This window comes from Methylophaga thalassica (assembly GCF_030159795.1).
GTDB classification, from domain to species: Bacteria; Pseudomonadota; Gammaproteobacteria; order Nitrosococcales; family Methylophagaceae; genus Methylophaga; species Methylophaga thalassica.
Genome location: NZ_BSND01000005.1, coordinates 576,716 through 692,058, shown reverse-complemented (window position 1 = coordinate 692,058; position 115,343 = coordinate 576,716). Strand labels below are relative to the sequence as shown.

General features: G+C 43.5%; 106 protein-coding genes, 1 tRNA gene and 2 riboswitches (2 of these 109 running past the window's edge). Of the genes, 46 read left to right on the top strand and 61 right to left on the bottom strand.

The window, feature by feature from the left end:
• The 4 genes in view from QQL60_RS10470 to yihA are tightly spaced (at most 20 nt apart) and all read right to left on the bottom strand, a layout consistent with a single transcriptional unit that may run on beyond the window.
• Positions 1-2,409: the 5' portion of a glycogen/starch/alpha-glucan phosphorylase gene (locus QQL60_RS10470; RefSeq protein ID WP_007146958.1), read on the bottom strand. 93 nt of this gene lie to the left of the window's left edge; the window shows 2,409 of its 2,502 coding nt (coding positions 1-2,409); its start codon is at positions 2,407-2,409; the stop codon falls past the left edge of the window.
• Positions 2,410-2,429: 20 nt separating this feature from the next.
• Positions 2,430-2,981, bottom strand: a complete 552-nt coding sequence (locus tag QQL60_RS10465; RefSeq protein ID WP_273178668.1) for a c-type cytochrome — start codon at positions 2,979-2,981, stop codon at positions 2,430-2,432.
• Positions 2,947-4,203: a sulfite dehydrogenase gene (gene soxC, locus QQL60_RS10460; protein ID WP_273178669.1), complete on the bottom strand. Its 1,257-nt coding sequence runs from the start codon at positions 4,201-4,203 to the stop codon at positions 2,947-2,949. Before soxC ends, QQL60_RS10465 begins: the two co-directional genes overlap by 35 nt.
• 12 nt (positions 4,204-4,215) lie before the next feature.
• Positions 4,216-4,842, bottom strand: a complete 627-nt coding sequence (yihA, locus tag QQL60_RS10455; protein ID WP_040576641.1) for a ribosome biogenesis GTP-binding protein YihA/YsxC — start codon at positions 4,840-4,842, stop codon at positions 4,216-4,218.
• Between the two features lie 91 nt (positions 4,843-4,933).
• On the opposite strand from yihA, the gene QQL60_RS10450 reads away from it, so the two are divergent.
• The 4 genes from QQL60_RS10450 to QQL60_RS10435 all read left to right on the top strand — a co-directional run bounded on the left by QQL60_RS10450 (position 4,934) and on the right by QQL60_RS10435 (position 9,502).
• A complete protein-coding gene (locus tag QQL60_RS10450) occupies positions 4,934-5,542 on the top strand; it encodes a c-type cytochrome (RefSeq protein WP_007146953.1) in 609 nt (202 codons plus the stop codon).
• Between the two features lie 90 nt (positions 5,543-5,632).
• Complete coding sequence (locus QQL60_RS10445) at positions 5,633-7,636, top strand: cytochrome c biogenesis protein ResB (protein WP_284723266.1); 2,004 nt, start codon at positions 5,633-5,635, stop codon at positions 7,634-7,636.
• 42 nt (positions 7,637-7,678) lie between these two features.
• A complete protein-coding gene (gene ccsB, locus QQL60_RS10440) occupies positions 7,679-8,836 on the top strand; it encodes a c-type cytochrome biogenesis protein CcsB (protein ID WP_284723265.1) in 1,158 nt (385 codons plus the stop codon).
• Between the two features lie 30 nt (positions 8,837-8,866).
• Complete coding sequence (locus QQL60_RS10435; protein ID WP_007146950.1) at positions 8,867-9,502, top strand: thiol:disulfide interchange protein DsbA/DsbL; 636 nt, start codon at positions 8,867-8,869, stop codon at positions 9,500-9,502.
• Between the two features lie 30 nt (positions 9,503-9,532).
• Here QQL60_RS10435 and mltF read toward each other — a convergent pair whose 3' ends face one another.
• A complete protein-coding gene (gene mltF, locus QQL60_RS10430; protein WP_273178676.1) occupies positions 9,533-10,933 on the bottom strand; it encodes a membrane-bound lytic murein transglycosylase MltF in 1,401 nt (466 codons plus the stop codon).
• A 157-nt stretch (positions 10,934-11,090) separates the two neighbouring features.
• Here mltF and trhP point away from each other — a divergent pair, with 157 nt between their 5' ends.
• Positions 11,091-12,437: a prephenate-dependent tRNA uridine(34) hydroxylase TrhP gene (gene trhP / locus QQL60_RS10425; protein ID WP_273178678.1), complete on the top strand. Its 1,347-nt coding sequence runs from the start codon at positions 11,091-11,093 to the stop codon at positions 12,435-12,437.
• On the opposite strand, the gene tadA is transcribed toward trhP, so the two are convergent.
• Positions 12,434-12,886 (bottom strand): tRNA adenosine(34) deaminase TadA, encoded by a 453-nt coding sequence (gene tadA / locus QQL60_RS10420; protein ID WP_040576640.1) that lies wholly within the window; start codon positions 12,884-12,886, stop codon positions 12,434-12,436. The two genes, trhP and tadA, sit on opposite strands and share 4 nt — an antisense overlap.
• Complete coding sequence (waaA, locus tag QQL60_RS10415) at positions 12,879-14,147, bottom strand: lipid IV(A) 3-deoxy-D-manno-octulosonic acid transferase (RefSeq protein ID WP_284723264.1); 1,269 nt, start codon at positions 14,145-14,147, stop codon at positions 12,879-12,881. The genes tadA and waaA overlap by 8 nt, the downstream gene beginning before the upstream one ends.
• A 76-nt stretch (positions 14,148-14,223) precedes the next feature.
• Between waaA and lpxL the strand changes: the two genes are divergently transcribed.
• Positions 14,224-15,141 (top strand): LpxL/LpxP family Kdo(2)-lipid IV(A) lauroyl/palmitoleoyl acyltransferase, encoded by a 918-nt coding sequence (gene lpxL, locus QQL60_RS10410; RefSeq protein WP_273178683.1) that lies wholly within the window; start codon positions 14,224-14,226, stop codon positions 15,139-15,141.
• Here the strand turns inward: lpxL and QQL60_RS10405 are convergent, their stop codons facing one another.
• The 4 genes from QQL60_RS10405 to QQL60_RS10390 form a co-directional block, all read right to left on the bottom strand.
• On the bottom strand, positions 15,142-15,624 hold the full coding sequence (locus QQL60_RS10405; RefSeq protein WP_273178685.1) for an acyloxyacyl hydrolase: 483 nt from the start codon (positions 15,622-15,624) through the stop codon (positions 15,142-15,144).
• A gap of 131 nt (positions 15,625-15,755) precedes the next feature.
• Positions 15,756-16,145 carry a 30S ribosomal protein S9 gene (gene rpsI, locus QQL60_RS10400; RefSeq protein ID WP_007146943.1) on the bottom strand — a complete coding sequence of 130 codons (390 nt, stop codon included), beginning with the start codon at positions 16,143-16,145 and terminating at the stop codon, positions 15,756-15,758.
• A gap of 12 nt (positions 16,146-16,157) precedes the next feature.
• Entirely contained in the window at positions 16,158-16,586 is a 429-nt protein-coding gene (gene rplM, locus QQL60_RS10395; RefSeq protein ID WP_007146942.1) for a 50S ribosomal protein L13, read from the bottom strand.
• Between the two features lie 85 nt (positions 16,587-16,671).
• The gene (locus QQL60_RS10390; protein WP_007146941.1) at positions 16,672-17,469 is read right to left on the bottom strand and encodes an undecaprenyl-diphosphate phosphatase; all 798 of its coding nucleotides are present in this window, start codon (positions 17,467-17,469) and stop codon (positions 16,672-16,674) included.
• 132 nt (positions 17,470-17,601) lie between these two features.
• On the opposite strand from QQL60_RS10390, the gene QQL60_RS10385 reads away from it, so the two are divergent.
• On the top strand, positions 17,602-21,459 hold the full coding sequence (locus QQL60_RS10385) for a DUF3683 domain-containing protein (RefSeq protein WP_284723263.1): 3,858 nt from the start codon (positions 17,602-17,604) through the stop codon (positions 21,457-21,459).
• 72 nt (positions 21,460-21,531) lie between these two features.
• On the opposite strand, the gene QQL60_RS10380 is transcribed toward QQL60_RS10385, so the two are convergent.
• The 4 genes from QQL60_RS10380 to efpL are packed head-to-tail and all read right to left on the bottom strand — an operon-like array spanning position 21,532 to position 23,510.
• Positions 21,532-21,876, bottom strand: a complete 345-nt coding sequence (locus QQL60_RS10380) for a HopJ type III effector protein (RefSeq protein ID WP_284723262.1) — start codon at positions 21,874-21,876, stop codon at positions 21,532-21,534.
• A 10-nt stretch (positions 21,877-21,886) separates the two neighbouring features.
• Positions 21,887-22,555: a nitroreductase gene (locus tag QQL60_RS10375; protein ID WP_284723261.1), complete on the bottom strand. Its 669-nt coding sequence runs from the start codon at positions 22,553-22,555 to the stop codon at positions 21,887-21,889.
• A gap of 4 nt (positions 22,556-22,559) precedes the next feature.
• Positions 22,560-22,934, bottom strand: a complete 375-nt coding sequence (locus QQL60_RS10370) for a YbaN family protein (RefSeq protein ID WP_284723260.1) — start codon at positions 22,932-22,934, stop codon at positions 22,560-22,562.
• 9 nt (positions 22,935-22,943) lie between these two features.
• Complete coding sequence (efpL, locus tag QQL60_RS10365; RefSeq protein WP_007146936.1) at positions 22,944-23,510, bottom strand: elongation factor P-like protein EfpL; 567 nt, start codon at positions 23,508-23,510, stop codon at positions 22,944-22,946.
• A 157-nt stretch (positions 23,511-23,667) separates the two neighbouring features.
• Here efpL and ylqF point away from each other — a divergent pair, with 157 nt between their 5' ends.
• The 10 genes from ylqF to gnd all read left to right on the top strand — a co-directional run bounded on the left by ylqF (position 23,668) and on the right by gnd (position 31,074).
• A complete protein-coding gene (gene ylqF / locus QQL60_RS10360; RefSeq protein WP_284723259.1) occupies positions 23,668-24,585 on the top strand; it encodes a ribosome biogenesis GTPase YlqF in 918 nt (305 codons plus the stop codon).
• A gap of 51 nt (positions 24,586-24,636) precedes the next feature.
• Positions 24,637-25,158 (top strand): Slp family lipoprotein, encoded by a 522-nt coding sequence (locus QQL60_RS10355; RefSeq protein WP_284723258.1) that lies wholly within the window; start codon positions 24,637-24,639, stop codon positions 25,156-25,158.
• A 100-nt stretch (positions 25,159-25,258) separates the two neighbouring features.
• Complete coding sequence (locus QQL60_RS10350) at positions 25,259-25,447, top strand: hypothetical protein (RefSeq protein ID WP_007146933.1); 189 nt, start codon at positions 25,259-25,261, stop codon at positions 25,445-25,447.
• Complete coding sequence (locus QQL60_RS10345) at positions 25,444-25,698, top strand: hypothetical protein (protein WP_007146932.1); 255 nt, start codon at positions 25,444-25,446, stop codon at positions 25,696-25,698. The genes QQL60_RS10350 and QQL60_RS10345 overlap by 4 nt, the downstream gene beginning before the upstream one ends.
• Before the next feature lie 21 nt (positions 25,699-25,719).
• Positions 25,720-25,935 (top strand): hypothetical protein, encoded by a 216-nt coding sequence (locus tag QQL60_RS10340; protein ID WP_007146931.1) that lies wholly within the window; start codon positions 25,720-25,722, stop codon positions 25,933-25,935.
• Positions 25,936-26,059: 124 nt separating this feature from the next.
• Positions 26,060-27,322 (top strand): porin, encoded by a 1,263-nt coding sequence (locus QQL60_RS10335; protein WP_284723257.1) that lies wholly within the window; start codon positions 26,060-26,062, stop codon positions 27,320-27,322.
• Positions 27,323-27,356: 34 nt separating this feature from the next.
• A complete protein-coding gene (locus QQL60_RS10330) occupies positions 27,357-27,887 on the top strand; it encodes an FMN-binding protein (RefSeq protein WP_284723256.1) in 531 nt (176 codons plus the stop codon).
• 3 nt (positions 27,888-27,890) lie between these two features.
• Positions 27,891-28,610 (top strand): PepSY-associated TM helix domain-containing protein, encoded by a 720-nt coding sequence (locus tag QQL60_RS10325; RefSeq protein ID WP_284723255.1) that lies wholly within the window; start codon positions 27,891-27,893, stop codon positions 28,608-28,610.
• Between the two features lie 41 nt (positions 28,611-28,651).
• Positions 28,652-29,611 (top strand): nucleotidyltransferase domain-containing protein, encoded by a 960-nt coding sequence (locus tag QQL60_RS10320; RefSeq protein ID WP_284723254.1) that lies wholly within the window; start codon positions 28,652-28,654, stop codon positions 29,609-29,611.
• A complete protein-coding gene (gene gnd / locus QQL60_RS10315; RefSeq protein ID WP_273178705.1) occupies positions 29,608-31,074 on the top strand; it encodes a decarboxylating NADP(+)-dependent phosphogluconate dehydrogenase in 1,467 nt (488 codons plus the stop codon). Before QQL60_RS10320 ends, gnd begins: the two co-directional genes overlap by 4 nt.
• A 43-nt stretch (positions 31,075-31,117) precedes the next feature.
• On the opposite strand, the gene QQL60_RS10310 is transcribed toward gnd, so the two are convergent.
• From QQL60_RS10310 to guaB, 10 genes are all read right to left on the bottom strand, one after another.
• Entirely contained in the window at positions 31,118-31,996 is an 879-nt protein-coding gene (locus tag QQL60_RS10310; RefSeq protein ID WP_284723253.1) for an SdiA-regulated domain-containing protein, read from the bottom strand.
• 170 nt (positions 31,997-32,166) lie between these two features.
• The gene (locus QQL60_RS10305; RefSeq protein WP_273178708.1) at positions 32,167-32,562 is read right to left on the bottom strand and encodes a phosphate-starvation-inducible protein PsiE; all 396 of its coding nucleotides are present in this window, start codon (positions 32,560-32,562) and stop codon (positions 32,167-32,169) included.
• Positions 32,563-32,819: 257 nt separating this feature from the next.
• On the bottom strand, positions 32,820-33,044 hold the full coding sequence (locus QQL60_RS10300; RefSeq protein WP_007146923.1) for a hypothetical protein: 225 nt from the start codon (positions 33,042-33,044) through the stop codon (positions 32,820-32,822).
• Positions 33,045-33,056: 12 nt separating this feature from the next.
• Entirely contained in the window at positions 33,057-33,206 is a 150-nt protein-coding gene (locus tag QQL60_RS10295; RefSeq protein WP_284723252.1) for a hypothetical protein, read from the bottom strand.
• A gap of 349 nt (positions 33,207-33,555) precedes the next feature.
• Positions 33,556-33,864: a DUF3144 domain-containing protein gene (locus QQL60_RS10290; protein ID WP_284723251.1), complete on the bottom strand. Its 309-nt coding sequence runs from the start codon at positions 33,862-33,864 to the stop codon at positions 33,556-33,558.
• A gap of 121 nt (positions 33,865-33,985) precedes the next feature.
• Positions 33,986-35,302: an MFS transporter gene (locus tag QQL60_RS10285; RefSeq protein ID WP_284723250.1), complete on the bottom strand. Its 1,317-nt coding sequence runs from the start codon at positions 35,300-35,302 to the stop codon at positions 33,986-33,988.
• A gap of 33 nt (positions 35,303-35,335) precedes the next feature.
• Positions 35,336-35,767 carry a DUF6524 family protein gene (locus QQL60_RS10280; RefSeq protein WP_007146919.1) on the bottom strand — a complete coding sequence of 144 codons (432 nt, stop codon included), beginning with the start codon at positions 35,765-35,767 and terminating at the stop codon, positions 35,336-35,338.
• Positions 35,768-35,874: 107 nt separating this feature from the next.
• On the bottom strand, positions 35,875-36,150 hold the full coding sequence (yccX, locus tag QQL60_RS10275) for an acylphosphatase (protein WP_284723249.1): 276 nt from the start codon (positions 36,148-36,150) through the stop codon (positions 35,875-35,877).
• Positions 36,141-37,718, bottom strand: a complete 1,578-nt coding sequence (guaA, locus tag QQL60_RS10270; protein ID WP_284723248.1) for a glutamine-hydrolyzing GMP synthase — start codon at positions 37,716-37,718, stop codon at positions 36,141-36,143. Before guaA ends, yccX begins: the two co-directional genes overlap by 10 nt.
• Before the next feature lie 60 nt (positions 37,719-37,778).
• Positions 37,779-39,242 carry an IMP dehydrogenase gene (gene guaB / locus QQL60_RS10265; protein ID WP_284452175.1) on the bottom strand — a complete coding sequence of 488 codons (1,464 nt, stop codon included), beginning with the start codon at positions 39,240-39,242 and terminating at the stop codon, positions 37,779-37,781.
• A 63-nt stretch (positions 39,243-39,305) separates the two neighbouring features.
• On the opposite strand from guaB, the gene xseA reads away from it, so the two are divergent.
• A complete protein-coding gene (xseA, locus tag QQL60_RS10260; protein ID WP_284723247.1) occupies positions 39,306-40,814 on the top strand; it encodes an exodeoxyribonuclease VII large subunit in 1,509 nt (502 codons plus the stop codon).
• A complete protein-coding gene (locus tag QQL60_RS10255; RefSeq protein WP_284723246.1) occupies positions 40,804-41,640 on the top strand; it encodes a peptidoglycan DD-metalloendopeptidase family protein in 837 nt (278 codons plus the stop codon). The genes xseA and QQL60_RS10255 overlap by 11 nt, the downstream gene beginning before the upstream one ends.
• A 1-nt stretch (position 41,641) precedes the next feature.
• Here the strand turns inward: QQL60_RS10255 and QQL60_RS10250 are convergent, their stop codons facing one another.
• The 10 genes from QQL60_RS10250 to QQL60_RS10205 all read right to left on the bottom strand — a co-directional run bounded on the left by QQL60_RS10250 (position 41,642) and on the right by QQL60_RS10205 (position 51,827).
• Positions 41,642-44,332 (bottom strand): ABC transporter substrate-binding protein, encoded by a 2,691-nt coding sequence (locus tag QQL60_RS10250; protein ID WP_284723245.1) that lies wholly within the window; start codon positions 44,330-44,332, stop codon positions 41,642-41,644.
• Positions 44,333-44,395: 63 nt separating this feature from the next.
• Positions 44,396-45,121: an LPS export ABC transporter ATP-binding protein gene (gene lptB / locus QQL60_RS10245; RefSeq protein ID WP_007146912.1), complete on the bottom strand. Its 726-nt coding sequence runs from the start codon at positions 45,119-45,121 to the stop codon at positions 44,396-44,398.
• On the bottom strand, positions 45,121-45,987 hold the full coding sequence (lptA, locus tag QQL60_RS10240; protein ID WP_284723244.1) for a lipopolysaccharide transport periplasmic protein LptA: 867 nt from the start codon (positions 45,985-45,987) through the stop codon (positions 45,121-45,123). The genes lptB and lptA overlap by 1 nt, the downstream gene beginning before the upstream one ends.
• Positions 45,971-46,543, bottom strand: coding sequence for an LPS export ABC transporter periplasmic protein LptC (lptC, locus tag QQL60_RS10235; RefSeq protein WP_284723243.1), 573 nt, complete (start codon positions 46,541-46,543; stop codon positions 45,971-45,973). The genes lptA and lptC overlap by 17 nt, the downstream gene beginning before the upstream one ends.
• A complete protein-coding gene (gene kdsC / locus QQL60_RS10230) occupies positions 46,527-47,048 on the bottom strand; it encodes a 3-deoxy-manno-octulosonate-8-phosphatase KdsC (RefSeq protein ID WP_273178729.1) in 522 nt (173 codons plus the stop codon). The genes lptC and kdsC overlap by 17 nt, the downstream gene beginning before the upstream one ends.
• 9 nt (positions 47,049-47,057) lie before the next feature.
• Complete coding sequence (locus QQL60_RS10225) at positions 47,058-48,032, bottom strand: KpsF/GutQ family sugar-phosphate isomerase (RefSeq protein ID WP_007146908.1); 975 nt, start codon at positions 48,030-48,032, stop codon at positions 47,058-47,060.
• 2 nt (positions 48,033-48,034) lie between these two features.
• Entirely contained in the window at positions 48,035-49,021 is a 987-nt protein-coding gene (locus tag QQL60_RS10220) for a calcium/sodium antiporter (protein WP_007146907.1), read from the bottom strand.
• Positions 49,022-49,118: 97 nt separating this feature from the next.
• Entirely contained in the window at positions 49,119-49,844 is a 726-nt protein-coding gene (locus QQL60_RS10215; protein WP_007146906.1) for an MlaA family lipoprotein, read from the bottom strand.
• Positions 49,845-49,980: 136 nt separating this feature from the next.
• Positions 49,981-51,033 carry a glycosyltransferase family 4 protein gene (locus tag QQL60_RS10210; protein WP_007146905.1) on the bottom strand — a complete coding sequence of 351 codons (1,053 nt, stop codon included), beginning with the start codon at positions 51,031-51,033 and terminating at the stop codon, positions 49,981-49,983.
• On the bottom strand, positions 51,033-51,827 hold the full coding sequence (locus QQL60_RS10205; RefSeq protein WP_007146904.1) for a UDP-2,3-diacylglucosamine diphosphatase: 795 nt from the start codon (positions 51,825-51,827) through the stop codon (positions 51,033-51,035). The genes QQL60_RS10210 and QQL60_RS10205 overlap by 1 nt, the downstream gene beginning before the upstream one ends.
• A 142-nt stretch (positions 51,828-51,969) precedes the next feature.
• Between QQL60_RS10205 and prlC the strand changes: the two genes are divergently transcribed.
• Complete coding sequence (gene prlC / locus QQL60_RS10200; RefSeq protein ID WP_284723242.1) at positions 51,970-54,009, top strand: oligopeptidase A; 2,040 nt, start codon at positions 51,970-51,972, stop codon at positions 54,007-54,009.
• A 49-nt stretch (positions 54,010-54,058) separates the two neighbouring features.
• Here prlC and QQL60_RS10195 read toward each other — a convergent pair whose 3' ends face one another.
• The 4 genes from QQL60_RS10195 to QQL60_RS10180 form a co-directional block, all read right to left on the bottom strand.
• A complete protein-coding gene (locus QQL60_RS10195) occupies positions 54,059-54,475 on the bottom strand; it encodes a hypothetical protein (RefSeq protein ID WP_007146902.1) in 417 nt (138 codons plus the stop codon).
• A 220-nt stretch (positions 54,476-54,695) separates the two neighbouring features.
• The gene (locus QQL60_RS10190; protein WP_284723241.1) at positions 54,696-55,133 is read right to left on the bottom strand and encodes a helix-turn-helix domain-containing protein; all 438 of its coding nucleotides are present in this window, start codon (positions 55,131-55,133) and stop codon (positions 54,696-54,698) included.
• Between the two features lie 174 nt (positions 55,134-55,307).
• Positions 55,308-55,574, bottom strand: coding sequence for a DksA/TraR family C4-type zinc finger protein (locus tag QQL60_RS10185; RefSeq protein ID WP_007146900.1), 267 nt, complete (start codon positions 55,572-55,574; stop codon positions 55,308-55,310).
• 73 nt (positions 55,575-55,647) lie between these two features.
• Positions 55,648-56,811: a sterol desaturase family protein gene (locus QQL60_RS10180; RefSeq protein WP_284723240.1), complete on the bottom strand. Its 1,164-nt coding sequence runs from the start codon at positions 56,809-56,811 to the stop codon at positions 55,648-55,650.
• Positions 56,812-57,025: 214 nt separating this feature from the next.
• On the opposite strand from QQL60_RS10180, the gene ubiD reads away from it, so the two are divergent.
• A complete protein-coding gene (gene ubiD / locus QQL60_RS10175; RefSeq protein WP_284723239.1) occupies positions 57,026-58,498 on the top strand; it encodes a 4-hydroxy-3-polyprenylbenzoate decarboxylase in 1,473 nt (490 codons plus the stop codon).
• Positions 58,499-58,500: 2 nt separating this feature from the next.
• Here the strand turns inward: ubiD and QQL60_RS10170 are convergent, their stop codons facing one another.
• Genes QQL60_RS10170 through moaD form a run of 3 tightly spaced genes read right to left on the bottom strand, consistent with a single transcriptional unit; the run spans position 58,501 to position 59,581 of the window.
• Complete coding sequence (locus QQL60_RS10170; protein WP_273178740.1) at positions 58,501-58,896, bottom strand: MAPEG family protein; 396 nt, start codon at positions 58,894-58,896, stop codon at positions 58,501-58,503.
• A gap of 18 nt (positions 58,897-58,914) precedes the next feature.
• Positions 58,915-59,352 carry a molybdenum cofactor biosynthesis protein MoaE gene (locus QQL60_RS10165; protein WP_284723238.1) on the bottom strand — a complete coding sequence of 146 codons (438 nt, stop codon included), beginning with the start codon at positions 59,350-59,352 and terminating at the stop codon, positions 58,915-58,917.
• Position 59,353: 1 nt separating this feature from the next.
• Positions 59,354-59,581 (bottom strand): molybdopterin converting factor subunit 1, encoded by a 228-nt coding sequence (gene moaD, locus QQL60_RS10160; protein WP_007146894.1) that lies wholly within the window; start codon positions 59,579-59,581, stop codon positions 59,354-59,356.
• A 47-nt stretch (positions 59,582-59,628) separates the two neighbouring features.
• On the opposite strand from moaD, the gene moaC reads away from it, so the two are divergent.
• Positions 59,629-60,105, top strand: a complete 477-nt coding sequence (gene moaC / locus QQL60_RS10155) for a cyclic pyranopterin monophosphate synthase MoaC (protein ID WP_007146893.1) — start codon at positions 59,629-59,631, stop codon at positions 60,103-60,105.
• Here moaC and QQL60_RS10150 read toward each other — a convergent pair.
• Positions 60,102-61,172, bottom strand: a complete 1,071-nt coding sequence (locus tag QQL60_RS10150; protein ID WP_007146892.1) for a substrate-binding domain-containing protein — start codon at positions 61,170-61,172, stop codon at positions 60,102-60,104. The genes moaC and QQL60_RS10150 overlap by 4 nt on opposite strands.
• 120 nt (positions 61,173-61,292) lie before the next feature.
• On the opposite strand from QQL60_RS10150, the gene QQL60_RS10145 reads away from it, so the two are divergent.
• Complete coding sequence (locus QQL60_RS10145; protein WP_284723237.1) at positions 61,293-61,544, top strand: hypothetical protein; 252 nt, start codon at positions 61,293-61,295, stop codon at positions 61,542-61,544.
• Between the two features lie 3 nt (positions 61,545-61,547).
• Positions 61,548-62,633, top strand: a complete 1,086-nt coding sequence (locus QQL60_RS10140; RefSeq protein ID WP_284723330.1) for an OprO/OprP family phosphate-selective porin — start codon at positions 61,548-61,550, stop codon at positions 62,631-62,633.
• 51 nt (positions 62,634-62,684) lie between these two features.
• Here the strand turns inward: QQL60_RS10140 and QQL60_RS10135 are convergent, their stop codons facing one another.
• The gene (locus QQL60_RS10135; protein WP_007146890.1) at positions 62,685-63,092 is read right to left on the bottom strand and encodes a c-type cytochrome; all 408 of its coding nucleotides are present in this window, start codon (positions 63,090-63,092) and stop codon (positions 62,685-62,687) included.
• A gap of 133 nt (positions 63,093-63,225) precedes the next feature.
• A complete protein-coding gene (locus QQL60_RS10130) occupies positions 63,226-64,281 on the bottom strand; it encodes a DUF2333 family protein (RefSeq protein ID WP_007146889.1) in 1,056 nt (351 codons plus the stop codon).
• A gap of 168 nt (positions 64,282-64,449) precedes the next feature.
• On the opposite strand from QQL60_RS10130, the gene QQL60_RS10125 reads away from it, so the two are divergent.
• From QQL60_RS10125 to QQL60_RS10110, 4 genes are read left to right on the top strand one after another with little or no spacing between them, the layout of a single operon-like run.
• Positions 64,450-65,397, top strand: a complete 948-nt coding sequence (locus QQL60_RS10125; protein ID WP_007146888.1) for an ABC transporter ATP-binding protein — start codon at positions 64,450-64,452, stop codon at positions 65,395-65,397.
• Positions 65,397-66,137 (top strand): ABC transporter permease subunit, encoded by a 741-nt coding sequence (locus tag QQL60_RS10120; protein WP_007146887.1) that lies wholly within the window; start codon positions 65,397-65,399, stop codon positions 66,135-66,137. The genes QQL60_RS10125 and QQL60_RS10120 overlap by 1 nt, the downstream gene beginning before the upstream one ends.
• A 15-nt stretch (positions 66,138-66,152) precedes the next feature.
• Positions 66,153-68,066: a Gldg family protein gene (locus QQL60_RS10115; RefSeq protein ID WP_007146886.1), complete on the top strand. Its 1,914-nt coding sequence runs from the start codon at positions 66,153-66,155 to the stop codon at positions 68,064-68,066.
• Positions 68,067-68,104: 38 nt separating this feature from the next.
• The gene (locus QQL60_RS10110; RefSeq protein ID WP_273178755.1) at positions 68,105-69,238 is read left to right on the top strand and encodes a DUF4340 domain-containing protein; all 1,134 of its coding nucleotides are present in this window, start codon (positions 68,105-68,107) and stop codon (positions 69,236-69,238) included.
• Positions 69,239-69,269: 31 nt separating this feature from the next.
• Here the strand turns inward: QQL60_RS10110 and QQL60_RS10105 are convergent, their stop codons facing one another.
• Positions 69,270-70,190, bottom strand: a complete 921-nt coding sequence (locus QQL60_RS10105; protein ID WP_007146884.1) for a chemotaxis protein CheV — start codon at positions 70,188-70,190, stop codon at positions 69,270-69,272.
• Positions 70,191-70,324: 134 nt separating this feature from the next.
• On the opposite strand from QQL60_RS10105, the gene flgA reads away from it, so the two are divergent.
• The 3 genes from flgA to QQL60_RS10090 all read left to right on the top strand — a co-directional run bounded on the left by flgA (position 70,325) and on the right by QQL60_RS10090 (position 71,893).
• Positions 70,325-71,023 (top strand): flagellar basal body P-ring formation chaperone FlgA, encoded by a 699-nt coding sequence (gene flgA, locus QQL60_RS10100; protein WP_284723236.1) that lies wholly within the window; start codon positions 70,325-70,327, stop codon positions 71,021-71,023.
• A gap of 65 nt (positions 71,024-71,088) precedes the next feature.
• Positions 71,089-71,391 (top strand): flagellar biosynthesis anti-sigma factor FlgM, encoded by a 303-nt coding sequence (gene flgM, locus QQL60_RS10095; protein ID WP_007146882.1) that lies wholly within the window; start codon positions 71,089-71,091, stop codon positions 71,389-71,391.
• A gap of 13 nt (positions 71,392-71,404) precedes the next feature.
• The gene (locus QQL60_RS10090) at positions 71,405-71,893 is read left to right on the top strand and encodes a flagella synthesis protein FlgN (RefSeq protein WP_007146881.1); all 489 of its coding nucleotides are present in this window, start codon (positions 71,405-71,407) and stop codon (positions 71,891-71,893) included.
• On the opposite strand, the gene hemH is transcribed toward QQL60_RS10090, so the two are convergent.
• A complete protein-coding gene (gene hemH, locus QQL60_RS10085) occupies positions 71,890-72,900 on the bottom strand; it encodes a ferrochelatase (RefSeq protein ID WP_284723235.1) in 1,011 nt (336 codons plus the stop codon). The genes QQL60_RS10090 and hemH overlap by 4 nt on opposite strands.
• Before the next feature lie 9 nt (positions 72,901-72,909).
• Positions 72,910-73,809 (bottom strand): TIGR01777 family oxidoreductase, encoded by a 900-nt coding sequence (locus QQL60_RS10080; RefSeq protein ID WP_284723234.1) that lies wholly within the window; start codon positions 73,807-73,809, stop codon positions 72,910-72,912.
• 93 nt (positions 73,810-73,902) lie between these two features.
• Between QQL60_RS10080 and QQL60_RS10075 the strand changes: the two genes are divergently transcribed.
• The 3 genes from QQL60_RS10075 (at position 73,903) to QQL60_RS10065 (ending at position 78,519) form a co-directional block, all read left to right on the top strand.
• On the top strand, positions 73,903-74,847 hold the full coding sequence (locus QQL60_RS10075) for a DUF523 and DUF1722 domain-containing protein (protein ID WP_284723233.1): 945 nt from the start codon (positions 73,903-73,905) through the stop codon (positions 74,845-74,847).
• Positions 74,848-75,519: 672 nt separating this feature from the next.
• On the top strand, positions 75,520-77,406 hold the full coding sequence (locus tag QQL60_RS10070; RefSeq protein ID WP_284723232.1) for an EAL domain-containing protein: 1,887 nt from the start codon (positions 75,520-75,522) through the stop codon (positions 77,404-77,406).
• A 222-nt stretch (positions 77,407-77,628) separates the two neighbouring features.
• On the top strand, positions 77,629-78,519 hold the full coding sequence (locus QQL60_RS10065; protein ID WP_007146876.1) for a crotonase/enoyl-CoA hydratase family protein: 891 nt from the start codon (positions 77,629-77,631) through the stop codon (positions 78,517-78,519).
• Here QQL60_RS10065 and QQL60_RS10060 read toward each other — a convergent pair.
• The 3 genes from QQL60_RS10060 to alkB all read right to left on the bottom strand — a co-directional run bounded on the left by QQL60_RS10060 (position 78,509) and on the right by alkB (position 83,001).
• On the bottom strand, positions 78,509-81,091 hold the full coding sequence (locus QQL60_RS10060) for an ATP-binding protein (RefSeq protein WP_284723231.1): 2,583 nt from the start codon (positions 81,089-81,091) through the stop codon (positions 78,509-78,511). The genes QQL60_RS10065 and QQL60_RS10060 overlap by 11 nt on opposite strands.
• Positions 81,075-82,208, bottom strand: a complete 1,134-nt coding sequence (locus QQL60_RS10055) for an HD domain-containing phosphohydrolase (protein WP_007146874.1) — start codon at positions 82,206-82,208, stop codon at positions 81,075-81,077. The genes QQL60_RS10060 and QQL60_RS10055 overlap by 17 nt, the downstream gene beginning before the upstream one ends.
• A gap of 169 nt (positions 82,209-82,377) precedes the next feature.
• The gene (gene alkB / locus QQL60_RS10050) at positions 82,378-83,001 is read right to left on the bottom strand and encodes a DNA oxidative demethylase AlkB (RefSeq protein WP_284723329.1); all 624 of its coding nucleotides are present in this window, start codon (positions 82,999-83,001) and stop codon (positions 82,378-82,380) included.
• A gap of 343 nt (positions 83,002-83,344) precedes the next feature.
• Between alkB and QQL60_RS10045 the strand changes: the two genes are divergently transcribed.
• Positions 83,345-83,899, top strand: a complete 555-nt coding sequence (locus QQL60_RS10045; RefSeq protein WP_007146872.1) for a TMEM165/GDT1 family protein — start codon at positions 83,345-83,347, stop codon at positions 83,897-83,899.
• A 76-nt stretch (positions 83,900-83,975) separates the two neighbouring features.
• On the opposite strand, the gene QQL60_RS10040 is transcribed toward QQL60_RS10045, so the two are convergent.
• Positions 83,976-85,292 carry a methyl-accepting chemotaxis protein gene (locus tag QQL60_RS10040; RefSeq protein ID WP_284723230.1) on the bottom strand — a complete coding sequence of 439 codons (1,317 nt, stop codon included), beginning with the start codon at positions 85,290-85,292 and terminating at the stop codon, positions 83,976-83,978.
• 419 nt (positions 85,293-85,711) lie between these two features.
• Positions 85,712-85,796: riboswitch (cyclic di-GMP riboswitch) on the top strand.
• 17 nt (positions 85,797-85,813) lie between these two features.
• On the opposite strand from QQL60_RS10040, the gene QQL60_RS10035 reads away from it, so the two are divergent.
• Positions 85,814-86,494 (top strand): hypothetical protein, encoded by a 681-nt coding sequence (locus tag QQL60_RS10035; RefSeq protein WP_284723229.1) that lies wholly within the window; start codon positions 85,814-85,816, stop codon positions 86,492-86,494.
• Positions 86,495-86,847: 353 nt separating this feature from the next.
• A riboswitch (cyclic di-GMP riboswitch) is annotated at positions 86,848-86,930 on the top strand.
• Between the two features lie 14 nt (positions 86,931-86,944).
• Positions 86,945-87,457 carry a hypothetical protein gene (locus QQL60_RS10030; RefSeq protein WP_284723228.1) on the top strand — a complete coding sequence of 171 codons (513 nt, stop codon included), beginning with the start codon at positions 86,945-86,947 and terminating at the stop codon, positions 87,455-87,457.
• Positions 87,458-87,770: 313 nt separating this feature from the next.
• On the opposite strand, the gene QQL60_RS10025 is transcribed toward QQL60_RS10030, so the two are convergent.
• The 3 genes from QQL60_RS10025 to QQL60_RS10015 are packed head-to-tail and all read right to left on the bottom strand — an operon-like array spanning position 87,771 to position 94,213.
• Complete coding sequence (locus QQL60_RS10025; protein WP_284723227.1) at positions 87,771-90,851, bottom strand: type I restriction endonuclease subunit R; 3,081 nt, start codon at positions 90,849-90,851, stop codon at positions 87,771-87,773.
• Between the two features lie 27 nt (positions 90,852-90,878).
• On the bottom strand, positions 90,879-92,255 hold the full coding sequence (locus tag QQL60_RS10020; protein ID WP_284723226.1) for a restriction endonuclease subunit S: 1,377 nt from the start codon (positions 92,253-92,255) through the stop codon (positions 90,879-90,881).
• A complete protein-coding gene (locus tag QQL60_RS10015) occupies positions 92,252-94,213 on the bottom strand; it encodes a type I restriction-modification system subunit M (RefSeq protein WP_284723225.1) in 1,962 nt (653 codons plus the stop codon). Before QQL60_RS10015 ends, QQL60_RS10020 begins: the two co-directional genes overlap by 4 nt.
• Before the next feature lie 697 nt (positions 94,214-94,910).
• Here QQL60_RS10015 and QQL60_RS10010 point away from each other — a divergent pair.
• Positions 94,911-96,218, top strand: coding sequence for a hypothetical protein (locus QQL60_RS10010; RefSeq protein ID WP_284723224.1), 1,308 nt, complete (start codon positions 94,911-94,913; stop codon positions 96,216-96,218).
• Positions 96,219-96,509: 291 nt separating this feature from the next.
• On the opposite strand, the gene QQL60_RS10005 is transcribed toward QQL60_RS10010, so the two are convergent.
• Positions 96,510-97,736 carry a site-specific integrase gene (locus QQL60_RS10005; protein WP_284723223.1) on the bottom strand — a complete coding sequence of 409 codons (1,227 nt, stop codon included), beginning with the start codon at positions 97,734-97,736 and terminating at the stop codon, positions 96,510-96,512.
• 177 nt (positions 97,737-97,913) lie between these two features.
• On the opposite strand from QQL60_RS10005, the gene QQL60_RS10000 reads away from it, so the two are divergent.
• Positions 97,914-98,882 carry a calcium/sodium antiporter gene (locus tag QQL60_RS10000; protein ID WP_284723222.1) on the top strand — a complete coding sequence of 323 codons (969 nt, stop codon included), beginning with the start codon at positions 97,914-97,916 and terminating at the stop codon, positions 98,880-98,882.
• Positions 98,883-98,984: 102 nt separating this feature from the next.
• Here the strand turns inward: QQL60_RS10000 and QQL60_RS09995 are convergent, their stop codons facing one another.
• The 5 genes from QQL60_RS09995 to QQL60_RS09975 are packed head-to-tail and all read right to left on the bottom strand — an operon-like array spanning position 98,985 to position 105,328.
• A complete protein-coding gene (locus tag QQL60_RS09995) occupies positions 98,985-99,329 on the bottom strand; it encodes a DUF3147 family protein (RefSeq protein ID WP_284723221.1) in 345 nt (114 codons plus the stop codon).
• A 10-nt stretch (positions 99,330-99,339) separates the two neighbouring features.
• Positions 99,340-102,474, bottom strand: a complete 3,135-nt coding sequence (locus tag QQL60_RS09990; RefSeq protein WP_284723220.1) for an efflux RND transporter permease subunit — start codon at positions 102,472-102,474, stop codon at positions 99,340-99,342.
• 9 nt (positions 102,475-102,483) lie between these two features.
• Positions 102,484-103,710 carry an efflux RND transporter periplasmic adaptor subunit gene (locus tag QQL60_RS09985; RefSeq protein WP_284723219.1) on the bottom strand — a complete coding sequence of 409 codons (1,227 nt, stop codon included), beginning with the start codon at positions 103,708-103,710 and terminating at the stop codon, positions 102,484-102,486.
• Positions 103,711-103,720: 10 nt separating this feature from the next.
• Positions 103,721-104,974: a TolC family protein gene (locus tag QQL60_RS09980; RefSeq protein WP_284723218.1), complete on the bottom strand. Its 1,254-nt coding sequence runs from the start codon at positions 104,972-104,974 to the stop codon at positions 103,721-103,723.
• A gap of 60 nt (positions 104,975-105,034) precedes the next feature.
• The gene (locus QQL60_RS09975; RefSeq protein WP_284723217.1) at positions 105,035-105,328 is read right to left on the bottom strand and encodes a hypothetical protein; all 294 of its coding nucleotides are present in this window, start codon (positions 105,326-105,328) and stop codon (positions 105,035-105,037) included.
• 404 nt (positions 105,329-105,732) lie between these two features.
• Here QQL60_RS09975 and QQL60_RS09970 point away from each other — a divergent pair.
• From QQL60_RS09970 to QQL60_RS09940, 7 genes are all read left to right on the top strand, one after another.
• Positions 105,733-105,809: transfer RNA gene (locus tag QQL60_RS09970), tRNA-Arg, on the top strand.
• A 128-nt stretch (positions 105,810-105,937) separates the two neighbouring features.
• Positions 105,938-106,918 (top strand): site-specific integrase, encoded by a 981-nt coding sequence (locus QQL60_RS09965; protein ID WP_284723216.1) that lies wholly within the window; start codon positions 105,938-105,940, stop codon positions 106,916-106,918.
• A 205-nt stretch (positions 106,919-107,123) separates the two neighbouring features.
• On the top strand, positions 107,124-109,967 hold the full coding sequence (locus tag QQL60_RS09960) for an SNF2-related protein (RefSeq protein ID WP_284723215.1): 2,844 nt from the start codon (positions 107,124-107,126) through the stop codon (positions 109,965-109,967).
• A 74-nt stretch (positions 109,968-110,041) separates the two neighbouring features.
• The gene (locus tag QQL60_RS09955) at positions 110,042-110,380 is read left to right on the top strand and encodes a helix-turn-helix transcriptional regulator (RefSeq protein ID WP_284723214.1); all 339 of its coding nucleotides are present in this window, start codon (positions 110,042-110,044) and stop codon (positions 110,378-110,380) included.
• Positions 110,380-111,642, top strand: a complete 1,263-nt coding sequence (locus QQL60_RS09950; protein WP_284723213.1) for a type II toxin-antitoxin system HipA family toxin — start codon at positions 110,380-110,382, stop codon at positions 111,640-111,642. Before QQL60_RS09955 ends, QQL60_RS09950 begins: the two co-directional genes overlap by 1 nt.
• Positions 111,643-111,662: 20 nt before the next feature.
• A complete protein-coding gene (locus QQL60_RS09945) occupies positions 111,663-114,959 on the top strand; it encodes a DNA methyltransferase (protein WP_284723212.1) in 3,297 nt (1,098 codons plus the stop codon).
• On the top strand, positions 114,959-115,343 hold the 5' portion of the coding sequence (locus tag QQL60_RS09940; protein ID WP_284723211.1) for a DEAD/DEAH box helicase family protein. It continues 2,939 nt past the right edge of the window; the window shows 385 of its 3,324 coding nt (coding positions 1-385); the start codon lies at positions 114,959-114,961; its stop codon lies off the right edge, out of view. Before QQL60_RS09945 ends, QQL60_RS09940 begins: the two co-directional genes overlap by 1 nt.

Genomic DNA, 115,343 nt, shown 5'->3' with positions numbered 1-115,343 from the left:
GTTCATAATACTCATTGCTATCCAGCGTTCTTTGTCTTGATAGACTTCCGCTGCACGTTGCTGGGCTTCCACATAGCTATGGAAGTCTGCAACCGTCATCCATGGGTCATTGGGGCTGGTGAAAGCAGCAATAATGTCATCAAAAGCACCTTCTTCACATTGGTTGAAGTGGCCTGATTCTAACAAGTTGACGACGCGTTTCAGATCGGCATCATTATCAATAATAAACCGTGGATTGTAGGTGGGCTTGAGCTCAGTGACTTCGTCTTCAGTCAGACCGAACAGAAAGAAGTTTTCAGCGCCGGCTTCATCACGGATTTCAATATTGGCTCCATCCAGTGTTCCAATAGTCATCGCGCCGTTCATCATAAATTTCATATTGCCCGTACCAGAGGCTTCTTTACCGGCGGTAGAGATCTGTTCTGATAAATCAGCTGCTGGGCAAATCACTTCCATGGCTGAAACTTGATAGTTTGGCAAAAAGACGACTTTTAACAGATCGCCCACATCCGGATCATTATTCACTGTGCTGGCAACATTATTAATCAGTTTGATGATGCGTTTTGCCATGACATAACCTGGTGCAGCTTTGCCACCAAACAGTACGCAGCGCGGCGTCATATTTTTGGTATCGCCACGTTTGATACGGTCATAAAGGTGAATAACATGCAGAATATTAAGTAGCTGACGTTTGTATTCATGAATGCGTTTTACCTGAATATCAAACATAGCTTCAGGATTGAACTCAACGCCACAGCTATCTTTCACTAATTTTGCCAAACGTTGTTTATTGGCAAGTTTAGCGGCATGCCATTTCTTTTGGAAAGCCTTGTCATGGGCATAGGCTTCCAGTTTTTTCAGCTCAGTCAGTTGGGTAATCCAGTTATCACCAATGGTGTCTGTGATGAGTTCACTTAAGTCTGGATTACACCAGGCGAGCCAGCGGCGTTGTGTCACACCATTGGTTTTGTTGTTGAATTTATGTGGCCAGAGTTCGTAAAAGTCGTGGAATAAGCCTTTTTTCAGTAACTCTGAGTGTAAGGCCGCGACACCATTGATGGAGAAGCTACCGACGATGGCCAGATGAGCCATACGAACTTGTTTTTCACCGCCTTCTTCAATAATAGACATGCGTGCAAGGCGCGCTTTGTCTCCAGGCCAACGAGTGGCGACTTCACGAAGAAAGCGTGCATTAATTTCATAAATAATTTCCAGAATGCGTGGTAACAGACGACCAAACATATTCACCGGCCAGCGCTCTAATGCTTCTGGTAACAGGGTATGGTTAGTGTAGGCCATGGTGCTGGAAGTAATTTCCCATGCTTTTTCCCAGCCTAATCCATGTTCATCCATTAATAGACGCATCAGTTCGGCAACAGCCACAGTCGGGTGGGTGTCATTTAATTGGAAACAATTTTTCTCAGCAAAATTATCGAAGGATTCACCATGTGTCGTGACCCAGTAATCGAGGATGTCCTGCAGACTGGCCGAGGCTAAGAAGTACTGTTGGCGCAGACGAAGTTCTTTACCATTCTCACTGGCATCATTGGGGTAGAGCACCATGCTGATATTTTCAGCTTCATTTTTGGCAGCAACCGCTTCGGTATAAGAGCCTGAGTTGAAGTCTTCCAGGTTAAACTCATCGGTGGCACCCGCTTTCCATAAACGCAGCACGTTAACTGTGCCATTTTGATAACCGGGAATGGGCAGATCAAAAGGGATAGCCAGTACATCATTTGTGTTGACCCAGTGGACTTTCATATCACCACTGTCGGTTGGGTGATATTCGGTGTGACCGCCAAATTTAACCCGTTGGGTAAATTCCGGACGTTCCAGTTCCCATGGATTACCATCCTGTAACCAGTGATCAGGTTTTTCCACCTGAAAACCGTTTTCGATACGTTGCTGGAACATGCCATATTCATAACGCAGCCCATAGCCTGTAACGGGGAGTTGTAAGGTGGCACAACTATCTATAAAACACGCCGCTAATCGCCCGAGACCGCCATTACCGAGCCCGGCGTCGTGTTCCATTTCGATTAAATCTTCAAAGTTTAAATGGAGTTCATTGAGTGCTTTGGTCGTTTCTTTTTCTAAACCGAGGTTTAGAACCGCATTGCCCATGGCTCTACCCATAAGAAATTCCATTGACAGATAATAAGCATGTTTACACTGCTTTTCTGCATAGGTGTGCTTAGTATGCTTCATGCGGTTGAACAGCCGGTCTCTTAATGTCAGTGCCAGTGATGAGTAGAGGTAATGACCTGAAGCACAACCTTTATCCTGAGCTAAGTGTGTACCGTAATAACGTTTGAAATCTTTGATAAGAGCATCGCTATTCATCCCTAGCTTTTCGGTATTGAATAATTCTGGGGCGGGGTTAGCAGTACATGCGTAACGTGGGCTCATAGACAGATCCTTAAATTATTTCAGCGTTTGTTTGGATAGACGGGAGAAAACCCATCCCGATTAGGCATCTTTACCTGAGGTAGTGTGACTTCATTGAGTTCCACATCGTTCTTGAGTATATCATCCTGATTTAAAATATAAGCGCAAAGTGCGTAGATTTCATTACTTGTTAGAGAAAAAGGGGCTGATGGTGGCATCGCACGACGAATATAGTCGTAAAGTGTTGTTGCATAAGGCCAATAACTGTTTACCGTTTTCTCTGGATACTCCTCGGTTAATGAACCGACATCTCCGACCAGAGGCATTGCGCTGGCGCCTATAGCACCAAACCCATGACAGCTTGCACAGTGTTGTTTAAACAGTTGCTCCCCTTGCTGTGCATTACCATGCCCTGCGGGTAAGTTTTTTCCATCCGGTGTAATAGTGAGGTTCCATGCTGATTGCTGCGATGCTTGTTCAGCATTTTTGCCCAAAGGCTGAAAGAGTGGCTCGGCGACAAGTGTCGCAGGAAATAGTAAAACAAAGATGAGATATCTATTAAAGATAGATATGACTAATCTGACCGTCTTCATTAACTTCCCAACTGACAATAGCGTTGTAGTGGAAAAAACTGTTGTCTCCACGTTCGGTGATAAGCGCTTCACGAGTCGGTTGCTGATAACCTGTTTCATCCGTTGCCCTGCTTTGTAATACGGCGTATTGACCTTGCCACTGCCATGGCAGACTAAAGCGGGTGAAGGCTTTATCCAGAATTGGGGCCTGGAGCTCAGCTTCCACCCAGGTTTTACCACCATCAGCTGAGACATCGACTTTGCTGATTTTGCCATTACCCGACCAGGCAAGCCCAGTAACTTGGTAAATACCTGGATTATCCGGCAGTGTCATACCAACTGAAGGGCTGGTAATAAGAGACTTGGCTTGCATGGGAAAACTGAATTGCCTAGCTTTACCGCTAGGTAATAAGTCAGTGTACTGAGCCGTTTCATCACGGGTCATCGCAGGCTCTTCAACTAATGTTAATTGCCTTAGCCATTTCACATTGACGATGCCTTCCCAACCAGGCAGCAACAACCGGACAGGATAACCATTTTCCGGTCGCAGGCGTTCGCCATTCTGATACAGCGCCAATATTGCATCGTTCATTAGTTTTTCAATAGGAACGCTGACATTGAGTGCGGCACCATCGGCGGCTTCTGCTATCGCCCATTTCGCTTTCGGCTGGACACCACATTCATTTAATAAAAGTCTGAGTGGCACACCGGTCCATTCAGCATTAGAAACAAGTCCGTGCACATAACCTGCAGCAGATTGGATGGGAGAACTACGCCAGCCAGCATTACTATTACCGCCACATTCTATAAAGCAGATTTTTGTGGTTTGTGGATAACGTTTTAAGGCATCAATCGAAAAGGTTAAAGGGGTATCGACTAAACCGTCTATCATGATTTCATGTGTCGATGGATTGATATCAGGCACACCATTATGATGACGTTCATAATGCAGGCCGTTAGGAGTAATGGTGCCTTGTAACTCTTCTAAAGGTGTCCAGGAGACACCGTTGCCAGGCACATTGGGGTTGGCCGATATCCAGCGAATGATATCTTTTTCGTAAATAGAAGGCTGCCCATAATTACTAAAGTTAGCGCCTGGTTTTAGCATCGACTCAGGCAGTATCTGCTGGAGTTCAGTTAATGATGACTGCGCTTTAACGGGTAAACTAAAGCCAAGAAAAACACTACTTAAAGCCGTGCCTTGAAGAAACTGACGTCGGCTTTTAAGTCGTTGTTTGCTCATGGCTAATAAGATCTAGTCAACAGTAGGGGGGATCGCATCATCAGTGACTTCAAACCAGTCATCTAGCTTTTGAATAGCTTCCTCTTTACCAGATTTGTTGAGCGAGGAAAAAAGCTGCACAGAAGCTTTTAATGACAGTTTTTGCAATTCATTTCTTACAGATAATAAGCTTTGTTTACCGGCACCTTTTTTGAGTTTGTCAGACTTAGTCAGCAGTATATGAACCGGTAAATCCGCCTGATTAGCCCAGGTGAGCATTTGTATATCAAATGGCTTCAATGGATGACGAATATCCATCATTAGCATCATTCCCCGCAAACACTGACGTGTTTCTAGATATTGAGCCAAAGTATGCTGCCATTTTAACTTCATTTTTTCAGGGACTTTGGCATAGCCATAGCCGGGAAGATCGACTAAAGCTCGCTGATCATCAAAGCTGAAGAAGTTGATCATTTGTGTGCGACCTGGCGTTTTACTTGTCCTTGCTAGCGCGCTGATGCCTGTTATGCAATTGATTGCACTGGATTTTCCGGCATTTGACCTGCCAGCAAACGCAACCTCATACCCACTATCTTCCGGTAGCTGGGACAGCTCGGTGGCACTGCCGTTATAATAAGCTTTTCTATATAGTTGTGACATGGAACCATTTTGGGTGAAAAATTATCCTAATAAGAGTAGCATACCCAAAGTTCTCGATGATGATTTAGCTTAGTTTTCAGGTAATAAAATAATGAAAAAATTATTGAAGATGGTCATGCTTGGCGTGGCAGTTACGATGAGTGCTCAGGCAATGGCGGCTGGTGATATTAACGCTGGTAAGCAAAAAGCGGCTGTTTGTGCGGCTTGCCATGGTACAGATGGAAATAGTTTGTCAGATGCCTTTCCTAAATTAGCCGGACAAAATGCCGGATACCTCGAAAAACAATTAGCTAATTTTAAAAGCGGTGAGCGTCAAAACGCATTGATGGCACCGATGGTGGCGAATTTATCAGAGCAAGATATGGCCGATTTAGCGGCCTATTTTGCCAGTAAAAAAATGGCGCCTGGTGCCGTTTCTGAAGATTTAGTCGAAGCTGGTGAAAAAATCTTCCGTGCGGGTAATAAAGAAACTGGCGTTCCTGCGTGTATGGCATGTCATGGTCCAAATGGTAATGGTGTGCCAGCAGCAAAGTGGCCTAAATTATCATCACAATACAGCACCTATGTGGAAGCTCAACTTCATGCTTTTGCTAAAGGGGAAAGAGCCAATGACCCTAACGGCATGATGCGTGATGTGGCTAGCAAAATGAGTGAAGCTGAAATTAAAGCGGTTTCTGCTTATGTCTTTGGTTTGAAATAATCGTCACATTTTCTCTGCATAGCTAAGTCTGTTAGCTATGCAGAGAATATTAAAAAATCGAGTAACGGAACTCGTTTCAAGGCTCACCCCATGTCACAAAATCAGGATTCATCAGTTTCTCATCGCAGTTTCGCTTGGCGGGTTTTCCACTTTTTAGGTACGATGGAATTAGCGATCACTTTATTGATCACCCTAGCTATCGCCTCTGTAATCGGCACCGTTCTTCAGCAAAACCAACCCTATCCTGATTATCTTATAAAGTTTGGCCCGTATTGGTTTGACGTTTTTGAAAAGCTGGGCTTATATGATGTTTACAGTGCGATTTGGTTTTTAGCCATATTAGCTTTACTGGTGATCTCGACATCCGTATGTGTGTTTCGTCACGCGCCTTCAATGTTCAAGGATATGTTCAATCTGAGAACCAATGTGCAACTGAAATCGTTACGGTCAATGCATCATCGTAGCGAATGGGAAGTGCCTCAGCTTCAAGCACAAACGGTAGAATCTCTTCAATCTACACTCTCATCCAATGGTTACAGAACTCGAATAACGGATAAGAATGGCAGTATTTTAGTCTCTGCAATGCGCGGTGGCATGAATCGTCTTGGATACATACTGACGCATGTGGCGATTATTGTTATCTGTGTAGGCGGTCTGTTTGATAGCAACTTACCATTAAAACTTGCCGAATGGCAGGGGCGCATTCATGTTGAAACGCGTAATTTACCCTTGCCACAAATTCCAAAAGAAAGCCGTCTTCCTGTCGGTCCACAAGCCTTTAGAGGCAGTGTCAGTATTCCGGAAGGCAGAGCAGCGAGTGTCGCTTATCTGGCCATGCGTGATGGGTATTTAGTGCAAAACTTACCTTTCACCATCGAAGTAAAAGAGTTTCGTATAGAACATTATCCAACCGGGCAGCCGAAGTCGTTCGAATCTGATTTGGTCATTCATGATCCCGATTTGAAAAAGCCACTTGAGGCGACGATTGCGGTCAACCACCCACTTATCTATAAAGGTTATGCCATCTACCAGGCCAGCTTCGGTGATGGTGGCTCTGAGCTGACATTAAAAGCATGGCCTTTGTTTTCAGAAAAAGGTGAGCCCGTCAGCTTGCAGACAAAAGTCTTTGATACTCAGCAAATGTTGTGGGGTGATAAAGAAATGCAGCTTGAAATCACCGACTTTAGACCCTTCAATATCAATCCGGATCCTACCGAAGATAATCCGCAGAATGTACGCAATTTTGGTCCAAGCGTCGGATTCAAGCTTCGAGCCCCTACCGGTGAAGCATTGGAATATCAGAATTATATGAATCCGGTAGAACGTGATGGCAGATATTTTTATTTAAGTGGTGTGCGTAGCTCACCAGCAGAGGAGTTTGCTTATCTATATATACCTGCTGATGATAATGACGGTCTGGAAGGCTTCTATCATTTCCTGAAACGATTACATGATGAAACCGTGGTTAAGCAAGCTGCTGAAGAAATGAAACAAGCTACGCTTGCCAGCCTAAAAACGACGGATGATGACGTATTAGCACAAAGTTTACAAAAAACATTGGAAACCTTGGTTGAGATGTTTAACCGCGGTGGTTTTGGTGAAGTGAGTGACTTTATCGAAAAAACCTTACCAGAATCCGAGCGTGATGCCTTAGCTCCAGCTTATTTAGCGATGTTAAGAGAAATGTTGGGCCGTATTTACTTTTCAGGCTTGGATTTGCAACAAAATGAGACAGTTAATCAGTCTCAGATTTTGTTTCTACAGGATGCGATTGACGCGATAGGCAGTTTACCGCGCTACGGTTCTCCTGTGTTTTTGCAATTAACCGATTACCATCAAATTCAGTCAACAGGCTTACAAATAGCGCATGCGCCAGGAAAAAGTATTGTCTATTTAGGCTGTGCATTCCTCATCGCGGGTGTGTTTTTATTATTTTATTTACCACAGCGACGTTTCTGGGCTTGGGTTACTGAAAAAGAGGGTAAATCACAAATTTATCTGGCGGGGATGACGAATAGAAACCCTCGCGAATTTGATAGTTATTTTGAGGATATCAAAGCAAAACTTCAGTCAGAGTCGCGGAACTCTGACTAAGCATGATGTTCTTAGTTTCTGCTATGGGATGAGGCACAATATATGACAGCACACCTCTCAACAATGAACTCGACGCAACAGACACCATGGGCAGCCTGGTTCTGGCGTGTGTTAATGGTATTAGTTAGTGTCGGTTTAATAGGTACTTATTACGAGATTCTCGATTATTATGAAATTACCATCATTGCTCTGACAGCAATCGGGATGGGTTTTCTTGGACAATATTGGCCGGGGTTTCGTTGGCACAGCCTGGTTGTTGCAGCGCTTAGCTTGATAGCTGTTTCATTGTATGGCCAAAACCTGCAAGCGGGAGAATCTAACTTCTGGCTCAATTATATACTTGCCAGTCAGTCTGCCTTTATGTGGATGAGTGCTTTATTTGTGATGGCGACGGTGACGTATTTCGCTGGCAATATTTTTCGTTCCGGTTTTACAGAAAAAGTCGGTACTGGCTTAACCTGGGCAGCGGTTACGATGGGTATGATCGGACTTATGGTGCGTTGGCGTGAGTCATATCTGCATGGTGCGGATATTGGCCATATCCCTGTCAGTAATCTGTATGAAGTCTTTATTCTTTTTTCGGTAGTGACTGCTTTGTTATATCTGTTTTATGAACGTCGTTATCAAACCCGTAGTTTGGGTGGCTTCGTTTTATTGGTGATTAGCGCCGCGGTTATTTTCCAACTCTGGTATAGCTTTGAACGAAATGCTCATGAGATTCAGCCGCTTGTGCCAGCACTACAAAGCTACTGGATGAAAATTCATGTGCCTGCCAATTTTATTGGCTACGGTGCTTTTTCCATGGCAGCGATGATAGGTGTGGCCTATTTGCTGGTGGTATGGAGACAGCAGGTTAATCCTGACAGCCGCTGGGTTAAGGCGATGCCTGAATTAGGTCTGATGGATGACTTAATGTACAAGACTATTGCTTTGGGTTTTGCTTTCTTCACTCTAGCAACTATTTTAGGTGCCTTATGGGCGGCAGAAGCCTGGGGTGGTTATTGGTCATGGGATCCCAAAGAAACCTGGGCATTAATTGTCTGGCTGAACTACGCTGCTTGGCTTCATATGCGTTTAACGAAAGGTTGGAACGGGAAACCTATGGCATGGTGGGCAATCGTTGGGTTATTCGTGACCTTATTTGCCTTTCTTGGTGTCAATATGTTCTTAAGTGGCCTTCATTCGTATGGCACATTGTAATAATTAATTGAAAATAAAGGATACTCAACGATGATGAAATTAATGAAAACCCTTGCGACAGGACTATTTTTAGGCCTGGTTTCAACGGCAGCTTCTGCTGTGCCGATGAATTTCGTTGAAGGCACCCATTATTTTCCGACTACTGAGAAACTAGCGACACCAGACGATAATAAAATTGAAGTCGTTGAAATGTTTTCTTACACGTGCCCACACTGCTTTAAATTAGAGCCTGAAGTGGATGCCTGGAAAAAAACATTGCCAGAAAATGTACACTTTGTGAAAGTGCCTGCGATTTTCCGTGATAGCTGGTTAGAGTTGGCAAAAGTGTATTATGCCGCTGAAGCTATGGGTAATCTTGATAAAATTCATTCAAAATTATTCAATGCGATTCACGTTGAAAAACGCCGTTTAACGTCTGAAGATCAACTGCTTGATTTTGTTGCTGAGCAAGGTATTGACCGTGAAGAGTTCAAGAAAACAATGAATTCTTTCAGTGTGAAAGCAAAAGTCAAAAAAGCGCTTGTCATGAGCCAAACGTCAGGTATCACAGGCGTACCATCTTTTATTGTTAATGGTGCTTATCGTACGGATGCCAGTACAGCGGGCGGGGTACCTGAGTTATTTAACGTTGTGAATTTCCTGATAGAAAAATCATCTGAGAAGTAATAGAAAAAAGCCCGGTTCACCGGGCTTTTTTTATAAGGCTGCAGGTAATTTTTCGTCTACATCAGGTATAGATGGTGCTGCAGGCGTGGTCATATCTTCATGATGTAAGATGATATTTAAATAACGACGTGTATTTTGTACATATCTCACCGGCTCACTGCCGCGAGCATAACCATGTTTGGTTTTTGAGTACCATTTTTTCTTTGATAGTAATGGCAGGCTTTCTCTGACATCTGACCATGAGTCCGGATTTTTACCAATGCTTTGGGTGATCACTCTGGCATCTTCAAGATGGCCAAGACCTGTATTGTAGGCAGCTAAAGCAAACCAGGTACGGTCAGGATCTTTTATACGTTCGGGCAGGCGACTATATAACGATGCTAAGTAAGCTGCACCAGCGAAGATACTTTGTTCTGGATCTTCTCGATCGGTCACGCCGAGCTGTTTTGCTGTAGATCGCGTTAGCATCATCAAACCTTTTACGCCGGTGCTTGAAACTGCCTCTGGATTCCAATGCGATTCCTGATAAGCCATGGCCGCCAGAAGATGCCAGTCAAAACCATATTCATCTGCTGCCGCTTTGAATAAGTCTTTGTATTGTGGCAAATGCGTTTGAATACGACGATGAATGGCACGCGTATCGACATAATCAAAGCGACGAATATGGCCATAGTATTTTTCTATCAACTTATCCAGTTCACCAGAGGCTTCAATATCATGGAAAAAATCCACTACCTCAAGATAAAGTGATTCATCATCTGTGGGTGCCATAGCCCAAGCTAATGGCTGAGGGTCAGAAATATCAAAAGCGACACGCAGTTCGGGGAAGAGTGACTGATTTGCTGACATTTCATTCGAGTCAACGATGGTGTAATCAATCAGTTCTAATTGCACCAGTTCGAGTAAGCCTCGACTGTCCAATTCTTTATTCTCGCGCCAGGAGAGTTCTGGTATTTCTTGTTGTAATGCCTGTAATTGTTCTACATGACTACTATCGGCTACGACTTCCAGAGTGCCGTTGACGATATCAGTAATATCTTTCGGCCTGATATTGCCATGTTTATAGACGAGCTGCTGTGTGACTTCATGATAAACAGGGCCAAAGCGTAATAATTCTTTACGCTGTTCGGTAACGGTTAAACCGGCGGCAGCAATGTCTGCGCGGCCTTCTTCAATCATATGCAGCATGGTGCCGAGATTTTCAGGCACAATGACTTTGAGTTTGACACCCAGGCGATCAGCAAAGCGTTCAGCAAGCTCATATTCAAAGCCCGCCAGAGCATCATTGCCCTTAACGTAATAGCTGGTAAGGCTGTATCGGCTTAGCACGCGCAACTCGCCTCGCTCTTTTATTTGATCGAGTTGGGGTGGAGCTTCTCCACATGCCGTTAACATGGCCATAGCAAGTAGAGAAATGATCAATCGTCTCAATGAGCTTCCTCAATGTTTTACCAGGCAAAGATTATTACTTTATATTGAGTTGAATGCATCCGTTATCGATCTGTATTTGTGATGAGACTACTGTTTTTATTGGATTTTTATAGATTTAGATTATAATTATCCACTTTTTTTCTATGGGAAATCATCGATGAATGCGCCAGAATTATTATTACCCGCGGGCAGTTTGCAGCATATGCGCTATGCCTATGCTTATGGTGCCGATGCGGTTTATGCTGGCCAGCCGCGCTATAGTTTGCGGGTGCGTAATAATGATTTCCATAAACTGCCTGTTTTGCAACAAGGTATTGAAGAAGCCCATGCTTTGGGTAAGCAGTTCTTTGTGGCAAGTAATCTGATGCCACACAATGCAAAAATTAAAACTTATATGGCGGATATGGAACCGGTGATTGAAATGCAGCCAGATGCATTGATTATGGCCGATCCTGGTTTAATCATGATGGTACGTGAACGCTGGCCAGAAATGCCGGTTCATTTATCTGTACAAGCCAATACCGTTAACTATCAGGCAGTGAAATTCTGGCAATCTATGGGGTTATCCAGAGTGATCCTTTCACGCGAATTATCGTTGGATGAGATTGAAGAAATACGCCAGCTTTGTCCTGATATGGAGCTGGAGGTCTTTGTTCATGGTGCCTTATGTATTGCTTATTCAGGACGTTGTTTATTATCTGGTTATTTTAACCATCGAGATCCTAATCAAGGCACATGTACCAATGCCTGCCGTTGGGACTATAAAACGCATGCCAGTGATAATAATGATGATTCGCCACAGAAAATTGAGTTTAACGCCTTTGATGCGATGAATCAGCACAGTTTTTCTGATTGTGGCGGGCAAGAGAGACACCCTCTGGCAGATGAAGTGTATTTGATAGAAGAAACAAATCGGCCTGGCGAGTTGATGCCGATTTTTGAAGATGAACACGGCACCTACATCATGAATTCAAAAGATCTCCGGGCAATTCAGCATATCGAGAGATTAGTGAATATTGGTGTTGATTCACTGAAGATAGAAGGTCGTACCAAGTCCGTCTATTATGTTGCCCGCACCGCTCAGATATATCGCCAGGCGATTGATGATGCACTGGCTGGCCGTCGATTTAACCCTGAGCTCATCGGTCAACTGGATAATCTTTCAAACCGCGGCTATACCGATGGCTTTTATCAGCGACATCCGACTCAAGAACAGCAAAATTATTTACATGGTTATTCCAGTAATGAGCGTCAACAATATGTTGGTGAAGTTTTGGCGTATGATGCTGACAAGCAGTGTCTTGAGATTGATGTAAAAAACCGGTTTTCTGTCGGTGATAAATTAGAGCTGGTTATGCCTGAAGGAAACAAAACGCTGATACTCGATAAGTTATTAGATAAAGAACGTCATGATATTGAACTGGCGCCTGGTAGTGGTCACAAAGTCTATATTCCTTATCAGGGGGATATCCCTGAGAAAGCATTACTTGCTCGATATCTTTAACGTCTTGCTCTGAAAAAGTTTTTGATGAGCTGGCTACTTTCTTCTTTTAAAACATTTGCTGTGCATTCGACCCGGTGATTGAGATTAGGTAAGGCAAAAGCATCTATGCAGCTACCGGCAGCGCCTGTTTTAGGTTCTGCTGTTGCGTAGATACAGCGAGCGATACGGGCATGAACAAGTGCGCCAGCACACATCATGCAAGGTTCAAGGGTGATGTAAATTTCAGAGCCTGGCAAACGGTAATTTTGCATCGTCTGGCAGGCCTGTCTCAAGGCAACAATTTCAGCATGTGCCGTGGCATCCTGGCTAGCAATGGGTTGATTCCACCCCTGGCCAATGATTTGGTCATCGAGGACAATAATCGCACCGACAGGGACTTCACCTTGAGCTTCGGCATTACGGGCAAGCGCTAATGCTTTCTGCATCCAATAATGGTCTTTTTCAGACATGAATATTGTATTTAATTAAGTTGAGTAAACGTTGGCTGCCGCCCTGACTTTGCTTGATTAACTGTTGTCCGGCTTCACCCATAGCGGTGCGTTTTGGAGGGTTTTTTAATAATTCGATCACCGTTGTAGCCAGCATTTCTGCATTACCTACCTGGATAGCTGCCTGAGCAGTAATAAACTGCTGTGTAATTTCAGCAAAATTAAAGACATGAGGTCCCACGATCACCGGACGAGATAATGCGGCTGGTTCAAGGATATTATGTCCACCCGTTGGAACCAGACTGCCTCCAACAAATGCGATATCAGAGCAGGCATAAAATATAGGGAGTTCACCCATACTATCAATGACAAGGATCTGAATATCACTCCGACAGAGACCATTTTCGCTGCGACGAAGAATTTTGAAGCCAGCACGTTGGCAGAGAGCGGCTACTTTATCAAAACGCTCTGGATGTCGAGGAACAATAATTAACAGTAAATCTGGCACCTGAGCACGGATTTGGCGTGAGGCATTAAGAATAATTTCATCTTCACCTTCATGTGTACTGGCGGCAATAAAAACTGAGCGGTTCCCCCACATTGATCGAATGGCTTCAGCTTGCTCGACAATAGTAGGAGATAAATTGACTTCAAATTTGAGATTACCGACAGCATGCACTTTATCTCTATCGGCGCCAAGCTCTATAAAACGCTCACGATCTTGTTGAGCTTGGGCAGCTATCACGGTAAAGCTTTGTAGAATTTCTCGTGTTAGAGAAGGGATGCGCTGATAACCTTTTAATGAACGCTCAGACATCCTTGCATTGGCCAACACCAACGGAATATTTTGCTTACGGCAATGATGAATAAGATTGGGCCATAACTCAGTTTCCATAATGACACCAAATACAGGCTGGATAGCCTGTATAAATCGACGCATAATGACCGGCAAGTCATAGGGTAGATAACAGTGAATAACGTTATCTGCATATAATGCTTTTACCCGAGTGCTACCTGTCGGTGTCATTGTTGTAATGAGGATCTGATGCTCAGGGTATGTAGATTGGATTGCTGCAACCAAAGGCCGACAGGCCTCAACTTCCCCCATGGAAACGGCATGTACCCAGATAACTGACTTACTTTTATTGACGCTCGGCAGGGTGATTGCAAACCGCTCATCCCAACGTTTGAAGTAAGCACTGGCTTTTGTGCCTCGCCACAACAGACGCAGTAGGATAAAAGGTACAGCTAAAGTAAAAACGATATTATAAAAAACTCTCAAATCAGACTCATAAAGCAGCGAAAAGTAAGCAGGAATGATAGCATAGGCGCTACTTTGTGAAAGCAACAGAACCTGAATGAACATTTTCCAGAAACAATTTCTACATCCCCGCTTTTGGTTAAGTTGGCTGGGGCTGTTACTTATGCGTTTGTCAGTGTATTTGCCAGCCAAATTACAATATCGTATTGGTATGCTGCTCGGTCAGTTGATGCAACCCTTTATGCGTTCAAGAGCAAAAGTGGTGCGACGAAATCTGGAGTTATGTTTTCCAGAGATGAGCGATGCTGAACGAGAATATCTCGTCAAGAAAATCCTTAAAAATACAGGCATGATGATGATCGAAACCGCGATAAGCTGGTGGGCATCTGATAGGCAACTTCGCCGACGTGTCACTTATGAAGGGCTAGAGCATTTAGAAGCGGCTAAAGCAAAGGGAAAGGGAGTTATTTTGCTAACAGGGCATTTCACCAGTATGGAGATTGGTGGTCGCTTAATTATGTTACAAACCCCGGCTTATGTGATGTTCAGACATCTTAAGAACCCCTTATTTAATGCCGTTATGATGCGTTCACGAATTTACCATAGCGAAGGTATTGTAATGCGGGATGATGTCAGAGCCATGTTGCGCGCATTACGTAAGAATAAAGTTGTCTGGTATGCGCCTGATCAAGACTTTGGCCCAAGAAATAGTATCTTTGCCAAATTTTTTGGTGTGACTGCGGCCACCATTCCTGCAACGGCCAGAATGGTAAAAATGACAGGGGCAGAAGTGGTGCCATTTGTGCCTAAACGTAATTCAGATGGTAGTTACCATATTCAAATTTTCCCTGCATGGGAGGCATATCCATCTGGCGATGATATCGTCGATGCTCAACGTATAAATGACTGGATTGAGTCTCAAATTCGACAGATGCCCGAACAATATTTCTGGTTACATCGTCGCTTTAAAACTCAACCCGACGGAAAAGGGCGTTTATATAAGAAAGTCAGATAATTAAAAGCTATAGCTTAAAATTAATGATTCTGCACCAGGATTATTCTCACCGATATTAGCGTTGGATAGATGATATAAACCTAAGCCAAGTCGACTTTTATCACTAAACTGATAGGCAAGTTCGGCACCTGTTCTGAACTCAATATCGTAACCTAAATCAACCCCTCCACCTTGTTCATAAGCCGCAATAGCGAAGTTGGGTGTCAGTATCCAGTTGTTGTTGAGATAAATGTCATATCTCACACCAGCATAGCCCCAATAACCACCATCAGAAGTCAACGTTGCTCCAAGGGTAGGAATCAAATTAAAAGCCGACGCTTGTGGGGAAAATCGATATTCAACACCTATCTCAGCAGCAGTATTATCATCGAAAACCTCAAAGGCACCCACAGACAAAGCCATTTGTGATTCTTGTTCTGCGAAAGCCATAGAAGGGAGAAGGAGGGTGAGTGCAATTGAGGCGTTACGAAGATGTTTATTCATCGTTGGGTTCCATGCCAGAATTTAATAAAAAGGCTTTATAACATGCCTATTATTTGTGAGGCAAGAATCCCAGCCATAAAAAAAGGCCACCCAAGGGTAGCCTTTTTTCGATCTGCAAAAGCAGCCAACAATTAACGTTTTGAGAATTGAGGACGTTTACGTGCTTTATGAAGACCAATTTTCTTACGTTCAACGGCACGAGCATCACGAGTGATAAAGCCTGCTTTACGCAATTCAGCTTTTAATTCGTTGTCGTATTCGACTAGTGCGCGGCTGATACCGTGACGAATTGCACCGGCTTGACCATTATTACCACCACCACGAACGGTGATTTTCAGGTCAAATTTTTCAAGCATGTCAACTAACTCTAAAGGCTGACGAACAACCATGCGAGAAGTTTCACGACCGAAATAATCTTCCAGTGTGCGAGTGTTAATTGAAATGTTGCCGCTGCCTGGTTTCAGGAATACACGAGCTGTTGAGCTTTTGCGGCGACCTGTAGCGTAGTATGAATCTGCCATGACAATATCCGATTAGATTTCCAGCACTTTAGGCTGTTGAGCTGTATGAGGGTGTTCTGCGCCAGCGTAAACTTTCAGTTTGCCGAACATCGCGCGACCCAGCGGGTTTTTAGGAAGCATACCTTTGACAGCCGTCTGGATAACACGCTCAGGTGCTTTGTCGAGTTGTTTTTCCAGCGAGATAGACTTGATACCACCGATATGACCTGTGTGGTGATAATAAATTTTATCTTTCATTTTGTTACCAGTTACACGCAGTTTTTCAGCGTTGATAACAACAATGTAATCGCCAGTGTCGACATGTGGTGTGTAGATAGCTTTATGCTTTCCACGTAAACGACGTGCGATTTCAGTAGCCATACGGCCTAATGTTTTGCCGTCAGCATCAATAACGAACCAGTCACGACGAACTTCTGCTGGTTTTGCACTTATGGTTTTCATCCGCGAGTTGCTCCTGATAATTACGCAGGCGGGCTAAATAAAGAGGGAGAATATTACGCACTAAGGAAAAAGCTGTCAACCTTATTTAAGTAAACAACCAAAACAATAATACGCCAAGCACCAGACGATATAGTACGAATGGCCACATCCCAATACGATCAAGCATTTTTAGAAATAAGAAAATGCATAAATAGGCGCTAACGGCAGAAAATAATGCGCCAGCACATAAAGCAAACCAGTCTATCACAAGTTGTGATTCGATAAGCTCAATAATTTTTAAACCACCCGCGAGAACAATGACCGGAATTGATAACAGAAAAGAAAAACGAGCTGCAGCCTCTCGTGTTAGACCCAACATCAAACCTGCAGTAATTGTTATGCCTGAACGTGATGTACCTGGAATCAGCGCAATCGCCTGAGCAATGCCAATAAAAAGTACATCAAACCAATTTAGTCGATTTTCATTACGAATGCGTTTACCTTGCCAATCTGCCCAGCCCAATAACAGGCCAAAAACGATAGTGGTTGTCGCAATGACAAGTGGACTGCGGAAACTTGTTTCTACCAGGTCCCCTAAAAATAAACCTGCTAAACCGACAGGAATAGTGCCAAACAGCACTGCCCAAGCTAATTTACTGTCACCGATAGTCTGCTTTTGCGCAACTGACTTAAACCAGTCCACTATCAAGGCCCGAATTGTCCGACGGAAATAGATAATAACGGCAGTTAATGTTCCGACGTGAACGGCAACGTCAAAGGCCAATCCTTGATCCTGCCAGTCAGCAATAATAGGTAATAAAATAAGGTGAGCCGAGCTGGAAATAGGTAAAAATTCAGTCAGGCCTTGTAATAAGGCTAAGGCGATAATATGTAACAAATCCATGGCAAAAACAGTCGTCCAGAAGCTTATTTAATAAAAGGCTTAATTTATGTGGGTCATATTATAGTCGCGCCCGTGTTAAAATTGCCGCTCTTAAACATCACTCTTACTTTAGAAAGAGGCTTATCTGTCAACATGTCTAACCGAATTCGCGAGATTCCGTACAACTATACCTCATTTTCTGATCGTGAAATCGTCATTCGTTTCCTAGGGGAACCAATGTGGGAGGTTTTGCAGCAACTCCGTGAGCAACGCAAAACTGGCCGCTCAGCAAAAATGCTGTTTGAAGTTCTAGGAGATATGTGGGTTATCCAACGTAACCCATTTATTCAGGACGATTTAGTCGAAAACCAAAAGCGTTGGGGCTCGCTTCGTCATGCTTTGCATCATCGACTGGATCAAATTCGTATCCGCGCGGAAGAGAATAATAATGACCTTGCTCTGCAATTGGAGAAAAGTGCGCGTCAAGCAGTAGAGCGGTTTGAACGTAATTTATTGAGCACCGCGGAACGTAGAAAGATGGTGATGCGTCGTTTATCCAAAACGACAAAAAAACACAATATCCAGTTTGATGGTCTGGCCCGTGTCTCACATGTAACTGATGCCACTGACTGGCGTGTTGAATACCCACTAGCGGTTGTGACGCCAGACTCTGAAGAAGAAATGGCAAAAATTATTGCTGCCTGTATCGACTTGGGATTAACAGTTATTCCTCGTGGTGGTGGTACTGGTTATACCGGTGGCGCTATTCCGCTCACGGCTGAAAGTGTGGTGGTTAACACTGAAAAACTGGAAGGCCTGGGGGAAGTTATTTATCGCCATATTCCTGGTCGTGATGAAAAAGTGCCTACCGTTCGAGCTGAGGCCGGCGTTGTTACACGCCGTGTTTCTGACTTAGCTGATCGTAATGGTTTAGTGTTTGCTGTGGATCCAACCTCACAAGATGCATCCACCATCGGTGGTAATGTGGCGATGAATGCCGGTGGTAAAAAAGCCGTGATGTGGGGTACGGCACTAGATAATCTGCTGTCATGGAGAATGGTGACGCCGGATGCCACCTGGATGGAAGTGGAACGGTTAAACCATAACCTGAGCAAAATTCATGATATTGAGTATGCCGAGTTTAAAATAACGCGCTTTGAAGCTGATGGTAAAACCGTTATTGGTGAGCCAGAAGTCATGAGAATACCTGCCAAAGAACTACGTAAGATTGGCTTAGGGAAAGACGTGACAAACAAATTCCTCGGTGGTTTGCCGGGCATACAAAAAGAAGGCTGTGATGGTTTGATCACGTCTTCTGTTTTTGTTCTGCATCGTATGCCTGACTATATCCGTACGGTCTGTCTTGAGTTTTTCGGTAATGACTTAAGTAAAGCCGTACCGGCTATCGTAGAGACCAAAGATTACCTGGACAATAACAAAAACGTGTTACTGGCCGGGATGGAACATCTTGATGAGCGCTATGTAAAAGCAGTTGACTACTCAACCAAAGCGCCGCGTTCAGTGGCGCCGAAGATGGTCTTGCTTATTGATGTGGTAGGGGATGATGAGGATGCGGTAGCAGAAGCCTGCTCTGAAGTGGTTCGTCTTGCCAATGCGCGTGATGGTGAAGGCTTTGTGGCTGTCAGCCCTGAAGCGCGCAAACGTTTCTGGGCCGATCGTTCTCGGACAGCGGCGATTGCCAGACATACCAATGCGTTTAAGATTAATGAAGACGTCGTTATTCCTCTGGATCGTTTATCTGAATATAACGATGGTATTGAACGTATTAACATTGTTCAGTCCACACGCAATAAGCTAAAAACAGCGAAAGCAGTGAAAACCTATTTGAGTTCTAATCCAAAAGAACTGAAAGAGTGTGGCAATAAAGATTTGAGTGATAGTGTTGAAAACGATGCCATCGTCAATTCTAAAAACGAAGCCGCATGCCGTCATGTCGATGTGGTCATGGCACGCTGGCAGAAAATTTTAGACAGCCTGGACAAACCTGCTAAAGATTTAGCCGACCTGCTGTCTGATACTGCTACAGCCAATATCCTCGACGGTGATACGTTATTTAATGTACTACAGCGTCGTGACTTACGTATTTCGTATCGTGAAGAAATGGAAAAACCCTTAAAAGAGTTATTCCAAGGGCAAGCGCTGAGTGTTTTACGTAATAAGCTGGACAGTATTCATAAAGAAAACCGTTCAGGTCGTTTGTTTGTCGCCACCCACATGCATGCCGGTGATGGTAATGTTCACACGAACATTCCAGTCAATTCTAATGACTACGAAATGATGCATGATGCTGAAGGCATTGTCGATGAAGTGATGGCATTAGCTGGGCGCCTGGGTGGTGTTATTTCCGGTGAACATGGTATTGGTCTGACCAAGATGCAATATCTGGACAAAGCTACCATTGATGCCTTTGCCGGGTACAAACAGAAAGTGGATCCCAATGGTCATTTCAATGCCGGTAAGTTATTAGCCGGTTCTGGTCTGGACAATGCTTATACACCGTCATTACGCCTGTTAGAGCAGGAAGCGTTGATTCTTGAACAAAGTGATCTGGGTGACATCAACAATGACATCAAAGACTGTCTGAGATGTGGTAAGTGTAAGCCTGAGTGTACAACTCATGTGCCTCGTGCCAACTTACTATACTCACCACGGAATAAAATTCTTGGTACAGGCTTGATTATTGAAGCTTTCTTGTACGAAGAACAAACGCGCCGTGGCATTTCAGTTCGTCACTTTGAAGAGATGAATGATGTGGCGGATCACTGCACGGTATGTCACCGCTGTCTGAATCCTTGCCCGGTCAATATCGACTTTGGTGATGTCAGTATCAAACTACGTGAAGTGCTGAAGAAACAAGGCAAGCGTCGTCCAAATATTGGCACCTGGACATCGATGGCCTACCTGAATGCGACCGATCCTCTGACAGTGAAAATTATGCGTAAAACCATGATTGAGTGGGGGTATCAGGCTCAGAAAATGGCGCATGGTGTTGCTAAAACACTAGGCTTATTAGGCAGTAAGAAAAAACGTCCCCTGCCTACGACCGGTAAAACGCCGATTCGTGAGCAAGTCGTTCATTTCATGAAAAAGCCAATGCCAACAGGTTTGCCGACGCAAACTACACGTGCCATGTTGGGTGTTGAAGATGAGAAAATGATTCCGATTCTACGTGATCCGAAAAAGGTCAATGATGAATCAGATGCCGTTTTCTACTTCCCGGGTTGTGGTTCTGAGCGTTTGTTCAGCCAGGTAGGTTTGGCGACCTTAGCCATGTTGTATGAAGTGGGCACTGAAACTGTGCTGCCCCCTGGCTATCTGTGTTGTGGTTACCCACAAGCATCAACAGGGGATAAGGAAAAAGCCACATCGATTTCGACATCTAATCAGGTGTTATTCCATCGCTTAGCGAATACGCTGAATTACATGGATATCAAAACCGTCATTGTCTCATGCGGTACCTGTATGGATCAGTTGCTGAAGTATCAGTTTGAGGCGATCTTCCCTGGCTGCCGCCTGTTGGATATTCATGAGTATCTGATGGAAAAAGGTGTCAAGCTGGAAGGCGTGGAAGGGGTTCAGTATATGTATCATGACCCATGTCACACACCTATGAAAACGTATCAGCCGACCTCTGTGGCCAGTACTTTAATGGGACAGGAAGTAGCATTAAATGATCGTTGCTGTGGTGAAGCCGGTTCGTTCGCTGTGGCGCGTCCAGATATTGCGACGCAGGTGCGTTTTCGTAAGGAAGAGGAAATTACTAAGGGGATTCAGGAACTGACCGGGCAGGATAAGGCGAAAAATGGCAATGTGAAAATGTTGACGTCATGCCCAGCCTGTCAACAAGGCCTGAGCCGCTACAGTGAAGATACGGGTATTGATACCGACTATATTGTGGTTGAAATTGCCAAACACCTGAAAGGGGATAACTGGCATAAAGACTTCATCGATAGTGTTAAGCAAGGTGGTATTGAACGCGTATTACTCTAAGTTAATCGCAGAAAATACTGTAAAAAAAGGGAGCATCTGCTCCCTTTTTTATTTGATATATGAATCAACAGACTAGCGTGCTGTTAGTGGTCCACCCTCAAATTGCACGCCATCCCAACCGGTTTTCATAAAGTGGCGAATATTTTGGTGATCGTCCCCGTGTGGATTGGCTAACACATCATCCCGATAATACTGACCAAAGCAGGCTAGGGTTTCGTCAACACTAAGTGCATGTATTTTGCCAAAGCCAAGAATTTTGCATGAGCCATTATTTTGGCCGGCTTCATTGGTGGTACCACCGTTTTTAAATGCGGTAGGAGTAAATACATAATTAGCTTCAATGACTGACATAGTGTCATCAAACTGTATGTTTTCAGGGTGTGTTTTTAATTGCGTTAAAAAATCCTGCAATTCCATTTTATCTCCATTATTCATCATAAAATTGAGTGAAATTTTCTACTGTCTCACGTTCAGTTCTAAACTGATTCACCTGAGCTTCAGTGTCTTCATAACCCAGCGCCATGCCCGAAAGAATGATGGCATCCTTTGGTAAAGATAAGTGTTCTTTCACAACATTGGGATATTGCGCTAATGCTGCCTGAGGGCAGGTTGCCAAGCCACAATCGACCGCAGCCAGCATCACTGATTGCATGAACATACCCATGTCCATATATGAACCGGTTTGCATGATGCCATCCATCCAGAAAAACAGCATCACCGGCGCATCAAAGGAACGGTAATTGGCTGCCCATTGCGCGCGTTGCCCTGCTTTATCGTCACGGGCAATGTTTAGCGTTTGATAAAGCTTTAAACCACAAGCTTTGCGTCTGTCATTATAGGGAGAAGGCATTGGGTTGGGGTAGTACTGATAGGCTGGGGCGGTTGTTTCACCTTGTTCAAATGCAGAAACCATCGCATCAGCCAGACGCTGTTTTGCTTTTCCTCTGACGACAGCCACTTTCCAAGGCTGTGTATTTGAGCCGGAAGGACTGTGTCTAGCAGCCTCCAGAAGAGTCATTAGATCTTGCTGACTCACTTCTTTATCTAAAAAATGACGCACAGAATGGCGTTTTTGCATGGCTTCAATCGTATTCATCTGCTTAGTCTGATTCCTTTACACGAGACAAACAGGCTAACAGAATGAGTCCAATAGTAAATAACATGACTTGTAACCAAAGTCGGCCCCAAACGGCAGCAATTGAAATAGCAAATGACATAATGATGATTAAATAGGCTTTCTTTTTAATATCCCGGCGCATGCTATGTGTTTGCTGCCATTGCCTTAGTGGTGGTCCGAACCATTTGTGATTGAGCAACATTTGATGAAACCGGGGAGAGCTTTCGGCAAAACTCGCCAAGGCTAATATCAGAAAAATCGTTGTTGGCATCAACGGCAGGATGACACCAATGATGCCCAAGGCGACAAACATCCAGCCTAAGCAAATTAAAACAAGATGTTTGATACGTGTCTTCATACGATCGTTTTAGGCTCTCGACATAAATTTACCTGTGTCGGTGTTGACCCTAATGACTTCTCCATTTTCGATATATTCTGGGACTTGTACTTCTAAGCCCGTCGATAAGGTTGCTGGTTTTGTGCGAGCCGCTGCCGTAGCGCCTTTTATCCCCGGCGATGTATCGACAATAGTCAAAGAAACCGCGGCTGGCAACTCTATAGCCACAAGTTGTTGTTGTAATAAAACAGCGACGATATTATCCAGACCATCATGGATATAGCCCAGCGCGTCTTCAATATCAGCAGCATTGATAGCGTATTGCTCAAAGGTTTCATTGTTCATAAAGATGTAGCTGTCGCCATCCTGATAGGAAAATTGGACTAACTGGCGTTCACAGTCGACCTCTTTAAGAAAGTCTTCGCCTTTGAAGGATTCATCACGTTTTTGTTTCGTTTTAAGATGGTTAAAACGAACTTTATATAGTGTCGATGCGCCACGCGAAGATGGGTTACGAATATCAATATCTTTAACGACATAGGGCTCATCATGTACTTCTACTACCATTCCACGTTTAAGATCACTTGCCTTGGGCATACTCTTGTTCCGATTCTCATAGAAAGTTCCGCATTATACGTTACCGAGACCTTAGCGGAACCAATTGCCATCTAGCAATGAGTAAAGCTGATCGGTGTTAATACGGCTTTGCGTTAGAATGTTATCCAATATCTATCGTAGTGAAAAAGGAACGTTAATGGCAATTCAGTGGTATCCCGGCCATATGCATAAAGCCAGCAAAGAAATGAGAGAGATCTTGCCGCAGGTGGATCTGATTATTGAAGTGCTGGATGCCCGAATTCCCTTCAGCAGCCAGAATCCTATGCTGGCAGAGATTCGCAAAGACAAACCTTGTATCAAGTTGCTGAATAAATATGATCTGGCTGATGTAACAATCACAGAGCGTTGGCAGCAGTATTTTGAGCAGGAAAATCATACGAAAACGCTGACTATGGTGGCTCAGCAACAGGAAGGTATCGCTGATTTACTGACACTGTGTAGAAAAATGGTACCTGCCAAAGCAGAAGCGGGAAGACCGATTAACACGATGATTATGGGCATTCCGAATGTTGGAAAGTCCACATTGATTAACAGTCTTGCCGGTCGCCAAATAGCCAAAACAGGTAATGAACCGGCAATTACCAAAATGCAACAACGCATCAGACTAGAACAAGGTGTTGTCTTGCATGATACCCCTGGCGTGTTATGGCCAAATCTTGAAAACCCTCATGGTGGTTATCGTCTAGCCGTGACTGGCGCAATCAAAGAAACAGCAATTGATAATGATGATATTGCCTTATATGCCATCGAGTATTTGATGCAGGCCTATCCGGAACAGTTAAAACAACGCTTCGGTCTGGATACTTTAACTGAATATCCGCTGGAGAATATGGAAGCTATTGGAATCAAACGGGGCTGTCTGAGGTCTGGTGGTAAGGTAGATTTGGATCGTACTGCTAAGATCATTCTGACTGAGATCAGAGCAGGCATGCTGGGAAGGATCACCTGGGAGACACCTCAAATGATAGAAGCAGAATGGCAACAGGTTTTGATTGTCCGAGAAGAAAAAGCAGCAAAAAAGGCTGAGCGAAAAAAGAATAGAAAAAACAAATAACGACTTATATAAACTCATTAACTACTAAGGTATATGACAGGAGGTTTGCCAATGATTCGTTTCAGCATACTCATATTAGCTTTGGCTGTGCTAACAGCATGCAGTTATATGTCTCCCAAAATCCAACCGCCTGCGGAGGGGGACTTGTCACTTAAGCAGGTAGCAGACAATATTAATTTATATCATGGTAAAACAGTTCGATGGGGCGGTAAAATTATTGCTGTTGAAAATAGCGAGCAGCAATCAGAAATTTTGGTCGTTCAGTTCCCGCTCAACCGAGTTGGCCGACCAGACGAAAGTAGTGACAGTGAAGGTCGTTTTTTTATTCGTAGTGCTAACTTTCTCGATCCTGAAGTTTATAAAACAGATAGTTTTATTACAGTGCTAGGGCAGGTTGTCGATCAGAAAAATATCACTGTAGATCAAAAGCAGCTTACCTTACCGGTTATTCAGCAGAGCAAAGAACAGCGTTGGCCGGCAAATAATCCTGTTTCAGGTCTGCCATACAACCCTAAACATGACTGGCCCTTTGTAGGCTACGGTTACTACGGTACAGGGTCTTATTCTCCTTAAAGACTTTTACCGAAACTTTACATTCTTTAAATAAGAATGATTTGCATTTAGATTTAAATGAATTTATACTCATCTCCACATTGTCAGGACGAGGTGAGTTATGAAAACAGCACAATTTAATACACAGGGAAGACATAGCATTCATCTGGCATTTGATGAAAATACGCTAGAGACCTTAATTCACGAAGGTAAGCTGCACGCGGCTGACTTTAACTGTCTGAATAAAAGTTCTAAAAAAACGGTCTGGAATATGCTGCTTTCTGCAGCGGCAAGGAAGTTAAAATCATGAATATGCCACTGAGTCGACCTGACTGGCAGCGTGATTGTTTGCTGGCATCCATCAAAGAGTTAGTGGCATATTATCAAGTTAGCCCATCAGCTTGTTTGGCACTACAGATAAGTCGCAACTATCGCTTATTACTCACCCAAGACGACCGTGTTTCTATCAAAACATTATGGCAGTCGTACGCGAGAGGTTGGTGGGATGTTTACTGCCGGCATCGAAACCTCAAACAACGCACAGCATTTTCCTTTTCCTAATCTTTATTTAATGGAGCCCCCATGGCGAGTAGAGCATGTAAACCAGAAACAATTTATGAATCTAATACTGTGGATATTCAACATTGCCCTGATTGTAAAATGATTCATCTCACAATGGGATCGATTACTGTGAGAATGAGTGAGCATCACTTCACTCAATTTGCCCAAGACATGAGTAAAGGTTTATTCGAATTTAATGCAGCATATGCTCAACCTAGCCTCCGTGTCATGATGTAATCCTGGTTGCAGGTATGATTATTTCCCGTTAATCATATGAAATTTTCCTAAAACTAAGTGATAGTGATTCGCAATATAGGTATACTTTCTCTTGTTTTTACTATTGAAAACAGGATGAGAGAGCATGTACAAATTCAAGAAAACACTGCTGGCGAGTACATTGATGGTCGCCATGTCTTCAGCTCAGGCAGCTTCGCCCACGAATGAAGAAATCTGGCAGCTTCTGCAAGAAATGAAGCAACAGTTGAACGAAGTTAAGCAACAGAACGAACAACTGAAAACAGAAAATCAAACACTGAAACAACAAGTCGTTGCCACACAAGCTAAAGCCGAACAGGCAAATGAAACCGCTGAGGCATTAGCTGTGGCAACAGAAGAAGCAGTAAAAGCCTCTGCCGCTCAAGAAAGCAAAACGTCTATCGGTGGTTACGGAGAACTGCACTACAACAATCTACAAAATCAAGGTAGTGGTGCTGATAAGGATGAAATTGACTTTCATCGCTTTGTCTTATTTTTCAATCATGAGTTCAATGACAGACTTCGACTATTTTCAGAGTTGGAATTAGAACACTCTATTTCCGGTGATGGTCAAAATGGCGAGGTCGAGCTGGAACAGGCTTATATCCAATACGATTTCAATGACAAGCACCGTGTTAATGCGGGTTTATTCCTGGTGCCGGTTGGTTTATTGAACGAAACCCATGAGCCAAATACCTTTTATGGGGTAGAACGTAATAATGTTGAGAAAAACATTATTCCTACGACCTGGTGGGAAGGTGGTGTGATGTTTAGTGGGGAACTGGCACCTGGTTTTTCTTATGATGCCGCGATGACATCAGGTTTAAATACTTCAGCCAGCAGCGATTATTCTGTACGGAGTGGTCGTCAAAAAGTATCTGAAGCCGATGCTAGTGACTTTGCTTACACCGGGCGACTCAAATGGACGGCAATTCCAGGTGTTGAAGTCGCTACATCATTGCAATACCAGGAAGATATAACTCAAGGTAATGACCTTGATGCGGGTAGTGCTGTGTTATGGGAAGCCCATACCGCAATTCAACAAGGTAAATTTGGTTTCCGTGCTTTATATGCAACATGGCATTTAGAAGGTGATGGACCAAAATCAGTCGGTGCAGATAAGCAAATGGGCTGGTATCTGGAACCTTCTTATAAATTGACTGATGCGATTGGAATCTTCACACGTTATAGCTTATGGGATAACCAGGCGGGTAGCTCAGTTGATTCAGAAGTGCGCTCATGGGATTTAGGTGTGAACTGGTGGTTAGACCCACAAGTCGTCGTCAAATTTGATTATCAGGATCAAGATGCTGAGAATGAAAATGATGAGTTTGATGGCTTTAATATCGGCTTGGGGTATCAGTTTTAATCGGTGAGTAACAGGCGTGGTGAGTAGTTATAAGATGAGTAATGTCATTTCTGGTTTCAAAGTCTTTTTGTTATGTTCAGTCTTACTACTCACCACGACGATATCTCATGCTCGTGGCGTTTACCAAACCAATGATGCTTTCTTAGCAGAGGTGTTTAACGGGACGCTTCCTCAAAGTGATGTCGTCTGGATGAAAGGTGATGTCCGACAGACTGTTACGGATATTCTTGGTCATCCCTATGCGGGTTTGCGAATTCGTTATTGGCGGGAAGGACAACGCAGTGCCTGGATACTTGAGGAAATTGGCAAAGAGGAGCCAATTACTTTTGGTGTGGTTATCGATGGCGACCGCGTCGAACAGGTCAAAGTACTGGCTTATCGTGAGAGTCGGGGAGGAGAAGTGAAATACCCGGCATTCACACAGCAATTTCAGAATGTCGGATTGGTTGATAATCGGTTAGACAAACATATTGATGGCATTACTGGAGCAACATTATCCGTCAGGGCTATGACGAATGTAGTTAGGCTGGCATTATATCTGGATTCATTTATTAGCCAGAGTTGATCCATGAACCGCAAATTGCGCAGTTTTCATCGTGTTATCGGCGCCATCTTAGCCAGTTTTTTATTAATGTTTGCTATTACTGGGATAGCACTTAACCATTCCAGTCAGCTTAAGCTTGATAAGCGTTATGTCAGTTGGGACTGGCTTATGTCTCAGTATGGTATGGGGGAGGTTAAGCCTGACACTGCATTTTTGATTGATAACAAAATTTTTTCTCAATTTGGCAATCAACTTTTTCTTGATGCCACACCATTAATACATATTGAGCGTTCCTTATTAGGCGGGATCGCCCTTGAAGATCTTATTGTTCTAACGACGGATGATGCGTTAATTCTATTAACCCGGGAGGGTGAATTTATTGAAAAAATGGGGGCTGAAGCCGGCATTCCTGCGCCTATCCAAAATATTGGTCTTTATCATGGTGAGCCGGTCTTACAAACCCGCCAATCAATGTGGCGCAGTAATTTTATGTTGGATAAATGGGAACCGATTTCATTACAAGGCGTCTCATGGAGTATGCCGCATCCTTTGCCACAGTCGGTAAATACAGAGCTAAAACAGTTTTTTTATGGTAAAGGTATCAGTATTCAGCAACTTCTTCTTGATATACATAATGGCCATATTCTCGGTCCAATAGGAATTTGGCTGATTGATGCACTGAGTGTTTTGATTATTTCCTTATCTTTATCTGGATTATGGATGTGGGGTAGACGACTGGGGTAATTTCTTGTCATGATGCCTTTAACAAAGGAGCGTAATACACGATGAGACAGGCAGATTTCCCTTATTTGCCAAAAGACTTTATTCAGACGGCTGAAGGTCTTATCTTTGCTGTGGTCAGTTATCATCCCCATCAACAAAAAATTGGTTGTTTTCTACGTTATATCGAAAATCAAGGTCAATGGCAGAAAATTGATACTGAGCAGGCCAATCGTTTATTAGCCCGCCATTACCCTAAATATCTTTTTAAATCACTGCAGTTTGATGCTGAGTTTCATGCGGTAAAACCCGAGGATGTTGAGGTTCATCATCAACCAGAACAACATCTAACGTCTGTTCTTGCTTGTTCTCCAAATGATGAAATTGAAGAAAAATGCCACCGTTTAATCGCTATCCTCACCAAATATGGTGTGAATACGGCTTCTCTAGGATTGACAGGATCAATGTTGATTGGTCAGCAAAAGAAAGGTTCGGATATTGATTTGGTGGTATATGGGCGCGAGGCTTTTCGTCAAACCCGTGAGGCAGTTAAACAAGCTGTTGCGGAGCAGCAACTCACGGCGCTTGACCTGTCACTCATGAAAGATAATTTCCAACGACGCGGTGGTGAACTTAATTTTGAAGAGTTTGCCTGGCATGAAGCCCGTAAATATAACAAGGCGGCGATTGATGGTACCAAATTTGATATTGGTATGGTCAGTTTGCCGGAAGAGTTAGTCGTTGATCATCACCACTATATTAAGCAAGGAATTTCTACCTTAAAAGCAGTGGTGATTGATGATCAGCAAGCATTTGATTTTCCCGCCCGTTATCTTATTGATAATGAAATGACGCCGGAAGTCATTTCATTTACCCATACCTATGTTGGTCAGGCACAAGCGGGAGAGACCATTGAGGTAGCAGGAGCGGTAGAGTGTGATTCGGCATCAGGACAACGTCGTTTAGTTGTTGGATCAACCCGTGAAGCTATTGGTGAATATATAAAGGTGTGTAGAGACTTATGAGAGAAGTAGATAATCCTGCAGTAGCAGATATTGGTGTTGTCGGACTTGCCGTGATGGGGCAGAACCTTGTTTTAAATATGAATGACAAGGGCTTCAAAGTGTCGGTATTTAACCGTACAACGAGTAAAGTCGATGACTTTATTAATGGACCAGCGAAAGATACCAATATCATTGGATTTCATGATCTGAAAAGTTTTGTGAATAGCCTGAAATTACCGCGGCGGGTCATGTTAATGGTCAAAGCCGGTCCGGTGGTGGATACTTTCATTGAGCAGTTGGTGCCGTACCTCGAGAAAGGCGACATCATCATTGATGGCGGAAACTCCTTATTCAATGATAGTGACAGAAGAACACAAGAATTACGTCAGAAAGGGATTTTATTTATCGGCAGTGGTGTTTCCGGAGGGGAAGAAGGCGCTCGCCATGGTCCTTCTTTAATGCCAGGGGGAAATCATGCCGGCTGGTCAGCAATTAAACCTATTTTTCAGGCTATCGCTGCACAGGTTGATGGTGAGCCGTGTTGTGACTGGGTCGGTAATGATGGTGCTGGACATTACGTCAAAATGGTACATAACGGCATTGAGTATGGTGATATGCAGCTTATATGCGAAGCGTATCAGATGATGAGGGAAGGGCTTGGCATGAGTGGTGATGAGATTCACCAGGTTTTTGCTGAGTGGAATGAAGGTGTGCTTGACTCATATTTGATTGAAATTACCCGCGATATTCTGGCCAAACGTGATGAGAATGGTGAGTTGCTGGTCGATCACATTCTCGATACTGCCGGACAGAAAGGCACGGGTAAATGGACAGGCATGAATGCACTTGATTTGGGTATACCATTAACCCTGATTGGTGAGGCCGTGTTCTCAAGATGTTTATCATCGTTAAAAGATGAACGGGTAAAAGCTTCGAAAGTGTTACCTGCTATTACCTCATCGTTTGAAGGGGATAAAGCGGAAATGGTCAACGCGATTCGTGATGCTTTATATGCATCAAAAATTATCTCCTACGCGCAAGGTTATATGCTGATGCGTGAAGCAGCTAAGATTTATGGCTGGGAGCTGAATTATGGTGGTATCGCTTTAATGTGGCGTGGTGGCTGTATTATTCGAAGTCAGTTTTTGGGCAAAATTCGTGATGCCTTTGATCTCAATCCTGATCTGCATAATCTGTTACTGGACGACTTTTTTATTGACGCTATCACAGAATCGTTGCCGGGCTGGCGTAAGGCTGTAGCGACAGCGGTCAGTCTTGGCGTTCCTGTGCCAACATTCAGTAGCGCGCTTTCCTTCTATGATGGTTATAGAAGTGAACGCTTACCCGCTAATTTATTACAGGCACAACGTGATTATTTTGGTGCGCATACTTATGAGCGTATTGATAAACCGCGGGGTGAGTTTTTTCATACGAATTGGACAGGGCAAGGTGGTGATGTTTCAGCGTCCACTTATGACGTTTAAACCAATAAAAAAAGCGGTCATCGGACCGCTTTTTTTATGCCTGTCAGAATGATTGCTTGAGGGTTGTTTTTCGGTTTAATTTGAGCATCTGATTTGGCTCTCCGACAATATAAATATGACCATCGTTATCAACCGCTACCCCTTCAGGTTGTTTCATAATCGGCCAAAAATTAAATGGGCCAGTTTTTAATGACAGACTGGCGACTTTGTCCCCGCTTAAATTGATCATATGCAGTGCATTGGATGCTTCGCTTAACACAAGAAGAAAAGGTTGTTGTTCTGCGTAAAATAGGCTGATGCCAGCCAAATCATCAACATGATCGGGTAATGAGTGGTTAAGTTTTTCGACATCAATACTCGTCTCAGTATGATGTAAGACATGATTCAAAATTCTAGGTGGCTCTTCCTGCAAGACAAAAAAGCCATATTGGGCGGACCATGCCACGCCCTCCACACCCCTATTGCTGTGTTCTGCCCAATTCATGGGTAAGCGTTCACTCTTGTCATAACTGACTTTTGTTGTCGCATCATTGATGGAAAAGAACACCAGTTGCTGTCTTCGTTCTTCTGACACAACAAAGGTGTTTTTTCCAAGATAATCGACACTTTCTGTATCAACAAAACCATCAAGATGAATACGGCGAACAATATCACCTTGTTTGGTCAGTTCGATAAGCTGGGTAGGGTGATTGACTACGGCGAAGAGATGATCGCTTTCAGGATGATAGGTCAGACCTGACAAGTTGTCTTCAATACCTGAAATTTTGACGGGTTTACCAACATCGTAATGAGAGTTTATGTCCCACTTTGGTACATTTTTTATTTCTGCTTCAGTATGGGTATGACTAAGCAATAATAGGGTACTGGAGCATAAGACGGTAATCGTTAACCAGTGACTTAAAATGTATTTTAGATTTTGCATGTTTTTCCCAGATAACACTATAGACGTAGATTAGACTATGTCGACAAACTTAATCAAAGCTGAAAACACGCTGGGAACTGAATTTATTGTAGAGATAACCGGGATTAAATAAAAAAAGGCGGAACTGTTATCAGTTCCGCCAAACAAGCTGCTCATCGCGTTATTTATGATCAGCTTTCAACCTTCTCCTGCATCAGTTTTTTGCAGTAGTAGATAACGATAATCGAGGCGCCAAGCAAGAAAATCGATGAGGCTATTCCTAGAATGCGCCACGTATCGATGTTTTTCATGTCCAGAATCAAATAGCGCGCTAAGGCAACAATCGCAATATATAACGGTATTTTTATTGGCAACTCGCCTGACTCATAATAAACGGCAACCATGGTCAGTACTTCCAGGTAGATGAACATCAACAGCAAATCTGTCAATGACACATAGCTGTTATCAATCATTACTTTCACTTCAATGCCGATAGCTACCATCGTCGCTATGGCAACTAATATCAATCCTATGTCCTGAGCGAAAAGAAGAGATCGGCTTACCGAATTTTTAATTGGGTGCTGCATTGTTTTTTCTCCATTAAAAAAACACACCACACAAGAATGACTGTTTTTTAAACATGCTTTTGCAAGTTGTTTAAGAAGCAGAGATCCAAAATTGTGTAGCGGTTAAATACTAGCAGTGCTGATAGGGAGAATGTTTGTCTGACTTTCCGTAAATTTATGTGAGCTTGGGACTGAGAGACAAGTAAAAAAGAAGAAGAGCGTGGGGAGTAATCAATAACGCTTCAGACATAAGACCATGAAGCGTTATTGATAAGCGTTTATCGACGACGATTTCCTGCTGGAATAAGTAGCAGAAGTGTTCCTAAGCCGATACTACTTGCACCGAGCCAATCTGGAATATGGAAGTTATCTTTTTCATCAATCTGAAGTTCAATAACCCCCAGATCCGCTTCATGGGTTGTTTTAGTAAATGGAATATCATCCATGACTAACCCTGTTGTTCCGGCAGCAATTAATAAAATACCGAGAAATTTAAGTAACATTTTGATTCCTGTTTACTTGTTATGACCTGGTGCATTTTCGCTATTACCCGGACCATTGGGATCGTGGCCTGGTGGAACCACTTTATGCGGATGGTAGTGATGACACGCACTCAGAAATAATAATGCAGAAAGACTAAGCAACTTTAAAGCGTGAATAAACATACGTTTCTCCGTAATAAACACACTTAAAGACTAACATGACCGACTGTCATCTGCTTGTGAAAAAGACGGTTAGTGACTGATTGCATCAACGTGTTTAGCTGAGCCAGCTTCAGAGGAAGGTATCTCTTGATAGCGATCTGATTGCATCAGATATCGGGTGGCACAACCATTCAAGGCAAGAAGCAGACAGGTAAATATTATCCCGCTAACGGGTTTAAAAAAACGAGCTGACATAGAGACAAATCCAATCATCATTAATGATTAGATGCTATATGAATCCAGCTGGTTTTTCCGATAATTTTGTTATCAGCAACGCAAACCGGTTTTGATACAAAGGGTTATTCTGCAGCTAACCTTTTTGTTTTAGCTCTTCTGAGACTTGAATATACTGGTCAAAGTTTTGAATATAATCATCCATATTCATTTCCAACATTTGACGATATTCTTTTACAAAAAAGTCGATAGTTTCCTGTTTCGCGTCTGACATATCTTTGCTTTGGGTCCAACCTGAAGCACTGAACCATGCCGTATAGCGTGCCAGTCCATACATAAATGAAGCACTTACTTCACCTGCGGCAGCCCCCTTTTCCATTTGCTCATTAGCTATACGAATAAACGCATCAGCACGGTCAAAAAAGGCAGTATCTCTCTCACTCATAAGGTTTCGCTTTTTATTTTATTGTTGGCCCTAAAGGCCAGAAAGACGATTTATAAGCATAAACAATATGTGAAATTACGGTTAAGGAATCCAACCTATATATCCATGTGATAATGACTATTTATTGCGCTTCTTTCATTAGATAGGCTGAAACCATTGAGCTAAAACTCATTAAAGCAAACACTAATAAAACGACTTGTTCACCATACCAGTGCGAAACAATACTGAATAAACCGCCTAATAAAAGAAAAACGCCAATAATGCTATTCGATAGCGCAGTATAAATAGCCCGTTTATCCTGATCGGCAATATCGACTAAGTGAATTGACCGGCCCATTCGGACACCTTCGTATGCGACCATAAGCGTAAATAATAATGCCGGTAATACCCAGTAAACCTCTAATAAGTGATAACTGGCTGCAATAACGGTCAGTAACAAAGCCACACCAGCGCTGAAACCTGACAAGAGTAAAACCTTCCTGCTGGAGATATCGGCAAGACGTCCCCAGACATAGCCACTGACCAGACTGGCCAGGGAGGAGGCGAGTAATAAGCTTCCTAAGCCGCCGATATTGTTATTCAAGTGTTCAGCGTTTAATGCCAGCATAAACGGTGGCGCTAATGCTGTGGCGATAAGCAACGCTCGAGTCACGATAAAAAGTCCTAACTCCCTGTCTTTATAGAGATAAGAAAAATTTTGTTTAGCGATAATAAACAGGCTACCCCCACCTTCTGTTGCACCTTTCTGCTCTTCCAATGTAGAAAATAAGGCGCTGGCAATGACCCAAAATCCTGCTGCAAAAAAAAGACCGATGGTGACCAAGGTTAATTTATCAACGAGGTTAAGAGAAATCAGTACGGCATAGGCAATAACCAGTCCGGCTGACAAAGAAGAAGCCGTTCCGGTTGCTGTGCCACGCTTGGATTTACTGACTGTTTTACCCAATACGTCTTTATAAGAGACTGAACACATACTGCGTGACAGGGCCAAAAGACCTAATAAACACACAATTGTAATACCGAGCTGGGTTCCTTCCAGACTGAGAACGGCAATGCCCATGCCTGCTGCACACATACCCTGAATAAAACTCCCTAAGACCCAGGCATATTTACGCAAAGGCAAAGAGCGAATGGTATTGGCGATAAACAACTGAGGTAATAAGGAACCTGCTTCGCGAATCGGAACTAATAAACCGATGAAATAAGCAGGTGCACCTAGCGTCGTCAGAATCCAACTCAAAATCAGTTTTGGATTAACAAAGGCATCCGCTGATTTTGTTAATGACAGAGAGATAATATGAGTTGAGAAATTTCTGGGCTGCTCATCACATGCTTGTTCTGGTATATCTTTGCATGCTCGGCCATCATCCTCTGAGGTGAGTGTATTCCATGCTAGCTGTGCAGCCGTTTCAGTGAAATCTTGTTCTTGTTTTGACACGGTTAAGAGGCGTTCCTGTTTTAAGGGTTAGTTTTAATCTTCATCGACGTCATCTGTATCAATTTGACCTGAGATACGACGACGAATATGTGACCAAGACATACCGACTGCTAAAACCGCGGCAATCAGGAATAAGGCGATATAGCTAAGAATCGAGAAATCGTTGATCCCTAATAAACCCAGATCGACCAGCCACCAGATGATAATGGCAAAAAAGGCTAAAGCCAGTAACAAGCCAAGTCCACCTAAAGAACGGAAGGTCGCCCTAAGGTAAATCGTCCAGCCAATTAGCAATAACACAGTTGTCATCGCAAACGGTGGTGTTTTAAATGTACCCTGACCAAAGAAAGCGTCTTGTGCCCAGTGATAATAGCTATAGCCGCTTGGGTTATAACTGACAAAAACTAAAAGCAAAGCAAATAGAAAACGAAGTAAAAAGCTCTGGAAGTTAAAGCGTTGAGCCATGTGATTTCCTTTTTATTTATCGTTTGGTGATTGGGAATACATCATAGCGTTTGTTTTATGTTTAGCAATCCTGAGCTACTAAGCAATATAAAAGTCAAACGTAAAGATCAACGAATCTCAAAATCAGTGAATGTCAGGTCAGCTGATTGTTCTGTGACTTCAATTGAGGTGACCTCAGCAAACCGCGGGCCTTGATTGGCCCAGTTGAGCATATCTTCCAGTTGCTGAGCTTCACCTTGAATGAGTAATTCTACCCGGCCATCAGCTAGGTTTCTGACCCAGCCGGTTACACCAAGTTTATGTGCTTGTTGCTGGGCCGAGTAGCGGTAACTGACGCCTTGAACCCGGCCACTTATTAGACAATGCTTTTGCTTTATTCCCATTCAATCGTGGCGGGTGGTTTGCCTGAGATATCATAAACAACTCGAGAAATACCGGCTGTTTCATTGATGATACGGCGTGAAACCAGATCGAGGAAATCATAAGGCAGATTGGCCCAGCGTGCTGTCATAAAATCAATCGTTTCTACAGCGCGTAGTGATACGACATAGTCATAACGACGACCATCGCCCATAACCCCAACAGATTTTACCGGTAGAAATACAGCAAACGCCTGACTGGTTTTATCATAGAGATCATGTTTACGTAGTTCTTCGATAAAGATGTTGTCTGCTTTACGTAATAGATCCGCAAATTCTTTTTTCACTTCACCAAGAATACGTACACCTAGACCTGGACCAGGGAAGGGGTGACGGTAAACCATATCTGAAGGCAGACCAAGTTCCACACCCAGTTTACGTACTTCATCTTTGAACAACTCACGTAAGGGTTCAACCAGTTTGAGTTTCATATGTTCAGGCAGGCCACCGACATTATGATGCGTTTTAATCACATGGGCTTTGCCGGTTTTTGCTGCTGCTGACTCGATAACATCTGGGTAGATGGTGCCTTGAGCCAGCCATTTCACATTTTCCAGTTTGGCTGATTCTTCATCAAAGACTTCAACAAAGACACGGCCGATGATTTTACGTTTTTTCTCAGGATCAGCTTCGCCGGCTAATTCTTTCAGGAAGCGGTCTTCAGCATCGACACGAATGACACGAATGCCCATGTGTTTTGCAAACATGGCCATCACTTGATCACCTTCGTTTTCACGAAGCAGACCGTTATCCACAAATACGCAGGTTAACTGATCGCCAATCGCTTTATGCAGCAAAGCAGCAACAACCGATGAGTCAACGCCGCCAGATAAGCCTAATAACACGTCATCATCACCGACCTGTTCACGAATAGCCGTGATACTGTCTTCGATAATATTGGCGGATGTCCATAAACATTCGCAGCCACAGATATCGACAAGGAAACGCTCAATCATGCGTTGACCTTGTGTGGTATGAGTGACTTCCGGATGGAATTGAACGCCATAAAAGCGACGATCTTCATCTGCCATACCGGCGATAGGTGCGCTATCGGTGCTGGCGATAACTTTAAAACCTTCAGGTAATTCAGAAACGCGATCACCATGACTCATCCAGACATCCAACATACCCCAGCCTTCTGCTGTGGTGTGATCTTCGATATCACGTAATAATTCTGAGTGACCACGTGCACGAATTTGTGCATAACCAAATTCACGATGATTCGATGATTCTACAGCGCCACCAAGTTGGGCAGCCATTGTTTGCATGCCATAACAAATGCCGAATACCGGCAGTCCCATTTCAAAGACAATTTGTGGGGCACTTGGCGCGGCTTCGCCGATGGTTGAGTCCGGGCCACCCGACAGAATAATGCCTTTAGGATTGAATTCACGAATCTCGGCTTCGGTGATTTCCGGGTTACGAAGTTCACAATACACGCCGGCTTCACGAATACGACGCGCGATTAATTGCGTGTACTGCGAGCCAAAATCAAGGATAAGAATACGATGGTCGTGAATATTGCTGGTCATTGAGGTATCTTCAACTCTGTTAAATAACAACTGCCCCAGAAAGGGGCAGTTGTGAATGGTTTAGTTAACGCGGTAGTTCGGTGCTTCTTTGATGATGGTGACGTCATGGACATGACTTTCACTCATTCCGGCAGAAGTGACTTTAACGAATTGCGGTTTGGTACGCATATCTTCAATCGTTGCTGAACCGGTGTAACCCATGCTGGCACGGATGCCACCGATAAGCTGATGAATGACGGCGCTCAGGCTGCCTTTGAATGGTACGCGGCCTTCAATACCTTCTGGAACCAGTTTGTCTGCTTCGCTGGATTCCTGGAAGTAACGATCACTTGAACCTTGTTTTTGCTGCATCGCGCCCATCGAACCCATACCGCGGTAGGACTTGTATGAACGACCTTGATAAAGTTCGACTTCGCCTGGCGCTTCTTCAGTACCGGCAAACATACCGCCGATCATGATGGTGTGTGCACCAGCAACCAGTGCTTTTGCGATATCACCTGAGAAACGAATACCACCGTCAGCGATAACGGGTATACCTGTACCTTCTAACGCTTTTGCTACATTGCTGATGGCGCTGATTTGAGGAACGCCGACACCCGCAACAATACGTGTTGTACAAATTGAGCCAGGACCAATACCGACTTTAACTGCATCGGCACCCGCTTCAACTAAGGCCAAAGCCGCTTCAGCAGTAGCAATGTTGCCACCAATGACCTGAACCTGAGGGAAATTTTGTTTTACCCATTTGACCTGATCCAGAACACCTTGTGAATGGCCGTGAGCAGTATCGACAACGATAACATCAACACCAGCAGCCGCTAAGGCTTCAACGCGTGTATTACTTTCCGCACCAATACCAACAGCAGCACCTACACGTAAACGCTCCTGATCATCTTTAGATGCCAGTGGGTTATCTGTTTGTTTCTGGATATCTTTGACAGTAATCATGCCAGTCAGATGGAAGTTATCATCGGTAACCAGCACTTTCTCTATACGGTTGGTATGTAAAAGACTTAATACTTCTTCACGCGAAGCGTCTTCTTTTACGGTGACCAGTTTGTCTTTTTTGGTCATGATTTCAGAAACAGGGTTGTCGTAATGCGTTTCAAAACGTAGATCACGACTTGTCACGATACCAACCAGATCATCACCATCAACAACAGGTACACCAGAGATATTATGTGAACGGGTCAGTTCAACCACTTCACCAATGGTGGTGTTTGGTGACACAGTGATGGGATCACGAACAACACCGCTTTCAAATTTTTTGACCTTACGGACTTCATTAGCCTGTTGTTCGATGGTCATGTTTTTATGCAGAATCCCCAAACCACCTTCCTGAGCCATAGCGATAGCTAAACGACTTTCGGTGACGGTATCCATAGCTGCAGAGAGCAAGGGGATGTTAATAGTGATGTCACGTGTTAACTTGGTGGTTAAATTGACATCACGTGGGAGAACGTTTGAGTACGCAGGTAGGAGTAATACGTCATCAAACGTCAGGGCTTCTTGAGCAATTCTCATCGGGCACGTTCCTGAAATTACCTGTAATATGATCGTGCAATTATATCAGGAATATCTAGTGTTATGGCAGTACAATCTACATCTAATCAAACAAGCGCATTAGCAAATCGCGCAGTGAAAGATGTGTACCCGGTTTCACGTTTAGTCAGAGAAGCCCGTGTGCTGCTGGAAGGCTCATTTCCATTGATTTGGGTTGAAGGCGAGATATCAAATTTGGCCATGCCCGCCTCAGGACACATTTACTTCACTTTAAAAGATGAAGCCGCGCAAGTTCGTTGTGCCATGTTCCGGAATCGTAATAACCAATTACGCTTTACCCCTGAAAACGGTATGCAGGTTTTGTTACGGGTGCGGGTTAGCTTATACGAGGGACGTGGTGAGTTTCAGCTCATTGTTGAGCATATGGAAGAGGCGGGAAGTGGTGCATTACAGCGAGCATATGAGGCTCTGAAGCACCGACTTGGTCAAGAAGGTCTGTTTGATCAGACGCACAAAAAAACATTACCAATATTACCTAAATCCATAGGCATTATTTCATCGCCAGACGGTGCTGCTGTGCATGATATTGTCAGTGTGCTGAAACGCCGTTTTCCAGCCGTTGATGTGGTGTTATATCCCGTCGCCGTTCAAGGCGAAAATTCAGCAGGACAATTAATTGCCGCTGTTAAACTCGCGGATCAGCGACGTGATTGTGATGTCATTATTATTGGCCGAGGTGGTGGCTCACTGGAAGATCTCTGGAGCTTTAATGATGAGCAGTTAGCAAGGGCCATTTTTGCTTGTGAGTTGCCGATTATTTCTGCTGTTGGACATGAGATTGATTTTACGATTTGTGACTTTGTCGCTGATGTCAGAGCACCAACACCATCAGCTGCCGCAGAGTTAGCCGTGCCGGATGTGCAGCAATATGTGTTGAATTTTCAGCGCTATCAGCAGCAATTAACGCATATTATTCGTCATCGTCTTACCTCTGAACAACGTCATTTACAACATTTGCACAGAGCATTGCCCAGACCAGAGTTGATATTACGTCAACAAACGCAATGGCTAACGCAACAAAAACGTATGTTGGACTCTGCCTGGCATCACCAATTGCTGAATTACCAGCAAAAGCTGGATTATTTATCTGTCAGATTAAAACATCCCAGAGCACAAATCGAAAAGCAGCGATCTGTACTAAAAAGTCTGACTCATCGTTTGCAGACGGCGTACAGAACTCATCAGAAAAGTATTAATCTGCAATTTTCTTCATTACAGCTCAGATTGCAGAGACAGGTTCCATTGTCTCAACTACGTGAACAGCAAAATGCTTTGCAAACGCTGAGTAAACAAAACCATCGATTAATACATCAGCATCTCGATAAGGCAAGACAGTTTCTGGCACAACAGGTGAGAACGCTTGCCGCGGTCAGTCCCCTGAATACACTGGACAGAGGCTATAGCATTACTAGCAAGCAGAATTCCGGTGAAGTCATTACCGTGGCATCTGAGGTTGCTCCCGGTGATAGCGTATTAGTAAGGTTACACCAAGGCCAACTGAGTTGTGAGGTGAAGAAAGTTGATGAAAAGTAGAGCATGGTTATTTTCAGTTTTATTATTAATCTGCTCGGACGTTTTGGCTAAATTACCCGAACAATCTGCCGTGCCGGGCGGAGTAATGATTTTATCTGTAGGGAATAGCCACCAAACAAAGCCTGATGTGTATTTTGAAGATAAACCGGTCATGGTCGTAAAAGCGGATGGACTTTGGCAAGCCGTAGTTGGCATTCCATTAGCCTCCAAAGCAGGTACTTTACGAATTGTAGTAAAGCGTGGCGAAGAGAAAAGTACTCAGTTATTTTCGATTAAGGATAAACAGTATCCGACGCAATACATTACGGTGAATGATGAGCGAAAAGTAAATCCGAATCCTATAGATATGAAGCGGATTAACCAGGAATCCAGCCGTATTCAAGAGGCGTTAACTGCCTGGACAGAGACTAATAATGAACCTGTTAACTTTGTCTGGCCAATAAAAGGCCGGGTAAGTGGCTTATTTGGTCGTCGCCGAGTCTTTAATGGCGAACCCAGAAATCCGCACAGTGGAATGGATATCGCTGCTAAAACCGGAACGCCAATTCATGCGCCTGCTACGGGAATTGTAAGGGGAACAGGTAATTACTTTTTTAATGGCAATACGGTATTTATTGATCACGGCCAAGGGTTGATCACTATGTTTTGTCACTTGAGCCGTCTTGATGTGCAAGATGGTCAGACAGTTAAACAGGGCGATATTATTGGTGCCGTAGGTGCCACTGGCCGAGTGACAGGGCCTCACCTGCATCTTGGTGTTAGCCTTAATAACGAACGTGTTGAGCCTCGCTTATTTTTCCCACCGGAGTCTGAATTAAAAAATTAACTCAGAGATAGGGGCGAACTAGTTGGGTTAATTGAGTAAAGTCGATCGGTTTGGTTACATAGGCTGTAAACAAGCCTTTTGCAGAGTCTTTATTTTCCTGCATAGCTGCCGCCGTCAGGGCAATAACAGCAATATCTTTAAATTCATCTGAATTTTTGAGTATTCTTGTCGCCTCGATACCTGACATACCGGGTAAATTAATATCCATCAATATGAGATCAGGCCGTTGTTGATGGATAAATTCGAGCCCATCTTCGGCGGATACACAATTATGAAACGTGACTTGTGGGTAGCGTGAGAAGAAGACTTCTATCAAGCGAATATTGGCTGGATTGTCTTCGATATAAAGCACCTGCCGTGGTTCAGTATTCAGTTGTGTATCGTTACGTCTTGCTGAAATCTGCTTGTTAAGCGCCTCCAAAGCCGGACGTTGTTCCGATTGCCAAGCCGGTTGTTGTGTTGATAAAGGAAGCTCAATCCAGAAGCTACTACCTTGACCTTCTGTACTGGCAAAATCAATTTTACCCCCCATTGCTTCGATCAGACGTTTACTGATGCTGAGTCCGACGCCACTGCCTTCGATATTGGCATATTCCTGACCCAGGCGTTCAAATGCAGTAAAAACATGGGCTTGTTTACTGATTGGAATGCCATGACCCGTATCGGTAATCGTCATTTTCAAACACCCATTTTGTGGGACCAATCGCGTAGTGATAATAACCTGACCACCCGCTTTATTGTACTTGATGGCGTTAGTGACTAAGTTAATAAAGACTTGTTTTAATTTGGTCAGATCGGCAACCACGACGGTGTCATTCTGTTCTGGCAAAGTGATCTCTACATCATATTTTTTTGCCATCGTTTCCAACATAGGTAAACACGCATCAAAAACATGCTTGATTGGAATATGCTCAGTGGATAATTGAATATTCCCAGACTCGATTTTAGATAGTTCGAGTACGTCATTGATCAGGTTTAACAGGTGTTCACCGCTTTCAATAATTTGTTTGATTTGATGGCGTTGTTGTTGTGAAGGTGGCGGATCATTATCTGTCAGAAGCAGTTGAGAAAAACCTAAAATACCGTTTAAAGGGGTTCTGAGTTCATGACTCATGGCGGATAAAAATTCAGATTTAGCTTTATTGGCACGTTCCGCTTCTAATTTAGCTTGGAGCAATGCCTTTTGTTCTGCTTTTTGTCTGGAAATATCGCGGGCAATACCGGTAAAAAAATGTTTTTCATCCCATTTGAAATGGCTGATGGTTAATTCAATCGGAAAAATAGTGCCACTTTTATGAAGTGCTTCTAATTCTATCGGTTTGCCAATAATCCGGCTTTCATCGGTGGATAAAAACCGTGACATTCCTAATTTATGCATATCTCGATAACTGGCAGGCATTAATGCCGTTATGTTTTGGCCGATAATTTCATCGGCCTCGTAACCATAGAGTTGTACCGATGCTTTATTGAAGCTGACAATAATGCCATTACCATCGATAGTAATGACACTATCAATAGTATTGTCGAGTAATGTCTGCAGTTTAAGACTTTCCTGTTTCGCGGTGGCTTCTAAAGCAGAACGGTTCTCCAACTCTTGTTTAATTGATTCAGTCTTGGTTTGGATCTCTTCTGTTAATATCTGATTGTGATGGCGTTTGAACAGATAGAAAATAATGATGACAAGACTAAGGCTGCCAAGGATCATCACCAGCCATTTAAACATCAGAACTTCATTGTCAGGTTCTGTATAGATAAATTCATCCAGATCTCGTTGTTTCTTGTTAATACCCAAGCTTTCATAAACGTCAGCAATTTGTTTCCAGCGACTGACCGTGATATGACCGAACTCGACCGTTGGATAAAGACTAAGCTTTAATAATTGTTCTGCTTCATAGTGAACATGAGCAGGTGTTTTATGTTGAGGATTATATTTCTCCAGAACCAAATCGATGATTTCATCAGGGTGTTCGGCGGTGTATGCCCATCCTCGATAGGTCGCATTTCGAAACGCATCTACCAGATCTGGGTTGTCATCAATATATTGTTCAGTTGTAAAGAGGATGTCGCTGTAGAAATTAATGCCATAATCCCTGGGTGAAATAACCCTATAGGGTTCATTCTGTTCTTGCATGTAAAAGGGTTCATTGGAAATATAGGCTGTGACGCCATCGATGCGACCACTGATCAGATCATTGAGGTAGTTTTTACTGGGGGGTACAAAATTGATCTTAGACGTATCAACATGCTGCTGCAGAAAAATAGCCGTTAAATCATCAGCTTCAGACTGCCGGTTGATGGTTCTGCCGATAAAATCTGCTGCAGAATAAATACCAGAGTCAGCTTTAACTAACCATACATATGGACTACTCTGAAAGGTGGCTCCCAATGCGACAAAGGGTCGGCCTTTCATATATTCCATGACTATTCCGGTGCCGGATATGCCAAAGTCGACATTTCCGTTTTCCACTTCATCGTAGGGATGGTTGTAACCGCTAAGTATCTCTACATCCAACCCTGCCTGGCGGTAAAAGCCTTTCTCTTTGGCAGCATAGATGCCTGCGAACTGAAACTGATGCTCCCAGTGAAGTTTTATCGTGACATGCTTAAGATCGTTATTTTTTGTATTTTCTTCAGTGTATGCTGCACTACTGTAAAAAAATACAGAAATAATGAAAAGCCATCTTAAATTCATAGACATAGCCAAAGTAGATCTGTTTCTATGGTAACTGAACAGATTACTCTTCCGCTAGTTATGTCACATCCTGAAATCACGGCCCAGATAGACACTTAACACATTTTTATCTTTAAGAATGTCTTCAGGCGTTCCACGGGCAATTACTTCACCTTCGTTAAAGATATAAGCTCGTTGACAAACTTTGAGCGTTTCACGGACGTTATGATCAGTAATTAATATACCAATTCCTCGTGCTGCCAATTCTTGAATGATGCCTTGAATATCCAGAACTGAAATCGGATCTACGCCAGCAAAAGGTTCGTCTAATAAAATGAATTGAGGATCCATCGCGAGTGCACGGGCAATTTCTACACGTCTTCGTTCTCCCCCTGATAAAGCCATGCCTTTTGAGTGACGGATATGTTCAATATGGAAATCTTTTAGTAACTGTTCGAGTAGTTGTTGTTTGGAAAGATCATTCAGTTCGGTGCGAGTCTCAATGATGCCATAAAGGTTATCTTCCACACTGAGCTTACGAAAAACCGAGGCTTCCTGAGGCAAATAACCAATGCCCAGTTTAGCTCGATCATGGATGGCATAATGGGTAAGTTCTTGTTGATCGAGATAAATATAACCGTGATCAACGGGCACTAAACCAACAATCATATAAAAGCTGGTTGTTTTACCGGCGCCATTAGGGCCCAACAAACCTACAATTTCACCACTATTGACGTCCAGTGATATGTCTTTAACAACTTGCCTATCGCCATATTGCTTAGCAAGCTGATGGGCTGAAAGGATACTCATTAGTTGTCTATCGCTTCTAGATAATAATCATTCACCCAACCAATCACGGTCTCTCCATTAAGCGTACCTCTGACTTGGGCCCAGCCTTGTTGGCGGCTTAAAATGATCACACGAAGATTTTGGTCGAGAGTGCCCAGACGTTGATAACCTGTTCCTGGACCTGTGCGGACATTTAAACGGCTGGTGGTAATGACTTCAGGGTATTCCTTAACTGACAATGGTGCTTCAGCGGCAGGTTTGGGTGTTGTCGGTGTGGCTTCTTCAGCTTGAACGGGTGCTTTTTCAGCTGGCGCGGCTACTTCAGGTGTGTCAACCGCTTTAGGCTTAGGTGTGGTTGGCTTAGCTTTTTTCTGCTGAGTCATGGGTTGGATGATCATGTGGATACGACCTGAATCATGCGTTTCGCCACCCACATTCACAGGTGCAGAGTTAGCACTGACAACATTTTTAGCAATGTCATACTCTATACGATTACCGATGAATTCATCACCATTTTGCCAGACGTGACCTTCACCAATCAGATAAATTTTTTGCTTATCTGCATAATATTCCATACGAATCGCTTTCGCTTTGACAGGTGATTCGCCTGGTTTGTGAACTTGTTGATAGGTGGCCAGTTTCCCTACTGCGACAGCCTTGGTCAGCTGTTTATTTTCATTGTAGTAAAACGTGATGATATCACCAGTGATTTTTAATGTACCCTGCGTGAGGATGGCATCTCCTTTGTATTGGGTGACACCTTCCTGATCATCCATCTGAGCATGGTCGGCTTCGATATTAATCGGCTTTTCACGGTCACTCGGCAACGCCCAACTGATTGCTGGTAACATCAAACATACCGTTAATAACTTAGTTAGCAGGTGCATCATATTGTCCTTTCACCCTGGAATGCAGGTTAATGGTTTCATCATTCATATCTGCATGTAAACCTACTGACTCAGTATCGCCATTTGGGGTTTTGATGGTGACAGCATGGTCAGTATATGCAGTATTGTATTGTGTATCTAAAGTTAACTTATCGGTCAGCATTTTAAATGCCGGATCGTTCTCATTAGTGATAATAACATTTCCAGTTAACAGGATAGTTTTGTTATCACCCTGGGTGTGACCATGATCTGAGGTGATGACCCATGAGTCTTTACCCGGCTTTAAGAATTCTGCAATGGGATCAATGATTTCAGTACTGTCATCGGCTGGGTAATGAGCCATTTCTTTACCTTTTATAACCCTGGCCGGCGTGCCATTGATATCCATGATCGTCATTGTAAAATCAGTCATTGCGTAATCACTGCTGCGATGAATATCGTTCTTTTCAGCTTCAACAGGTTCGTTTTCGCCTGACAATAGGAGCCAGATGCTCAGGATGGCTACCAGAGGCAATAAGATGCGTAGATAACGAGGTAGATTAAAAATGGCGTTCAATTTGGTCTTGCAGGTTTCCCTGTCCTTCCATTATCAACTCACACACTTCACGAGCAGCACCGTGCCCCCCTTTTGAGGTGGTAATAAAGTGAGCATGTTTTTTTACAATCGGGTCAGCATCTTGAACCGCTATGGCGAGTCCAACACGACTCATGATAGATAAGTCTACCCAATCATCGCCAACATAGGCACATTGTTCCGGCGATAATTTAAGTTCTTTTATCAGTTGCTGGAAAACCGGCAGTTTTACTCGTTGGCCCTGGTAAACGTATTTTATACCTAAACTTTGCATTCGATGTTCAACTGTACGGGAGGTGCGGCCAGTAATAATGGCAATTTCAACACCAGTATATTGCAACAGTTTCATCCCATGTCCGTCGCGTGAATGGAAGGCTTTGTATTCTTCACCATTATCACCAATGATGATTTGACCATTGGTTAACACACCGTCCACATCGAATACGACGAGTTTTACCTTTTTTGCTTTTTCTAAAATATCTTGCATGAGTTTCTCTTAAACGACGCCTGCCCGAAGCAGATCGTGCATATTAATCGCACCACATAATTGCTGCTGTTTATCCACTATCAGTAAGGCATTAATTTTAAACCGCTGCATTAATTCTAATGCTTCGGCGGCCAGCATCTCAGCCGTCCCCGTTTTACACTGCCGCGTCATATAGTCTGACAATTTTTCTGTATGAATGTTTATTTCCTGAGATAACACCCGGCGTAAGTCGCCATCAGTGAATACGCCCAGAATGTGTTGTTTTTCATCGACCACTGCCGTCATGCCCAGACCTTTGTTGGTCATTTCAATCAATGCTTCACTGATGAGAGCATGTTCATTGATTTCGGGGATAGCATCTCCAGTATGCATAATGTCAGAAACGCGAAGTAATAAACGACGTCCTAACAAGCCGCCCGGGTGAGAGCGGGCAAAATCTTCAGCTGTAAAACCACGGGTTTCGAGTAAAGCTACTGCCAGGGCATCTCCCATTACCAAAGCTGCTGTGGTGCTTGAGGTTGGGGCAAGACCTAGTGGACAGGCTTCTCGCGCAACACTCACATCTATATGCGCTGTCGCACAGGTCGCTAAAGTCGATTCAGGTCTGCCTGTCATGGCGATAAATGGAATGCCCAGGCGTTTAATCAATGGCAGGATGGTCAGAATTTCACTGGTTTCACCAGAGTTGGATAGAGCAAGGACGACGTCTTTATCGGTAATCATCCCCAAATCACCATGGCTGGCTTCGCCGGGATGAACAAAAAACGCGGGAGTGCCGGTGCTAGCAAGCGTCGCAGCTAATTTACTGCCAATATGACCTGATTTGCCCATACCAATGACGACTACGCGTCCCTGGCAGTTGAGCATAAACTCACAGGCACGCATGAAGTCTTCATTGATACGTTCATGTAATGCCTGAATAGCCTCAATTTCCGTATCAATCACAGCTTTGGCAAGTGTGCTGAGTTTTTCTTTATCGATCACGTTTAACTTAATCCTGGTGTGTTTTGATAAACAAGCAAGCCATTGTATGTGACATAAACGACTAACATCAGTACACCGGCAACACGGCCAATTCGCCCATTCTGGCTGAAACGGGCGAAGCAGTATAGGCCGACGGATAATCCAATCATGAAAGGAATATCTCTGTAAAGTAACATAGGATCAATGTGGGAAGGCGCAATCAATCCAGGCATGGCCAATACCGCGAGAATATTAAATATATTAGAACCCAGAATGTTACCGACGGCGATGTCATGTTCATTTTTCAATGCCGACACAACAGATGCGGCCAGCTCAGGTAAGCTGGTACCAATAGCGACCACTGTCAGACCAATGATTAAGTCACTGACGCCAAGCAGGTGAGCAATACCTGTTGCACCCCATACTAGGGATTTAGATCCGATTAACAACGCGATAAGGCCAATCACAAAATAAAATGTCGCCTGTTTCCCGGTCATTTTAGTGGTGCCGTATTCTGCTTCAAACTCTGCTTCCAACGGATCCTGCTTATTACTCCCTTTGATAGCTAACCAAGCCATTCCGGCCAAGGTAATAATAAATCCGCTGAATAGGATAATGCCGTCCATCCTATTCAATTCACCATCGAGTAATAATACTAATGACAATGCCATCACGAACAATAAGACGGGAAATTCACGTTTTAAAGTGTCAGAATGCACGGTCAAAGGGGCAATAAGTAAGGTGATAGCCAGTACCAGACCAATATTGGTAATGTTAGAGCCAATGGCATTACCAATACCCAAAGCCGGAGCACCGTCGATAGCAGCCAGTGCTGAAACCAACATTTCTGGGGCGGATGTGCCAAAACCAACAATGGTAAGACCAACGATTAGCGGTGATACACCAAAATTGGTGGCGATGTTTGCGGCTCCATCAACAAATCGATCTGCTCCCCAAATCAAAATCACGAATCCAGCGATAATGGCTGATATAAACAGAATAGTTGTCATGAGCTTCCATGTGGATTAAATGTTAATTTTAGATATGAAAAAGCCGGGATATACCCGGCTAATCATTATAAGGACTCGCTTGCGACTTGTCGTTAGATCATTCGTCAAACAAATCAAAATCATCATCACTAGTTGGAGGATGACCGTCATGGACAAGATATTCTCGATGCTGAAGATAGGCATCTCTTACATAGCTGTATTCATCTGAAGCTGCTGCTTCATCAAGTACTTTTTCAGCTTTTAATAAATTGGCACGGTTATCAACTATGCGAACACCACGGAATGCATTACGAGCACCAGGACCCTCAACATAGGTCACAGGATCAGTGTAGTAATCACCTACCAGGCCAAATGAGTCACGTACCGTTCTTGGTCCGAAAAATGGCAGCACGATATAAGCACCTGGTTCTACTCCCCAAGCTCCTAACGTTTGGCCAAAATCTTCATTATTTTTGTAGTTACCACTGAGGCTAGCCACATCAAAAATACCGGCGACACCAACCGTTGTATTCAATACAAAACGGCCAGTATCGTTCGCCGCTTGTTTAAATTTGAACTGTAATAAATCGTTGATAATCACAGTGATGTCGTTGAGGTTACTAAAAAAGTTGCTCACGCCTTGGCTAAGTGGGGCAGGCATTACCGTGTCGTATCCCTTAGCTACAGGTTTCAGGATGGCTTTATCCACTGTGTCGTTAAACTTGTACATTGCACGGTTATATCCCTCAAGAGGGTCTTTGGGATTGTTGCTTGTGGCACAGCCAGTGAGCAGCAATACTGTTGCCAAAAAACCGAGTTTGAAAACTGAGCTCAGGGTAGACATCGAATTATGATCCTTTAAATTTTATTCTTATCGACCCGAGAAATAATCGCACGCGGACTTATAGCAATGCAAGTCATCTGTTGCGTTTATGACATGGTAATGTGAACTGAGTTGCAAAAAAACAACAGGACGGATTTTAAAGACACCAAAATGAGTGATTTGTGATATCGGTATCTTCCAGTTTACTGCTCTGCTGATTATTGAACATGAAGTCTGAAAATACTCTTGTACAGGCCATCCAGCTATGATTTTTTGCATACTCAATACAATCGTCAGCAGACAGTGTTAAGGCTTTTTTCGCAGCTGTTGTGAGATCGTCATCAAGAAATCCGGTCACCCCCTGTTGTACGATGTCAGCCGGTCCTGTGACAGGGTAGGCTGCGATGGGAACTCCGCAGGCCATCGCTTCCAGTAATACCAGACCGAAAGTATCTGTCTTACTTGGGAAAACAAAGACATCTGCTGCAGCGACATAAGAGGCGAGCTCTCTGCCAAATTTAGCTCCAGTAAAGGTAACGTCAGGATATTTTTGCTGCAGGTGTTCGAGATCCGGGCCATCACCCACCACCACCTTATTACCGTCAATGTCTAACTGCAGAAAGGCTTCAATATTTTTCTCAATAGCTACGCGTCCCATATTCATAAACACAGGACCGGTTAAACCAAGCTGTTTTGGATTATCAGGTGAGAATATATCTGTGTCCACACCTCGTCCCCATACTTCAACATTCTTGAAACCATGAGAAATCAGACGTTGCTTTTGAGAGGCTGTTGGAACCAGTGTATGCACGGCTTTGCCATGAAAACGTCGAAACCAGGCATAACTCCATCTCAATGGAATGGGAAGGCGCAAACGGACATATTCAGGGAACTGCGTATGATAAGAGGTGGTAAATTGCACATCGTTTTTAATACACCATCTTCTTGCTGCCATCCCTAGAGGACCTTCAGTAGCAATATGGACGGCATTAGCCTGATAGGAATCGAGTAATTTACTAACCTTTCTGCCTGGAAATAACGATAATGGAATGCTCGGATAAGTCGGGCAGGGGACAGTCTTAAACTGTTCAGGGGTAATTAGATGAACATCGTGACCCAGCTCGATTAAATGTTTACGGGTCTGCTTCAGGGTGCGTACCACCCCATTTACCTGGGGTTCCCAGGCATCGGTGATGATGACGATTTTCATTAGGCTGCCTGAGCGATGGCTTGCGGTTGTTCGATGATGTCGGCCCAGTACAAAATTTCCATTTTGCCATTAGGGTGCTCAACTAAAGCTGTACAGCTTTCTACCCAGTCACCACAGTTGAAGTAATCGACATTATTAATACGGGTGATTTCTGCGCGATGAATATGACCACAAACAACACCATCAACTCCTTGTTTGGCTGCTTCATGGGCCACCGCTTCTTCAAAATTACTGATGTACTGCACCGCATTTTTCACTTTATGTTTTAAGAATGCTGCCAGTGACCAGTAAGAGAAACCCATTTTACGGCGAACATAATTAACAAGCCGGTTCGCTCTCAGCAGATAGTCATAGAGTCGTCCGCCTAATTTTGCCAGTAAGGGAGAAATTTTGACCACACTGTCGAATTGATCACCATGCAGAATGAGCAGTTTTTTACCATCCGCCGTGGTGTGAATCATTTCATTTTGAATTTCGATATTACCGAATACCGCGCCATTGAAGTCACGCAATAACTCATCATGATTGCCAGGTACGTAGATGACTTTGGTGTTATGTTTTGCTTTACCTAATAAGGTACGAACAACGTTGTTATGTGCCTGAGGCCAAAACATACGTTTTTTCATTTCCCAGACGTCAACAATATCTCCTACCAGGTATAAATAATCGCATTCGACCTTATGCAAAAAATCCAGTAAAAAGTCTGCGCTGCAACCACGAAATCCCAGATGGATATCAGAAATCCAGACGCTGCGAACTTTTAACTTCTCTTTATGACTCACTTGTGTTTGCATAATGTGTCGTTTCCTTAGTATTTTGAGGGCACACTATCGAATAAATATTGCAGCATGATGAATGTTATGTTGCAGAATGATGACGATAACTTATTGAATTAATTGTCGTATCATTAAACAACAGCCAAAATTGAGACGCCCAATGAGCAATCCATTATTAGAAAATTATGTATTACCGCCTTTCTCTGAGATTAAACCTGAGCATGTTGAGCCTGCGGTGACGCAAGCCATCAGTCAGGCTCGGCAAGCAGTAGATAAACTACTCACTCAAGTCAGTCATCCGACATGGGAAACCCTTGTCGAGCCGATGGAAGATATCGATGTATCAATTGATCGTGTCTGGTCGCCGGTGAGTCACATGAATTCAGTGGTGAATTCTGATGAGTTAAGAAAAGCCTACAATGCGTGTTTGCCTATGCTGAGTGAGTTCGGTACCGAGCTGGGTCAGAATGAAGACCTGTATCGCGCATATAAACAATTGGCTGAGAGTGAGGCTTATCAGTCACTCGATACGGCTCAGAAAAAAGTCATTGATAATGCGGTCAGGGATTTCCGTTTATCCGGGGTTGAGCTAAATCAGGCCGATCGCGATGAATATAAAAATATCACGCAAAAACTGACCGAATTGAGTGCTAAGTTTGAAGAAAATCTGATGGATGCGACACACGGTTGGAAAAAGCATGTTACGGATAAAGAATTGTTATCTGGATTACCCGAATCCACCATTGCCATGGCAGAGCAATTTGCCAAACGTGATAATGTTAATGGCTGGTTGTTCACACTGGATTTCCCGTCTTATATGCCGGTCATGTCTTATGCGGATAATCGTGAATTCCGCGAAGAAATGTACACCGCATTTGCGACCAAAGCCTCTGACCAGGGACCGAATGCCGGACAGTGGGACAATACGCAGGTCATGGCGGATATTCTCAAACTTCGTCATCGTTTAGCTAACTTACTTGGCTTTGCTAACCATGCTGAGCGATCACTGGCAACAAAAATGGCACAAAGTCCGGAACAAGTGATGGACTTTCTGAATGACCTGGCCGAGCGAAGTAAACCCATTGCGGTTAAAGAATTTGAAGAACTGAAAGCCTTCGCAAAAGAAACGGCAGGCATGGATGAATTACAAGCTTGGGATGTCACGTACTTTGCTGAGAAATTACGCCAGCAACGCTATAGCATTTCTCAAGAAGAGTTAAAGCCATACTTTCCCGAAGATAAAGTCGTTAGTGGCTTATTTGCTGTCGTCAACCGCCTATATGGTTTGGTTATCAGTGAACGTACCGATATTGATACCTGGCATAAAGATGTCCGCTTCTTTGAAATTCGCGAATCAAACGGCAACTTACGTGGCCAGTTTTATCTGGATTTATATGCTCGCCAGCATAAGCGTGGTGGCGCGTGGATGGATGAATGTCTGGTGCGTCGGAAAACGGCCAAGGGGCTGCAAACTCCTGTGGCTTTCCTGACCTGTAATTTCTCTGAGCCTGTCGGTGATAAACCAGCCTTGTTTACTCATGATGAAGTTACCACCTTATTCCATGAATTTGGTCATGGTCTGCATCATATGCTGACAAAAATTGATTATGCGGGTGTGTCAGGAATTAATGGTGTGGCTTGGGATGCTGTCGAGTTACCTAGTCAGTTTATGGAAAACTGGTGTTGGGAAAGAGAAGCCTTAGATCTCATTTCTGGTCATTATGAAACCGGTGAAAAACTGCCTGAAGAACTGTATGAAAAAATGATTGCGGCGCGTAATTTCCAGTCAGCGATGATGATGGTGCGTCAGCTCGAATTCTCTATTTTTGATTTCCGTTTGCATCTGGAATTTGATCCAGAAGGTGGAAATCAAGTGGATAAAATTCTGGCCGAAGTACGCGATCAGGTTGCCGTGGTACAGCCACCAAAATTTAATCGCTTTGCTCATAGCTTTGGTCATATCTTTGCTGGTGGTTATGCCGCTGGTTATTACAGCTATAAGTGGGCAGAAGTTTTATCAGCCGATGCATTTTCTAAATTTGAAGAAAAAGGCATTTTTGATCGCGAAACGGGGCTGGAATTTTTGAATAATATTCTGGAGCAGGGCGGTTCAAAAGAACCGATGGAATTATTCATTGCATTCCGTGGCCGCGAGCCTGAAATAGATGCCTTATTAAGACATTCTGGTATTGCTGCATAAATAAAAAAAGGGCCGAAAGGCCCTTTTTTATTCTATCGCGTTATTTTTATTAAGAGTTTGCACAAATCTGCACAGTTTGTTGTGCTGACTGGATAATGGTCATCACTTCATCTTTAGAAATTTTGCCAGCATCGATATCTTTTTTAAGTTCTTCATTCAGGGCTTGTGTGGCTTGTGCGACATCACCGCCTTTCGCAACAGGCATAATCGCTTTTTCGCGATATTTTTCAGGGAAGATGCCTAAGCCTTCCAGCTGACATCCTGCCATTTTCTGCACATAAGCATCGGCTTCTCTTTTAATTGCCGCTGCACTCAGATCGGGTCTGTCCATACCGAGCTTTTTGATCACCATGGGACGGAGTTGCTCACTGTAGTGTTTTTTGTAGGCTTCTTCATGCTCTGCATCTACAGCAAACGCCTGTTGTGCAAGAAAAAGCAGAGGGATTAAAGCAAGGTATTTTTTCATTATCTATTCTCTCTTAAATATAGGTCATTTTCAGCTAGAGACGGATCAGGCTGAACAATAAATCGCTCACAGTCAATTTATATTTGAATGCTCAAGCTCAAGTGATCTCAATAATGAAAACCAAATACTATGATCGTCAGCGTCTTTGAAAAACAGACGTCGAAGATTTCGCCCAACTGAGTTTGTTTCTCCGTAGTAATTACGGTAGTGAAAAATGCGACTATTTTTTAGTTTTCTTTTTATCTTTGGCTTTTTTCTTGTCTTTTTTAGCGGACTTATCTTTTTTAGATTTTTTATCTTTATTTTTGGTTTTGTCGGCTTTTGATTTTTTCTTATCTTTGCTTTTGACTTTTTTAGGTTTTTCTTCAGTTAAGGCATCTGCTGTTTGAGCACTTTGGGCTGGATTTTCATTTGAGCTGGAAGGGAAGGCATCCATACCAAGTTGACGAAACCGAGCAGCCCAATAACGTACCTGACCGATAGTCAGTCCAGTTTGTGTTGCTGCCTGCATTTGACTGGCACCGCTATGGATAGCAAGTAAAACATTGGCTCGGGCACTATAGTCATTGGTGGAAGCAGCTATCGTTTTACAGCGTTTAACCTGGGCAGGGGTGAGTAATTTTTTGCGGGGACTGCTTACCTGTTCTGTGCTTGTCATTGTCAACTCCATAAAGTGACCGAAAAAGAACTAAATAGCGGCTATATCAAAATATTACGATTATGAATGAAGCGTATGACATTTTTGTGACAAATGAAATGGTGAGAAAAACTTAATTGTTTACTGGCATTAAAAAAGGGCTATTCGCCCTTTTTTATTTGAGTACATTTCTACTCAGCGTAGTTGACTGTCTTTACTGCCTCGCCGGTTAAACATACTAGCGGCTTTATTTTCGTTATCTATTTCCTGCTGGCATTTTACACACAGGTAAACGCCTGGAATGGCCTTACGACGACCTTCAGGAATTTCAGCATCACATTCTTCACAATGCGTCAGACTTTCGCCTTGTGGTAAACGTGAGCGCGCTTGTTGAATCGCGTCATCAACACTGGCATCTATTTGATCTTGTACTGCCCCATCTCGGGACCATCCTCCAGCCATAACAACCTCCAACTGACTGATTTAATTATTTTTCATTATAGGCCTAAGTTATCTTAGACCCAATAGTCATTATTCAAGAGACTTTTTTGCCTAGCCGTTGTTTCCAGCGATAGATCGGGTACCAAGTCTGTCCGAGAATATGTCGTGGTAGCCGAACTGTTGTGCCGTATTCGGCAGGCCAGTAATTTCCTGGGAGATGATAGGTACCGAATAAGCGATCAAACAACACTGTGTGAGCTGAGTAGTTGGTATCAATAGCCGGTTTCTCTGAGCTGTGATGCCAATGATGGAATTGTGGTGTGACAAAAATATACTTGAGGGGGCCAAAAGGAATATCCACATTACAGTGAATCAGAATGGCCTGAAGAGCAGCAAAGGTGACATATATATTCAATGCCGACTCATCCGCACCCAGTAAATAGAGTGGGATCATTACCATGGCGCGTTCGGAAAATACCTGCACAAAATGACCACGGGATCCTGCTAACCAGTCCAGATGTTCAACAGAGTGATGAACCGCATGAATAGGCCAGAGAGTTTTAACTTCATGATAGGCCCGATGCTCCCAATACAATACAAAGTCTGCTGCCAGGACGATTAATATGACTTGCAACCAAACGGGCATAGCTTGAACGGCAGACTGCACCGATGGACTCACGGCCCTATCAAAATGGCTGGCATGATAGTTGGCAAAAATCAAAATCGCGGAGATAGCCAGATGGTTAAAGCAGAAATAAAACATATCGATTCCCCACTCAGGGCGGGTGATAACTTGATCTCGATATTTGGGAAACAGCTTTTCCATTGTCATGAAAATAGCAACGGAACCCAAAAAGGCCAGGATTAACCAATCGATGCCCAAAGATAATTCTTTTGGCTCTACATTACCGATAGGGATGCTGTAACCACCTAAAGCAAAGCCGATTAAGGTTAAAGTGATAGCGCCTAAACCATACGCTTTGTATTTTCCCTTGTTTAAGACAAAGGTCAATACAGCAAAAAATAATGAGAAATACATAGCGTATTTCAAAACTTGTTGTAACTGTTCAGCATCATAGACCTCGCGCAGAGCGGCGGTTGTTAAATAAGCTGGATATAGATAGGCCAGTACGGCCAAAAGGCTTAATACACTGAGTGTAAACGATAAATAACAGCTAATTCGACCCTCGCCAAAACGGAATTCTTTCGCTGGATTTTTTTCAATTTGTCTCGATTGATATTGGTAATGTTCTGTCATGATTTGAGCTGAGATTATTAAACTTGGCGGACATAATGTCGGTATTACTGAATTTCTTCAATATGCTTAGCGACGACTCTAATATGAGTTGAGTAGCAAAAAGGCGTGTTTTAGATAGATACTTTGTATTATGGCTTTAGCCGATCTTTGTTATCCAGTAAGATTCTGACGTAAGCTCATCAGAGCTTGAATCTGTAGTTAACTGAGTAACTGAATGAAATACACCGATTTACGTGACTTTATCAATGGCCTGGAACAGCAGGGTGAATTAAAACGGATTAAAACCGAAGTCGATCCTGCACTGGAAATGACGGAAATTGCTGATCGCGTGCTACGAGCCGGTGGTCCGGCATTACTGTTTGAAAATCCGAAAGGATCTAATATTCCTGCGTTAGTGAATCTGTTTGGTACACCCAAACGAGTGGCGATGGGGATGGGAGAAGACTCTGTCGAGGCTTTACGTGAAATCGGTAAGTTACTCGCTTTTCTGAAAGAACCTGAACCACCCAAGGGCATGAAAGATGCGTGGGAGAAACTCCCCATCTTTAAAAAAGTGCTGACCATGTCACCCAAGCTAGTCAAAAAGGCAGCTTGTCAGGAATTGGTGTTGCAAGGCGATGATGTTGATTTGGCAAAGTATCCAATCCAACTATGCTGGCCGGAAGATGCCGCGCCTTTAATTACCTGGGGGCTGGTGGTGACCAAAGGCCCGCACAAGGAACGGCAGAACTTGGGCATTTATCGCCAACAAGTCATCGGCAAAAATCGAGTGATTATGCGCTGGTTATCACATCGTGGCGGTGCACTGGATTTTAAAGAATGGCAACAGACCCATCCGGGAGAGCCGTTTCCTATTAGCGTGGTTTTGGGGTGCGATCCAGCCACCATTTTAGGTGCTGTCACACCTGTGCCTGATACTTTGTCCGAATATGCTTTTGCAGGGTTACTGCGTGGCAGTAAAACCGAATTAGTCAAATGTATGGGTAATGATTTACAAGTACCGGCTAACGCGGAAATTGTACTGGAAGGCTTTATTTATCCCGATGATATGGCACCAGAAGGGCCGTATGGCGATCATACGGGTTATTACAATGAAGTGGATAGCTTTCCTGTATTTACTATCGAACGAATAACACAACGCCAGAATCCGATTTACCACAGCACCTATACCGGTCGCCCACCAGATGAACCGGCTATTCTTGGTGTTGCCTTGAATGAAGTGTTTGTGCCGATATTACAAAAACAATTTCCAGAAATTGTTGATTTCTATCTACCACCAGAAGGCTGTTCTTACCGAATGGCTGTAGTGAGCATGAAAAAACAGTATCCCGGCCATGCCAAACGCGTGATGATGGGGGTATGGTCTTTCCTGCGTCAGTTTATGTACACCAAGTTTGTGATTGTGGTGGATGATGATGTCAATGTAAGAGACTGGAAAGATGTGATTTGGGCGATCACCACGCGGATGGATCCTGCCCGGGATACCACGCTGGTAGAAAATACACCCATTGATTATTTAGACTTTGCTTCGCCGGTCTCAGGACTGGGTTCTAAAATGGGTATGGATGCCACCAATAAACTGCCGGGTGAAACCGATAGAGAATGGGGACGGCCGATCGTGCGAGATGCTGAAGTGGTCAAACGCATTGATGCTATCTGGGATGAGCTCGGTTTAAGTAGCGATTAAAGTCAATTGATCGGCATCAAATAGGCTAAAGCAAAATAGACGATATTCAATATCGATAAGGCAATAATCAGATAAAGCGTGATTTTCATGCCAAGAACACGCTTTTTTATATCCTGGTTTTTGATGCCAATAGCATGAATGATCCGACCGGTTAGCAATGTGATGCCGGCAAGGTGAATTATCCAGTTATACACCACAATATTTTCCAGTAGAAACATCAAAATTAAGGTGATGGGAATATATTCGGTAGCATTTCCCTGGGCACGGATAGCGGCTTGTAATTCATCATTACCACCGTCACCCAAGCCGATTTTATGCTTGCGACGGACGGCGATAACGCCCAGTGATAATTTGACAATCAGTAAGGCGCAGAGGCTGGCATACAATGCTGTAATCATAATGACTTTCCTTGTTTGTTAGTGGCCATCAGTGTTCCCTGTGACCCAATGTCCACCTTCATTCGTAAACTCTTTTTTCCAGAACGGTGCTTTGTACTTCAGCTCTTCAATTAACCAGTCACAAGCATCCAGCGCGGCACGACGATGCGCTGACCAGCAGGCAATGACGACAATGGCATCTCCGGGGTGGACTTCCCCGACACGATGAACTATCAGACAATCGAGTAATGGCCATTTTTGCCTTGCCATATCTTCTAACTTTTCCAGGTAGCGGGAGGTCATCGCTGGGTAATGTTCAAGCACCATCTTTTTTATATCAGTACGATCACTAAAGTCTCGCATAGAACCGATAAAGCTGGCCGTCGCGCCATACTGACCTGCTAAGTTCTGCGCTGACTGTTGCTCAGCAATGATTTGCCACGGCTCAATAAGATGGTCACTTACCCAACTCGCCATATTAGCCTCCGGTTACCGGTGGGAAAAAGGCGACTTCATCACCGTCTTGTACTGGTGTGTTGAGTTTTGCGTAGTCTAAATTGATAGCGACAAGCAGATTATCCGGCACAGGCTTATTTTGGGTGGCCTGATTCCATGCATCTAGAGCGGTACTGGCAGTAGTCAGTTCCATATCGGCTTGACCGAGTTTTTCTCGAAGACTGGCAAAAAATTTGACTTGAATACTCATCTGGTTGATCGTTTCAGCTAATTTAAAGTTAGAGGATAACATTTGCGATGACGGATTTGACCCATTTTAATCAAGCAGGTGAAGCACATATGGTTGATGTTGGCGGTAAAGCCACGACAGACCGTGTTGCCATTGCTGAGGGCACCATCGTTATGTTACCGGAGACATTTAATTTAGTAGAACAGGGCGGACATAAAAAAGGCGATGTATTAGGGATTGCCCGGATTGCTGGGATTATGGCGGCGAAAAAAACAGCGGATTTAGTGCCATTATGTCATCCATTGGCGTTGACCAAGGTGTCAGTCGATTTTGTATTAGACAGTGAAACAGCTTCTATACATTGCCGGGCAACAGTGGGAACCAGTGGTCAAACGGGCGTAGAAATGGAAGCGCTTACCGCGGTACAAGTCACGCTTCTGACCATTTACGATATGTGTAAAGCGGTTGATAAAGGTATGACGATGACCAATATTCGTCTATTGGAAAAAGCAGGTGGGAAAAGCGGGCACTGGCAGCGTAGTTAAGCGAAGATTTCATCAAAGCTCACAAGCTGACCAGAACGTGTTGTGTCATAGCCTTTAAAATCTTTCACTTTTCGATGGAAAGACGGGCTTTTCAATAAACTGATAATGGCCTGTACTCTTGGGTCATCCACTAATAGCTGCGGTACTGCCAAGCAGTAGTGTTCCCATACCAAGGGGATAAACTCCAGATTGAATTTATCGGCAATGGGAGCGATACCAAAGCCAATATCGGCAGCACCACTAGCCACCATGGCTGCCACTGCCATGTGTGTGAACTCTTCATGTGAGTAGCCTTTAATATGGTCACTGGAAATAGCATTCGCTACAAGAAGTTGATCAAATAATGTGCGGGTGGCCGACCCCGTTTGCCGGTTGATAAAAGTGACCCCATCCTGAGTCAGCGAGCTGAGATCGTTGATGTGTTTCGGGTTATCCCTGGTAACCATCAGACCTTGATTCCGACGAACCACATAGATCAATTGATGTTGTTTTTCATCAAGTAGTTTTAAATAGTCGCTCATTAAGTGACGTCTTAACTCGCCAATCGGAAGATGGAAGCCTGCAATATGACAATCACCAGCTTTTAATGCTTTCAGACTTTCCTGACTGCCGTGAAAATGTAAATCCAATAAAAAGTCAGATTGCTGATCGAGTAATTCTTTTAGTGCACCAACGGCTAGACCATGACTGGTAAAAATTTTAAATGTATCGCGGGGGCTATGATCCAAGATGGCTTCAAATTCACGTTTCAATTCGGTGGAAAAGTTATCCAATTCCGGAGAAAATGAGGCGCTGAGATGCCGGTTCGCATGCATTAGTTTCTCCCCGACAACAGCTAATCGCGCACCTCGGCCTCGCTCAAGAATAACTAAAGGCTGGCCAAGTAACGCTTCCCATTTATTCAATAAGCCCCAGGCAAAGCGATATGACACGCCAAGTTTGTCGGTGGCTTGTTTTAACGATCCTTCCTGCTGAATGGCTTCCAGCATCTGAAACAGAATGTCATCAATGTGATGCGGTTTTCCGTGCTGGGTCAGTTGCCAGTGAAAGTCTATTTTAATTTCCATGATTTACATCGGGTAATTGTTGTAACAAAACTGTCATGATAAGCGCCTTTTAACCGCTAACTAAGATTACAAGCTGTTTTGCAGCTATGTAGTGTTAAAAATTCAGACAAGGAGAAGAACATGACGATAAAGAGAAGCCTGCTGGCTGCCGGTGTTCTGGCGGCATTATCGGGTCCTGCCTATGCGGGATCTGAAATTGAAACTCTGATTAATATGCTGCATGAAAACGGTATGGTCAATGATGACCAGTATGGTCGCTTGATGGCAGAATTAAAACAAAATCAGGCTCAGGCAAAACAAGAAAAACAACAAGTCGATGCCAAACTCGCTGAAGCGACCAAGCCTTCAGATGTTGAAGTCATCGTCAAGTGAGGGATTGGTGTTAAGACCCGTGACGGTAAGTTTGAAAGTAAGTTAGGTGGTCGCTTACAAGCCGATGCGGCAAGCTATAGTGGTCAACCTGAAATGGGTGATGGTTCAGAATTTCGCCGTGCCAGGATTTCCTATTCGGGCACAATGTATAACGTGTGGGACTTTAAGCTCGAATATGATTTTGCCAGTACCGGGTCAAATGGCAGGGGGATAACGGATGCTTACCTGGCCTATACAGGCTTTGAGCCAATGGATATCACTGTCGGTAATTTTAAAACACCGTTCAGCTTAGATTATCTGACCAGTGCAAATAACACATTATTTATGGAACGCGCGCTGCCTAACGCTTTTTCTTCAGGAAGAAAGATGGGAATCATGGCGAGTAATGAAACAACGCACTGGTCATGGGCGACAGGCATCTTCGGTGATTCCATCACTAATAAAGGTGGTCAAAATGATGAAGGCTGGGGGGCAACGGCTCGTGGCACCTGGGCTCCCATTAACGATGGTGTGCATTTTGTGCATTTAGGTCTTGGCCTTAACTACCGTGATACTGGCGATAGTGGAAAAGTGGGCTTCGATAGTGAGGCCGAATCACATGTATCTGGTGTGAGCATTATTGATACTGGAGATATTACTTCAGTTGCAGATTATTACAATATCGGTGCTGAACTGGCTGCTGGTCACGGGCCATACTCTGTACAAGGTGAATATATCACCACAAAGGTGAATCGCAATAACGGTAAAGATGCCGACTTTGATGGCTGGTATCTGCAAGCGGGTTATATCCTGACCGGCGAGACCCGCCAATACAAAAATGGTGTGATGGGTGGCGTGAAACCAAGCTCGATTGTCGGTGAAGGTGGTTATGGTGCTTGGGAGCTGGCCTTGCGCTATAGCTCGCTTGATTTAAGTGATGCCGGTATTGATGGTGGGGAAGCGGATGCAATGACGTATGGTGTGAACTGGTATCCAACACCAACATTACGTTTTTCTGCTAACTATGTGGACGTGCTGGAAGTCGATGGTGGGCCGCATGATAATGAAGAACCATCCGTATTTCAGGTTCGAAGCCAATGGGCGTTCTAAGATAACTTAACTATTGAGGGCTGTTTACAGCCCTCAATGCCGTTTCTTGTTTTAATTGGCTTTTTTAGGTTTTACTTCGCCAATTGCGCCGTCTGCTCTGGCTTTAAGATAGTTATAAATGTCTTCTCTGCCTTTCATCACTTTTGCATTTGATGACCAGGCCGGCATGCTGCCGATAGTGCCCGTTTTCCCATGCTCTACCGTATTAAAAAATTCGTCTTTGGAAATTACCTTCAGGCTTTCCGCTAAGTTAGGCCCAACCATACCTTGACCATAGGTGCCATGACAGCGGGCGCAGAAGTTTCTATACAGTTTGAAGCCAGCATAACTTGAGGCATCAAGTTCATTGCCATTCGTTACGGTGTAAGGTTTGTCATCAGCAAAAACTGATGGTGCTGAAATAAGCAGCAGTGTTGCTGAAAGCAAAACTGGCTTAATTGATTTAAGTTGAAACAACATGAACATCTCCATTAAATCTGAACTTCCAGCCCCTGTTCCGGGGCCGGATAATTCAATAATAAGATGTTATTTTTTGACCTGGTTGGGTGATTTGCCCTGATGTATAGGTCAAATACCCTTCTTTTGTAGGATTTTATCCTCGATTTAACAGATCTCTTAAATCGATCAAAGCCGCATTGGCCCGAGACACGTAAGAAGCCATCACTAATGAATGGTTAGCGAATAAGCCAAACCCATTCCCATTCAAAATGACCGGGCTTAACACCGGCTCCTGTGTGGCTTCCAGTTCGCGAATGATCTGACGAAGGCTGACTAGAGCGTTTTTCTTCCTTAAGACATCAGAAAAATCATATTCGACGGCTTTCAATAAATGGATGAGGGCATAGGTTGTTCCTCGCGCTTCGTAGAATACGTCGTCGATTTTATTCCAAGGCGTTTTTGTCACCACTTCATCTGCTAAAGGGGTTGATTGCAGCGCCTCAGCATCACCGGCTAAGTCAGTATTAATTCGGACCTGACCCACACTGGCGGTTAAGCGCTGTGACAAGCTACCAAGACGTTTTTCTGCCACGGATAACCAGGCGACTAAGTTATCGGCCCTGGCATAAAATTGAGCATCATCCTGATTACTGCTCAATCTCGCTAAGTAGGATTTAAGAGACTTAATGCCCGCACGGTATTCACGTTCAGTGGGCGGGAATAACCAGGAGTTGGAATTAAAGTTAAACTGAGGTTCAGCAATCGCCAGATCCTCATCTTCACGTGATTGTGATTGTGAACGACTGATGTCATTGCGCAAGACCCGAGCAAAATCACGAATCTGCACCAGCACACCGAACTCCCAGCGAGGGATATTGTCCATCCACACGGATGGTGGCATGACATCATTGCTCAAGTAGCCACCCGGTTTATCCAGTAGCTTTTCAGCGAGTGTGATGAGTGTCGCTGTGGATGTATAACCGGTTACCAGTTGTTGTTGCTGTTGAGATGCCATAATTCTGGCATTTTCAGTGGGGTCAAATTCACTGGGGGCGATGCTCCACCACACCATCAGAATGACCATAATGGATGCAATCACACCTATGATGACGCCGGTGGTCTTAATGATACGTTGACGAGTTGTGGTATCGGCAAAACTGTCGCTGACTGACCAGCCGAAATCACGGATTTTATGTGTTAAGCGTTTCATTGACATCTCATATCTGAATAAGTGGGAGTGTTATGTGACAGCTTATGCGCTATGAATCTTTAAGACAATGGGGTTGATGAAAGACAATTCAAGCTTGACTTAAATTGCTTCACCTCAGAATAATGACAGGTTTGCAAAAATGATTAGGAAGCGGGGGACGCTTTTGTTATGACATTGAGAATTGAGATCGATGATCTGGCCAAATATTTTGGTGCGATCAAAGCCGTTGATGGTGTGTCATTTTCTGTCAGTAAAGGCGAAGTGCTAGGGTTTTTAGGCCCAAATGGTGCCGGCAAATCAACGACGATGAAAATGATTACCGGGTTTTTGACACCGACAAGAGGTACAGTAAGAGTTTGTGGTTATGACGTGCTGACAGACCCTATTTCGGTGAAAGCACATTTAGGATATCTTCCTGAGGGGGCACCGGCTTACGCGGATATGACGCCGGATAGTTTCCTGAAGTTTATTGCTGAAATTCGAGGAATTAAAGGGGCTGACAGACGTCGTGCTGTCGACAGTGCAGCTGAGCGGGCAAGAATTACCAATGTCATGTATCAACCGATTGAAACCCTGTCGAAAGGGTACAAGCGTCGTGTTGGTCTGGCTCAGTCTATTTTGCATAATCCGCCCGTGTTAATTCTTGATGAACCTACAGATGGTCTCGATCCGAATCAAAAACACGAAGTCAGAACATTAATTAACGAAATGGCGGAAGATAAAGCCATTATCATCTCTACCCATATTCTCGAAGAAGTACACGCTCTGTGTACGCGTAACGTTGTTATTGCTAACGGTAAAGTGAAGTTTGACGGCACACCTCAACAACTGGAATCAAAATCACGTTATTACCATGCCGTTGTGGTCAATGTCGCTAATGTCGAACAAAAGGCATTCGAGACCTTCTTGAACTCATTGCCGTTTGTTGCTCAAGTTGAACCTGTGGAAGGGGCTGGCTTCAGAGTCTATCCAAAAGATGGACAGCAAATTACCGCGGACTTATCAGAGAAAATTCGTGAGAATGGCTGGAGCATTGATGCCTTGCATGCGGAAGCAGGTCGCCTGGATGAAGTTTTCCGTAGTATTACCATGCCTAGTACGGGAGCCAAAAACTGATGAATATGCGTAATATCTGGTTCATTATGAAACGTGAGTTTAATGGCTATTTTGCTACACCGGTGGCTTATGTTTTCATTATCATTTTCTTGTTGTTAACTGGCTTTTCAACATTCTATGTTGGTAACTTTTTCGAACGCGGTGAAGCCGACCTTTATCCTTTCTTCTCCATGCATCCATGGTTGTACATCTTGTTGATTCCGGCCATATCAATGCGTTTATGGGCCGAAGAACGTAAGAGTGGCTCAATTGAGTTATTGATGACCTTACCTGTTTCTGTTTTTGAAGCCGTTATTGGTAAATTCCTCGCGGCCTGGGCGTTTACTGGCTTAGCGTTGTTTTTGAATTTTCCATTGTGGATTACCGTGAATTATCTGGGTAATCCTGATAATGGTGTCATTGTGGCGAGTTTCTTAGGCAGTTTATTAATGGCGGGCGGTTTTCTGGCCATTGGCTCATGTATCTCAGCGATTACCAAAAATCAGGTGATTGCCTTTGTGATTAGCCTGATTATTAGCTTGGTATTTGTACTGAGCGGCTATGGTATCGTCATTGACTTTTTCAGCGGCTGGGCACCTAAGACATTAGTGGAAACAGTGAGCTCGTTTAGTTTCTTGACCCATTTTGACGCTATCAGCAAAGGCGTAATTGATATGCGAGATATGATGTATTTCATTTCATTAATCGTTATCTGGCTGTTTGCTAACGCCCTTATCGTCAATGCTCGTAAGGCTGACTAGGAGAGAATTGCGACGATGAATAAACAACTATTATCTGCAACAGGTCTGATTCTGGCCATCATTCTGTTTGTATCATTCAATATTGTGGTCAATGGCAACTTCAAATCAGCACGTGTTGATTTGACTGAGGATAATCTTTACACCTTATCCGATGGCACGGTTAACATTCTCAAATCGATGAAAGAGCCGATTAGTCTGCGTTTTTATTACACAGAAAAAGCAGCTCAGGCGTTGCCTAGTTTGAAATCCTATGCACAACGTGTTCAGGAACTATTGCTTGAATATCAACGAGCTTCGAATGGCAAGATTCGTTTGTTTGTAATGAACCCTGAACCTTTTTCATCCGATGAACAGCGTGCTGATCAATATGGTTTGCAGTCTGTGCCGATTGATGGCGAATCAGATCCATTATATTTTGGTTTGGCAGGTACCAATGAAGTAGATGGTGTTGAAACGATTCCTTTCTTTCAGCCAGAAAAAGAAGATACGCTGGAATATGATCTGACAAAATTGATATACAAACTGTCTAACAACAACAGAAAAACGGTGGGGGTGATTAGCTCTCTGGAAGTTGATGGTGAGCAGTACGATCCTTTAAAAGGTGAAGTCGCCTCTGCTGATGGTGCCAAACCTTGGGCCATGATGGCTGAGTTACGTCAGATGTTTAATGTCTCTATGCTACCTACCGACGTTCGCCGCATTCCCTCAAGTATGGATGCATTAGTGGTGATTCATCCCAAAGAGCTGTCTGAAAGTACGCTCTATGCGATCGATCAGTACGTGTTGGCTGGTGGTAAGTTGATTACCTTTGTTGACCCTTACGCAGAAGTCGATAAGCCGAAAAAGGATCCGGACAATCCAATGAGTGCCATGTTGGCGCCTCGCAGCTCAAATATGGATGAATTATTTGAGGCATGGGGCTTTAAGCGTTCCAATACTGATGTCGTAGCAGATCGTAAAACCGCAACGAAAGTGGATTTTGGTGCTAAGACAGATTATCAGCCCATCGATTATGTACTCTGGCAGAAGTTGACCAAAGGCAACTTTAATAAAGATGAGCGTATCACCTCAGCTTTACGTCAATTGAATGTTGCCACTCCAGGGCGTTTTGAGATTCTGGATGGTCATACCACAAAAATTACGCCTTTATTCTCATCAAGCAACGAAGCGATGCTGGTGGATAAGCGGGTGGTTCAATTCCGTAATGATCCTGTTGCCCTGTTGACGAAATATCAACCGGGGACAATTAGTTATCCAATGGCTATTCGCGCCCAAGGCGAGGTAAAAACAGCGTTCCCAGATGGCGCGAAAACGGTGTCTGGTGAGTTGAAAAAAATGCCAGGCCATTTAGATAAAGCTAAGAGTGATATTGATGTTATCGCCATTGCTGATGTCGATATGCTGGATGATCGTTTTTGGGTCGAAACTCAGGACTTTTATGGCAAGCAATTAGCCTTTAATACATCAAATAACATTGATTTTCTGATTAATGCTATTGAGGATATGACAGGCAGTGAAGGGTTAATCAGTATCCGTTCCCGAGCAGGTTTTTCCAGACCTTTTTACAAGGTAATTGAGCTGCAACGTGATGCCGAAAAACGCTTCCGTACCAAAGAGCGTGAATTACAGAACAAGCTGAAAGAAACGCAGCAACGTATCGCCCGTATGCAAGTCCAGCGTAGTGGTTCAGGACAACAAATATTATCTCCTGAGCAACAAAAGGAAATTGCTGAATTCCGTCTGACCGCCAATAAGACTCAACAACAACTTCGTGATGTACAGGCTAACTTGCGTAAAGATATTGATAAACTTGATGCACAGTTGAAGTTTTTCAATATAGGTTTGGTACCGATATTAGTCGGATTATTAGCGGTTTTCACTGGCTGGATGCGTATCCGGAAACGCAATAAAGCACGTAGCCAGCAATAACGATGCTGTTTTAGTCGACTCGATAATAGGTTTATAACATGACAAAAAAATTCAACAGTTTGACTATTCTTTTCATTATTACAGTCGTGATGGTATTGCTGATGTTAGTAACCATTTATCGAACTGATGATAATGATGATGATTATGGATTGTTGTTTCCTGATTTATTCAGTGAATTGAGTCAGGTAGATAATATTCAATTCAGCAGTGGTGAAGATCAGTTTTCACTGCATCGAGAAGGGGAAGACTGGTTTATTCCTGATCACTACAACTATCCAGCAAACTTTGATGAAGTGAAGCGTATGTTGATTGATCTATCAGAAGCAAAGCTGATGGAGAAAAAGACCTCTAATCCAGAGCAATATGCTGTGCTGGGCGTGGATGGCGCTAAGCCTGAAACGCCTGATGGTGATTCGATCAAAGTGTTGTTAAAGCATGGAGATAATGACATTGCAGGCTTACTATTAGGTAAGCAACGTGACGTGACTGTCGCCAGTGCCGGCCCTAAACAGTTTTATGTCAGGCGTGTAGGTGACGAGCAAAGCTGGTTAGCCGAAGGCTACTTGCTGATTAGCCCTGTGATGTTGAACTGGATTGATAGTCAGGTGATTGATTTAGCGCGTGAACGTATTGCTCGGGTGGAAATTATTCAGCCTAATGGTGATATTGCTACGCTGGTAAATTTAGGCAAAAAAGACAAATTTGGCACACCTGAGTCGGGTGAAAAAACCGTATTTAAATATCCTCAGTTGGGGTACGACATAGCGGGATCATTACATCAGTTGCGTATGGAAGACGTGTTACCGAAAAAAGATTTTAATCGGGGCGACGCGGACGTGGTTATTGCGCGATTTATTACATTTGACGGTTTGGTGATAACCACCAAAACGTCATTTATTGATGGTTTCTACTACACAACGTTATCTGCGGATTATCAGCCGGAACTGATCAGCGAAGCATCTGATGATATTAAAGCGCTTGATGTACTGAAATCAGAAGAACAAGTCAAAACTGAAGCTGAAGCCTTAAATAAAAAACTGTCTGACTGGGTATATCGTGTCAGTGGTTTTACAGGGACTAATCTGATGAGAGCGAAAGCGGATATTGTTACAGAAAAAAATAATGTTATCCCAATGCCGGCTGATTTAAATGGTTTTGGACCACTCCGCTAGGCATAAAAAAGGCTCTGAAAAGAGCCTTTTTTTATTTCAGCATTGACTGTACTGCTGCCGCTAGTTCATCAGCAGAAAATTTAGGGATAAATTTATCTGCACCGACTTTTGAAACCAGTGCCTGATTAAATGTGCCGCTCATTGAGGTATGTAATAGGATTGGCAAACTCTTCATTGCCGGGTCATTTCTAACTTCAGATGTCAGTGTATAACCATCCATCTCTGGCATTTCGATATCGGATATCATTAAGGCGATTTTTTCATAGATATCTTCACCATTTGCTTTCCACGCCTTGAGCATATCCAGAGCTTCCTTACCATTTTTAGCTAAGGTAATTTCTAAGCCAATTTGCTCAAGCGTGCGTTTAATCTGATTTCTGGCCACACTGGAGTCATCAACCACCAGAATATGTTGTCGTATCTCTTGGTTATGTTCAGAATAATTATTGACTAACTCAGAAGATACGTCAGCCTGAATACCCATCACCTCGGCTAAAACTTGCTCAACATCAATAATCTGGACTAACTTGTCTTCAAATTTGGTAATAGCAGTCAGATAACTGCTGGCACCTGATGCTGCTGGTGGCGGTAATACATCAGACCAACTGATATTAATAATACGTTCAACAGAGGTGACTAAAAATCCTTGAACAGAACGGTTATATTCGGCGAGGATGACAAAACTCTCTGCCATATCTTGTATAGGTCGACGTCCGATGCTTTGTGATAAATCAACAATGCTGACTGTTTGTCCACGTATAGAGGCCATACCTTTAATATTAGGATGAGATTGTGGAAGCTTGGTTAAGGCCGGACAAGCAATCGCTTCACGAACTTTAAAAACGTTAATGCCGTAAAGCTGAGCGGTGCCTAGACGAAATAACAATAACTCCAGACGATTCGTACCGGCAAGGTTGGTACGTTGGTCTACACCATCAATAATGCTGCTCATGTTGACTCCTCTATACTTAATGATGCTATCGGCAATGCTTAACAAGTCTTGAGTTTTTGCGATTGAGTCTAGGCATATAACTTGCAGCATTGAAATCAAGAAGTTTTTTAACCTCACATATTAGGTAAACTCGCATGATTCGTAGATTTTTTTTATGCTTTCTAAGTGTCGTTTTTTTGACGCCTTCTGTAAATGCCGAATCTTTACAAGCTTTAGCCGGAATTGAGCAAACTGCTTACGTTTTTGCCATGAACGATGCACAAGCCTATTACGACAATCCTCAAGTGATTGTTGATGCTATGGATAAACGCTTACGACTGCAAGCCTGTTCTGGTGATTTAGAAGCTTTTTCTACATCCAATGCTAATACAGTTGGAAAAAGAACTATCGGCATCCGCTGTCTTGCGCCAATAGAGTGGACTGTATACGTAGCTGTTCAAGTCAAAGTCATGCGCCCTGTCGTTGTGGCAGCTAAAGCGTTGTCAGCAAATCAGACTTTGAAAGCATCCGATGTTAAAATTGTTATGCAGGATATTAGTGACTTACGGCAAGGTTTTTTACTTTCAACTAACAAGGTATTAGGTCAACAGTTAAAGTATCCCGTTGCTATGGGAACAGCGCTGACTCCACGTAGTCTCAAGCAACAGAAAGTCGTTCAGCGAGGTGAACAAGTCATACTTGTTGCTCAAGCAGGATCTATGGAAGTGAGGATGAATGGCATGGCGATGGAAGATGCCGTTTTAGGTGATAAAATTAAAGTAAAAAATAATTCTTCAAACCGGGTGGTAGAAGGTGTCGTACAGGCGCCAGGCATTGTTCAGGTGACAATGTAAAAAATTCTCAACTTTCTTTCTTTGCTGCCGATACAACAAACATAAGATAAACGGAGACAGCTTATATGTCTGATATTAATAGTATTAAACCACCATCTCAGACGGAATATAACCCGTCACGAAATGTAGGTGAACGCAATGAGACGGCAGAAAAATCACCGTCAGTGACAACATCAAGCCCAAACACGGAAAGTGATAAAGTGAGTTTAAGCGATACACTGTCGCAGGTAGAAAAAAGCTTAGCTGATGTCCCTACTGTGAATCAGACTAAAGTCGATAGTATTAAAGCGGCAATTGATAACGGCACTTATCAGGTGGACAGTCAACAGTTGGCACGAAAAATGATTGATTTTGAGGGTAACCTGTAGAAAGGACATCCTCATGTCAATGAATGCCATGCAGCAGCTGAGTACGATTTTACAATCTGAAATCAGCAATAGTACTGCACTTGCAAGCCTGTTAAAGCAGGAACGCGATGCGTTAAAAATTTCAGATGTTGATAAAGTCTCTGAAATAACCAAACTCAAACAGCCGTACCTGTTAAAGCTGGAGCAACTTGCCCGACAGCGTGAGCAGTTATTGTCTGCTGTCGGTTTCCCAGCAGGAAAGTCTGGTTTAGAGGCCTTTATTGCAAACCAGGAAGAAGCCGACGCAACTCGTATGTCTATGCAGGTATCACGGCTTCGTGAAGTGGCAAAAACTTGCCGGGAGTTTAATCAAATAAACGGTGGCATTATCAATGTAAACCGGCAATATTTGGTCAGGGCTTTATCTATTCTCCGTGGACGCGATCCCGAAACTGGCGCTTACGGACCCGGTGGTGAATATACCAGCCAAGTTGTCAGACAACCTTTAATTGGTCGCGTCTAATTTTGACACCAATCTGCTAGCACATTTACCCATGCCGGATCATCATTCATACATGGAATGAGCGTCAATTTCTCGCCGCCGGCTTCTTTAAAGACTTCTTCGCCACGAATGGCAATTTCTTCTAATGTTTCGAGACAATCGGTGACAAATGCCGGACATAAAACCATGACATGTTTTGCACCTTGTTGAGCTAAATCTCGCAAGGTGTCTTCTGTATTTGGTCCTAACCATTTTGCCCGGCCTAATCTAGACTGGAATGCGACGGAATAACGCTGTTTTTCTAAACCGGCTTGCATGGCGAAACATTCAGTGGTTCTCATAACCTGATGTCGATAGCAGGTTTTATGAGCGGGATGACTCCCCTGGCAGCAATTATTCTGTTTTAGACAGTGTGAACCCGAACTATCCAATTTAGTGATATGTGACTCGGGCAGCCCATGATAACTAAATACCACGTGGTCATAAGGTTGTTCGAGATAAGGCTGAGCACTGGTCACTAAAGCTTCTATGTATTGAGGGTGATCGTAAAAGGGAGGGATGATCGTCAGCGTAATATCTAATCCATGTTTTTTGATAACACGCTTAGCTTCCTCTATAGATGTGGTCACCGTGCTGTCTGCGTAATGCGGGTAAAGTGGGATATAGAGTACTTCTTCTATCGATTTATCTGCGGTAATTTTTAATAGCTGCTGTTCAATACTAGGATTCCCATAACGCATTGCCATTTCTACAGGCATTGTTAGTCTAGCCTGAAGTGCATTTTTCAACTTTTCTGATAAAACGATTAGCGGAGAACCTTCAGGCATCCATACACTTTGATAGGCTTCTGCTGATGCCTTTGGCCGAGTGGGCAAGACAAACAGGCTGACAATCATCCTGCGTAGTATCCAGGGCAGTTGAATCACATATGGATCCATTAAAAACTGATTAAGATATCGGCGTACGGCTGTTGTCGAAGGTGCGTCAGGAGAACCAAGGTTAGCTAATAAGATGGCACGTTTTGTCATAGGATTAGTTTACGGTTTATTCAAAAGATTGTAGAGAGCATTATCTAGCTCAGTATATTGGAATTGATAACCAATTTCCTTGGCTTTTTCCGGATACGCTCTTTGTCCCCCTAATAAAAGTTGAGACATTTCACCTAATGCCAATTTTAAAATCGATCCGGGTGCTTTTAGGAATGTGGGGCGTTTTAGCTGCTCGGCCAGAGTGTGAGTAAACGTTTTATTTGTGACCGGATGAGGAGCTGTAGCATTGAATACCCCCGTTGCTGAAGGATTCTGGCTGATATAAATAATAAGTTGAACGATGTCTGTAATATGAATCCATGGCATAAACTGATGTCCATCTCCGAGCGTGCAGCCAAACCCGAGCTTAAAGGGTAATAGCATACGTTGAAGAACACCACCTTCCATGCTCAGAACGAGTCCGGTGCGAATGATACAAACTCTGATATCATCCGGAGCGGCTAATGCGGCTTGCTCCCACTTCTCACAAAGTTCGTGAGCATAGTCACTTTTGTAAGCGCTATCCTCAGTCAACGGTTGAGCACCCTGATCGCCATACCAGCCAACGGCTGAGCCGTTGATTAATGTATGTGGCTTTTGCTGAAGACTTTTTATCCAGTTGACTAAATTTCTGGTCAAGTCGATTCGGCTTTTTTCCAAAATTGTTTTTTGTTTTTCACTCCATCTCTTATTCGCAATAGGTTCACCGGCAAGATTAATGACAATATCTACAGCATGTTTCTGATCGATTTCATCAAGAGATTCTACGGCTTTTACCTTGTCACTAAAGAGGTTGTAGACTTTTTGTCTGTCTCGGCTTAGAACAGTGACATCATTACCCGATGTTAAGAGATGCTGGCAGAGTGATGAGCCAATGAGTCCTGTACCACCAGTAATTAGATAATGCATATTGATGTCCTTAATAATCTTCGCCAGACCTTCACATTTTTTAGTAATCTCAATGCTAATATAATTTACACAAGATGAGATGGACGTGAAGAGATGAAAATTAAAGTCGGCATCAGTAGTTGTTTGCTAGGTCATGAAGTACGTTATGACGGTACGCATAAACATTTGCGTCTGGCTACAGAGAGTTTATCGCGTTATTTTGATTTTGTACCTGAGTGTCCAGAGGTGGGAGTAGGCATGACTATTCCACGCAAACCAATACGTTTGGTGGGTAACCCTGAGAGCCCGGATGCGGTTGCCGTTCATGATGAGGCGTTAAATTACAGTCATGCACTGACGGCTTTTGGAGAAAAAAAAGCAGCAGAACATCAAGACTTGTGTGGATATATCTTTATGAAAAATTCACCGAGCTGTGGTTTGTTCAGGGTAAAGGTTTATCAGGAAAATGGTTATCCTTCAGCTACTCCTGGACGAGGCTTGTATGCCAAAGCGTTTACCAATTTACATCCTTTATTACCGGTGGAAGAGTCAGGGCGATTATGTGAGCCTTTACTAAGAGAGAACTTTGTAACACGTGTTTTTGCTTATGCGAACTGGCTTCAGCTCAAAAAGCAGGGCTTAACGGTAAAAGCCATTTTAGATTTCCATGTCCGTTACAAATATACCTTGATGGCACATTCTCCATCGAAGTATGCCGAGTTGGGGCGTATGTTAGCGGATGCGGGTAATCATGAACCAGATGCATTGGGTCAGCGTTATTTTGCAGAGTTAATGACGACACTGAAAACATTAGCATCAAGAAAAACCCACACAAATGTATTGATGCATTTACAGGGGTACTTGAAGAAAAAAATTTCGAGCTCTGAAAAACAAGAGCTGGCGACGATAATTGAACAATACAGAACTGCGCAAATTCCTTTGATAGTGCCTGTGACACTGTTACGGCATCATTTTAACAATCATCCAGATCCATACATAAACAAACAGGCATACTTGCAGCCTTATCCAGATGATTTAAGCTTAAGGAATGCTATTTGACGTTATTAATGATGAATTATGATGAGGGTGAGTTCCGTTTAGTGATGGCGAATTTAGCAAAAACTTCTGCTGCTTAGTTTATTCCGGTGACATGGGGTTAGTAATGAGATTCTAATCAATGATATTCTCATGTATTCATAACGTTACGGATAGATAAGCTAGATATGGATGATCAAGTTATACTAAGAAAACAAGCTGATCGCTTATACGACGAAGTGTTGTTTTCTAATCTCACAGTAATGGGCGTCTCCATACTGGTTTTTATCGTGTTTTTTGATCATGTCCAGTCCCACTCAATACTATTATTTAGCTGGAGTCTTACTATTTGCCTATTGTCTTCAATACGGCTGATAGTTCTGTTTCTATATAAAAAACATAATGATATTTTTGGTTTTACGCCAAAAAAATGGATTATTCTCTATACCTTTCTGACGGGGTGTGTTGGGATCGTTTGGGGGTTGGCAAGTATTTTTTATGTCATTATCGACGATGTTCAAATCAATACCTTATTCTATATTCTAATCAGCACTGTGATAGCTGCTGCTGTGCCTGTACCTAAGTGCTTATTTCGCTACTTTTCTGGCGTACACCCTTCCCCAATTAGTATTACTTACCAGTATGTCAATTTATCAGATCGAGACTACGTCAGCGGATAAATTGGTTTACATCCTAATGTTTGGTTTTATTGCTTTTTATGCCTTGATGTTTTCTATGGCGAAGCGGGCGAACCACAATCTGATCAGAAGCTTGAACCTGCAAGAGAAAAATCAGTATTTAGTAGATCAACTTAATGATGAAATGATAAAACGCGAAGAGCTTATTGAAGAGCGAACCAAAGCGTTACAACTGAGTAATGAAAAATTACAAGCCAGCCAGGCGCACATGCTCAAGTTATCTCGGGCCGTAGAGTCAAGTCCAAATTCTATTCTGATTATGGATGCAAAAGGTACGATTGAGTATGTCAACAAAAAATGCGAACAGGTATCAGGTTATTCTGCCACCGATATGATTGGCCAGAGACTCGAGAGCTACAAATCGAACAAAATGGTTTCAGCATTTTTTGACGAAATTTGGCATCAGGTTGCTTCTGATGGGCAATGGTCAGGAGAAATCGAAAACCGCCGGAAAGATGGCAGTCTCTACTGGGTTAAGCTTTATCTCGCAGCAGTTTATGATGACAAACAACAGATTAGTCACTATGTCGCTATTTATGAGGATATCACCGAGTCAAGAAAACTAGCGAAGAAATTGTCATTTCAAGCAACACATGATGATTTGACTGGTTTGATTAATCGTACTGAATTTGAGCGACGATTGTCGATGCTGGTGAATGATGCTCAGCGAATAGGAACTGAACATGCCTTATGTTTCCTTGATTTGGACCAATTTAAAGTCATTAACGATACCTGTGGTCATATTGCAGGAGATGAACTGCTTCGGCAGTTAGGCTCGTTACTCGGTAATTCCACACGAAAAAGCGACACGTTAGCAAGACTTGGCGGTGATGAGTTTGCGATTCTTGTGGAAGATTGTGAGCTGGAAAAAGCCGAGTTTATTGCAAATGAAATTAAAGAATTGATATCGCAATTCCAGTTTATCTGGGAGTCTCAAGTTTTTACTGTCGGTGTCAGTATTGGTGTCACGATGGTGACCTCCCACACTCGAGATAGAACTGAGGCGCTTAAACAGGCCGACAGTGCATGCTATGCGGCCAAAAATTCTGGCAGAAACCGCGTTTACATTTATCAGGAACAAGATCAGCAGTTAACCACTCAGAAGGGAGAGTTTAAATGGGTCAATGAGATAAAGGATGCATTGACCGAGAATAGATTCGAGTTGTATGCACAACCTATTGTTAGCACTGCAACAGGCTCACTGGACATGTATGAAGTACTCGTCCGACTGAGAAACAGAGCGGGTCGATTATTCCCTCCGGGCGCATTTCTATCCTCGGCAGAGCGTTACAATTTGTCTGAACGAATTGATAAATGGGTTGTAAGCCATGTATTTGAATGGTTGGAGCAACATTACACTTCCGTACCCCATTTAAAATACTTAGCTATTAACCTTTCAGGTACGAGCCTAAGTAATGAGGATATGTTGGACTTTATCAAGACAAAATTATCCTCAGCGTCTTTTCGTCGGGAAATGATTAAGTTTGAAATTACTGAAACCGCCGCTATTGGTAATTTGAAACAAGCTCACTACTTCATTAAAAGCTTATTGGAGTTAGGCTGCAAATTCTCTTTGGATGACTTTGGTAGTGGCTTGTCATCGTTTGCCTATCTGAAAAATTTACCCGTACAAAGTATTAAAATTGATGGAATGTTTGTGAAAGATATGCACATCGACCCACTTGATTATGAAATGGTTAAATCGATTAATGATATTGGTCATGTTATGGGATTGGTAACTATTGCTGAATTTGTTGAAGATGAAAAAATCTGGCAAAAGTTAAAAGCCATTGGCGTTGATTATGGTCAGGGATATCATCTAGGAAAACCTGAACCTATTGATGGCATTCTTCATCATACTCAAACCATTGAGCCTGTAGCATAATTTGATAAGACTCTAGCAAGAGAGTTGCGCGTGATGTTTCTAGTCAGATAATTGACAGTTACATAATCGATTGTTATCGCTTTATGTTTAATTTAAGTTATTGATAATTATATAAAAATATATTTTATTGCTATCTTGTTGTTTGGGCATGGTTCCTGCAAAAGCTTAACTATCCAGCATGTTTTACTTTTTTGGTAATTAAGTCTGTATAGGAGATGATGTATGAATGCCCTGGCAAAAATGGATGACGCCGCTCAATTACAACAGGAGCAAAATCAGTTTTCACAACTATCTACACATTATGATAAAAAATATCGTACAGGCTGGTTTCGTATGCATGGAGAGCCCAGACCTTGTTTTACACCGACCTTACTGAGTGAAATTGCTAGCTATTTTTCGAGTGTTAAACAAGACATGCGATTATCTCAGGGGCAAAAATACGATTACCTGGTGCTAGCCTCAGATGTTGATGGCATCTTTAATTTGGGAGGTGATCTCGGGCTGTTTGCAAATCTTATTGAGCAGCAAGATGCCGATGGATTGCTGGCGTATGCAGTGAGCTGCATTGACGTTTTATATGCCAATATGTCCCATCTCGATAGCGATCTGACCACTATCGCTTTAGTCAAAGGTGATGCACTGGGAGGGGGCTTCGAGTCGGCGCTATCAAGTAATGTATTGATTGCTGAAAAGGGCGCCAAACTCGGGCTTCCCGAGGTCTTATTTAATTTATTCCCTGGTATGGGTGCATTCTCACTTTTATCAAGAAAAATTGGCGCATCAAAAGCAGAAAAAATGATTCTGGCAGGTAAGTTATATTCTGCTGAAGAGCTTTACGAGATGGGCGTTGTCGATATTCTCGCTGAGCCTGGACAAGGCGAATGGGAAGTTTATCGTTATATTGAAAAATCGAACAAAAATGCGAATAGCCATCGGGCTATGAGACAGGTTAAAGATGCCTGTAGTGCGGTTAGTTATGACGAATTATTGACGATCACTAAAATTTGGGCTGAGTCAGCATTGAAATTGCAACCTCGTGATTTGCGTATGATGCAACGTCTAGTCCATCGTCAATCCAGTAAAACAGATGTCTTAGCATCAGCTAATGTTTAGTTTCATAACTATGGTCGGTAATGGTTTTTTTGAGGGCAACTAATGAGTCATTAAATACCTGGCTGATATCTCGGGCGATTTGTTTGATCTCGTGACTGTTGATTTGATCGGGTTTTATCTGTTCAGCCTGACGTGTTAACCCGGCAAGTTTGATGGCGCCAATTTCAGTGGAAGAGCCCTTAAGGGCATGTAAACTTTCACGATATTGATAATAGTCATCGAAGACGGCACTGTTGATAATATCAATGTGCTTGCGGCCATCGTACTCAAAGCCACTGACGAGGCTATTGATAAATTGTTCACCTCCGCCAAGTTGTTCTAATTCGGAGATGAGGCGGTAATCGAGTAATTGTTCATTGTCCGGTGTTGAAATACTCTCACTGAACGGAGGCGATGACTGCTTTTGTTTTGATTGTTTTGATTGTTTTGTGAAACTTGCTATCTCTGACAATAGTGCTTTTGAATTGATAGGTTTTGTCAGAAAAATATCAGCACCGGCGTCAATGCTGTTTTGTCTAGCTTCAGGTGTGGCATCAGCGGTAAGGATTATGGACGGTATTTTTCTTGATGTGTCCATGAATTGAGTTGCTTTGATGATATCAATTCCAGAATAACCGGGCATATTCATATCCAGTAGCATTAAATCAATCTCGTCGTAATGCTCGCTGATAAGACTCATCGCTTCTTCACCGGTATTGGCTAAGATAAGCTTGTGTCCTATTTGACTCAAGATGCCTGATAATACCCGCTGATTAACAACATTATCTTCTGCGATAAGAATAGTTAATTGAGTCTGGGAGTTAGCTTCGGATTGATAGTATTCATTGAGCTTAACCACCTTATCAGCGTTATAGAATGTAGACTCAGCTGAATGCAGCGCATTAAATAAAGCTCTTTTATCCAACACATCTTTTACTGAAGAACGATAAAACTGGTTAAGCTCTTCGTCCTGAAGCACATCTTCATTATGATTGACTAACACTAACGACAAATGTTGAAGACTGTCTTCTTGAGTTAAAAGTTGTGCATATTGAACGGGGCTGATTCCAGCCATACAATCACTATCGATGACTAAAGTAGAAAAAGGTTGTTCATTTTCTGCTGCGGTCATTAAGGCTGACATTGCCTGAGCTGAAGACTGAACACATTGATATTCCAAATTCCATGTGTCAAAGCTTTGGCATAAAGATGAAGTGATTTTTTCTGTAGCGAGAACGAGTACTTTATGTTCGTTTAATTCCAATTCATATTCAGAGTGGGTGTCAAAAGGCAGTTCAAACCAGAACGTTGTTCCTCTGCCGAGTTCACTTTTTACACCTATCTCTCCTCCCATGAGTTCTACGAGCTGTTTAGAGATCGTGGTTCCGAGCCCTGTACCCTGGTATTTCGACGTGTTTGACATATTGGCTTGCGTGAAGTTATCAAATATCTTATCCAGATATTCTTCAGCTATGCCGATGCCAGTATCACGTACTTCGAACCGTATCGTTATTTTTTGACTTATTGTATCAGTCGCTAATTTTTCTAACAGTAATTTTACCGAACCAGAGTCCGTAAATTTAATGGCATTTCCCAATAGATTAATTAGAACTTGACGTAAATGTTGTGGATCGCCTATCAGTCGATAATCAATATTTGAGTCGATATGATAACTGACGCGGAGGTCCTTAGACTCACCCATTACGGCCTGTAATTCGATAATGTTATTAATCAAAGAATGTAAATCAAAACTCTCTTTAGCAATATGTATCTTGCCAGCTTCGATTTTTGAAATATCCAGCACATTTTCAATTAAACCCGATAAGGTCTGCGCTGAATTACGCATGATATTAACGAATTCGTACTGTTGTGGGCTTAGCTTGGTTTCACCTAGCAAGTCTGCAATGCCAATTACACCGTTTAGAGGTGTCCTTAATTCATGGGACATATTCGCTAGAAAACGGCTTTTAGCTTCATTGGCAAGTTTTGCCGTTTTTATAGCGACATGCAGCTTATTGATTAAAAATGCCGAGTAGACAGGGATGACCAGCAATAACAACAGTAAGCTAAACCCAATGGGTTTGTGCTGGAGATCCTGCCAATAAGGACCGTAAACCACCGCGATACTAAAGCCAATCAATCCCACGCAGAGTGAAAGATAAAGGTATCGAGTGCCATAGCGGAAGCCATTACCCAAAATTACCCAGAGATAGAGAATAAACAGAAACACACTCTCATCGCCTGAATAAAACATCAGAATCGACAAAGAGCCCAGATCTAAGAGGATACCGGCAAAGCGTCTGAAAGGAGAGGGATGAGGATGGCGCAATATCGCTATGGCAATGGCCATAGCGCCAGCATAATAAATTAAAGTGACTAAGGTGGGATGAGAAAGCAACGTATCTTGTAGCTGCTCACCATCATTCCATGGCAAGGCGAAATAGAAAAGAATACCAAGACCAATAGTTAAGCGTACTTTGATGGCTTGCTCAGGCTCACTGTCACCGGTGTTATTTAGGATGGAACGAAAGTGTTCTAAGCGAGCTAAAAAACGGTGTTTACGATTGGGCTTGGCGTTATCTGAATCGTTCATTAGGTTCATCCGCATACTCAGCCTGAATTGCTTTTATCTTATCGAGACTTTCGATAAACGCATCAACACATTCAGGATCAAAATGGCTGCCAGATTGTTTTCTTATATAGTCAATGGCGTCTTGAAATGGCCATGCCACTTTGTATGGTCTTTCAGAGACAAGGGCATCAAATACATCGGCTACAGCAACAACACGTGCGATGAGTGGAATTTCATCACCCTTTAAGCCATTCGGATAACCTTTTCCATCGAAACGTTCGTGATGATTCAAGGCGATGATAGCGCCCGTTTGCATGTAGCGAGACTGGCTGTCCGATAAAATGGCATGTCCAATAGTCGTATGGGTTTGCATGATTCCCCACTCATGTTCACTTAGCGGGCCTGCTTTAAGCAATATACCGTCAGGAATACCAATTTTCCCAATATCATGCATGGGAGCGGTATATTCTAATTCCTCACACTCTCTCTGACTGAAAGTATTAAGCGACTCAGCAATCACGCGTGCATACTTCGCCATACGAATAACATGATTTCCTGTGCCTTCATCTCGATATTCGCCAGCACGAGCTAATCGTAATAAGGTTTCTTTTTCGCGATCGACCACTTTCTTTGTGGCAATCTCAACTTGCCTTGCCAGCCAGTCTGCACGGTCTTGAATAATCAGGTGCTGTTCCTGCATTTGAAGTAGATTTCGGCAAGTGGTTCGGCATTCAATCTGATCTATTGGTCGGGTTAGGAATGCGGTAGTACCTGCTTCAAGAGCATCGTAGCGAACAGATTTTTCACTAACAACAGTGATCATCACAATAGGTACAGTCTGACAATGAGGCATGACGCGAATTTTTTGAATAAATTCCACACCATTCATATTCGGCATACGATAGTCGGTGACGATGAGATCCGGTTCATTATCGTTAAGCCATATTAGACCTTCTCCCGGACTACTTAACGACGTAACAACAATATTGTCAGCAATTTGTTGAATAATGCGTTCTAGAATTGTGCGCCCTGTAGATTGGTCATCAATGATCAATACGTGTTTTGATTTTTTCAGAATGCTTTGCCTCCTGGCTTTTGCATAGGGACTCTGAGTGATTAGTTTGTCTTCGCGAATCAAGATGGTTTACCTGATTATGTGGCACTTCTGACCGCGCATCCTGCAATAAAGCCACTAAAGACAGCTTACGAAACCTGTAGGCTGCTAGTTAAAAGTATCAAAATGCCTCAATTAAACTTGGCTTTCAGACTCTAAATCTAATCATTATGCGTATAACGTTTTTTTTAGTCTAGTCGATAGTCGTCCCTGTATTGCGAAATGTCAGGTTATATCTAAATTGACCGGTTAGAGTGTGATGAGCGAGTTTGATCGGCTTTATACCATGAAAGCGTAAACGGTCAACACCTCCCCAGATGACGATATCACCATGCTCAAGTAAATGGTAATTAGGTGTTTCATTGCGTTTATTACCACCAAATTGAAATATGGCTGGTACGCCGAGAGAGACGGAAACAATAGGCTGAGTGAAGTCTTTTTCGTCCTTATCCTGGTGCAAGCCCATACCGACACCGGGAGTGTACTGATTGATAAGACAAGCATTAGGCTGGAAATGTTGAAAATCTACCAATGAGGCATTTTCTTCTGCCAGCGATTCAAATAACTCAGGCATAGATGGCCACGGCATATTTGTCAGTGGGTCAATAGCTGTATAACGGTATCCCTTGTTATCACTTACCCAGCCTAAGTCACCACAATTGGTCATTTTTGCTCCTACATAATATCCGCGCTTAGTCGACATTTGTCGAAAAGGGGAGAGTGCGCTTATCTGATTTATTTCGGTTAGCAAGTTTTCTGCAATCTGTTTTGCAACTCCTTTAAGAAGGTAGCTTTGCTCTGCAAGTTTGATAACCATGTCAGACATTGTATTTCAGTATACGTTTATAGCAGATTAATTAAGTTGATGAGTGTTGTTACCTGCGATTGGATAATGCGCTCATTGGATAAAAGCCGCCAATAAAAAATGCAGATTAACCATAGGCAAATAGTTAGATACCAGCTAGAATATTGTCATCGTCTTGGGGGAGTAGTCTACTCACCTACCGGTGTTTGAAGCTGTCAACATAATTGGACCCTCAAGGTCCATGGCAGTTTCGTACCAGCTTGCTGGTATTGACAAGACCTGAGACAAATAATGATTCCTCTTGGCGGGAGATCGTTGTTTGTCTTGGTATTGTTATCCCGCCGGAGTTTATTTAATGGATGCTTTCTTTACTTCTGTTCTCACGGTTTCGCTAGCGGAAATTGGTGATAAAACCCAGCTTTTATCTTTAATGCTAGCTGCACGTTTTAGCCATAAATCAGCCATCGTGGCTGGAATCCTTGTTGCTACACTCCTCAATCATGCTGCATCTGCCTGGCTGGGCACCTGGCTTGGACAATTTATTCTTGGTCCAACAGGTCAGTGGATACTGGGCTTGAGTTTTATTGCGATGGCCGCTTGGTTATTGATACCAGACAAGGAAGATGATGATGCGATTAAATATGCTAGATACGGGGCGTTTGTCGTTACCACCGTGTTATTTTTCATTGCTGAGATTGGTGATAAAACGCAAGTCGCTACTATTGCGCTTGCTGCAACCTACCAAAATATTTTTATGGTGACACTGGGCACGACAATTGGCATGTTATTAGCCAATGTTCCAGTAGTATACGCAGGAGAAGCCATGTTGAAAGTGATCCCTTTGAATGTGGCTAGATGGGCTGCTTCCCTAGTATTTGTTATTGTTGGTTTAACCATTATTCCATGGTAAACCCTGTGACAAGGGCACAATAAATATTATCGAGCCACACACCTGTGTGCGGCTCGATGGTTTATCACTAATAGTGTTAGTGAAGATTCGATAAATTTTCTACCACTTCCACGACTTTTTTTGCACCGCTTCTGATTTGGCTGATGGTATTCCCTGCGGTATTAGCAAACTCAACGCCTGATTCGACACCCGACATGCTTCCGGACATACTTTTTATGACGGAATCACTTTTAGACTGGATTTTATTAATCATGCTCGCTATTTCGGCCGTTGATTGTGAGGTCCGTGTCGCCAGTGAGCGAACTTCATCAGCCACAACAGCAAAACCACGCCCACTATCACCCGCTCTTGCAGCTTCTATTGCGGCATTTAAGGCGAGTAAGTTTGTTTGTTCAGTGATATCGCTGATCGTTTTAACGATAAATGATATTTGTGCGGTTTCTACACCTAGCTGTTCCAACTCGGTTGATGAATGACTGAATTGTTGTTTCAATTCTTCAAGTTTATCAATGGTTTTAAAAATAATATCTTCACCTGTCGAGGATAACTTTTCTGTCTCCAGTGATATTGTATAGGCTGTGTTAGCGGCCGCTTTTTCTTCCTCGGAACAGCGAACTTTTTCAGTAATGTCAGTGGCAAATTTAATGACTCGATAGGGCTTGCCATTACTATCGAATATAGGGTTATAGGTGGCTTCCAACCAAACAGCAGATTGATATTTATTTATCCGTTTAAAATTGTCTGCAATAAAACGTCCCTCATTCAATTGTTCCCAGAACTTGGCATATTCAGGACTTTTTACATAGTCTGAGTCACAAAAAATTCTATGGTGCTGTCCTTTCACTTCATCAAGCTTATATCCCATAAGGCTCAGAAAATTTTGATTGGCATTGGTGACACGACCTCCCATATCAAACTCTATGATAGCCATTGAACGATCGATTGCAGATAGCAAACTATCATTACTACGAGAATGTTCTACACGTTCGGTCACATCGTTAGCAATCTTAAAAATTTTAACGACACGGCCTTCACCATTTTTTATTGGGAAATAATTGGCTTCCAGCCATATATCATGGCCGTTTTTATGCTTGCGTAATACTTCCCCTGAAAAATACTCACCGTTCTTTAGATGCTTCCAAAAATCTTTATATCGGGAAGATTCAACTTCGTATTTATCGCATAACAGTTGATGATGCTGTCCTATCAGTTCAGAAGAGGAATAACCTGTTACCCGAGAAAAATTGTCGTTTACTGCGGTGATGATACCTTCAGGTGTGAACTCAATAATGGCCAGTGATGACTGCATGGCGCTGAAAATCTCCTGCAAGGGAGTGAGTTCGTTTTTTAATAACGCATTCTCGGTGATTAACTGCTTTGTTTTACCAAACATGTCTTTTTTTCGCCTCTTTGCAAATAGTGTGCAATTTAATTGTATGCATCTTATATCGGCAGTGAAAAGTAAAAGTTAACTGCTTTTATACGAAAGCATGATGTCTATCACGTTACTGGTAAGTTAATGATCTTAATGGGGGGCACTGACTTTTGCATTTCAAACACGGTGGGTGGATATGGGTAAATTGTGTTCTGCCGAGTGAGGATTAAGTTATTTTTCACTTATGCTGAAAACGTATCGAATTTTCCTCTATAAACATTGTGTTGAGGAAGAATGGAATGTCTTTTTTTTAATAAATTAGTACCAAAGTACAATGTAATTTTTAATTAATTAAGGCAAGTTAATAGTGCGCAACTGATTGTTGGTGGTTACCTGTTGCGAAATTAAATAGTTATATTATTATCTCATCGTGTTCAACACATTAACGCCAAACCTGATGTGAGTCAGGGACGGAAAGCCTACAGCTGTATATTGAAGTCTTGACAGGGCTGGGTTGCAAAATTATTGGGATATGGGACATGTATAAAAAATTTTTTGCAACAACCCTTGCTCTGTCAGCATCGATGTTAACGATATCGGCTCATGCTGCAAATATTGGCTGGACAGACTGGACAAAAACAAGTCAAAAAACTGCATCTGGAACCATGGCGTTTGGTAGTGACAATGTCAGTGTTGGTTTTAGCTCAAGTTCTGATGCTTATTTCATAGAATCGGGAGCGACAGATAATTGGTGGGGTAATGCCTACACCAATGGGACGGTTAGCAATCTTCCATCATCACGTGAAATTATCGGTTTGAGTACCGGTGGTACAGTAGAAATAAAATTTTCAGAAACAGTGCTGAATCCTTACATTGCCCTTGTCAGCTGGAACGCAAATAATGTTGATTTTGGTGATACAAAAATTAAATTTGATAGTACTGGTTTAGGGAAGTACGGTTCGGGATCACCCACCCTGTATTCTGACGGTACTGGATTTACTACCTCTAAGTTTGCCGAGCTACATGGAGTGATTATTCTTGAAGGGTTATTTGACTCGTTCAGTTTTACTCATACAAGTGAAGGCTGGCATGGCTTCACCGTAGGTGCCGCAGGCATCGCGCCTGTGTCGGAAGTGCCTATTCCAGCGGCTGCATTTATGTTTGCTCCGGCTTTGCTTGGTTTTATGGGACTTCGCCGTAAAGCCAAACAAGCTGCATAATCAATCAATAGATACTGGCGTTTCATAAAAAAAAGCCGTTACAAAATGTAACGGCTTTTTTTGTCCCTGATTGTCCGACCATGACAAGCTGGTTACCGAACATATCTTGCCTAACTCCATATAGTCTTCTTAATCTGAACTCAATTAGAGATATGTTGACGTGAGTTAATATTCTCTCTGAACATTTTTTTGACTCAATTTTTACTATGAATTTAAAGTCAATTTTTTAAAAAAATCATACTTAAGGATGATTTTTTTTCTAATTCAATTTAAGTAACCTGTTAACAACAGAATATAAGTGTTCATCTGTTACGCGACATAGCAAGTTAACTTTAATTTATTAATTTTGTTCAACATATTATCGCCAAACCTGATGTGAGTCAGGGACGGAAAACCTACAGCTGTGCATTAGTGGCATCAGGGCTGGGTTGCACGACATGGAAATTTCTTATGAAAAAAATAGTGTGGATGCTATTCAGTTTAGTTTTATTGACATTATCACAGGCCACATGGGCTGCAACTGTTGTTAAAGCCGATTTTGAAGCCGGATGGCCTATTAACGATGGTGGTAAATTCAAGTTCTCCGGTAATTTTGTAGCAGAAGACCTGAACGATGATGGGATATTATCTTTCGGAGAGTTTTCTGTTTTCAATGCAAAATCTGATCATTACTCCTACTCTTTATCGGACCTGTTTGATACCGGCGATATTATCATCAATACACAGAAATGGTTGGCTAATGGTATAAGCTGGGTTGGGGCAAAAGAGTTAGCTTATATAACTTGGCATCCTGCGGGTGATGTACCACAATCAATTAACCTCAACATTTTACAAAATCCGGGTGAAGTTCGTTTTACCTCTTTCAATGTTTCTGCGGTGCCTTTGCCACCGGCTGCTTTGTTATTTGCTCCTGCGCTACTTGGTTTTATGGGCTTACGTCGCAAAGCAAAACAAGCTGTCTAGTTAATTTCAGTATTTCAAACGTTTAAAGCCGTCATAGAGTGACGGCTTTTTTGTTTGTATCGTTACCGTTTAACCGCCGATCCTATGACGATTAATCAACAAACAATATTCAGTTTTCGAGCTTAATGCTTATCGCTGTTATAATGCCTGACCAATGTCCCCGTAGCTCAGCAGGATAGAGCGTCCCCCTCCTAAATCCTCCAGAGCAATATCGAAGTTGCCTTCTACCGCAAGGCAATTCCTTGATTATTGGGAGTTTTTACTTTAACTGCCGGTCATCTTCCGGCTGCTAGGCGCGGACGCCGTGCAACCGTCAGCCTAGTTTCGGTGTTGACTGTGATCGATTGTAAACATCATCCAGCAGGGCAGCGATAATGAGGTTTCTCATATCTCCATTCGCCATAAATTCATTGACGATCTTCTCGTTACGTCCCTGCCTATCCACGAATGCCTCAATGACTTTGGGTTCAAACACCACCTTGAACTTCTCTTTTGAACCCGCTCGTGCTTGCTCAGCCAGTTTGTCGTTGTTAAGCATATCGCCAGAGATTTGATCGAATAGCAGTTTATCTTCGTCAGTGAAGTCAGTCCCGAATCGTTCGTTGATAACCATGATGACGGCAGACAGCGGCGATTTAGGATCTTCGTGTTTACCTCCAGTGCCTACTTCCGTTGCGCCATACACAGGCCGAGTTTCGTTTACTTGTAGCGATCCGCTGCCTTCAAATGTCTTCTCGTTACGATAGGCTGACAGCTCAACTTCTTCATCAAGGTCGATAGTGCCACCGCCATCTCGTCTTGGCAGTTTGGTCAGCAAATAACGGCCATAGGCATACAGTTTTTCGAGTTCAATATCCTGCCAGTCAATGATCTGGCTGAGGAAGCTATATAGCCGCACAAAGCCTTGTAGACTGCTTTTAAACTCTTCCCCATCTTCTGTGTATCGCTCATCATAAACGCCTGCTGAAGACTCTCTGAACTCATCCTTGTAGCGTTGTACTGCTGGGTCGATCCATTTGTTAAGCTGACCGTGATCTCGCTTAGTTTGGTTCGCCATCGGTTTGAAATACACCGCTGAAAACTCATCTACTTCTTGCGGGCGAATGATATGAAAGCTGTCGATCTTTTGCTGAAGCGTGTAAAGCTGATTGGGGTCAGTCGGCTCATCGATTTCGGTTTCTTGGAAGTAGGGACGAAAGCTCTCCTTGATCTCTTCCATTTCATTGGCGAAATCGAGTACGAATGTGTCGGCCTTGCCGCTGGTCGAACGATTGAGTCGTGATAGTGTTTGTACCGCCTTCAAATCCTTCAGTGGCTTGTCCACAAACATCGTATGCAGCAGTGGCTGATCGAAGCCAGTTTGATACTTCTCGGCGACAATCAGGATATGGTACTCACGGCTGGCAAACTTCTCTGGAAGCTCTTTCTCACCAAAGCCATTCATGCCTGCTTCTGTATATGCCACGGTATCGTCATCTGGATCATTGACTGTGCCTGAGAAGGCCACCAGCGTCTTCATATCGTTGTAGCCATTTTCTTTGATGTATTTATCGAATGCCTGCTTGTATCGAACGGCGTGCAGACGTGAGCGAGTCACGACCATCGCTTTGGCTTTACCGGCGATTTTCTTTGCGGTGAAGCGACGGTAGTGCTCGACCATTATTTCGGTTTTCTGGGCAAGGTTATGAGGGTGCAAGCTCATAAAGCGGGCGATAGCGCGTTTGGCTTTCTTCTCGTCTACTTCCGGATCGTCATCCACCTTTTTCGACAGTTCGTAGTAGGTTTTGTAGGTGGTGTAGTGCTTGAGCACGTCCAGAATGAAACGCTCTTCTATTGCTTGCCGCATGCTGTACAAATGGAATGGTCGCGGTATGCCGTTGCCATCATCAACACCGAATATCTCCAGTGTCTTGGCCTTAGGTGTTGCTGTGAAGGCGTAGAAACTCAGGTTGGATTGCTTGCCTTTCTTTTTGATTTCTTCCAGCACCAGGTCTTCGGTGGTTTTCTCTTCTGGTAGTTTGTCGTCTTCGGCTTCTGCGGTGGCCAACGCCTCTTCATCATCATGCTTGCCGAGCACGACACGAAGATTGGATGCACTCCGGCCACCCTGACTGCTGTGCGCCTCATCGATAATGACGGCAAAGCGTCGGTCAATGAAGTTCTCAACCTTATCCAGAATGAAGGAGAACTTTTGAAGCGTGGTGATAATAATCTTTGTACCGGCGTTGAGTGCATTCGCTAAATCGGATGAAGACTTGTTCTCATCGATTTTCTCAACAACACCTAGCTTGTGGTCGATTTGGTAGATGCTGTCCTGTAGTTGCTTGTCGAGGTTGCGACGGTCGGAGATAACGACAACGGTATTGAAGACTGGCTTATTGTCATCACCATGCAGGCTGGCGAGTTGATGCGCTGTCCATGAGATGGTATTGGTTTTACCCGAACCGGCACTATGTTGAATCAGGTAGTTCTGGCCGACGCCGTCGAGCTTGGTTTGTTTTAATAAGGTGCGAGTCGCTGACAACTGATGATAACGAGGGAAAATGAGCGTTTCCTTGCTGGTCTTTTTGCCCGTGTCCGGGTCGCGTTTCTCTTCCACTTGTAAGTGAATGAAACGGTGGAGGATGTCCAGCCAGCTATCGCGCTGCCAGACATCTTCCCACAGATAGCCGGTCTTGTAACCCGTGACGTGGTTGTGCTGGTCGGAATTGCCTTTGCCGCCGTTGTTGCCCTTGTTGAATGGCAGGAAGAAGGTATGTTCACCAGCAAGGCGTGTCGTCATAAACGCCTCATCGGTGTCGACAGCGAAGTGAACGAGCGCACGTTTTTTGAACTGAATCAGTGGCGTTTTGGCTGTCGGCTTGCGGTCTTTGATGTACTGCTTGATAGCATTGATCGTCTTCTGACCGGTGAATGCATTTTTGAGCTCGACCGTCGCGATAGGTAAGCCGTTCAGTGACAGTAGCATGTCGATGGAGTTGTTGTTGGTAAGGTCATAGTGCACCTGCCGCATGACCGTTAGTTTATTTTGCTGGTAACGCTTTTCGGTTTCGGGGTTGAGTGTGGATGCGGGGCGAAAGAACGCAAGGCGAATCAATTGACCGCGATCTTTGACGCCGTTTCGAATCACATCCAGCAGCCCACGTTGGTCGCATTCACTGGCGATACGTTTGGTCAGTGCCGTATCAATTTGAGCGCCGTAGCTCGCTTTCAGGGCGTTGTAGGTGTCTTCCTGTGTGGTCTTGATGAAAGCGAGCAGGGTCGTGGCATCCAGCGCCAGTTCGGCATCAAACTGCGTGTTCAGGGCGATGTCATAACCTGCTTTGCCAACAAGGTAAGCTTCAATAGCCTCTTCGAAGTCGAGTTCTGATGTGGTTTTACCTGTGGCTGCCATTGTTCAATCCTTTCAACATCGTTGGCTTTATGAGGCGACTACTTTCTCGACATCCTGCGGAACTTGGTCTCGCACGTCAATTTTGCCGGTGACGGCGGCTGAGATTAATGCGGTTCGCCTTTCTCTGAGTAGCTCAACTGTTTTGTTTGCCTTTGAACCTAAGCTCTCTAGCTTTCCTAGCTGCTCTTTTATGTGTTCGACTATTTGGGTCTGTTCATCTAGAGCTGGGAAGCATACAGGGATCGATAGATAGTCCTCCTGAGCAATATTTTGCATGCTGCTGCTAGTGCCAGCGGCGTATAGCGATATTTGCTCCCTGAAAGATTTAATCATCATAAAGTAGCTCAGGTATTCCGGATTGACCTTGACTGAGTCATCGAACACTGTTTGCCAGAGCCTGTCAGGTAAAAATAGGTTTTCATGATCAAGCTCAACAAAGGCTGAGGCTCCCACCAGATCCGGTGTATTCATCCTGCTGATGATGATCGACCCAGCTCGCACAGGACATTTGAGTCGATCGAGCTCTTCTTCGAAGACTGTTTTGTTCTCTTCTGGCCTGAAAAAGCGTGTGTAAACACAACTGGTCTTTAAAACGCCATACTCTGAGGCTGTTGCAGGAACATCAGTTGCGTTGACACTGACTCCGGATTCGAGAGCTTTGATGAGTCGTTTGAGCTGTTTAACTTCCCAATGTGAGGGTATCTCACCCAACCACTCAACGCCACTGACTTTCATCGGCGCATCGGGATTCAAGCCCTTTGTGACTGCATTGGAGATGGCGGCCTGACGCTTCTCTTCGAGTAGCTCAATCAGCCGCTGTTGTTTTTCAATCAGACGGTCGATTTTGGCAGTTTCGCGGTCGAGAAAGGCGGCGATTTGGATTTGTTCTGAGCTGCTTGGGATAGGACATTGGATAGAAGCCACCATCTCCAAGTTGAGTCCATCTCTTAAGTCACCTCCAGCCATGTTACGAATATTTTGATAGTTTGAGTTCAACCACCAATACAAAAAACGGGGCTCGAGATTTGAGTTCGGGACAATGGCTGCCATCGATTGATTACAAGTGGCCTCGATGCTTAGTTGAGCAACCATTCCTTTCGTTTTACCTTGGCCGGCAAGAGCAATCACAAGTGAGCCCGCTGGAATCCATTTCGCACTGCTGTTAGCGTAAGCGTCATTTGTTATGAATGCTGAAGCTTGAGTGATTAATGATTGGTTAACTGAGCCAGAGTTCAACCATGGGATGGTGCCATTTTGCCAGTAAGCCTCGTTCGTTTTTGATGGTGTCCCGCCCGCATAAATTTTTGCGAACCACCTGAGTGAACCGTCTGACCATTGCTCCGGCTGGGTATCCAGCCACTCGACATTAGGTATTTTGTAGGAGGGGTACTTTGCGTACTTCACACATGTACCTCTTGCAGCAGCTCTAGAATCTCGGCGGTAACCTCATCTAACTCCGCATCAATATCTTCCAATGGACGAGGTGGCACGTACTTGTAGAAATGGCGGTTGAATGGAATCTCGTAACCGACCTTGGTCTTGTCGTGATCAATCCACGCTTCCGGCACATGCGGAATGACCTCGCGCTGGAAGTAGCTATCAATGTCTTCTTTCAGCGGCACGTTCTCATAGTCTCGAAGTTCGCTGTCGGGCTCTGGGTTGCCCTTGCTGTCGGTACAAACTTCGGCATTTTCATCACGTTCGCTCAAGGCGGACAGTATGGCTTTCTTAAGAGGTGCGCCTGCCTTAACCTGCGCCTGTTTGAGCGCTTTTTCCATGTCCTTGCTGAATGTGTCGCGACTAACGTATAAACCACGCTCAGAAAGCGTCTCAAGCGCTTTGGTGATCATTATTTGCTCTGGCTCTTCAAGCTTGGAGAATGCTTTGCTATCCCGCAGATGTTCGAGTCGCTCGTCATCGACTTTGAAGTTAAGTTTGAGAGGGCGTTCGACGGTAATGCGTTGATAGCCAAAGTCGCTGTTGTCAAAGATTTTGCTTTGCTCATTTTCTTCGAAGTTGCCAAATAGCTCAGCGATGGTTTTGATTTGTTCTGGTGCAACCTGTTTACGTTTGCTACCGAGGCTCTTACGCATGGGGCTGTGGAACTCGGTGGCGTTGATTAGCTGCACCTTGCCTTTGCGCTGCGGCTTCTTTTGGTTGGTGATGATCCAGATGTAGGTAGCAATGCCGGTGTTGTAGAACATGTCGGTAGGAAGCGCCACAATCGCTTCCAGCCAGTCGTTTTCGATGATCCAGCGACGGATTTCTGACTCGCCACTACCAGCACTGCCAGTGAACAGCGGAGAGCCGTTGAGAACAACAGCCAGCCGGGACGGGTCACCATTGCGGTTGAACTTGCTAATCATGTGTTGCACAAACAGCAGCGAACCATCGCTGACACGCGGCAGACCCGCACCGAAGCGACCGTTGTATCCGAGTGTGTTGGCCTCTTCCTTGATGGCTTTCTCGACCTTCTTCCACTCCACACCGAAGGGCGGATTGGACAGCATGTAGTCGAACTGTTCGTCTTCCAGGCCGTCCTGACTGAAACTGTTGCCGGGATGAATGTTCTTGGCGTTCTGGCCTTTGATGATCATGTCCGACTTACAGATGCCGTAGGACTCGTCATTGAGCTCCTGACCATACACTTCAAGGTGGGCGTCTGGGTTCAGTTCACGCAGATACTCTTCGGCGATGCTGAGCATGCCGCCAGTTCCGCAGGCAGGGTCATACAGCTTGCGAATCACGCCCCGCTTGGACAGTACGTCAGCGTCCTCGTAGAAGAGCAGGTCGACCATCAAGCGAATAACCTCACGGGGTGTGAAGTGCTCACCGGCAGTCTCGTTGCTTTGCTCAGAGAAACGACGAATGAGTTCTTCGAACATGTAACCCATTTGCAGGTTGCTGACGGCTTCAGGGTGCAGGTCTGCTTGTGCAAACTTACTCACGACAAGGTAGAGCAGGTTGTCCTTGTCGAGCCGTGTGATTTGTTCTGGCAGCTTGAAGCGGTCAATGAATATTTCGCGAGCATCGTCACTGAAACTGTTGATGAATAGATTTAGATTGGCGGCAATGTTATCAGGGTCGTCCAGCAGCTTCTGGAAGGTGTACGAACTGGTGTTGTGGAAGTTTTGCTTCGCTGCCATGTTCAGCATGGTCTCGCTCATCGTATGGTCGATGTTCTCAGGCAAAGACGCTTGTTTGGCTAGTACATCGTCTTTGGTGGCCTCGAGTACACAGTCAAGGCGACGCAGAACCGTGAAGGGTAGAATAACGCGGCCGTATTCCGATTGTTTGAAGTTACCCCGTAAGATGTCGGCAATTGACCAAATGAAGCTGACGCTGGTACTGAAATTTTCCAAATTATTGTCCCTGATGGTGTTGCTCTAAGCACGTCAGGATAGCTGAACTAACGTGAGCTTGACTAGCAGTGAGCCGCTTATCGATAGTAAAACTGCGATTTTAAATAACCATTCACGTCAGCAATGACTGATTTGCTGTTGGAAACGCACGCTTTGTTCATGATTGATGTAAAGATATACGGGTACATTAAAAACTGCATTTCCTATTGATCTCACGTTGACCTCACGTTGATGTCAAAACGAAGGTTTTCCTTGATGTAGGTGAAAAGTCAGTTCAAGTGGGGGATATGCGAACTGTCTTAAAGTCAGTTCTGCTAACGCTTTCATGAACTGTCGGAATGTCATACTGACCGAAGTACAGTTGAAAAACTCTCCTCTATAAGGCTGTTTTTTTGGGAGGCGGTTTTTATTGAAGGTATGGTCTTCAGCTATTTACATTATTTCTAGGACTTTTACTTTCTTTAATGAAATACAGTCATTTTCTATTGATTTCAGAATTCTGATTGAAGATTTAAAAAAAATTTAAAAAAAAATTCAAACATGCTAAAAAAATTAAGTTGTTGATATTTATGATTTCTTATTCGTGTTGTGAACAAATCTGTGCGGGCAACTTGTGCCGGTCGCGTCTTTTTAATTAAGTCATCTCACTATAATCATAGGGAAGTAATGATACTTCTATTACATTTAGGAGATAGGTATGGAAATGAAACAAAGCAATGAATGTGATTGGACATCATGTAAATACGAAGTATTTAGTTTTGATAATCAAGTTTTTGACAAAAAGCAGATTGTGGCTTACCTGACAAAAAATTATCAAGAAACACGCAGCAAAGAGTTGGATATTCATCCTCATATTTTAGAATTTAGAAGTAAAGAGATGGAAGCCATTGGAAAAATGGTTAATGAAACAATTAGCTCGCTCAGTCCCAAATATTTAACTGCAATAGAGTTTGATGAGGCGTTGGCTGATCCAAGCAATTTCGGGCTCCCAAAGAATGTACCTATTTACAAGCTGCAAGCACAGTTAGCTTCTAAGCAGAAATTCACTAAAGCGACACACCCTGATAACAGAGATGAAAGCGTTTTAGATGAAACAACGGCGATTACCTCAAAATCCGCTGAAACTCTGCCAGAAACAAAAGAGAGTACTGATGATACGAAAGATGATTCATATGATAACGCCTATGGATTGATCAATTATGACGTCCAAGATTACATGGCAAAACTCTTTCAACCAGCGCTGAATAGTGAAACGACAGAGGCTGGAGCTATTGCCAGTATTAATGAATGGGATGTCGATTGCTGTAGAAGACGCTTAGAGAAAATATCATCTACTAATTACGGTGAATCAGAACGAAAAGAGTTTTTCATGATTAATTATCGGCTTTCATGCCTAGGTGTCGCGCCAAGGTGGAGAGGAATGATAAGAGATAGCCACTACTGGAGAAATAAGAAGACTGTCACTCCCGCTCAAACATCATATCTTCAAGATACTCAGATCTTTGACTTGGAATGGCTTCATAGGCGTTATCGAGAGCATAGAGTCGATACATCTTGGAATGGTGTTTTTGAAGGTATTTTCTCAACCGAAAAATTTGATACAAAAAAAGCAACATTGATTGCTGGAATGTCAATGACACCTGAAAAGAAAGTTAGATACCTGATGTTGACACCAGATATGCAAAAAGAGTTGTTCATGCTGAGAACTAAAAAAACAGAAGCTTTTATTAAAGGACTAATTGAAAAGTCACTGCAAGTTCGACTTGATTTACTCACCGCTGCTAGACGTAATAGGAGGAGAGGCAAAAGAATGACTGATAATCTCCAGAGACGAGAAGACTTGTGGATAGCTTCGAATCTAATACCCGGCAGTTCTTTGAATATGATTATTGATAATTATGAGATGATGACCGGAGAAAGGTTAAAACCATCAAATTGTCAACGAATACAAAAATCAATCAATGCTGCTTTAAGCGAGGTTGGAAGCAAGTACGTACATAGTTAGCTCCCCAATTCATCATGGTCGGCAACATGCATTTAATCATGTTTAAATACATGGTTAAGGGTTTTTAATTCGTTGATAATTAAAATGATAATTGTTTTATTTGAATCTTAATATAGAAAAAAATTAAAAAGCTAAAAAGCAAAGAAAGAATTACTTTTAGAGCGGCAGGCCTGCGGCCTCAGCCGCTCACTTTCTTATTACTTCTTTTTTTCTAGGTTTGTTGTTGCGGGAGAGAACCGTTAGGATGCGGAATATGACTCGGCACTTGCGGGCTTCTAACCTACAGTTGCGTTATTGATTGAGTACTGCAACGGCCTCTGATAGATGGGCGGGAGCAAGGTGAGCATACCGGAGAGTCATTTTAATGTCGGTGTGACCCAGCAGCTCACGGACGCTATTCAAATCGATGCCAGCTGATACAAGCCGGCTTGCAAAGTGGTGACGTAAATCGTGGAGACGAAAGTCTTGGATTTGAGCATCACGGAGAAGCACCTTCCATGCTTTGTCGATGTTAGTGAAGCGTTCACCGTTTTTGCCGACGAATACATAACCGGATGACCGTTTGGTTTGTTTGTGCCAAACATCTAAAACGCGAAATGCTTCTTTGTTTAGAGGTATGTAACGTGTTTGACCCGTTTTAGACGTGTTGCCAACTACAGTAATTCGTTTGTTCACGAAGTCGACATCTTGCCAGCGAAGGTTGAACATTTCGCCTCGACGCATACCGGTATTTATCAGCAATAACACCATAGGATGAACGTGATCGGGGAAACCGCCTAGGATCGCTTCTAAGCGTGTGAAACGACCACCAGCATAGAATGGGTTAGATTCGGCCAAACGACGATCACGGGATCGCAGGGTGGCTCTCAGACGCTGTTCTTCATCAACGGATAGATAACGGATGATAGCGCGGCTGTCAGACTTCTGTTTTTTGACTTTGTTGAGTGGGTTTTGTTCAATCACTTCCCACTCAACAGCCCGATTGAACATAGCTTTGAGTGTACCAATGTAACGATTAGAAGTTGAAGTACTTAGACCTTCTTTATGGCGCTTTGAACGCCAGCTTTCTATGTCCCATGCAGTCACTTTGTCTAGTTGTTTGCCAAAAAGATGTTTGAACTGATTGAACGGCAGTTTCGCTTTTGGGGCTTTGTGGTGGGTAGTGAACCAAGGTAGGTACGTGTTGTAGATAAAATCACCGAGCTTCGGCACGGGTTTCACTTCTCGTGCGGCTTGCTTTTCACGCTGGATGTCTCGACCGAGTTTCACTTGAGCGTATAGTTGCTCTGCAAGCTTACGAGCGGCTGGAACGGATAGAGCAGGGTAATTACCCATCGTATAACGCAAACGACGGCCATCTGGGGCGGTGTACATCAGGCTAAACGTCATTGTGCCGGAGATGTAGCGCTTCAATTTGAAACCGGCAATAATGGTGTCTGTGACTTCAAAATGCTTGTCGGTTTGTTGTTGGCTTAGCTTGGTAGCGAGGGCAGGTGTTAGCTTGTGTTTGTAGTCCATATAACGGCTCTGTGGCTTGTTTTAAGCCAGTTTAGCAAGCCGAGGTAGAAAGCCAAGGGTCATAAATTTTCATTCCATATTGCATGAAAATTAATCAGAATATGTGTCTCAAGTTCAATGTATAACTTCAGGTTCGGCTTATTTGAGTGCCTTTATTCAATAGATGAGTTATCTACTATGCTTTATCCTTTTGCTGCAATTGTGATTGGTCTAGCCTTGCTAGTGTGGAGTGCCGACAGGTTTGTTGAAGGTGCGGCTTCTACTGCCAAGTATTTTGGATTATCACCACTGCTTATCGGGATGGTCATCGTTGGTTTCGGTACTTCAGCACCAGAAATGGTGGTGTCTGCATTTGCGGCTATAGAGGGTAATCCTGGAATCGCCTTGGGTAACGCTTACGGTTCAAACATTACCAATATCGCTCTCATTTTGGGGATAACGGCGCTAATCAGTCCGATCGTATTTCATTCAACGGTTTTACGAAAAGAGTTGCCAATTCTTCTCCTTATTACATTACTGGCCGGTTGGCAGCTGATTGACGGCGAACTGTCGTTGATTGACGCAATGGTTTTGCTAGCAGTCTTTGCAATGCTGATGGGGTGGACGATTGTTCAAGGCTTAATCAGCAAATCAGACGCCATTGCGATGGAGACAAAAGCAGAACTCGACATACGCACTATGCCGATACGTAATGCGTTAATGTGGTTGCTGATAGGACTGATATTGCTCATCATAAGCTCTCGCATACTTGTCTGGGGCGCTGTTGAAATCGCACACCAATTTGGCGTCAGTGATTTGATTATTGGCCTGACAGTGGTTGCCGTGGGTACCTCATTACCAGAGCTAGCATCGTCTGTTATTGCTGCACGCAAAGGAGAGCACGACCTCGCACTTGGCAACATTCTTGGTTCTAACCTGTTTAACACGTTGGTTGTTGTGGGTATTGCTGGGACGATTGCTCCATTGCAAGTGCCACAAGAAGTGTTGAGCAGAGACATGTTAGTGATGCTAATGCTAACCGTTTTACTCTTTGTATTCGGCTTTCGCTTACGTGGTAATGGCAGAATTAATCGAATCGAAGGTTCGATACTAATAGTGGCTTATGTTGGATATACGACGTACTTAGTTAGTAGTGTTATGGGTTGAAATTCTGGTTCTGAGCCAAACCTTCATTATTCGATTCGCCGCTCAGCCGCCGATTACGGGGGAGCATCCAGTCAAGAGCTGCTAATTAACCCAAGCGGGAAACTAACCTCGGATCAGATGTATTGTGCCAAGCATCAGCAGATAGGCGATAACAGTCAGTGCTATTGAAATACTCAGACTCAAATAAAAGCTGAATTCGTGCTTCAGTAAGATCGGCAGGGCGATAAACAACACAAGCGAAGGCAGAACCAGCCAGACTATATCCGATGCCAGTGCGATGACTTTGGCTGTATCCCCACTTTCGTGATACAGCCAAATCATCGCGATAATAGAGACTATTGGTAATGACGCCAGCACTGCACCCAGCATTGAACTTCGCTTCGCGAGTTCGGATATAGCTACGATAAGAGTCGCACTGATAGCAAATTTGGTGATGTAGTACCACATGGTCTTTTCCTTATTTGGGCACAGATTTCTGCCGACGGTATAAAAGTACATATAGTGCAGGCAGTACAATCAGCGTTAAAAGTGTTGAAGATATAATTCCACCTACTACGACAGTTGCTAAAGGACGCTGTACTTCTGCTCCAGTCCCTGTGTTCAATGCCATAGGTATAAAGCCTAAACTTGCCACTAGTGCTGTCATCAAGACGGGACGTAATCGCTGCATTGCTCCATTCCTGACCGCTATCAGTAATGTTTCACCTTTTTCGCGTAACTGTTTTATAAACGAAAGCATTACAATGCCATTAAGCACTGCTATACCAGACAATGCGATAAAGCCAACTGCGGCTGATATAGATAGAGGCATATCTCTAAATAGCAGTGCTAATAATCCTCCTGTCAGTGCCAAAGGTATGCCTGTAAAAATAAGTAAGGCATCCTTGATAGATCGGAATGCACTAATCAACAAAGCTAAAATCAGGACTAATGTAGCTGGTACTACTATTGATAGCCTTTTAGTTGCAGATTGGAGTTGTTCGAATGTACCACCATATTCAACCCAGTATCCTGATGGCATGTTCAAGCGTTGATTGACCGTATTTTGAATATCCGTGATAAAGGAACCTAGGTCTCGTCCTGTCACGTTTGCTGATACAAGTACATGACGTTTACCACTTTCCCGGTTGATTTGATTTGGCCCTACATACGTTTTGATTTCAGCAATTTCACCAAGTGGCACATACGAGAGGTCCGGATCTTCACTTTTAGTCAGAGCGACAGGTAATCTCGACAGATAATCAATGTTCTGTCTTTTTTCTTCAGCCAGTCTGACGACAAGTCTAAATCGTCTGTCACCTTCGTATATGAGCCCCACATCCTCACCACCAATCGCTGTTTGAATGGTTTGCTGCATATCATTGACGCTGAGGCCTAAGAGTGCAAGATGAACGCGATCTGGCTCAATAGAAAGCATAGGAAGCCCTGTGATTTCTTCCATTCGAACATCAGCCGCACCATCAACAGCAGAAATGAGCTCTATTGCTAACTGGCCCACTGAATTGAGTGTTTCGAGATCATCCCCATATATCCTCACAGCAACATCTGCCCTGACACCGGCGATCAATTCGTTGAATCGCATCTCAATGGGCTGAGTAAATTCATATTTATTGCCCGGAACCGCTTCGACCGCTTTTCTGAGTTCAGCTAAAAAGTCGTCTTTGCTCTGTGTGGGATCTGACCATTCTGAGCGTGCTTTCAGAATCAAGAAGGTATCAGCTACACTGGGTGGCATGGGATCAGTGGCAATATCAGGTGTACCAATTTTGGCAAAAACACGCTCAACTTGGTCAAACTCTCTGATGATCGCCTCCAGTTGATTCTGCATATCAACTGCTTGTTCAAGTCCTGTCCCACTGATTCTCAGCGCGTGCAAGGCAACATCACCTTCATCTAATTTCGGCAGGAATTCCGTGCCCATTCGAGTTGATAAACTAGCGATTATCATGACAAAAAACAAAGCTGTAATAGTGATCAATACTGGTGTTTTTATCGCCATATTAAGAAGTGGACTATAAAGCTTTCTGGCACCGCGCATAAGGATGTTTTCTTTATGCTCAATGTTACCTCTAACAAAGATAGCAATAGCTGCGGGCACAAAAGTCATCGCAAGTATCAATGCACCCGTCAGTGCAGCAACAACAGTAAAGGCCATCGGTTCAAACATCTTGGCTTCTACACCCCCAAGCGCAAATAAGGGCAGATACACAAGCATGATAATGAGTACACCAAATACAGCAGGGTTGAATACTTCACGCGTGCTATTAGCTACCTCAGCTAATCGTTCTTCTAATGTTAGTAAACGTCCCAGTCTGTCTTGAGCCATCCCAAGCCGACGGAGTGCATTCTCGACAACGATGACAGCGCCATCGACAATTAAACCAAAATCTATTGCCCCTAAACTCATCAGATTACCCGATACACGGTTGCTGACCATTCCTGTCACTGCAAATAACATGCTTAATGGGATAATGAGTGCTGTGATGAAAGCTGCCCGGAAATTACCGAGTAAGGCAAACAGTACAACGATAACCAGAATTGCACCTTCAAGTAGGTTCTTCTGAATAGTTGCGATAGTATCTTCGACGAGTGTTGTCCGTGTATAAACAGCTTCTGCCTTGATACCTCTTGGCAGGCTCCGGTTAACCGCAGTCAGTTTATCTGCGACAGCTTTGGCGACGATCCGACTGTTTTCACCCATCAACATGAAGGCTGTACCCAGTACCGTTTCTTTTCCGTTTTGAGTGGCAGCACCGGTGCGTAACTGTTTACCAAGAAATACCTCGGCAATGTCACCTATTGTGATGGGCATGTCATCACGTTTGGTTATAACGACATTTTCTATATCTTCGAGTGTCTGTAACTGCCCCGGAGAGCGCACTAACCATTGCTCACCGTTATGTTCGATATAACCTGCTCCGACATTTTGATTGTTATTTTTTAGGGCGTCAGCCACATCAGCCAATGTCAGCTTATAAGCGATTAATTTTGCAGGATCAGGAGCAACCTGATACTCACGTTCAAATCCGCCTACACTATTGATTTCAGTCACTCCTGGTACTTTGACTAACTGTGGACGGATAATCCAGTCTTGTATCGTTCTTAGATCTTCTGCTGTGTAGGGTTGACCATCTTCTTTAACAGCATCTTCTTCAGCACTGATGGCATAGGTGAATATTTCACCCAAACCACTAGCGACAGGACCAAGCTGAGGTTCCGCACCCATAGGTAACTCAGTTCGTATAGATAACAATCGTTCACTGATTTGCTGACGTGCAAGGTAAATGTCTTTATCATCTTCAAATACGACGGTGACTTGAGATAAACCATAACGTGAAATTGACCGTGTGTATTTCAATTCCGGCAAGCCAGCCATAGCCGTTTCAACCAAGTAAGTGACTCGCTGTTCAGACTCAAGTGGTGAATAACCTGGGACTTCGGTGTTGATTTGTACCTGCTTATTAGTGATGTCAGGCACGGCATCAATAGGTAATTTGTAGGCGTTATATACTCCAAGCCCTGCAGTAATTAGTGTCAAGAACATCACCAGCCAGCGCTGGTTTATTGCAAAGCGGATAATGCTATCAATCATGCTCTGCTCCTAGTGATCGTGACTTGCGCCATCTTTTAAGACTTCCGCCTTGAGAAGATAGCTATTGTTAGTGACGTAGTCCGTACCTGCCTCAAGTCCACCTGTCACTTCAACATAGTTTTTGTCTTGACGACCTAGTTGAACCATTCTGACTTCAAAGACATTTCCAAATCGACCAAATACGACAGGCATGTCTCGAAATGTCTGTAAAGCCGAGCGTTTGACGGCAAGTGGTACCTCAACTTGTTCCACGATAACGTCAGCCATCACATGCATGCCAGGACGCCATTTTCCATCAGGGTTTGTAATGGTGGCTCTCGCCCTTGCGATGTGACCACCGGTCATCTGTGGTGAGAGGTAATCGAGTTTACTTTCGGCAGTGTGTTCACCATGCAGATCACCAACGATAACAGTCATACCTTTAGCAATTACTTCAATGTCCTTAGGGAACATCGACATTTCAACCCAGACAGTAGACAAGTTACTGACTTCTACAAGCGTCCCAATATCTGTGTGATCGCCACGCTTAACTGGACGCAATGTCACTTCACCAGAAGCAGGACTGGTTACTGCATAGGTTTGTAAGGTTTGTTGATTTCGAACCGTCAGCAGACGTTGGCCTTTTTTTACCTTGTCCCCAGTTTGTACATCCACTTCTTGAACAATGCCAGAGTATGGGGCATGAACATGGAAAACGTTATCTTCGGCTTTGCTGATGATCCCATACACGGTGTGTGTAACCGTAATTGTTTTTGCGCCTGCAGTTTCGGTCTCTACTTCAGACAATTCAAGTAAACGAGGTGGAATTTCGGCACGTCCCTCATAACTTTCAAAGTGCCAGTGATAATCATCACCTTTAAAGGTCGCATTCACTTCAACCTCGAAAGAGTGAGGTTCAACGATTTCAGCGTCACCGAGTAAATAATCTGACTCTGGACTGAAATCAATCAGATCTTGTTGTCCACCAGTACGGTTAAGATTAACTGTTAGATTGACTTCTTCTGGATCAACCGTATCACCATTTTTCCAGTATGGATAAATTCGCATCTCCGGTGGAATGCCAGACTCGACAATAGTGATTTCGAGATTCAGTCCATTACCTTCTAACAGTCTGCCTCCATGAGGTCCTTCAGGTGGTGATTCATGTGCATTGTCATCATGACCATGGCCGTGACCACCGGCAGCAAAAACTGGTGAGTAAAAAAACAACGCCAGTATAAATAGATACAATTTCATAAGTTATTCCTTAATGTGCCGAAAGTGAGGCTAGATCAGTCCCACTCAGACGTTCTAATTCAAGATATTGGAGATGAAGGGCATGCTGAGCCTCGATACGCTCACGTTCAATATTGAATAGTTCATCTTGAGCATCGACCCACTGAAGTACGTTATAGAGACCAAGTCGATAGCCTCGCTCAACTTCATTAAGTAAAGACTTCGCCACTGGACGCAACTTACTTTCAACGAGTTCGAGTTGTTGAATATTATTCTCCATAGCGGTGGTAATGCGTTTCATCACAACTTCAAGCTGGGTTTTTAAGAGCTCCTGATGAGCAAGTCTTGCTTCATGTGTTGAGTACGCGGATGCAATGTTTCCTTGGTTTTGATTATTCCATTGCAATGGCATGGAAAAGTTGAAGATAAAAGCATTGTCATTATTTGCTTCTAACCGTCTTATGCCTGCGCCTACAGTGATATTCGCCTGACTTTCAGCTTGCGCCAGCGCCAAGTGAGCTTCACTGACACGCGTTTGTGCTTCAAGTAACAAGTAATCTGGGGTAGTTTGAACGGCAGTGAGTAATGAAGCGATGTTTGGAGCTAATGGTGTTTGATTTAGATCACCGTCAACGCTTTCAAAATCAGCGACTCCAGACCAGTTAGAGGCCAGCATATTAAGTGCATTTGAGTGCTGGAATTCCAACTCAGATTTTTTTGCTTCTGACTTGGCTAGTCGTAACTGCATACGAATAACGTCAGCTTTACCAACGACTCCTGCATTAGCTCTACGTTGAATAACGTCTAATGCTGCTTCTTCTATTTTTATTTTATGGTTGTTCCAAATCAGCAAATGTTGAAGTCGAAGAGCTTGATAGTAATCACGAAGCACATTTGCAGTGATGTCCAAGCGTTTGACTTCATATTCTCGTTGAAGAGTAAGGATGTTTCCTTTTGCAACGCTGATCCGTTGCTCACGTTTCTCACCAAGCTCGATAACTTGGCTCAGTGACAGTGTTAATTCATAACCAGATAAAAAGCGGGTTTGACCTGTACCAAACGCATTTTCAAGATCGATGTGTAAAGTCGGGTTGGGTTTTAGCCCGGCTTGGAGTTCGTTCCCTTCAAGAGCTCTAACATGGTAAGGGTAGAGTTGCAGTGTAGGGTTCGTGGCAAGTGTTTTACTCACTGCTGTTGTTAGGTCAATAGCAGGAGCCAGACTTGGTACAACCAACATCAATAGTGCCGAAAAATATCGCGCACGATAATTTAGTAATAATTTCATAATCCATTCCCATAACGAAACTTACGCTAGTGCGTAATAACGATAATTAGTAGAGATGGATTAAGCGTTGGGTGGCGGAATAGGGGGAGAGGAGTTTCTAGAAATTAGCTGAGATGAGTCATCGCAGCTAGCCATGCTGACAGACTTAATGAGTAAGACTGCCTTGTGTTCAACTAAATCACCAATCACATGGAGGTTGTAGTGATGTGCATGTTCTGTTTCTGAGTCGTGGTCGTCGTGATGATGTTCATCAATATCATGCTGATGAACATTGTGAGTAAATCCATTGCTGTGTTCATCAATGTGCAGAAATGCCGATGCACTGGTCGAGAAGACCATGCAGATAACTAGCATTAATGACCATAGGTGATGACGATTCAATATTCTGTGCTCGCTGTTTTAGTATGGAATGCTAGCTGGCTGTATCGAAATAATCAACTTCGCTATGACGAATACCGGTGATTCATGGCTTTTTCCGAAAATTGTCACGCTATTAGCGTTCGGCTGAGCAGTGATAGTGCAAGGCATTGCTTTCGCGTTGGCATCGGAAATATCCGGCCCTTTTAGAGCTATCACTAGCTTTTTCTCTGGCGCAGGTATTGTCTTTGTCTTAGTTCTTTATCTAGTGTCAGGTGTGGTATCTGCAATTGCATGGGGGATATATTATTTTGTCACGTGATTGACCGCCGCTCAGTCGCCGGTTGAAAAGTCAGACAGCTCGAACCATCTATCACTGCCTGTTATAATGCCTGACCATTGTCCCCGTAGCTCAGCTGGATAGAGCGTCCCCCTCCTAAGGGGAAGGTCGCAGGTTCGACTCCTGCCGGGGACGCCATTTAATCTTCCTTTTTTCAATAAGTTACATTACTCTTGTTTCAAGCTTAGATCCTGAAAATGTCCATTTGGGACAATTTTGGGACACTAACAAAATGATACTGGCGTGATAAAGGATGATTTAACGTTATGGCTAGTTACACGAAACGGGCAGGTGGACAGTGGCAGGCAAAAGTGCGCAAAAAAGGCTATCCCGTCCAAACAAAAACATTCCGTAATAAATCTTTGGCTCAAAAATGGGCTACTCAAGTTGAAACTCAAATGGACAGTAAAATATTCATATCGAGTTCACTAGCTGAAACTTACACATTCCAAGAATTAGCTGAACGTTATATTCGTGAAGTCCTGCCTAGCAAAAAGTCTGCAATTAAAATGGAGTCGATGATTCGAGGTATATGCACACATCTAGGCATTTACACTGCGATTAGATTAACCCCTGATGTACTAGCTGGATTCAGGGACAATCGGCTCAAAACTGTAAAAAATGAAACGGTAAGGAAGGACTTGCTCTGTATAAAACGTATTTTGGATATCGCTTCTAAAGAATGGGGGATGTATCTACCTCATGGCAATCCGGTTGAAAAGGTAACCATTCCGCCACAGCCAAAAAGGGGAAGAGAAAGACGACTTGAGCAAGGTGAAATCGAGCGATTGTTAAGTGTTGCAAAAGAATATGGTGGTGAACTCTATGACATTATTACACTTGCCATCGAGACGGCTATGCGAAGAGGGGAGATTGCTAATATTCGTTGGGAAAACATAGATAAGAAAAAGCGTATCGTAAAATTATTAGATACAAAGAATGGTGACAATAGAGTTGTGCCTTTATCTTTGACAGCTTTAAATGTTTTGAAAACGATGCCTAGAAATATCACAGGCAAAGTTTTTTCATTAAGAGCCGACTCGATAACAACAGCTTTTGATAGATGTTGCAAACGAGCAAAAATACATGATCTACGTTTTCATGATTTGAGACATGAAGCTACAAGTCGTTTATTTGAACAAGGACTTAATATCATGGAAGTTTCATCTATCACTGGCCATAAAGATTTAGGAATGTTGAAACGTTACACTCACCTAAGAGCTGAAGACTTAGCTAAAAGGCTTTAAATTTATTTTAAGAATTCACCGTCAATCTTATAGATAAAAACATGTAGTTACCCTTAATTGCCTTAAGCTTTAGGTTTGCATAATTAACTCTTTCTAATTTTGACGTGTGTGAATATCTGGAGAAGATTTTTGTACATGCCAATGTTAATCTCGATAAACCTTACAAAAGATTGTGTGTTTCATCATCTAAAATATGGAGCAGGAAGTGATTACGGACTATCACGCTAAGTACTATGCTTATGAGCTTACGAGACAACGCCGAGGCGGTGATGTTGGTCGTATTTCTCAATCGCTATTCGACGCTGCTGTTGATCTCAACCCCCATCAGATAGATGCCGCGTTATTTGCTCTTCAAAACCCCTTATCAAAAGGCGTGCTGCTTGCCGATGAGGTAGGCCTAGGTAAAACGATTGAAGCAGCATTGGTACTTTGTCAATACTGGGCCGAACGTCGACGTCAGTTAATAGTGGTCTGTCCTGCTGCACTTCGGAAGCAGTGGGCAAATGAGTTAGCGGATAAATTCCACTTACCCACACAAGTATTAGATGCCCGCACATACAAGAGACTTCGCAAAGAGGGTATTCACAACCCTTTAGACCAAGACACCATCAGTGTCATGTCTTTCAACTTTGCAGCCAATATGGAGCATGAGCTAAAACGCATTCCATGGGACCTAGTTGTCATTGATGAAGCTCATAAGCTACGTAATGCTCATCGTGATAGCCATCAGACTGGGCAAGCCATCAAAAAAGCATTTATCGGATCACGGAAACTACTGTTAACGGCCACACCACTACAAAACTCCTTAATGGAGTTATATGGGTTATCCACCGTCATTGATGAGCAGCTTTTTGGTGATGCTGTGAGTTTCCGTAGCCTTTATATGCGAAATGGTAATGACATCGATGGATTGAAGAATCGCTTAAAAGAATTTAGCAAGCGAACCTTACGGCGCCATGTGCTTGAGTATGTGAAGTACACTGAGCGTAAGCCGATAACCATACCCTTCACGCCAGGCCAGGATGAACAACGGTTATATGATCTGGTTTCTGCGTACCTTCAGCGTGAAAACAGCTATGGGGTTCCCCATCGGCAGCGTCATCTCGTCTCACTCGTCATCAGGAAGTTGCTTGCCTCTTCCACAAGTGCCGTCATTAATACCCTGGAAACAATGCTCACTAGGCTCCGTAAGCTTGAGGAAGAGCAAGAGGCTGATGATAACTGGCTTGTCAACCTAATAGATGATGAGGATCTTGATGAAGATATTCTGGATGAGACGATACTGGATGATGTTGAAGCGCCAGCCATACCTGTTGATTTGACTCGCTTACGTGGTGAGATCGCTGAATTAGAGCAATACATCCAACTCGCCCATACGATTCGAGAGGATGAAAAGTCTCACGCTCTTCTAAAAGCCCTACAAACCGGCTTTGAGCGTATGGCAGAAATGGGGGCTCCAAAAAAAGTCGTGATTTTTACCGAGTCACGACGTACACAAGACTATCTTGCTAACTACCTCGAGACACATGGCTATGGTGGCAAAGTTGTTACCTTTAGCGGTACCAATGCCGGGGCAAATACGACAGGCATATATCAACGCTGGCTGAAGCAGCATGCCGGTAGTGATCGGGTAACGGGAAGCCCTGCGGTCGATAGACGCACGGCCTTAATTGACCACTTTCGTGATGATGCGCAGATCCTACTGGCTACAGAGGCTGCCGCAGAAGGTGTGAACCTACAATTCTGTAATCTATTGGTGAACTACGACTTGCCATGGAATCCACAGCGTGTCGAACAGCGTATTGGTCGTTGTCATCGTTACGGGCAGAAATTCGACGTTGTTGTTATTAACTTCCTAAACCAACGTAATGCTGCCGATAGGCGCGTGTTGGAATTACTCTCCGAAAAATTTCATCTCTTTGACGGACTCTTTGGTGCATCGGATGAAGTGTTAGGAAGTATTGAGTCCGGTGTCGATTTTCAGAAGCGCATTGCTGCCATCTATGACACCTGTCGTACGCCAGATGAGATAGAGCGGGCTTTTGCTCAACTTCAGACCGAATTGGAAGCTGCCATCAATCAGCGAATGAAGGAAACGGAAGCCAAGTTGCTGGAAAACTTCGATGAGCAAATCTTTGAGTTGCTCAAAATTCAGCGCCACAAAGCGGAAGAGCAGCTTGACCGTATTGCTAGGCTTTTCTGGCGTCTCACACATCATATGCTCTCCGATATGGCGCGTTTCGATGATGACAACCTGTCGTTCATCCTTAGCAAGCAGCCTCAGCCTAAAATTCCGACTGGCCTTTATCAACTGATTCGTAAAGGTGAGCAAGTTCCTGATAACGCGCACACCTACCGGTTAACTCATCCTCTCGGTGAGTACGTCTTAGATAACGGTCGCAGGCTTGATGCTCCCGCAGCCGAAATCACCTTCGACCTATCGAATTATCCGCATCGTGTTTCGGTTCTCGATACGTTAGAAAGCCGATCTGGCTGGCTGGATCTAAACCTATTGGAACTCGAAAGTTTCCAGCGAGAAGAGCATTTGGTTTTTACGGCCTTAGCCGATGATGGCTCACGTTTAGATCAGGAGGCCTGTGAGCGGTTATTCAATATCCACGGGCATGTGTCTGGTGAGGCAGGCCAGCCTCCGCAAGCGTTGTCAGAGACTGCTGGTCGTCAGCTTGATGCTGCACTCAGCAGGGCATTAGAAGAGAACAATGAGTACTTCCAGCGCGAACGGGACAAATTGGATCAATGGGCTGAAGACCAGATCCATTCAGCGGAGCAACAACTGGAAGACACGAAGATAAAAATCCGTGATACCAAGCGTAAGGCCAGGACAGCCCAAACTATACAAGAACAAAAACAATTCCAGGAAGAGATAAAGTCTCTGGAGCGCCAACAACGACGACAGCGGCAGGCTATTTTTGATGTGGAAGATGAAATTGAGCAGCGCCGTGATGATTTGATTGAGGCCCTCGAAAGACGCATGCACCAAAAAAGTACCACCCACCACATATTCAGAATCCGATGGAAATTAATATAATATTCCCGTACGGGAGTATTATATTGTTTTTGTCTCGTCGGCGTACATTTTATTACCGATCGGGAATATTTAGGTTGTTTGAAATTATTGGCAGTAGTATTATTCCCGTTCGGGAATATTTAATGGGGCTGGCTGTGAGTGATACTAATATTTTACCGTACGGGAAAATATTGTCGGTTGATGACATTGGCCGGCTAGTGCGTTCACACCGTAAATCACAGTCAGCAACTCAAGCTGATTTTGCTGCCTTGTGTGGTGTGGGTGTTCGATTCATTTCAGAACTTGAAAATGGCAAAACAACAATTGAGTTAGGTAAAGCCCTACAGGTATTGAAGAGCCTGGGCCTGGAAGTTTACATTCAGCCACGTGATTGGAAGCGCTCTGGTATTGACGTCAATGAGGCTAAGGGCTGATGACTCATGGGTTAGCTGTTTATTTAAACAATAAGCATGTCGGTCGCTTGTGGCTTGCAGATAAACGTCGGCTGGCCTTTCAGTATGAAAAAGGCTGGCTCCGTAGTGAGGATACCATACCTTTATCATTGTCCTTGCCACTGCAACCGGACATTTTTGATGATGACGTGGCCCGCCCATTTTTTGCCAATCTGCTGCCCGAAGCTGAGCAACGCAGGTTGGTTGCCTTAAATCTAGGCGTGTCAGAGGGTAATGATTATGCTTTATTGGATGAAATCGGCGGTGAATGTGCCGGTGCAGTCATGTTATTGCCTGATGGAGAGCTGCCAACCGAATATGGTATATACCAGCCAGTTGATGATGACGAACTGAAAGCGATAATCGACGAGCTGCCAAGGCGGCCTATGATGGCAGGTGAAGAAGGCGTAAGGCTCTCATTGGCTGGTGCTCAGAGCAAGCTCCCTGTTTATTACAACAAAGAATCTGGCTTACTCAGCATTACTTCGGGTGCAGCACCAAGTACACATATTATTAAACCGCCCATATCCCGTATTCAACACTCTGTAGAAAATGAAGCTTTCTGCATGCAACTGGCTTTACATCTTGGTCTAGCCGTACCGCCTGCTACAGTCTTGCATAAACATATGCCTCTGTATTTGGTCGAGCGCTATGACCGGTCGGTAGATGGGGCTAGTGGCAGAATCGAACGCCTCCATCAGGAAGATTTCTGTCAGGCTTTGGCTGTGATGCCGGATATGAAATATGAAAAAGAGGGTGGCCCGATACTTCAGCAATGCTTCCAACTACTGCGTGACAGGAGCATTCAACCAACAGCAGACATCCAGTCATTACTGGATTGGGTTGTCTTTAATTTCCTTATTGGCAATGCAGATGCGCATGCAAAAAACATTTCCCTACTGCTAACGGACACGGGGCCTAAGCTGGCACCGTTTTATGACCTGTTGTCCACGGCAGTATACCCCGAGTTAAACGCCAAGATGGCGATGCGGATTGGAGGAGAAGACAGACCTGATTGGATCATTGCTCGCCGTTGGCAGCAATTCGCCAAAGATATAGAGATTCAAGACAAACTCGTTAGATCGAGACTCCAAAAAATGAGTCAGCAGATTGTTGAGCAGGCCTATGCATTAAGAGACGCCTTTTTTGCTGAGCATGGGCAGTGCGTAGTCATCGATAAAATTATCACCATCATTGAAGCACGTGCACGCAAGGTAGCTACCATCCTTGCTGAAACGAAATAAACCAAGAGACGGAAAATAAAATGGCTAACGAAAGTACCAATAACGCCAAAAAAGAAAAATTCATCGGGCTGCTGCATGAGTTATTTCAGCTCAACCAGCCGGAACTGGACTTTGGTTTGTACCGTATCATGCATGCCAAGAGCGACCAGATTAAGGCCTTCATTCAAAATGATCTGGCAAGTGAGATTGATGGGGCCTTTGCTGACAGTGGCGATGACAAAATTGCTGAACTGAAAGCTAGTTATGAGCAAGCCCGGGCACAAGCTGTTGAGTTTGGTATCGATGACCCTGATTCAAACCCTAAGGTCAAAGCTGCCAAAGAGGCTTATGATGCTGCACGTGATAATGGCGATGATCCGTCTGATATATATGATCATCTGTACCGCTTCTTCTCCCGTTATTACGACAAGGGCGATTTTCTATCACGTCGTTACCATGTAGGTGAAAACGAATCTCGTGCTGCACCGTATGCAGTGCCTTATGATGGCCGTGAAGTCTATCTGCACTGGGCAAATAAAGATCAGTATTACATCAAGTCCAGTGAATACCTCTCCAATTTTAGTTTTGACCTGTTAGAGGCCACCGAAAAAGAACGAAAACGCCAAGGCACAGTTGGCCAGGGCGGTCTTGATTTTGGGCGTGATGATGCCGGCAACCCTATTAAGGTGACCTTTCAACTCGTCGATGCTTCAGAAGGTGCCCATAACAACGTCAAAGAAAATCAGACACGTTTTTTTATCATTCATGCAGACAAGCCTGTAGAAGTAGGGCCACTTGTTTCGGCAGAGGGGAAAGCCGACGGCCATGAACTCGTCATTAACTTTGAATATCGACCTGATCCAGAGAAAACAGGTCAGGAAAGTGGCTGGCAGAAAAAACGGTTACAAGAAGCAGAATCAACCATTCTAGGGACGTTGAAAGCCGATGAGAGTTTACTGACATTTCATGATGCCTTGGCATTTCAGGCCCCAACTGAAAAGCAAAAAGACCGCACTTTACTTGCCAAGTATCTGACCAGTTACACCGCGCGAAACACTATGGATTATTTTATCCATAAAGATTTGGGCGGCTTCTTGCGCCGGGAGCTGGATTTCTATATAAAAAACGAAATCATGCGCCTGGATGATCTGAGTGGTGATGATATTAGTGGTGTTGCGCATTCACTGAAAAAAATTACCGTCTTACGTACTATTGCCCGGCAGATTATCGATTTCCTTGCACAGTTGGAAAACTTCCAGAAAAAGCTCTGGTTGAAGAAAAAATTTGTGACGGAAGTGAACTACTGCATCACCCTAGATCGAGTCCCAGAATCATTTTATGACGAAATCGTTACTAATCAAAAACAGTGGGATGAATGGAAGGGGCTTGGCTTTATTTCTGATGAGACAGAGCAGACCAGTAAGACTCTGAAAGATAATCCACATATGGTGGTTGATACTGGCTTAATGGATGAGTCTAGTAAGTATTGCTTATTGGCAGAAATTGAAGGGTTAGACGAACAATGTGAAGGTGTCCTAATTAACTCTGATAACTTCCAGGCCTTGAAATTTATAAAGCAGCGTTATGCGGAGTCAGTTGACTATATTTATATAGATCCACCATACAATACGAACTCCACGCCAATTCTATACAAAAATGCTTATAAAGACTCTTCATGGATTTCATTGATGGCGGACAGAATGAGAGAGTCAAGGGATCTTCTTACAGACAAGGGCGTTAAAACAGTAGCGATTGATGACACCGAGATGGTAAATCTCTCAATGCTCATGAAAGACACTTTCCCTGACCACCGACTCTCTAGGGTTACGGTAGTACATAACCCAAAGGGCTCAATAACTAAAGCCTTCAACCGAACACATGAATATGCCTTATTTCTCACGAAAGATGATGGTGGGATACACATAACAAGAACACCCGAACAGAACGAAAAACCAAGAAAAATGCGGAGGTGGGGGGAGAACTCACTTCGAACTGAAAGAAGACTATCTTTCTATCCTATTTATGTGAAAGGCAAAGAAATCGTCAGGGTAGGTGATGTTCCAGATGATGATTATCACCCCGAGGGGAGAAACATCCAACTAGAAAGTGGCGAGATTGAAATCTGGCCAATAGATCAAGATGGCGTGGAGAGGAGATGGAATTTTGGGCTTGATTCTATTCATGAAAACTTAAGTAGAGTAACCGTTTTAGAAGTAGATGGGACACTAGACTTGTTTTTGACTCATGAATTAACTGTGCCTAAAACAGTCTGGTCCAGTGGCGATTATGATGCAGGCAACTACGGTAATACTTTATTGATCGATATTTTAGGGAACAAAAGATTTGATTTTCCAAAGTCAATTCGCCTAATTGAAAAATGTATAACTCTGGCAACAAGAGAAGATGCACCTGAGCCACTTATACTGGATTATTTTGGTGGTTCAGGAACTACGGCTCATGCTTCGATTAACCATTCTAGAAGAGGCAAAAGGACAAAGTATTGTTTAGTAGAGATGGGCAAGCACTTTGATGATGTTGTTTTACCCAGAACCAAAAAAGTTATTTATTCGGAAGACTGGAAAGCTGGCCGGCCATTAACCAGAAAGGGTATTTCCCATTGCTTCAAATACCTACGTTTAGAGTCTTATGAGGATAGTCTCAATAATTTAGGATTAGCTGAAACTGCACATACTGATGATTTTTTTTCGGATAGTATTAATGGACAGCTAAGAAAGGATTTCTTTTTAAATTATTTTCTCGATGTTGAAACAAGAGGCTCTGCTAGTCTGCTTAACATTGAGCAGTTCCAAGATCCTACAAAGTATTCATTACGGGTGAAAAAGCCAGGAACAGACATACAAGTTCCTATATGTGTGGACTTGATAGAAACCTTTAACTGGCTACTTGGCCTCGAGGTGGCACTTTTAGATAAGCCCCGCACTTATGATGCTGAGTTCGAAAGAGAGTATGACTCAGAGCTGCCCGAGGATCAGCATACCCGCCTTCAAGTAAAACGTTTCAAAGAAGATGACCACGGTTCGTATTGGTTTAGAGTAGTTGATGGTCATGTCCGTCGAGAGTATGGCAACGATGCTGATAAAGAAAAAGTGATGGTGATTTGGCGCAAGTTGACTGATGATCCAGAAAAGGATGCGGCTGCACTTGAGGCCTTACTCTCAAAATACCGCGTAAATCAATCTGACAGCGAATTCGACAAAATTTATATCAATGGCCCACATGGTTTGAGTTTGACTGGTCAGGCCAAGTCGAAATTATTAAGCCTAGAAGAGACCTTTATGGCACGGATGTGGGAAGACACAGATGGAGCCATGGGCTAATGGCTGAGAGAAGAAACACCAGAGTCAGACACTTAACGGCTAAGTCTGATTTTTTGAAAAAATTGATTCTTAATCAGTGGGTGCTAAGCCGTTTTGGAATTGACCCTCTTGAACAATTCAGGGATGGCGGTAAGAAGGTCCGCCCTATCACCATACTGACCAAAGGTCTTAAGCATGCCCCGCATGGCTTAGATGCCACGCGACATCATCATTATCTGCATGCTTTGCTTGGACAGTGGCAGGCTAGCTGGAAGTTCAGTGAAGAGCAGCTAAAACGCTTTGATGCCAATATAGTCGAGCATACAGAGGCACTGAACGAGCCTCGTGATGAAACGCTGCAGTGGAAATATTTCCAGTGGCTGACGCTGTTGTTTGTGGAAATCT

Bases quoted from the DNA above. Each gene is read 5' to 3' on its own strand.
- QQL60_RS10465 (WP_273178668.1), bottom strand. From the start codon at position 2,981: ATGAAGACGGTCAGATTAGTCATATCTATCTTTAATAGATATCTCATC.
- soxC (WP_273178669.1), bottom strand. From the start codon at position 4,203: ATGAGCAAACAACGACTTAAAAGCCGACGTCAGTTTCTTCAAGGCACG.
- yihA (WP_040576641.1), bottom strand. From the start codon at position 4,842: ATGTCACAACTATATAGAAAAGCTTATTATAACGGCAGTGCCACCGAG.
- QQL60_RS10450 (WP_007146953.1), top strand. From the start codon at position 4,934: ATGAAAAAATTATTGAAGATGGTCATGCTTGGCGTGGCAGTTACGATG.
- QQL60_RS10445 (WP_284723266.1), top strand. From the start codon at position 5,633: ATGTCACAAAATCAGGATTCATCAGTTTCTCATCGCAGTTTCGCTTGG.
- ccsB (WP_284723265.1), top strand. From the start codon at position 7,679: ATGACAGCACACCTCTCAACAATGAACTCGACGCAACAGACACCATGG.
- QQL60_RS10435 (WP_007146950.1), top strand. From the start codon at position 8,867: ATGATGAAATTAATGAAAACCCTTGCGACAGGACTATTTTTAGGCCTG.
- trhP (WP_273178678.1), top strand. From the start codon at position 11,091: ATGAATGCGCCAGAATTATTATTACCCGCGGGCAGTTTGCAGCATATG.
- tadA (WP_040576640.1), bottom strand. From the start codon at position 12,886: ATGTCTGAAAAAGACCATTATTGGATGCAGAAAGCATTAGCGCTTGCC.
- lpxL (WP_273178683.1), top strand. From the start codon at position 14,224: ATGAACATTTTCCAGAAACAATTTCTACATCCCCGCTTTTGGTTAAGT.
- QQL60_RS10405 (WP_273178685.1), bottom strand. From the start codon at position 15,624: ATGAATAAACATCTTCGTAACGCCTCAATTGCACTCACCCTCCTTCTC.
- rpsI (WP_007146943.1), bottom strand. From the start codon at position 16,145: ATGGCAGATTCATACTACGCTACAGGTCGCCGCAAAAGCTCAACAGCT.
- rplM (WP_007146942.1), bottom strand. From the start codon at position 16,586: ATGAAAACCATAAGTGCAAAACCAGCAGAAGTTCGTCGTGACTGGTTC.
- QQL60_RS10390 (WP_007146941.1), bottom strand. From the start codon at position 17,469: ATGGATTTGTTACATATTATCGCCTTAGCCTTATTACAAGGCCTGACT.
- QQL60_RS10385 (WP_284723263.1), top strand. From the start codon at position 17,602: ATGTCTAACCGAATTCGCGAGATTCCGTACAACTATACCTCATTTTCT.
- QQL60_RS10380 (WP_284723262.1), bottom strand. From the start codon at position 21,876: ATGGAATTGCAGGATTTTTTAACGCAATTAAAAACACACCCTGAAAAC.
- QQL60_RS10375 (WP_284723261.1), bottom strand. From the start codon at position 22,555: ATGAATACGATTGAAGCCATGCAAAAACGCCATTCTGTGCGTCATTTT.
- QQL60_RS10370 (WP_284723260.1), bottom strand. From the start codon at position 22,934: ATGAAGACACGTATCAAACATCTTGTTTTAATTTGCTTAGGCTGGATG.
- efpL (WP_007146936.1), bottom strand. From the start codon at position 23,510: ATGCCCAAGGCAAGTGATCTTAAACGTGGAATGGTAGTAGAAGTACAT.
- ylqF (WP_284723259.1), top strand. From the start codon at position 23,668: ATGGCAATTCAGTGGTATCCCGGCCATATGCATAAAGCCAGCAAAGAA.
- QQL60_RS10355 (WP_284723258.1), top strand. From the start codon at position 24,637: ATGATTCGTTTCAGCATACTCATATTAGCTTTGGCTGTGCTAACAGCA.
- QQL60_RS10350 (WP_007146933.1), top strand. From the start codon at position 25,259: ATGAAAACAGCACAATTTAATACACAGGGAAGACATAGCATTCATCTG.
- QQL60_RS10345 (WP_007146932.1), top strand. From the start codon at position 25,444: ATGAATATGCCACTGAGTCGACCTGACTGGCAGCGTGATTGTTTGCTG.
- QQL60_RS10340 (WP_007146931.1), top strand. From the start codon at position 25,720: ATGGCGAGTAGAGCATGTAAACCAGAAACAATTTATGAATCTAATACT.
- QQL60_RS10335 (WP_284723257.1), top strand. From the start codon at position 26,060: ATGTACAAATTCAAGAAAACACTGCTGGCGAGTACATTGATGGTCGCC.
- QQL60_RS10330 (WP_284723256.1), top strand. From the start codon at position 27,357: ATGAGTAATGTCATTTCTGGTTTCAAAGTCTTTTTGTTATGTTCAGTC.
- QQL60_RS10325 (WP_284723255.1), top strand. From the start codon at position 27,891: ATGAACCGCAAATTGCGCAGTTTTCATCGTGTTATCGGCGCCATCTTA.
- QQL60_RS10320 (WP_284723254.1), top strand. From the start codon at position 28,652: ATGAGACAGGCAGATTTCCCTTATTTGCCAAAAGACTTTATTCAGACG.
- gnd (WP_273178705.1), top strand. From the start codon at position 29,608: ATGAGAGAAGTAGATAATCCTGCAGTAGCAGATATTGGTGTTGTCGGA.
- QQL60_RS10310 (WP_284723253.1), bottom strand. From the start codon at position 31,996: ATGCAAAATCTAAAATACATTTTAAGTCACTGGTTAACGATTACCGTC.
- QQL60_RS10305 (WP_273178708.1), bottom strand. From the start codon at position 32,562: ATGCAGCACCCAATTAAAAATTCGGTAAGCCGATCTCTTCTTTTCGCT.
- QQL60_RS10300 (WP_007146923.1), bottom strand. From the start codon at position 33,044: ATGTTACTTAAATTTCTCGGTATTTTATTAATTGCTGCCGGAACAACA.
- QQL60_RS10295 (WP_284723252.1), bottom strand. From the start codon at position 33,206: ATGTTTATTCACGCTTTAAAGTTGCTTAGTCTTTCTGCATTATTATTT.
- QQL60_RS10290 (WP_284723251.1), bottom strand. From the start codon at position 33,864: ATGAGTGAGAGAGATACTGCCTTTTTTGACCGTGCTGATGCGTTTATT.
- QQL60_RS10280 (WP_007146919.1), bottom strand. From the start codon at position 35,767: ATGGCTCAACGCTTTAACTTCCAGAGCTTTTTACTTCGTTTTCTATTT.
- yccX (WP_284723249.1), bottom strand. From the start codon at position 36,150: ATGGGAATAAAGCAAAAGCATTGTCTAATAAGTGGCCGGGTTCAAGGC.
- guaA (WP_284723248.1), bottom strand. From the start codon at position 37,718: ATGACCAGCAATATTCACGACCATCGTATTCTTATCCTTGATTTTGGC.
- guaB (WP_284452175.1), bottom strand. From the start codon at position 39,242: ATGAGAATTGCTCAAGAAGCCCTGACGTTTGATGACGTATTACTCCTA.
- xseA (WP_284723247.1), top strand. From the start codon at position 39,306: ATGGCAGTACAATCTACATCTAATCAAACAAGCGCATTAGCAAATCGC.
- QQL60_RS10255 (WP_284723246.1), top strand. From the start codon at position 40,804: ATGAAAAGTAGAGCATGGTTATTTTCAGTTTTATTATTAATCTGCTCG.
- QQL60_RS10250 (WP_284723245.1), bottom strand. From the start codon at position 44,332: ATGAATTTAAGATGGCTTTTCATTATTTCTGTATTTTTTTACAGTAGT.
- lptB (WP_007146912.1), bottom strand. From the start codon at position 45,121: ATGAGTATCCTTTCAGCCCATCAGCTTGCTAAGCAATATGGCGATAGG.
- lptA (WP_284723244.1), bottom strand. From the start codon at position 45,987: ATGCACCTGCTAACTAAGTTATTAACGGTATGTTTGATGTTACCAGCA.
- kdsC (WP_273178729.1), bottom strand. From the start codon at position 47,048: ATGCAAGATATTTTAGAAAAAGCAAAAAAGGTAAAACTCGTCGTATTC.
- QQL60_RS10220 (WP_007146907.1), bottom strand. From the start codon at position 49,021: ATGACAACTATTCTGTTTATATCAGCCATTATCGCTGGATTCGTGATT.
- QQL60_RS10215 (WP_007146906.1), bottom strand. From the start codon at position 49,844: ATGTCTACCCTGAGCTCAGTTTTCAAACTCGGTTTTTTGGCAACAGTA.
- QQL60_RS10210 (WP_007146905.1), bottom strand. From the start codon at position 51,033: ATGAAAATCGTCATCATCACCGATGCCTGGGAACCCCAGGTAAATGGG.
- QQL60_RS10205 (WP_007146904.1), bottom strand. From the start codon at position 51,827: ATGCAAACACAAGTGAGTCATAAAGAGAAGTTAAAAGTTCGCAGCGTC.
- prlC (WP_284723242.1), top strand. From the start codon at position 51,970: ATGAGCAATCCATTATTAGAAAATTATGTATTACCGCCTTTCTCTGAG.
- QQL60_RS10195 (WP_007146902.1), bottom strand. From the start codon at position 54,475: ATGAAAAAATACCTTGCTTTAATCCCTCTGCTTTTTCTTGCACAACAG.
- QQL60_RS10190 (WP_284723241.1), bottom strand. From the start codon at position 55,133: ATGACAAGCACAGAACAGGTAAGCAGTCCCCGCAAAAAATTACTCACC.
- QQL60_RS10185 (WP_007146900.1), bottom strand. From the start codon at position 55,574: ATGGCTGGAGGATGGTCCCGAGATGGGGCAGTACAAGATCAAATAGAT.
- QQL60_RS10180 (WP_284723240.1), bottom strand. From the start codon at position 56,811: ATGACAGAACATTACCAATATCAATCGAGACAAATTGAAAAAAATCCA.
- ubiD (WP_284723239.1), top strand. From the start codon at position 57,026: ATGAAATACACCGATTTACGTGACTTTATCAATGGCCTGGAACAGCAG.
- QQL60_RS10170 (WP_273178740.1), bottom strand. From the start codon at position 58,896: ATGATTACAGCATTGTATGCCAGCCTCTGCGCCTTACTGATTGTCAAA.
- QQL60_RS10165 (WP_284723238.1), bottom strand. From the start codon at position 59,352: ATGGCGAGTTGGGTAAGTGACCATCTTATTGAGCCGTGGCAAATCATT.
- moaD (WP_007146894.1), bottom strand. From the start codon at position 59,581: ATGAGTATTCAAGTCAAATTTTTTGCCAGTCTTCGAGAAAAACTCGGT.
- moaC (WP_007146893.1), top strand. From the start codon at position 59,629: ATGACGGATTTGACCCATTTTAATCAAGCAGGTGAAGCACATATGGTT.
- QQL60_RS10150 (WP_007146892.1), bottom strand. From the start codon at position 61,172: ATGGAAATTAAAATAGACTTTCACTGGCAACTGACCCAGCACGGAAAA.
- QQL60_RS10145 (WP_284723237.1), top strand. From the start codon at position 61,293: ATGACGATAAAGAGAAGCCTGCTGGCTGCCGGTGTTCTGGCGGCATTA.
- QQL60_RS10135 (WP_007146890.1), bottom strand. From the start codon at position 63,092: ATGTTGTTTCAACTTAAATCAATTAAGCCAGTTTTGCTTTCAGCAACA.
- QQL60_RS10130 (WP_007146889.1), bottom strand. From the start codon at position 64,281: ATGAAACGCTTAACACATAAAATCCGTGATTTCGGCTGGTCAGTCAGC.
- QQL60_RS10125 (WP_007146888.1), top strand. From the start codon at position 64,450: ATGACATTGAGAATTGAGATCGATGATCTGGCCAAATATTTTGGTGCG.
- QQL60_RS10120 (WP_007146887.1), top strand. From the start codon at position 65,397: ATGAATATGCGTAATATCTGGTTCATTATGAAACGTGAGTTTAATGGC.
- QQL60_RS10115 (WP_007146886.1), top strand. From the start codon at position 66,153: ATGAATAAACAACTATTATCTGCAACAGGTCTGATTCTGGCCATCATT.
- QQL60_RS10110 (WP_273178755.1), top strand. From the start codon at position 68,105: ATGACAAAAAAATTCAACAGTTTGACTATTCTTTTCATTATTACAGTC.
- QQL60_RS10105 (WP_007146884.1), bottom strand. From the start codon at position 70,190: ATGAGCAGCATTATTGATGGTGTAGACCAACGTACCAACCTTGCCGGT.
- flgA (WP_284723236.1), top strand. From the start codon at position 70,325: ATGATTCGTAGATTTTTTTTATGCTTTCTAAGTGTCGTTTTTTTGACG.
- flgM (WP_007146882.1), top strand. From the start codon at position 71,089: ATGTCTGATATTAATAGTATTAAACCACCATCTCAGACGGAATATAAC.
- QQL60_RS10090 (WP_007146881.1), top strand. From the start codon at position 71,405: ATGTCAATGAATGCCATGCAGCAGCTGAGTACGATTTTACAATCTGAA.
- hemH (WP_284723235.1), bottom strand. From the start codon at position 72,900: ATGACAAAACGTGCCATCTTATTAGCTAACCTTGGTTCTCCTGACGCA.
- QQL60_RS10080 (WP_284723234.1), bottom strand. From the start codon at position 73,809: ATGCATTATCTAATTACTGGTGGTACAGGACTCATTGGCTCATCACTC.
- QQL60_RS10075 (WP_284723233.1), top strand. From the start codon at position 73,903: ATGAAAATTAAAGTCGGCATCAGTAGTTGTTTGCTAGGTCATGAAGTA.
- QQL60_RS10070 (WP_284723232.1), top strand. From the start codon at position 75,520: ATGTTTGGTTTTATTGCTTTTTATGCCTTGATGTTTTCTATGGCGAAG.
- QQL60_RS10065 (WP_007146876.1), top strand. From the start codon at position 77,629: ATGAATGCCCTGGCAAAAATGGATGACGCCGCTCAATTACAACAGGAG.
- QQL60_RS10060 (WP_284723231.1), bottom strand. From the start codon at position 81,091: ATGAACGATTCAGATAACGCCAAGCCCAATCGTAAACACCGTTTTTTA.
- alkB (WP_284723329.1), bottom strand. From the start codon at position 83,001: ATGGTTATCAAACTTGCAGAGCAAAGCTACCTTCTTAAAGGAGTTGCA.
- QQL60_RS10045 (WP_007146872.1), top strand. From the start codon at position 83,345: ATGGATGCTTTCTTTACTTCTGTTCTCACGGTTTCGCTAGCGGAAATT.
- QQL60_RS10040 (WP_284723230.1), bottom strand. From the start codon at position 85,292: ATGTTTGGTAAAACAAAGCAGTTAATCACCGAGAATGCGTTATTAAAA.
- QQL60_RS10035 (WP_284723229.1), top strand. From the start codon at position 85,814: ATGTATAAAAAATTTTTTGCAACAACCCTTGCTCTGTCAGCATCGATG.
- QQL60_RS10030 (WP_284723228.1), top strand. From the start codon at position 86,945: ATGAAAAAAATAGTGTGGATGCTATTCAGTTTAGTTTTATTGACATTA.
- QQL60_RS10025 (WP_284723227.1), bottom strand. From the start codon at position 90,851: ATGGCAGCCACAGGTAAAACCACATCAGAACTCGACTTCGAAGAGGCT.
- QQL60_RS10010 (WP_284723224.1), top strand. From the start codon at position 94,911: ATGGAAATGAAACAAAGCAATGAATGTGATTGGACATCATGTAAATAC.
- QQL60_RS10005 (WP_284723223.1), bottom strand. From the start codon at position 97,736: ATGGACTACAAACACAAGCTAACACCTGCCCTCGCTACCAAGCTAAGC.
- QQL60_RS10000 (WP_284723222.1), top strand. From the start codon at position 97,914: ATGCTTTATCCTTTTGCTGCAATTGTGATTGGTCTAGCCTTGCTAGTG.
- QQL60_RS09995 (WP_284723221.1), bottom strand. From the start codon at position 99,329: ATGTGGTACTACATCACCAAATTTGCTATCAGTGCGACTCTTATCGTA.
- QQL60_RS09990 (WP_284723220.1), bottom strand. From the start codon at position 102,474: ATGATTGATAGCATTATCCGCTTTGCAATAAACCAGCGCTGGCTGGTG.
- QQL60_RS09985 (WP_284723219.1), bottom strand. From the start codon at position 103,710: ATGAAATTGTATCTATTTATACTGGCGTTGTTTTTTTACTCACCAGTT.
- QQL60_RS09980 (WP_284723218.1), bottom strand. From the start codon at position 104,974: ATGAAATTATTACTAAATTATCGTGCGCGATATTTTTCGGCACTATTG.
- QQL60_RS09975 (WP_284723217.1), bottom strand. From the start codon at position 105,328: ATGCTAGTTATCTGCATGGTCTTCTCGACCAGTGCATCGGCATTTCTG.
- QQL60_RS09965 (WP_284723216.1), top strand. From the start codon at position 105,938: ATGGCTAGTTACACGAAACGGGCAGGTGGACAGTGGCAGGCAAAAGTG.
- QQL60_RS09950 (WP_284723213.1), top strand. From the start codon at position 110,380: ATGACTCATGGGTTAGCTGTTTATTTAAACAATAAGCATGTCGGTCGC.
- QQL60_RS09945 (WP_284723212.1), top strand. From the start codon at position 111,663: ATGGCTAACGAAAGTACCAATAACGCCAAAAAAGAAAAATTCATCGGG.